The 114542-nt window shown below is 70.0% G+C and carries 106 protein-coding genes and 2 pseudogenes (2 of these 108 running past the window's edge); 75 read left to right on the plus strand and 33 right to left on the minus strand.

The window, feature by feature from the left end; genetic code table 11:
- The 6 genes in view from B7K20_RS03230 to B7K20_RS03255 are tightly spaced (at most 42 nt apart) and all read left to right on the plus strand, a layout consistent with a single transcriptional unit that may run on beyond the window.
- Positions 1–199: the 3' portion of an ABC transporter ATP-binding protein gene (locus tag B7K20_RS03230; RefSeq protein ID WP_084100604.1), read on the plus strand. 527 nt of this gene lie to the left of the window's left edge; 199 of the gene's 726 nt are visible here — the last part of the coding sequence; its start codon lies beyond the left edge, outside the window; the stop codon is at positions 197–199.
- On the plus strand, positions 196–1428 hold the full coding sequence (locus tag B7K20_RS03235) for an ABC transporter permease (RefSeq protein ID WP_084100296.1): 1233 nt from the start codon (positions 196–198) through the stop codon (positions 1426–1428). Before B7K20_RS03230 ends, B7K20_RS03235 begins: the two co-directional genes overlap by 4 nt.
- Before the next feature lie 25 nt (positions 1429–1453).
- A complete protein-coding gene (locus B7K20_RS03240) occupies positions 1454–2353 on the plus strand; it encodes a hypothetical protein (RefSeq protein ID WP_084100299.1) in 900 nt (299 codons plus the stop codon).
- Positions 2353–4329: an efflux RND transporter periplasmic adaptor subunit gene (locus B7K20_RS03245; protein ID WP_144018512.1), complete on the plus strand. Its 1977-nt coding sequence runs from the start codon at positions 2353–2355 to the stop codon at positions 4327–4329. Before B7K20_RS03240 ends, B7K20_RS03245 begins: the two co-directional genes overlap by 1 nt.
- Before the next feature lie 42 nt (positions 4330–4371).
- Positions 4372–5115, plus strand: a complete 744-nt coding sequence (gene dapB, locus B7K20_RS03250; RefSeq protein WP_084100305.1) for a 4-hydroxy-tetrahydrodipicolinate reductase — start codon at positions 4372–4374, stop codon at positions 5113–5115.
- Positions 5116–5586 carry a hypothetical protein gene (locus B7K20_RS03255; protein WP_084100308.1) on the plus strand — a complete coding sequence of 157 codons (471 nt, stop codon included), beginning with the start codon at positions 5116–5118 and terminating at the stop codon, positions 5584–5586.
- A gap of 4 nt (positions 5587–5590) precedes the next feature.
- Here B7K20_RS03255 and B7K20_RS03260 read toward each other — a convergent pair whose 3' ends face one another.
- Positions 5591–6079 carry a GNAT family N-acetyltransferase gene (locus tag B7K20_RS03260; protein ID WP_084100311.1) on the minus strand — a complete coding sequence of 163 codons (489 nt, stop codon included), beginning with the start codon at positions 6077–6079 and terminating at the stop codon, positions 5591–5593.
- 34 nt (positions 6080–6113) lie between these two features.
- Between B7K20_RS03260 and B7K20_RS03265 the strand changes: the two genes are divergently transcribed.
- A complete protein-coding gene (locus tag B7K20_RS03265; RefSeq protein WP_084100314.1) occupies positions 6114–6881 on the plus strand; it encodes a ZIP family metal transporter in 768 nt (255 codons plus the stop codon).
- A gap of 9 nt (positions 6882–6890) precedes the next feature.
- Here B7K20_RS03265 and B7K20_RS03270 read toward each other — a convergent pair whose 3' ends face one another.
- The 6 genes from B7K20_RS03270 to B7K20_RS03295 all read right to left on the minus strand — a co-directional run bounded on the left by B7K20_RS03270 (position 6891) and on the right by B7K20_RS03295 (position 10646).
- Positions 6891–7214 carry an AzlD domain-containing protein gene (locus B7K20_RS03270; protein WP_084100316.1) on the minus strand — a complete coding sequence of 108 codons (324 nt, stop codon included), beginning with the start codon at positions 7212–7214 and terminating at the stop codon, positions 6891–6893.
- The gene (locus B7K20_RS03275) at positions 7211–7894 is read right to left on the minus strand and encodes an AzlC family ABC transporter permease (RefSeq protein WP_371327858.1); all 684 of its coding nucleotides are present in this window, start codon (positions 7892–7894) and stop codon (positions 7211–7213) included. Before B7K20_RS03275 ends, B7K20_RS03270 begins: the two co-directional genes overlap by 4 nt.
- A 107-nt stretch (positions 7895–8001) precedes the next feature.
- Entirely contained in the window at positions 8002–8625 is a 624-nt protein-coding gene (locus tag B7K20_RS03280; RefSeq protein ID WP_084100319.1) for a GNAT family N-acetyltransferase, read from the minus strand.
- The gene (locus B7K20_RS03285) at positions 8622–9164 is read right to left on the minus strand and encodes a GNAT family N-acetyltransferase (RefSeq protein WP_084100322.1); all 543 of its coding nucleotides are present in this window, start codon (positions 9162–9164) and stop codon (positions 8622–8624) included. The genes B7K20_RS03280 and B7K20_RS03285 overlap by 4 nt, the downstream gene beginning before the upstream one ends.
- A 161-nt stretch (positions 9165–9325) precedes the next feature.
- Entirely contained in the window at positions 9326–9835 is a 510-nt protein-coding gene (locus B7K20_RS03290) for a dihydrofolate reductase (protein WP_234985692.1), read from the minus strand.
- A gap of 7 nt (positions 9836–9842) precedes the next feature.
- Complete coding sequence (locus B7K20_RS03295; RefSeq protein ID WP_084100328.1) at positions 9843–10646, minus strand: thymidylate synthase; 804 nt, start codon at positions 10644–10646, stop codon at positions 9843–9845.
- 102 nt (positions 10647–10748) lie between these two features.
- Here B7K20_RS03295 and B7K20_RS03300 point away from each other — a divergent pair, with 102 nt between their 5' ends.
- From B7K20_RS03300 to B7K20_RS03320, 5 genes are all read left to right on the plus strand, one after another.
- The gene (locus B7K20_RS03300; RefSeq protein WP_084100331.1) at positions 10749–11090 is read left to right on the plus strand and encodes a cupin domain-containing protein; all 342 of its coding nucleotides are present in this window, start codon (positions 10749–10751) and stop codon (positions 11088–11090) included.
- Positions 11091–11144: 54 nt separating this feature from the next.
- The gene (gene dapA / locus B7K20_RS03305; protein WP_084100334.1) at positions 11145–12038 is read left to right on the plus strand and encodes a 4-hydroxy-tetrahydrodipicolinate synthase; all 894 of its coding nucleotides are present in this window, start codon (positions 11145–11147) and stop codon (positions 12036–12038) included.
- A 7-nt stretch (positions 12039–12045) separates the two neighbouring features.
- Positions 12046–13728, plus strand: coding sequence for a ribonuclease J (locus tag B7K20_RS03310; protein ID WP_084100337.1), 1683 nt, complete (start codon positions 12046–12048; stop codon positions 13726–13728).
- Between the two features lie 67 nt (positions 13729–13795).
- On the plus strand, positions 13796–16489 hold the full coding sequence (locus B7K20_RS03315; RefSeq protein WP_084100340.1) for a DNA translocase FtsK: 2694 nt from the start codon (positions 13796–13798) through the stop codon (positions 16487–16489).
- On the plus strand, positions 16474–18744 hold the full coding sequence (locus tag B7K20_RS03320; protein WP_084100343.1) for a bifunctional diguanylate cyclase/phosphodiesterase: 2271 nt from the start codon (positions 16474–16476) through the stop codon (positions 18742–18744). The genes B7K20_RS03315 and B7K20_RS03320 overlap by 16 nt, the downstream gene beginning before the upstream one ends.
- Positions 18745–18759: 15 nt before the next feature.
- Here B7K20_RS03320 and B7K20_RS03325 read toward each other — a convergent pair whose 3' ends face one another.
- The gene (locus tag B7K20_RS03325) at positions 18760–20130 is read right to left on the minus strand and encodes a CapA family protein (protein WP_084100610.1); all 1371 of its coding nucleotides are present in this window, start codon (positions 20128–20130) and stop codon (positions 18760–18762) included.
- A gap of 64 nt (positions 20131–20194) precedes the next feature.
- Between B7K20_RS03325 and pgsA the strand changes: the two genes are divergently transcribed.
- The 10 genes from pgsA to dapF all read left to right on the plus strand — a co-directional run bounded on the left by pgsA (position 20195) and on the right by dapF (position 28566).
- Complete coding sequence (gene pgsA, locus B7K20_RS03330; protein ID WP_084100346.1) at positions 20195–20764, plus strand: CDP-diacylglycerol--glycerol-3-phosphate 3-phosphatidyltransferase; 570 nt, start codon at positions 20195–20197, stop codon at positions 20762–20764.
- Positions 20754–21278 carry a CinA family protein gene (locus tag B7K20_RS03335; RefSeq protein ID WP_234985693.1) on the plus strand — a complete coding sequence of 175 codons (525 nt, stop codon included), beginning with the start codon at positions 20754–20756 and terminating at the stop codon, positions 21276–21278. Before pgsA ends, B7K20_RS03335 begins: the two co-directional genes overlap by 11 nt.
- A gap of 97 nt (positions 21279–21375) precedes the next feature.
- Entirely contained in the window at positions 21376–21687 is a 312-nt protein-coding gene (locus tag B7K20_RS03340; protein WP_084100349.1) for a helix-turn-helix domain-containing protein, read from the plus strand.
- Positions 21687–21920 carry a DUF3046 domain-containing protein gene (locus B7K20_RS03345; protein ID WP_084100352.1) on the plus strand — a complete coding sequence of 78 codons (234 nt, stop codon included), beginning with the start codon at positions 21687–21689 and terminating at the stop codon, positions 21918–21920. The genes B7K20_RS03340 and B7K20_RS03345 overlap by 1 nt, the downstream gene beginning before the upstream one ends.
- A gap of 199 nt (positions 21921–22119) precedes the next feature.
- Positions 22120–23181, plus strand: a complete 1062-nt coding sequence (recA, locus tag B7K20_RS03350; RefSeq protein ID WP_084100354.1) for a recombinase RecA — start codon at positions 22120–22122, stop codon at positions 23179–23181.
- Complete coding sequence (locus tag B7K20_RS03355; protein ID WP_084100357.1) at positions 23181–23690, plus strand: regulatory protein RecX; 510 nt, start codon at positions 23181–23183, stop codon at positions 23688–23690. The genes recA and B7K20_RS03355 overlap by 1 nt, the downstream gene beginning before the upstream one ends.
- A gap of 33 nt (positions 23691–23723) precedes the next feature.
- Complete coding sequence (gene rny / locus B7K20_RS03360) at positions 23724–25184, plus strand: ribonuclease Y (RefSeq protein WP_084100360.1); 1461 nt, start codon at positions 23724–23726, stop codon at positions 25182–25184.
- Between the two features lie 2 nt (positions 25185–25186).
- A complete protein-coding gene (gene miaB, locus B7K20_RS03365; RefSeq protein WP_084100363.1) occupies positions 25187–26728 on the plus strand; it encodes a tRNA (N6-isopentenyl adenosine(37)-C2)-methylthiotransferase MiaB in 1542 nt (513 codons plus the stop codon).
- 3 nt (positions 26729–26731) lie between these two features.
- Positions 26732–27691 (plus strand): tRNA (adenosine(37)-N6)-dimethylallyltransferase MiaA, encoded by a 960-nt coding sequence (gene miaA, locus B7K20_RS03370; protein WP_084100366.1) that lies wholly within the window; start codon positions 26732–26734, stop codon positions 27689–27691.
- A complete protein-coding gene (gene dapF, locus B7K20_RS03375) occupies positions 27688–28566 on the plus strand; it encodes a diaminopimelate epimerase (protein WP_084100369.1) in 879 nt (292 codons plus the stop codon). The genes miaA and dapF overlap by 4 nt, the downstream gene beginning before the upstream one ends.
- Before the next feature lie 7 nt (positions 28567–28573).
- Here the strand turns inward: dapF and B7K20_RS03380 are convergent, their stop codons facing one another.
- The gene (locus B7K20_RS03380; RefSeq protein ID WP_084100372.1) at positions 28574–29191 is read right to left on the minus strand and encodes a class I SAM-dependent methyltransferase; all 618 of its coding nucleotides are present in this window, start codon (positions 29189–29191) and stop codon (positions 28574–28576) included.
- A 63-nt stretch (positions 29192–29254) separates the two neighbouring features.
- On the opposite strand from B7K20_RS03380, the gene hflX reads away from it, so the two are divergent.
- Together hflX and B7K20_RS03390 are read left to right on the plus strand one after the other, a co-directional pair.
- On the plus strand, positions 29255–30745 hold the full coding sequence (gene hflX / locus B7K20_RS03385) for a GTPase HflX (RefSeq protein ID WP_084100375.1): 1491 nt from the start codon (positions 29255–29257) through the stop codon (positions 30743–30745).
- Positions 30742–32796, plus strand: a complete 2055-nt coding sequence (locus B7K20_RS03390) for an ATP-dependent DNA helicase (protein WP_304441301.1) — start codon at positions 30742–30744, stop codon at positions 32794–32796. The genes hflX and B7K20_RS03390 overlap by 4 nt, the downstream gene beginning before the upstream one ends.
- Before the next feature lie 12 nt (positions 32797–32808).
- Here the strand turns inward: B7K20_RS03390 and lexA are convergent, their stop codons facing one another.
- Entirely contained in the window at positions 32809–33516 is a 708-nt protein-coding gene (gene lexA / locus B7K20_RS03395; protein ID WP_084100381.1) for a transcriptional repressor LexA, read from the minus strand.
- A 186-nt stretch (positions 33517–33702) separates the two neighbouring features.
- Between lexA and B7K20_RS03400 the strand changes: the two genes are divergently transcribed.
- Complete coding sequence (locus tag B7K20_RS03400) at positions 33703–34077, plus strand: LysM peptidoglycan-binding domain-containing protein (protein WP_159449307.1); 375 nt, start codon at positions 33703–33705, stop codon at positions 34075–34077.
- Positions 34078–34137: 60 nt separating this feature from the next.
- Entirely contained in the window at positions 34138–34608 is a 471-nt protein-coding gene (nrdR, locus tag B7K20_RS03405; RefSeq protein WP_084100386.1) for a transcriptional regulator NrdR, read from the plus strand.
- A gap of 50 nt (positions 34609–34658) precedes the next feature.
- Here nrdR and B7K20_RS03410 read toward each other — a convergent pair whose 3' ends face one another.
- The 3 genes from B7K20_RS03410 to serA form a co-directional block, all read right to left on the minus strand.
- Positions 34659–35450 carry a hypothetical protein gene (locus tag B7K20_RS03410; RefSeq protein WP_084100389.1) on the minus strand — a complete coding sequence of 264 codons (792 nt, stop codon included), beginning with the start codon at positions 35448–35450 and terminating at the stop codon, positions 34659–34661.
- A 93-nt stretch (positions 35451–35543) separates the two neighbouring features.
- Positions 35544–37142, minus strand: coding sequence for a DEAD/DEAH box helicase (locus tag B7K20_RS03415; RefSeq protein ID WP_084100392.1), 1599 nt, complete (start codon positions 37140–37142; stop codon positions 35544–35546).
- 59 nt (positions 37143–37201) lie between these two features.
- The gene (gene serA, locus B7K20_RS03420; protein ID WP_084100395.1) at positions 37202–38407 is read right to left on the minus strand and encodes a phosphoglycerate dehydrogenase; all 1206 of its coding nucleotides are present in this window, start codon (positions 38405–38407) and stop codon (positions 37202–37204) included.
- A gap of 91 nt (positions 38408–38498) precedes the next feature.
- Here serA and B7K20_RS03425 point away from each other — a divergent pair, with 91 nt between their 5' ends.
- Positions 38499–39293 (plus strand): hypothetical protein, encoded by a 795-nt coding sequence (locus B7K20_RS03425; RefSeq protein ID WP_084100398.1) that lies wholly within the window; start codon positions 38499–38501, stop codon positions 39291–39293.
- 20 nt (positions 39294–39313) lie between these two features.
- Here the strand turns inward: B7K20_RS03425 and B7K20_RS03430 are convergent, their stop codons facing one another.
- On the minus strand, positions 39314–41518 hold the full coding sequence (locus B7K20_RS03430) for an AAA family ATPase (RefSeq protein ID WP_084100401.1): 2205 nt from the start codon (positions 41516–41518) through the stop codon (positions 39314–39316).
- Between the two features lie 183 nt (positions 41519–41701).
- Here B7K20_RS03430 and B7K20_RS03435 point away from each other — a divergent pair, with 183 nt between their 5' ends.
- Both B7K20_RS03435 and B7K20_RS03440 read left to right on the plus strand, forming a co-directional pair.
- On the plus strand, positions 41702–42625 hold the full coding sequence (locus tag B7K20_RS03435) for a PAC2 family protein (protein ID WP_084100404.1): 924 nt from the start codon (positions 41702–41704) through the stop codon (positions 42623–42625).
- Between the two features lie 143 nt (positions 42626–42768).
- Positions 42769–42972: a cold-shock protein gene (locus B7K20_RS03440; RefSeq protein ID WP_084100409.1), complete on the plus strand. Its 204-nt coding sequence runs from the start codon at positions 42769–42771 to the stop codon at positions 42970–42972.
- A 142-nt stretch (positions 42973–43114) separates the two neighbouring features.
- On the opposite strand, the gene B7K20_RS03445 is transcribed toward B7K20_RS03440, so the two are convergent.
- Positions 43115–43747: a spermidine synthase gene (locus B7K20_RS03445; RefSeq protein ID WP_084100412.1), complete on the minus strand. Its 633-nt coding sequence runs from the start codon at positions 43745–43747 to the stop codon at positions 43115–43117.
- Between the two features lie 232 nt (positions 43748–43979).
- Here B7K20_RS03445 and B7K20_RS03450 point away from each other — a divergent pair, with 232 nt between their 5' ends.
- Positions 43980–44357 (plus strand): DUF3040 domain-containing protein, encoded by a 378-nt coding sequence (locus B7K20_RS03450; protein ID WP_084100415.1) that lies wholly within the window; start codon positions 43980–43982, stop codon positions 44355–44357.
- 3 nt (positions 44358–44360) lie between these two features.
- Here the strand turns inward: B7K20_RS03450 and B7K20_RS03455 are convergent, their stop codons facing one another.
- The 3 genes from B7K20_RS03455 to B7K20_RS03465 are packed head-to-tail and all read right to left on the minus strand — an operon-like array spanning position 44361 to position 48824.
- Positions 44361–46532, minus strand: coding sequence for a DUF3488 and transglutaminase-like domain-containing protein (locus tag B7K20_RS03455; protein WP_084100417.1), 2172 nt, complete (start codon positions 46530–46532; stop codon positions 44361–44363).
- A complete protein-coding gene (locus tag B7K20_RS03460; protein ID WP_084100420.1) occupies positions 46529–47800 on the minus strand; it encodes a DUF58 domain-containing protein in 1272 nt (423 codons plus the stop codon). Before B7K20_RS03460 ends, B7K20_RS03455 begins: the two co-directional genes overlap by 4 nt.
- A gap of 4 nt (positions 47801–47804) precedes the next feature.
- Entirely contained in the window at positions 47805–48824 is a 1020-nt protein-coding gene (locus B7K20_RS03465; protein ID WP_084100422.1) for a MoxR family ATPase, read from the minus strand.
- 232 nt (positions 48825–49056) lie between these two features.
- On the opposite strand from B7K20_RS03465, the gene mraZ reads away from it, so the two are divergent.
- The 20 genes from mraZ (at position 49057) to B7K20_RS03565 (ending at position 69173) form a co-directional block, all read left to right on the plus strand.
- A complete protein-coding gene (gene mraZ / locus B7K20_RS03470) occupies positions 49057–49524 on the plus strand; it encodes a division/cell wall cluster transcriptional repressor MraZ (RefSeq protein ID WP_234985694.1) in 468 nt (155 codons plus the stop codon).
- Positions 49525–49638: 114 nt separating this feature from the next.
- Positions 49639–50622: a 16S rRNA (cytosine(1402)-N(4))-methyltransferase RsmH gene (gene rsmH, locus B7K20_RS03475; protein WP_084100424.1), complete on the plus strand. Its 984-nt coding sequence runs from the start codon at positions 49639–49641 to the stop codon at positions 50620–50622.
- Positions 50619–51029: a hypothetical protein gene (locus tag B7K20_RS03480; RefSeq protein WP_084100427.1), complete on the plus strand. Its 411-nt coding sequence runs from the start codon at positions 50619–50621 to the stop codon at positions 51027–51029. Before rsmH ends, B7K20_RS03480 begins: the two co-directional genes overlap by 4 nt.
- A gap of 137 nt (positions 51030–51166) precedes the next feature.
- Positions 51167–52915, plus strand: coding sequence for a penicillin-binding protein 2 (locus B7K20_RS03485; RefSeq protein WP_084100619.1), 1749 nt, complete (start codon positions 51167–51169; stop codon positions 52913–52915).
- Positions 52916–52927: 12 nt separating this feature from the next.
- Complete coding sequence (locus B7K20_RS03490; RefSeq protein ID WP_084100622.1) at positions 52928–54508, plus strand: UDP-N-acetylmuramoyl-L-alanyl-D-glutamate--2,6-diaminopimelate ligase; 1581 nt, start codon at positions 52928–52930, stop codon at positions 54506–54508.
- Complete coding sequence (gene murF / locus B7K20_RS03495) at positions 54505–55902, plus strand: UDP-N-acetylmuramoyl-tripeptide--D-alanyl-D-alanine ligase (protein ID WP_084100429.1); 1398 nt, start codon at positions 54505–54507, stop codon at positions 55900–55902. Before B7K20_RS03490 ends, murF begins: the two co-directional genes overlap by 4 nt.
- Positions 55899–56996, plus strand: a complete 1098-nt coding sequence (gene mraY / locus B7K20_RS03500; protein WP_084100431.1) for a phospho-N-acetylmuramoyl-pentapeptide-transferase — start codon at positions 55899–55901, stop codon at positions 56994–56996. The genes murF and mraY overlap by 4 nt, the downstream gene beginning before the upstream one ends.
- A complete protein-coding gene (murD, locus tag B7K20_RS03505) occupies positions 56993–58366 on the plus strand; it encodes a UDP-N-acetylmuramoyl-L-alanine--D-glutamate ligase (protein ID WP_084100625.1) in 1374 nt (457 codons plus the stop codon). The genes mraY and murD overlap by 4 nt, the downstream gene beginning before the upstream one ends.
- 11 nt (positions 58367–58377) lie before the next feature.
- On the plus strand, positions 58378–59598 hold the full coding sequence (locus tag B7K20_RS03510; RefSeq protein WP_084100434.1) for an FtsW/RodA/SpoVE family cell cycle protein: 1221 nt from the start codon (positions 58378–58380) through the stop codon (positions 59596–59598).
- Positions 59591–60700 carry a glycosyltransferase gene (locus B7K20_RS03515; protein ID WP_234985695.1) on the plus strand — a complete coding sequence of 370 codons (1110 nt, stop codon included), beginning with the start codon at positions 59591–59593 and terminating at the stop codon, positions 60698–60700. Before B7K20_RS03510 ends, B7K20_RS03515 begins: the two co-directional genes overlap by 8 nt.
- Positions 60697–62040, plus strand: a complete 1344-nt coding sequence (gene murC, locus B7K20_RS03520) for a UDP-N-acetylmuramate--L-alanine ligase (RefSeq protein ID WP_084100439.1) — start codon at positions 60697–60699, stop codon at positions 62038–62040. The genes B7K20_RS03515 and murC overlap by 4 nt, the downstream gene beginning before the upstream one ends.
- Positions 62037–63182, plus strand: coding sequence for a cell division protein FtsQ/DivIB (locus B7K20_RS03525; protein ID WP_084100442.1), 1146 nt, complete (start codon positions 62037–62039; stop codon positions 63180–63182). Before murC ends, B7K20_RS03525 begins: the two co-directional genes overlap by 4 nt.
- Positions 63183–63320: 138 nt before the next feature.
- Complete coding sequence (gene ftsZ / locus B7K20_RS03530) at positions 63321–64499, plus strand: cell division protein FtsZ (protein WP_084100445.1); 1179 nt, start codon at positions 63321–63323, stop codon at positions 64497–64499.
- 5 nt (positions 64500–64504) lie between these two features.
- The gene (pgeF, locus tag B7K20_RS03535) at positions 64505–65218 is read left to right on the plus strand and encodes a peptidoglycan editing factor PgeF (RefSeq protein ID WP_084100448.1); all 714 of its coding nucleotides are present in this window, start codon (positions 64505–64507) and stop codon (positions 65216–65218) included.
- 87 nt (positions 65219–65305) lie between these two features.
- Positions 65306–65785, plus strand: a complete 480-nt coding sequence (locus B7K20_RS03540) for a cell division protein SepF (RefSeq protein WP_084100452.1) — start codon at positions 65306–65308, stop codon at positions 65783–65785.
- A gap of 19 nt (positions 65786–65804) precedes the next feature.
- The gene (locus B7K20_RS03545) at positions 65805–66095 is read left to right on the plus strand and encodes a YggT family protein (protein WP_084100454.1); all 291 of its coding nucleotides are present in this window, start codon (positions 65805–65807) and stop codon (positions 66093–66095) included.
- A gap of 94 nt (positions 66096–66189) precedes the next feature.
- Complete coding sequence (locus B7K20_RS03550) at positions 66190–67065, plus strand: DivIVA domain-containing protein (protein ID WP_084100457.1); 876 nt, start codon at positions 66190–66192, stop codon at positions 67063–67065.
- Between the two features lie 125 nt (positions 67066–67190).
- Positions 67191–67643: a TraR/DksA C4-type zinc finger protein gene (locus B7K20_RS03555; RefSeq protein ID WP_084100460.1), complete on the plus strand. Its 453-nt coding sequence runs from the start codon at positions 67191–67193 to the stop codon at positions 67641–67643.
- Positions 67640–68263 carry a signal peptidase II gene (gene lspA / locus B7K20_RS03560; protein WP_234985696.1) on the plus strand — a complete coding sequence of 208 codons (624 nt, stop codon included), beginning with the start codon at positions 67640–67642 and terminating at the stop codon, positions 68261–68263. The genes B7K20_RS03555 and lspA overlap by 4 nt, the downstream gene beginning before the upstream one ends.
- Positions 68256–69173: an RluA family pseudouridine synthase gene (locus B7K20_RS03565; protein WP_234985697.1), complete on the plus strand. Its 918-nt coding sequence runs from the start codon at positions 68256–68258 to the stop codon at positions 69171–69173. Before lspA ends, B7K20_RS03565 begins: the two co-directional genes overlap by 8 nt.
- Positions 69174–69293: 120 nt before the next feature.
- On the opposite strand, the gene B7K20_RS03570 is transcribed toward B7K20_RS03565, so the two are convergent.
- Both B7K20_RS03570 and hrpA read right to left on the minus strand, forming a co-directional pair.
- Positions 69294–70247, minus strand: a complete 954-nt coding sequence (locus B7K20_RS03570; RefSeq protein ID WP_084100469.1) for an alpha/beta hydrolase — start codon at positions 70245–70247, stop codon at positions 69294–69296.
- Entirely contained in the window at positions 70244–74578 is a 4335-nt protein-coding gene (gene hrpA, locus B7K20_RS03575; RefSeq protein ID WP_234985698.1) for an ATP-dependent RNA helicase HrpA, read from the minus strand. The genes B7K20_RS03570 and hrpA overlap by 4 nt, the downstream gene beginning before the upstream one ends.
- A 76-nt stretch (positions 74579–74654) precedes the next feature.
- On the opposite strand from hrpA, the gene dnaE reads away from it, so the two are divergent.
- The 3 genes from dnaE to B7K20_RS12840 all read left to right on the plus strand — a co-directional run bounded on the left by dnaE (position 74655) and on the right by B7K20_RS12840 (position 80151).
- Positions 74655–78197, plus strand: a complete 3543-nt coding sequence (gene dnaE / locus B7K20_RS03580; protein ID WP_084100474.1) for a DNA polymerase III subunit alpha — start codon at positions 74655–74657, stop codon at positions 78195–78197.
- Between the two features lie 278 nt (positions 78198–78475).
- Positions 78476–79117: a hypothetical protein gene (locus tag B7K20_RS03585; RefSeq protein ID WP_144018516.1), complete on the plus strand. Its 642-nt coding sequence runs from the start codon at positions 78476–78478 to the stop codon at positions 79115–79117.
- Positions 79114–80151, plus strand: coding sequence for a hypothetical protein (locus B7K20_RS12840; protein ID WP_144018517.1), 1038 nt, complete (start codon positions 79114–79116; stop codon positions 80149–80151). The genes B7K20_RS03585 and B7K20_RS12840 overlap by 4 nt, the downstream gene beginning before the upstream one ends.
- A 20-nt stretch (positions 80152–80171) precedes the next feature.
- On the opposite strand, the gene B7K20_RS03595 is transcribed toward B7K20_RS12840, so the two are convergent.
- Complete coding sequence (locus tag B7K20_RS03595; protein WP_084100482.1) at positions 80172–81011, minus strand: SDR family oxidoreductase; 840 nt, start codon at positions 81009–81011, stop codon at positions 80172–80174.
- An 83-nt stretch (positions 81012–81094) separates the two neighbouring features.
- On the opposite strand from B7K20_RS03595, the gene B7K20_RS03600 reads away from it, so the two are divergent.
- Positions 81095–81466, plus strand: coding sequence for a DUF4260 domain-containing protein (locus tag B7K20_RS03600; protein ID WP_144018518.1), 372 nt, complete (start codon positions 81095–81097; stop codon positions 81464–81466).
- A gap of 149 nt (positions 81467–81615) precedes the next feature.
- Positions 81616–82926, plus strand: a complete 1311-nt coding sequence (gene hisD / locus B7K20_RS03605; RefSeq protein WP_084100488.1) for a histidinol dehydrogenase — start codon at positions 81616–81618, stop codon at positions 82924–82926.
- On the opposite strand, the gene B7K20_RS03610 is transcribed toward hisD, so the two are convergent.
- Together B7K20_RS03610 and B7K20_RS03615 are read right to left on the minus strand one after the other, a co-directional pair.
- Entirely contained in the window at positions 82909–83886 is a 978-nt protein-coding gene (locus B7K20_RS03610) for an NAD-dependent epimerase/dehydratase family protein (RefSeq protein WP_084100491.1), read from the minus strand. The genes hisD and B7K20_RS03610 overlap by 18 nt on opposite strands.
- An 81-nt stretch (positions 83887–83967) precedes the next feature.
- Positions 83968–86199, minus strand: a complete 2232-nt coding sequence (locus B7K20_RS03615; protein WP_200809015.1) for a RecQ family ATP-dependent DNA helicase — start codon at positions 86197–86199, stop codon at positions 83968–83970.
- Between the two features lie 92 nt (positions 86200–86291).
- Here B7K20_RS03615 and B7K20_RS03620 point away from each other — a divergent pair, with 92 nt between their 5' ends.
- The 3 genes from B7K20_RS03620 to B7K20_RS03630 are packed head-to-tail and all read left to right on the plus strand — an operon-like array spanning position 86292 to position 88590.
- Positions 86292–87386, plus strand: coding sequence for a histidinol-phosphate transaminase (locus B7K20_RS03620; protein WP_084100497.1), 1095 nt, complete (start codon positions 86292–86294; stop codon positions 87384–87386).
- On the plus strand, positions 87383–87982 hold the full coding sequence (hisB, locus tag B7K20_RS03625) for an imidazoleglycerol-phosphate dehydratase HisB (RefSeq protein ID WP_084100500.1): 600 nt from the start codon (positions 87383–87385) through the stop codon (positions 87980–87982). The genes B7K20_RS03620 and hisB overlap by 4 nt, the downstream gene beginning before the upstream one ends.
- On the plus strand, positions 87979–88590 hold the full coding sequence (locus tag B7K20_RS03630; RefSeq protein ID WP_084100503.1) for a hypothetical protein: 612 nt from the start codon (positions 87979–87981) through the stop codon (positions 88588–88590). Before hisB ends, B7K20_RS03630 begins: the two co-directional genes overlap by 4 nt.
- A gap of 62 nt (positions 88591–88652) precedes the next feature.
- On the opposite strand, the gene B7K20_RS03635 is transcribed toward B7K20_RS03630, so the two are convergent.
- The gene (locus B7K20_RS03635) at positions 88653–89369 is read right to left on the minus strand and encodes a hypothetical protein (RefSeq protein ID WP_084100506.1); all 717 of its coding nucleotides are present in this window, start codon (positions 89367–89369) and stop codon (positions 88653–88655) included.
- 64 nt (positions 89370–89433) lie between these two features.
- Between B7K20_RS03635 and hisH the strand changes: the two genes are divergently transcribed.
- Both hisH and B7K20_RS03645 read left to right on the plus strand, forming a co-directional pair.
- Positions 89434–90090: an imidazole glycerol phosphate synthase subunit HisH gene (gene hisH / locus B7K20_RS03640; RefSeq protein WP_084100509.1), complete on the plus strand. Its 657-nt coding sequence runs from the start codon at positions 89434–89436 to the stop codon at positions 90088–90090.
- 32 nt (positions 90091–90122) lie between these two features.
- Positions 90123–90584 (plus strand): hypothetical protein, encoded by a 462-nt coding sequence (locus B7K20_RS03645; protein WP_144018519.1) that lies wholly within the window; start codon positions 90123–90125, stop codon positions 90582–90584.
- A 31-nt stretch (positions 90585–90615) separates the two neighbouring features.
- Here the strand turns inward: B7K20_RS03645 and B7K20_RS03650 are convergent, their stop codons facing one another.
- Together B7K20_RS03650 and B7K20_RS03655 are read right to left on the minus strand one after the other, a co-directional pair.
- The gene (locus B7K20_RS03650) at positions 90616–91302 is read right to left on the minus strand and encodes a cation transporter (protein WP_084100515.1); all 687 of its coding nucleotides are present in this window, start codon (positions 91300–91302) and stop codon (positions 90616–90618) included.
- A complete protein-coding gene (locus B7K20_RS03655; protein WP_084100518.1) occupies positions 91302–91709 on the minus strand; it encodes a helix-turn-helix transcriptional regulator in 408 nt (135 codons plus the stop codon). Before B7K20_RS03655 ends, B7K20_RS03650 begins: the two co-directional genes overlap by 1 nt.
- A 158-nt stretch (positions 91710–91867) precedes the next feature.
- Here B7K20_RS03655 and priA point away from each other — a divergent pair, with 158 nt between their 5' ends.
- Positions 91868–92605: a bifunctional 1-(5-phosphoribosyl)-5-((5-phosphoribosylamino)methylideneamino)imidazole-4-carboxamide isomerase/phosphoribosylanthranilate isomerase PriA gene (priA, locus tag B7K20_RS03660; RefSeq protein WP_084100521.1), complete on the plus strand. Its 738-nt coding sequence runs from the start codon at positions 91868–91870 to the stop codon at positions 92603–92605.
- A 187-nt stretch (positions 92606–92792) separates the two neighbouring features.
- Entirely contained in the window at positions 92793–93518 is a 726-nt protein-coding gene (locus B7K20_RS03665) for an SseB family protein (RefSeq protein WP_084100524.1), read from the plus strand.
- Between the two features lie 47 nt (positions 93519–93565).
- Here B7K20_RS03665 and B7K20_RS03670 read toward each other — a convergent pair whose 3' ends face one another.
- From B7K20_RS03670 to B7K20_RS03680, 3 genes are read right to left on the minus strand one after another with little or no spacing between them, the layout of a single operon-like run.
- Positions 93566–94345, minus strand: a complete 780-nt coding sequence (locus B7K20_RS03670; protein WP_234985699.1) for a serine protease — start codon at positions 94343–94345, stop codon at positions 93566–93568.
- Entirely contained in the window at positions 94342–95199 is an 858-nt protein-coding gene (locus B7K20_RS03675; RefSeq protein ID WP_084100527.1) for a hypothetical protein, read from the minus strand. The genes B7K20_RS03670 and B7K20_RS03675 overlap by 4 nt, the downstream gene beginning before the upstream one ends.
- A complete protein-coding gene (locus B7K20_RS03680) occupies positions 95200–95577 on the minus strand; it encodes a DUF1844 domain-containing protein (protein WP_371327859.1) in 378 nt (125 codons plus the stop codon). It abuts the gene before it with no gap.
- Positions 95578–95760: 183 nt separating this feature from the next.
- Between B7K20_RS03680 and infC the strand changes: the two genes are divergently transcribed.
- The 10 genes from infC (at position 95761) to pheT (ending at position 107347) form a co-directional block, all read left to right on the plus strand.
- Positions 95761–96426: a translation initiation factor IF-3 gene (gene infC, locus B7K20_RS03685; protein ID WP_084100531.1), complete on the plus strand. Its 666-nt coding sequence runs from the start codon at positions 95761–95763 to the stop codon at positions 96424–96426.
- A gap of 63 nt (positions 96427–96489) precedes the next feature.
- A complete protein-coding gene (gene rpmI, locus B7K20_RS03690; protein WP_084076713.1) occupies positions 96490–96684 on the plus strand; it encodes a 50S ribosomal protein L35 in 195 nt (64 codons plus the stop codon).
- 25 nt (positions 96685–96709) lie between these two features.
- A complete protein-coding gene (gene rplT / locus B7K20_RS03695; protein WP_084100534.1) occupies positions 96710–97090 on the plus strand; it encodes a 50S ribosomal protein L20 in 381 nt (126 codons plus the stop codon).
- 11 nt (positions 97091–97101) lie between these two features.
- The gene (locus B7K20_RS03700; protein ID WP_084100536.1) at positions 97102–97941 is read left to right on the plus strand and encodes an RNA methyltransferase; all 840 of its coding nucleotides are present in this window, start codon (positions 97102–97104) and stop codon (positions 97939–97941) included.
- A gap of 98 nt (positions 97942–98039) precedes the next feature.
- Complete coding sequence (locus tag B7K20_RS03705) at positions 98040–99614, plus strand: sensor domain-containing diguanylate cyclase (RefSeq protein WP_144018520.1); 1575 nt, start codon at positions 98040–98042, stop codon at positions 99612–99614.
- Positions 99615–99690: 76 nt separating this feature from the next.
- Complete coding sequence (locus B7K20_RS03710; RefSeq protein WP_084100542.1) at positions 99691–101232, plus strand: diguanylate cyclase; 1542 nt, start codon at positions 99691–99693, stop codon at positions 101230–101232.
- A gap of 124 nt (positions 101233–101356) precedes the next feature.
- Complete coding sequence (locus B7K20_RS03715) at positions 101357–101812, plus strand: hypothetical protein (RefSeq protein WP_084100545.1); 456 nt, start codon at positions 101357–101359, stop codon at positions 101810–101812.
- Positions 101813–101873: 61 nt separating this feature from the next.
- On the plus strand, positions 101874–103394 hold the full coding sequence (locus B7K20_RS03720) for a diguanylate cyclase (protein ID WP_084100548.1): 1521 nt from the start codon (positions 101874–101876) through the stop codon (positions 103392–103394).
- 258 nt (positions 103395–103652) lie between these two features.
- Positions 103653–104741 carry a phenylalanine--tRNA ligase subunit alpha gene (gene pheS / locus B7K20_RS03725; RefSeq protein WP_084100551.1) on the plus strand — a complete coding sequence of 363 codons (1089 nt, stop codon included), beginning with the start codon at positions 103653–103655 and terminating at the stop codon, positions 104739–104741.
- A 2-nt stretch (positions 104742–104743) separates the two neighbouring features.
- Positions 104744–107347 carry a phenylalanine--tRNA ligase subunit beta gene (pheT, locus tag B7K20_RS03730; RefSeq protein ID WP_084100554.1) on the plus strand — a complete coding sequence of 868 codons (2604 nt, stop codon included), beginning with the start codon at positions 104744–104746 and terminating at the stop codon, positions 107345–107347.
- Between the two features lie 109 nt (positions 107348–107456).
- Here the strand turns inward: pheT and B7K20_RS03735 are convergent, their stop codons facing one another.
- The 3 genes from B7K20_RS03735 to B7K20_RS03745 all read right to left on the minus strand — a co-directional run bounded on the left by B7K20_RS03735 (position 107457) and on the right by B7K20_RS03745 (position 112003).
- A complete protein-coding gene (locus B7K20_RS03735) occupies positions 107457–109859 on the minus strand; it encodes a glycoside hydrolase family 2 TIM barrel-domain containing protein (RefSeq protein ID WP_084100558.1) in 2403 nt (800 codons plus the stop codon).
- An 89-nt stretch (positions 109860–109948) separates the two neighbouring features.
- Positions 109949–111238, minus strand: coding sequence for an MFS transporter (locus tag B7K20_RS03740; protein WP_084100561.1), 1290 nt, complete (start codon positions 111236–111238; stop codon positions 109949–109951).
- A 69-nt stretch (positions 111239–111307) separates the two neighbouring features.
- The gene (locus B7K20_RS03745) at positions 111308–112003 is read right to left on the minus strand and encodes a TetR/AcrR family transcriptional regulator (RefSeq protein ID WP_159449308.1); all 696 of its coding nucleotides are present in this window, start codon (positions 112001–112003) and stop codon (positions 111308–111310) included.
- A gap of 315 nt (positions 112004–112318) precedes the next feature.
- Between B7K20_RS03745 and B7K20_RS03750 the strand changes: the two genes are divergently transcribed.
- Entirely contained in the window at positions 112319–112801 is a 483-nt protein-coding gene (locus B7K20_RS03750) for an FBP domain-containing protein (RefSeq protein WP_084100567.1), read from the plus strand.
- A 137-nt stretch (positions 112802–112938) separates the two neighbouring features.
- Here the strand turns inward: B7K20_RS03750 and B7K20_RS03755 are convergent.
- Positions 112939–113592: pseudogene (locus B7K20_RS03755) on the minus strand (putative PEP-binding protein); the annotation flags it as partial.
- A 177-nt stretch (positions 113593–113769) separates the two neighbouring features.
- On the opposite strand from B7K20_RS03755, the gene B7K20_RS03760 reads away from it, so the two are divergent.
- Positions 113770–114189 (plus strand): hypothetical protein, encoded by a 420-nt coding sequence (locus tag B7K20_RS03760; RefSeq protein ID WP_084100570.1) that lies wholly within the window; start codon positions 113770–113772, stop codon positions 114187–114189.
- Positions 114190–114207: 18 nt separating this feature from the next.
- Positions 114208–114542: pseudogene (locus B7K20_RS03765) on the plus strand (CPBP family intramembrane glutamic endopeptidase); its annotated part runs 34 nt beyond the window's last position; the annotation flags it as partial.

The raw sequence follows: 114542 nt of genomic DNA on the forward strand, positions 1-114542 counted from the left end.
CGTCCTGGCCGACGAGCCCACCGGAAACCTCGACTCGCGCTCGACGGCGGATGTGCTGGGCATGCTCGATGACCTCCACGCGGAGGGCTCCACGATCGTCCTCATCACGCACGAGGCGGATGTCGCCGCACGCGCGCAGACCATCTACAACGTGACCGACGGGCAGTTCGTCGGCGACTCCGTGGGGATTGCTAAATGAGAACCGCCGATCTCCTCAGCAGTTCGTGGAGCGCCATCCGCAGTCACAAGATGCGATCCCTGCTCACCATGCTCGGCATCGTGGTCGGCATCGCCTCCGTGGTGCTCACCGTCGGCCTCGGCCTGGGTACCCAGAAGGACGTGTCGGACCAGATCGCGTCGCTGGGCTCGGACCTGCTCATCGTGTCGCCCGGATCCTCCACCGACGACTCGGGTACGCGCGGCGGTTTCGGTAGCGCCCAGACGCTCACCCTGACGGACGCGGAGGCGCTCGCGTCGACCGTGGCGGTGCCCGATGCCGTGGGCGTCGCCGCGGAGAAGACCTCCGATCTCTCGCTCGAGTATGGCGAGAGCAACTGGACCACGACGGTCACCGGCACCTCGACGAGCTGGACCGACGTGCGCTCGCGAGAGCTCCTGTACGGCGACTTCTTCACCGAAGACGAGGTGACCTCGGCGGCCGACGTCATCGTGCTCGGCAGCGAGACCGCTCATGAACTGTTCGGCTCGACGGCGGTGGTGGGCCAGGACGTCGTGATCGACGGCGACTCCTTCGAGGTGGTCGGGGTGCTGGCCGAGGCCGGATCCTCCGGCGACACCTCGCTCGACGACCTGGCCGTGGTGCCGATGACCACGATGGTCGAGACGCTCGACGACTCCGGCGCGAGCGAGGCGGTGCAAACCATCTACCTCAAGGCCGCCTCCTCCGACGTGCTGAGCGCAGCGTCCCAGGAGGCTCAGAATCTGCTGCTGAACCTGCACGGGATCGCCTCCGTCGACGACGCCGACTTCACGATCGACGTGCAGGACTCGCTGATCGACGCAGCCACGTCCGTGTACGAGCAGCTGACGATTCTGCTGACGGGTATTGCGGCGCTCGCCCTGCTCGTGGGCGGTATCGGCGTGATGAACATCATGCTCGTGTCTGTCACCGAGCGCACGCGCGAGATTGGCCTGCGCAAGGCGCTCGGCGCGGCGCCGGCGACGATCCGCAACCAGTTCCTGATCGAGGCCATGATCTTGGGCCTCAGCGGAGGCGCGATCGGCGTGGTGATCGGCGTCGGCCTCGCGCTCGCCCTGCCCAGCGTGCTCGGCTCCACGATCGTCATCTCGGGCCTTGCGCTCGTGGTGTCCGTGGTCGTCGCCGTCGGCATCGGCGCCGTGTTTGGCGTCTACCCGGCCGCCCGCGCTGCCCGCCTTGCCCCCATCGACGCCCTTCGCGACCAGTAACCGCGCCCTACGAGAGGACCTCCTCATGACTATCACCCGTACCCACCGTGCCTTTGCTCTCGCCGGGCTGACCGCGGCGCTGCTCGCCGGCTGCTCGACGTCGGACGACAGCGACGCCACCGCATCCGCCGACACCGCCACCTCCGCCGCGCCCGAGCAGCCCGCAGGCGACCAGGCGAACGACTTCCAACGTGGCGGCGTCAGCGGCGAGATCGCATACCTCGCCGACGGCACCGCCCAGGTCCAGGACGACAGTTCCCAGACCGCGGTGCGGTTCACCGATGACACGACCGTGACGACGGAGGTGGAGATCGCGCTGACCGATATCGCCGAGGGACAGTGCGTGGTCGTGGTCCTGGGCGACGATGATGCCGCGACCTCCGTGTCCGTCTCCGAGCCCGACGAGGACGGCACCTGCTCGACCGGATTCGGCGGCATGGGCGGCGAGCGTCCCACGGGTGACATGCCCGACGGCATGGAGCGCCCGACCGATGGCGACGTCCCGGCAGACATGCCAACGGCCATGCCCGAGGGCATGGAGGCGCCTGCGGAGGGGACCGCCCCCGAGGGACAGATGCCAGGCGGCTTCGCGGGCCTCGTCACCGGCACCGTGAGTGCCGTGAGTGACGGGGGGCTGACGATCGAGGACTCGGAGGGAGAGTCCACCGAGGTAAGTGTCGCCGACGACGCGTCTGTCACCGGCACCGAGGCGGCCGACACCAGCGCGATCGAGGTGGGCCTGTGCATGACGGCCATGGGCGAGTCCGACTCGTCTGGAGGCTACGACGCGACCTCGATCGAGCTCAGCGCCGCGACCGATGAGGGCTGCACCACCGGCTTTGGTGGGCGCGGAGGCTTCGGCGGCGGTGCAGGCGGCGGCGCCATGGGCGGCGATCTGGACCAGCTCGACACGGACACCGAGTGATGACCGCCAAAGCGGGCAGGCCTCGCTGGGGCTGGCGCGCAGCCGCGGTGCCGGTCGCCGTGGGCGCGGTCGTCGCAGCGGTGACGCTCACGGGCGCGACCCAGAGCGTCGCCACGTACCGCACCGCCACCGCCACCACCGGTGACGTCACACAGACGCTCACGACGACCGGCGCGATCGAGTCCGCCAGCCGCTCCGACCTGTCCTTCCAGATCGACGGCACCGTCGAGTCGCTCGAGGTGACCGAGGGAGACACCGTCGAGGCCGGCGACACGCTCGCCACGCTCGAGGTGGGCGACCTCGAGGACGCGGTGGCCGCGGCCGAGGAGGCTCTCGCGGACGCCGAGGAGGCGCTCGCGGATGATCTCGAGGCGCAAAGCGAGGACTCGTCGACCACGGCATCGTCCGTCGCGTACCGCACCGAGGGTGAGGCCGACGCCACCGTCACGACGGTCGCCTACACGGTCGCGTCAACGGTCGCGACGGCCGATGCGACGGCGGGCGCGAGCGACGAGGTCGCCGCGGCGCTCGCGGACCTTCGTTCCGCGCAGCAGGCTCTGCTGGACCAGTACGACCTGGCGCAGGCCGCGCTCGACGCCGCCGACGAGGCCTCCACGAGCGCTCAAGAGGTGTGTGCGGCATTCACCTCGGTGAGCGACGACAGTGCCGCGACGGGTGAGTCAGGCGGCGGTGCCGAGGAAGGCTCCGAGGGCGTGGCCCCCGAGGCGGGTGAGGACGATGACACGGCGCTCGCCGATGCGCTCGCCGCCTGCCAGGAAGCTACCGACACCGCCCTCGCCGCGTCCCAGGCCTCGATCGCCGAACAGCAGGAGCTGATGGCGCTCGCGACGGCCGTCGACGAGGCGGTCGCCACCTACCAAGAGGCACTCGGGAACTCGGGCGCGAGCGGCGACGATGACGGCGACGCTAACGTGACGGAGCCCGAGGCTTCAGCATCGCCCGAGCCGTCGACGCCGGAGACGTCGACTCCCGAGCCAACCACCACCGCACCCTCGACGCCCGACAGTGCTGCGACGCCCGAGGGCACTCACGACGGTGGCGCGGGAACCGAGGGCTCAGGCGATGACACGCCCATGCCCTCGGGCCAGGACGACACAGGCTTGAGCCAGGGCGGCGCAGTCGCAGGGGGCTCGGGGATGAGCGGCTCGACCGGCGGCGAGCAGGCCGTGCCCACGGCGGCCGACATCCTCGCCGACAAGGCGGACATCACGGCAGCCCAAGCCGATCTGGCCCTCGCCCAGCAGCAGCTCGAATACGCCTCGCTCACGGCGCCCGTCGCGGGCACCATCGTCGCGGTCGGGTTTGCCGCGGGCGACGACGTGACGGCCGGAGATACGACGGCGGTCATCACGGTGGTCGCGGACAACTCCTACGTCGTCAACCTCGCCGTGAGCCTCACGGAGGCGCAGCTCCTCGCCGCGGGTCAGGATGCGCAGGTCACGCTCACCAGCACGGGCGACGTGGTGGCCGGCACCGTGGCGAGCGTGTCCCACGTCAATGCGGGCAACGCCTATCAGCAGTCCTATGCGGTGAGCGTCGCGGTGCCCGACCCAGGGTTCGAGATCCGCATCGGCGCGGCAACCCGCATGGTGATCACCGTCGCGGCATCGACCGACGTGTTGGTGGTGCCCACCTCCGCCGTCACGGATGCTGCGGGCGCGGCAACCGTGCAGGTTCTCGCCGCGGATGGCACGCCCACCGAGACCACGATCGAGACCGGCGCGATCGGCACGGAGTACACCGAGGTCCTCTCGGGGCTCGATTCCGGCGCCCAGGTGGTGCTCGCGGATCTGACCGAGCCGCTGACCGACGAGGAGGCCGAGGAATCCAGCGGGCTGCTGGGCGGCCTCGACTCAGGCTCCGATGACTCCGGCGAATTCCAGATGCCCGATGGCTTCACCCCGCCGGGCGGGGGAGCGGGCGGCGGTTTCCAGCCGCCGACCGTGAACGGCTGACCCCGCACCTTCGGTTCCGGGGCGCCCGGTAGGCTCGTGGACATGATCAACGTGGCCGTGCTGGGCGCCTCGGGGCGCATGGGATCGACCGTCGTCGAGGCGGTGACCGGGGCCGACGACATGAAGGTGGTCGCCCGTCTCAGCGCAAGCGACACGGTCGCGGACGCGGCCCGCGCGCAGGCCACCGTGGCCGTCGACTTCACGGTTCCCGAGGCCTCCGAGGCCAACGTGCACGCCCTCATCGACGCCGGCATCCATGCGGTGGTCGGCACCTCCGGGTGGACTCAGGACGCGGTCGCGCGCGTCGAGGAGCACCTGCGCGAGCGCCCCGAGATCGGCGTGCTCATCGCTCCCAACTTCGCGCTCGGTGCGGTGCTCGCCATGCGGTTCGCAGCCGCCGCGGCGCCCTACTTCGAGTCCGTCGAGGTCATCGAGATGCACCACCCCGACAAGCTCGACGCGCCCTCCGGCACCGCTCACCACACGGCCGCCGGCATCGCGGCAGCGCGAGCCGCCGCGGGCATCGGCCCCTCGCCCGACGCCACCCAGCACGACCCGGCGGGCGCTCGTGGCGCCCTGGTCGACGGCGTGCGCGTCCACGCGGTGCGCCTGCGCGGCCTCACCGCGCACGAGGAGGTGCTGCTGGGCAACCCCGGCGAGCAGTTCACGCTGCGCCACGACAGCTTCGACCGCTCGTCGTTCATGCCCGGCGTGCTCCTGGGTATTCGCGAGATCGATCGCCACCCCGGGCTCACGCTCGGGCTCGACGGCTACTTGAGCCTGTAGATGCGCCTGTTCCGCCAGCCGGCCTTCCTCGCCGCCGTCGCGATGACGGTGCTGCTCGCCATGTACTTCGCGTTCGTGGCACAGTACGCGGTCGCCTTTGTGATGGCCGATGCCTGGGCCGCCAAGGCGCTCGGGCTCGCCCTGCTCGTGCTGCCCGCGATCGGCCTGTGGTACGTCATCGTGGAATGGCGGCTGGGCACCACGGTACAGCGCATGGCCGACGTGCTCGAGGGTGAGGGCGGCCTGCCGCTCCACGACGGCGAGCGACTGCCTAACGGGCGGCTCACGGAGGCCGCAGCGGAGGCGATCTTCGAGGTCGCGCGCCTCGAGGCCGAGCACAGCCCCGACGACTGGCGCGCGTGGTTCAGGGTTGCGTGGGCCTACGACGCGAACCGCGACCGCTCCATGGCCCGCAAATCGCTGCGCCACGCCGCCGACCTGTTCCGGGCCGAGCGGCGCGCGAGCGTCTGACCTTCTAGCTGAGGTCGGCCCGCCACATTAGCTCGGCCATCTCTCCGGCCGGACCGTCCATGCCGCGGCGGATGCCGCCCTCGGCGAATCCCGCGGAGGCGAGGAACGCCTCGCGCGCCTCGTCACCCTCGATCGCCCACGCGCGCACCGGCGACGTGCCGTGGATACGCAGGGTGTCGACGCAGGCGGCGAGCAGGCGTGAGCCGTGTCCCAGACGTCGGTGCTCGGGGGCAACCTCGAGCGCGATGATCTCGCCCTGCGCGAGGGCCGCGAAGCCCACCACATGCGGGCCGTCGGTCGCCACGAACACGCGGTGCTGGCGCGACGGCGGCGCCTCGATGGCGGCGCCCCACTGCGCGAGGATCTCGTCGCGCGGAAGCCCGGCCACGGCATCGGCCCCCAACGTGGCCCGCCACGCGGCCAACTGAATGTCCGCGATGGCCTCCTCGTCTCCGGGGACGGCGGGGCGGGCGGAGACATCGGCGGTGGGCATGGGAACCAGCCTACGGGCTCGATAGCCTGGCGAGATGACTGTGCTGACCGCCGCCCTCGCCTCAACCGTCGGCATCGGAGCGCTGCTCATCGGCGCGTTCGTGGGCTGGCGGTTCGACGTCTCCAAGCGGGCCGTCGCGGCCGTGCTCGCGTTCGGTGCTGGTGTACTGATCGCGACGTTGGCGCTGGAACTGGTCGCCGAGGCCAACGACGCCGGTGGCGTATGGCCGGTAGTCGCGGGCTTTGGCGGGGGAGCGGTGCTGTATGTCGGTGGCGACGCGCTCGTCTCGCGATTGGCGAGCCGTCACCGCCACCCGTCCCATGAGCCCTCGGGCTCACGCAACAAGACGGCCAAGCGCGGTGGGGACACCCCGGGTGGCGGCGCCCCCATCGCCGTGGGTGCGCTGCTGGACGGCATCCCCGAGGCGATCGTCATCGGGCTCGCGGCCGCCGGCGGTGGATTCCCTGGCGCCATCGTCGCGGCCATCGGCCTGAGCAACATCCCCGAGGGGCTCGCCGGCACCGTGCCACTGCGCCGCTCGGGTCGTGGCCCGGGATTCATCTTTGGACTGTGGGGCTCGATCACCGCGCTCGCGGTGCTCGCCACGGTCGTTGCTGTGCTGTTCTTGCAGGACGCATCCGGAGCGACGCTCGGCGTCATCCAGTCCGTCGCCGCGGGCGCGCTGCTCGCGATGGTCGCGAACGCGATGATTCCCGAGGCATTCGATGAGGAGCACTGGGCGACCGGACTCATCGCGACCGCCGGCTTCCTCGTGGCGTTCGTGCTGGGGGAGCTGGGCTAGCGCTCGCCCCTAACCCCAGCCGAGCAGCCGCAGGCACGCCGCTACCGCTGCGGCCGCCGCGACGACCAGGATGAAGGGCGCGCGCTTCCACAGCAGCAGCGCCGCGACGGCGACCGCCGCGACCCTCGCGTCGAGTACCAGCGCACTGCCGGAGGTGAAGGCCTGGGTGGCGAAGAGCGCTGCCAGCAGGCCGACCGTGACGAAGCCGGCGATGCGGTGCACGCGGGGGTGCTCCAGCCACGCCTCGGGCACCACGTGTCCCGCGTACTTGGTGAGGAAGGCAAGCGCCGCGGCCGCGACGATGGCGACCCAGGTCCAGGTGTAGGGGGTCACTCGGGCACCTCCCGCTCGGGCGCATTCCAGCCTGCCACGATCGCGACGAGCGCCGCCGCGAGGATGGGCAGGCCCGCGGGCAGCAGGGGAGTGAGGGCCAAGGCCAAGACGGCCGATGCCGCTGCCACCCCTTGCGCTCGCTTGCTCGCCAGGCGCGGCCACACCAGGCCAAGGAAGGCCGCGGCCGCGGCAGCGTCGAGCCCCCAGTCGGCCGGGTCGCCGATGGCCGATCCGAGCAGGGCGCCCAGCAGCGTGATGGCGTTCCACGCGACGAACACCCCGATGCCCGTCCACCAGAACGCTGCGCGCCGTGCCGCCACATCCTGCGGCGGCTGCGCGAGTGCGACCGCGGTGGACTCGTCGATCGTGAGCTGGGCCGCGGCCGCCCGAGTGAGCGGGCGCATCGGCCGCATGAACGGCGCGAGCGCGATGCCGTAGAAGCCGTTGCGCACGCCCAGGAACGTCGAGGTCGCGACCGCCGCCGCGCCCGAGCCTCCCGCCGCGATCACGCCGATGAACGCGAACTGGGAGCCTCCCGAGAACAGCAGCAGGCTGAGCGCCATGGTTTGCCACACGTCGAGGCCCGCGGCCACCGAGAGCGCGCCAAAGCTCAGTCCATACGCGCCCGTCGCGAGCGACACCGACAGCGCCTGTTGGCGGGTGGCGTCGAGGCGGGGCATGACGAGCATTGTGGCAGGCATGAGCGTGGCCACCGGGCGTCGGACTGGCACCCCCCGTCAACCTCCTGTGAGCCGCCCAGTGTACGGATCCGCGCGGATCCGCACACTCAACGGCTCGTGGGGCGCGGGCTCTCAGTGAGGGCCGGACGCGGCCACGAGGCGAGGGGCTCGGTGGTGAGCGTCGCTGCGTCTGCCACCCACTCGACGGCCGGCGCCATCTCGCCCGCGTCAAAGCACTGCTTGCCGCCCAGGTCGCGCTGGCGGTAGCCCAGCCGGCGAGGCACCGCGCCGCTGCGGGAGTTCGTGGGCGCATGGCCAATGGTCACGACCGCGGCGCCAGCAATGTCGAGGGCGACAAAGGTGAGGGCGGCGGCCGCCTCGGTGACGAGACCCTTGCCCTCGTGCGCGGCGTCGATCCAGTAGCCGATCTCCAGGCCGTCAGGGTCGGTGCGCACGTGAAAGCCGGATCCGCCGACCAACTCGCCCGCCTTGTCGAACATTCCCATGGTGAAGCCGGTGCCCGCGGCGAACTTCTCGGCCTCGCCGGCAATCCACTCGCGCCGGTCCGCCACACTCTGGGGCTCGAACTGGATCCACTCCATGTACGGCCTCAGGTGCGCGAGGTTGCGGGTGACGACCTCGACGAGTTGCTCGGCATCGGCCGCCACGTAGGGCCTCATCACCAGGCGCTCGGTCTCGATCCGGGTGGGGACGTCCAAGGCGGCGGTCATGCCTCCAGTATCCACAGATCCATCGGCACCTCGGCATGCGTGTCATGCGTGATGCCCCGGTGCCGAAACCCTGCCCGGCGCGCGACGGCAATCGCGGCCGCGTTCTCGGGCATCGTCAGGATCTCGACGCGCCTCACCCGCGGGTCCTCGAATGCGACGCGGGTGAGTGCCTCGACCGCCTCCGTCACGTAGCCGCGGCCCTGGTGCTGGGGAGCGAGCCAATAGCCGATCTCGCGGATCTCGACTTCGCGAGCGGGGTGGAGGCCGACCGAGCCCAGCAGTCGGCCGTCGTCGCGCGAGTGCATCGCGAGGTAGCCCTTGGTGCCCTCCGCCGCCCACCGCACGCATTGACGCAGCCAGTCCAGATGCTCGGCGCGGGTGAGCGGCTCATCGCGCGCCCACGGCATCCAGGGGCGCAGGTGCTCGGCGCTCGTGACGAGGAGCGCGTGATAGGAATCGACGTCCTTCTCCGGTTCCCAGCGCCGCAGCACCAGTCGCTCCGTCTCGATGCGGCTCGGCACGGTGTGTTCGGGGCTCACGGCACGATCCTGCCAGTCGACCCGCGGCTAGCATGGCGGCCATGGCAGACGACAAGCGGCAGCGCCGCACCCGCATCGTGGCCGGCGTGACCATCGTCGCCCTCATCCTCGGCACCACCGGAGGCGTGCTGCTCACGACGCTCTTCAGCTGAGCCGTGCGCTCAGCGGCGCTCGTAGGTGACGAACCGGTGGCGCGGCCCCGTCTCGGAGTCCCGCCAGCCCGAATCCTCGACCTCGGCCCACACCGCCGGATCCACCGCGGGCGCGAATGTGTCGCCGTCCACCTCGAGGTCGATTTCGGTCACCTCGAGCCCGTCGACGGCCTCGAGCGCGGCCCCGTAGACCCGCCCGCCGCCGATCACCCATACGTCACCGTTGGGGGTCAGGCGAGCCGCGGTCTCGAGCGCGGCCGCGAGCGAGGCGACCACGGCATCGGCCCCCGGAACTGACGCCGCAGACGAGACGACCACGTTGACCCGGCCCGGGAGCGGGCGGAACTTTTCGGGAAACGACTCCCAGGTGCGCCGGCCCATGACGACCGCGCCGCCGCGGGTGAGCGCGGAGAATCGCTTGAGGTCCTCCGGCAGGTGCCAGGGCATGTCGCCGCCGGCGCCGATGACGGGGCGCCCGGCGCCGTCGCGTGCCTGTGCCCAGATCGCCTTGAGTGCCACAGCGGCGTCAGACGGCCACGGGCGCCTTGATGCCCGGGTGGTGCTGGTAGTTCTCGAACACCACATCGTCGATGTCGTAGTCGAACAGCGAGTCCTTCACCGGCAGCGACAGGGTCGGATACGGGTATGGCTCGCGCGTGAGCTGCAGTTCGACCTGCTCGAGGTGGTTGGAGTAGATGTGGCAGTCGCCGCCGGTCCAGACGAAGTCGCCCACCTCGAGCCCGGTCTGCGCCGCGATCATGTGGGTGAGGAGGGCGTACGACGCGATGTTGAACGGCACGCCCAGGAACAGGTCCGCGGAGCGCTGGTAGAGCTGGCACGACAGCTTGCCGTCCGCGACGTAGAACTGGAACATCGCGTGGCACGGGGGCAGGGCCATCTCGTCCACGAGCGCGGGATTCCAGGCGCTCACGATGTGCCGGCGAGAGTCGGGCTTGGTGCGGATCGACTCGATCACCTGCGCGATCTGGTCCACGTGCGAGCCATCCGGAGCGGGCCACGAGCGCCATTGATAGCCGTAGACGGGGCCAAGCTCGCCCTCGTCATCCGCCCACTCGTCCCAGATGGAGATGCCGCGCTCCTGCAGCCAGCGCACATTCGTGTCGCCGCGCAGGAACCACAGCAGTTCGCCCACCACGGAGCGCACGTGGACGCGCTTGGTCGTGATGAGGGGGAAGCCCTGATTGAGGTCGTAGCGCAGCTGGCGGCCAAAGACCGAGAGCGTTCCCGTGCCGGTGCGGTCGTCCTTGCGCGTGCCGGTCGCGAGCACGTCGCGCAGCAGGTCCTCGTACGGCGTGGGGATCGCGGGCATGGCGACAGACTACGCCGCGGCCGATGCCGTGGCGGGCTCGCCGCGCGGGCTCGGCTCCGGTGGGGTTGACTGAGGAGATCAGCAGCGTCCGAAGGAGGACCCATGTTCACCGTCACCGACCTGACCGAGGCCATCGACGAGCACCTGGCGTTGGCCTATGAGGCCTCGAGCGGGAGGTCTTCGGTGACGGTGACGGGGGACAGGCACGCCGACTTGCGCCAGACCCTCATCGCGATCGCTGGCGGGAACAGGCTCCACGATCACGACAGCCCGGGGGAGGCGACACTGCAGGTCTTGCGCGGCGAGATCACCCTCACCGTCGGCGAGGGGCAGATGGCTCTCGGGGAGGGCGAGCTGATGGTCCTTCCCGCCGCGAGACATGGCGTGGAGGCGGTCACCGACTGCGCGCTGCTGCTCACCGTCGCGACGCGAGCCGAGCGCTGAAGCCGGCCACCGCATCGGCCGGTCGCAAGGCCCGGACACGATAGGTTTGGCCCCATGACCTCCTCGCGCCCCTTCGGGACGGTGCTCACCGCCATGGTGACGCCGATGCATGACGACGGCTCCCTCGACATTGACGGGGCCGTCACGCTCGCGAAGCACCTGCTGGACCACGGCTCCGATGGGCTCGTGATTTCCGGCACGACGGGCGAGGCGCCGACCACCCACGCGCCGGAGAAGGCGGAACTCACCGCCGCGTTGGTCGAGGCCGTCGGTGACCGCGCGACCCTCATCGCGGGTGCAGGGTCCAACGACACCGCGCACGCCGTCATGATGGCCGAGCAGGCCGCCGAGGCGGGCGTCGACGGCGTCCTCGCGCTGGTGCCGTACTACTCGAAGCCCTCCCAGAAGGGCATCGTCGCGCACCTGTCGGCGATCGCGGGCGCCACCGACCTGCCGGTCATGCTCTACGACATCCCCGGTCGCACGGGCGTCGCGCTCACGGACGAGTCCTTCGACTCTCTCGCTGAGATCGACACCATCGTTGCCAACAAGGATGCGACGGGCAATGTCGCGGCCGCCAAGGATCGCATCGCGCGCACCGGCCTTGCCTGGTATTCGGGCGACGACCCGCTCACCCTTGAGTTTCTGCGCGCCGGCGCCGTGGGAGTGGTCTCCGTGTCCGCCCACGTTGCAGGTCAGCGCATCGCGGCGATGATCGCCGCACATGACGCCGGCGACACCGCCGGCGCCGACCGTCTGCACGAGGAACTGCTTCCCGTGCACGACGCCATCTTCACCGGCCCCGGGGCCGCGAACGCCAAGGCAGCCATGGAGCTGCTGGGCGTCATCCCGGGGCGCCACATGCGTCTGCCGCTGCTGCCGCTCGACGACGACGAGTACGCCTCGCTCGCCTCGGCGCTACGCGCGGGAGGCGTCACCATCCCCTAGGAGAGACGTGACCTTCCACCCCGAACTGTCCGCCCCGCCGGCGCTTGAGCCCGGCACCCTGCGCATCGTCCCGCTCGGCGGGCTCGGCGAGGTGGGCCGGAACATGACGGTCTTCGAGATCGACGGCCGCCTGCTGATCGTCGACTGCGGCGTGCTGTTCCCCGAGGACCACCAGCCCGGCGTCGACCTGATCCTGCCGGACTTCGCGTATATCGAGGACCGCGTCGACGACATCGAGGCGATCGTGCTCACGCACGGCCACGAGGACCACATCGGCGCCGTGCCCTACCTGTTGCGCCTGCGCCAGGACATCCCCATCATCGGCTCGCAGCTCACCCTCGCGTTCATCGAGGCCAAGCTCCAGGAGCACCGCATCAAGCCCGTGACCCTCGCGGTCAAGGAGGGCGGCAGCGAGCAGCTCGGTAAGTTCGGCCTCGAGTTCGTCGCGGTGAACCACTCCATCCCCGACGCGCTTGCGGTGTTCATCACTACGACGGCCGGCACCGTGCTCGGCACGGGCGACTTCAAGATGGACCAACTGCCCCTCGATGGCCGCATCACGGACCTGCGTGCCTTCGCCAAGCTGGGCGAGCGCGGCGTGGACCTGTTCATGACGGACTCCACCAACGCGGAGTCGCCCGGCTTTACCGCCTCCGAGGTGGAGATCACCCCGGTGCTCGACCAGACCTTCGCGAACGCCACCGGCCGCATTGTGGTCGCGAGCTTCTCGAGCCACGTGCACCGCGTGCAGCAGGTCATCAACGCCGCGCACGCGCACGGCCGTCGCGTGGCCTTCGTGGGCCGCTCGATGGTGCGCAACATGAACATCGCCGCGGACATGGGCTACCTCAAGGTGCCCGCCAACATCCTCATCGACGCCAAGAAGGCCGACGACATGCCGGCCGACAAGGTCGTCTACATGTGCACCGGCTCCCAGGGCGAGCCGATGGCCGCGCTCAGCCGCATCGCGAGCCTGGACCACAAGCTGCGCGTGGGTCCCGGCGACCTCGTGGTGCTGGCGTCGTCGCTCATCCCCGGCAACGAGAACGCGGTGTTCCGCGTGATCAACGGCCTCATGCGCCTGGGTGCCACCGTGGTGCACCAGGGCAGCGCGCGTGTGCACGTCTCGGGTCACGCCAGTGCCGGCGAGCTCCTGTACTGCTACAACATCGTGCGTCCCAAGAACGTCATGCCCATCCACGGTGAGGTCCGTCACCTGCTCGCCAACGGCAAGCTCGCGATCAAGACAGGTGTGCCGGAGAAGAACGTCATGTTCGCCGAGAACGGCGTGGCGGTGGACCTCAAGGACGGCGTCGCGAAGATCGTCGGTGCCGTCGAGGTGCACAACGTGTACGTGGACGGCTCCTCGGTGGGTGAGATCACCGACACCGAGCTCAAGGACCGGCGCATCCTGTCGGAAGAGGGCTTCGTGTCCGTGTTCGCCGTGGTCGACTCGACCAACGGCAAGGTGGTCTCCGGCCCCGAGGTGCACGCCCGTGGCCTCGCCGAGGACGACTCGGTCTTCGACGCGATCCTGCCCAAGATCAAGAACGCGCTCGAGGAGGCCGCCGCGAGCGGCAAGGCCGACAACCACCAGTTGCAGCAGGTCATGCGCCGCGTCCTTGGCCGCTACGTGGGCACCAAGCTGCGCAGGCGCCCCATGATCATCCCGATCGTCATCGAGTCGTAGTCGGGATGCCCACTTCCGCGGGGTGGCATCGCGCAGTGGGGTCGATGCGGCGGTAGGGTCCGGGACCATGGCATCTTCACGCCCTGCGAGCACCGGTAACAAGCCCGCGACCAAGCGCGCCCCCGCGAAGGGAGCGGCGAAGAACCAGCCGCAGCGGCCCCCGGCCGTGCTGCGCGGTGCCGCGGCGGTGGGCAGGGGAGTCTCCGGCGCCGTCGGGTCGGGTGTGAGGTCGATCGGTCATGGAGCGCGTGAGGTGAGCCCCGAGGTGCGCCGCGACGGCCAGGCCATCCTGATGGTCATCGCCGCGATCCTGATAGCCGCGCGCGAGTGGTTCGGCATGACCTCCTGGGCCGGCACGGCCATCCACGTGGTGGTCGCCGGTGCCGTGGGCGCCGTCGCGGTGCTGCTTCCGCTCGTGCTGATCGCGGCCGCGATCCGACTGTTCCGCGCGCCCCAGGAGGAGCAGGCGAACCACCGCCTGTCCCTGGGGGCCTTCATCCTGTTGCTCACGGTGACGGGCCTCATCGCGATCGCCGAAAGCAGGCCCAGCCCGAACGGCGGCTGGGAGGGCCTGCGCGAGGCCGGCGGCTTCGTGGGCTGGGTAGTCGGCAACGGCCTGGCCAACCTGCTGTCCACGCCGCTGGCCGTGATCGTGCTGATCCTGCTCACGCTGCTGGGCATCCTCGTGGTGATCGGGCTGCCGCTGCGTGAGCTCATCGCGCTGATCCGCGCGCGCTTCACCCGCCACGCACCCGAGGACGACGACGAGCTCGACCTGCCCGAGCACCGCACCCTCGAGCGCGGCACCTCGGCAAAGGCGCCGTCGCGCCCCAAGGCCCCCAAGGCTCCCAAGGAGCCCAAGAAGCGCCGTAGCCTCTTGGGCCGCCGTGCGGAGGAGCCGGTGGAGGCGGACCTCGACGAGTACGAGGGCGACCACGCCTTCGCCACCTCCGTGGACCACGCGAACGTCGACACGGGCCAGACCGAGGTCTACGGCTCTGTGCCCTCCGCACCCGCCGACCCCGCCGCCCAGGCCACCGAGGTGCTCACCACCACGACCGGCCCGGTGTCTCCCTACGCCGACGATCCGTATGCGGATGGCGAACCCTACGGCGCGAGCGACCCCGAGGCCTCCACAGAGGCCCTCGGCGAGGTCGCCGGCGAGGGCGCGCATGCCGCCCCGCCGCGCACCCACCTGGTGCCCGCAGGCGAGCAAGGCGAACTGGAGAACGCCAAGCCCTACGTGCTTCCCAGCATGGACTCGCTCGTGCAAGGAGCGCCGCACAAGGCACGCTCGGCCGCGAACGATCGCGTGGTGGAGGCGCTGACAGCCGTGCTCGAGGACTTCGGCGTGAACGCCGAGGTCACGGGCTTCACCCGCGGACCGACGGTCACGCGCTACGAGGTCGAGCTGGGCCAGGGCGTCAAGGTCGAGCGCATCACCAACCTCTCCAAGAACATCGCGTACGCGGTGGCGAGCCCCGACGTGCGCATCCTGTCGCCCATCCCGGGCAAGAAGGCCATCGGCATCGAGATCCCCAACGTCGACCGTGAAACGGTCGCGCTGGGCGACGTGTTGCGCTCGGCGGCCGCGCAGAAGAACGACCACCCGATGGCGATCGGCATCGGCAAAGACGTCGAGGGCGGCTACGTCCTCGCGAACCTCGCGAAGATGCCGCACCTCCTGGTCGCCGGTGCGACCGGCGCCGGTAAGTCCTCGTTCGTCAACTCGATGATCACGTCGATCCTCATGCGCGCCACCCCCGACGAGGTGCGGATGGTGCTCGTCGACCCCAAGCGTGTCGAGCTCACCATCTACGAGGGCATCCCGCACCTCATCACGCCCATCATCACCGATCCCAAGAAGGCCGCGCAGGCCCTCGAGTGGGTGGTGAAGGAGATGGACATGAGGTACGACGACCTCGCGATGTTCGGCTTCAAGCACGTCGACGACTTCAACAAGGCCGTGCGCTCGGGCAAGGTCAAGCCGCTGCCGGGTTCGAACCGCACCCTCACCACCTACCCGTATCTGCTGGTGATCGTCGACGAGCTCGCGGACCTCATGATGGTCGCGCCGCGCGACGTCGATGAGTCCATCCAACGCATCACGCAGCTCGCGCGTGCGGCGGGCATCCACCTGGTGCTCGCCACGCAGCGCCCGTCCGTGGACATCATCACGGGAACGATCAAGGCGAACGTGCCCAGCCGCCTCGCGTTTGCGACAAGTTCGCTCGCCGACAGCCGCGTGGTGCTCGACATGCCGGGTGCCGAGAAGCTCATCGGCCAGGGCGACGCCCTGTTCCTGCCGATGGGGGAGTCTAAGCCCATGCGTGTGCAAGGCTCGTGGGTGTCCGAGACCGAGATCCATGCGGCCGTGGAGCACACCAAGCGCCAGGCCGATCCCGAGTACCGCGACGACGTGACCCAGGCCGCCTCGAGCGCGGTGGTCGACGCGGACATCGGCGACGACCTCGACGACCTCATCGCCGCCGCAGAGCTGGTCATCACCACCCAATTGGGGTCCACGTCGATGCTGCAACGTAAGCTCAAGATGGGCTTCGCGAAGGCCGGTCGCCTCATGGACTTGCTGGAGACCAGGGAGATTGTGGGACCCTCGCAGGGCTCGAAGGCGCGCGATGTGTTGGTCAGGCCTGACGATTTGGCGGGAACTCTGGCTATTCTTCGGGGTGAAAGCTCGGCGCCCGTGGGGGGCTCGGACATCGATGAGGAGGCTGAGGACGCACCGTGGGAGGACTCGTAGAGCTGTTCCAGCAGCCCGCCGTCGCCGCGACGGCCACCGCGCTGGTCCTCGTCCTCGCCGCGCTCACCTTCTTCTTCTTCTGGCGCTCCACCCGCGCTCGCCAGGTGCGCGATCAGGTGGTCGCCCGCGAAAGGCGGATGCAACGCCGCTTCGAGGCGGTCATGTCGTCCACACGCGACGGCATCATCATCGTGACCCAGTCCGACGAGATCGCGCTGCTGTCCGACGTCGCGGCGTCCGTCCTGGGCGTCTCACGCGAGGACGCGGTGGGACGCCCGCTGTCCCGCCTGAACCTGCGCGCCGTCGACGACCGCGTGCACCCCATCATGCTGCGCCAGGCCTTCGGCATCGGCTCCGATGACGAGACGCCGCGCATCGTGGGCGTTCCCGGGCGGCGTGGCGCCGACGACATCCGCTGGGTCCAGGTGCGGGCGCGCGTGGTGCCCGAGGGGCTCGATGACGGGCCCGTCACGGTCGTCACCATCATGGATACCTCGGGCCTGCGCGAGGCGGCCGAGGCGATCAGCCGCTCCGACGCCCAGTTCCGCAAGGCGATGGAGAACGCGCCCGTGGGCATGGCCCTAGTGGACCTCGAGTGGCGGCTCATGGAGGTCAACCGCGCGTTCGCCGAGATGATGGGCTCCACCGTCTCTGCGCTCAGGGGAACCCCGTTCTCCGCGCTGAGCCACCCGCAGGACCTGCAGGCCGAGTCGGACCAGCTGCAGCGCCTGTACGAGGGCCGCCAGAACCGCTTCAGCGTCGAGAAGCGCTACGTGCGCGTCGACGGCAACGTGGTTTGGGCCGTCCTCGACGTGGGGCTCGTGCGCTACGCGGGTGGTGCACCCGACCACTACGTGGTGCAGGTGCGCGACAGCACCGACGACCGCATGCACACCGAGCTCATGGCGCACCGAGCGATGCACGACCCGCTGACGGGCCTCGCCAACCGCACGCTGCTGCAAGAGGTTTTGCAGGAGGTGCTCGACCAGCCCAACCCCGAGCAGTACGTGGGTGTGCTCGCGGTCGACCTGGACGGCTTCAAGGCGCTCAACGACCGGTTCGGCCACGCCACCGGCGACACCGCGCTCGTCCATGTCGCGGGGATCCTTCGCGCCGCCACGGCCGGCCACGGCACCGTCGCGCGCACGGGCGGAGACGAGTTCGTCATCGTCGTCCAGCACGAGGAGTGCTCCAAGACGATGTATGGCATCGCGACCGCGATCCACGAGGGCCTCAAGCGGCCCATGCCCATCAAGCGTCACCAGATTCAGCTCCACGCGTCGATTGGCATCGCGGTCGCGGACTCCGACACCATCGCGGGCGGTGCTCCCACCCTGCTCAGCGCCGCGGACGCCGCGATGTATCGCGCCAAGCAGACCGGCAAGGCACGCACGGAGGTGTTCGAGCCCTCCATGCACACGGCGTCCGACACGGCCGCGGCGCTCGTGGGCGAGATGGCGGAGGCGATCGACCGCGGCGAGTTGGTGCTGTACTACCAGCCCATTCTCGAACTCGCGACGCGCACCATCGTGGGCTACGAGGCCCTGGTGCGCTGGCAGCACCCCACCAGGGGCCTGCTGCTGCCCGGGGCCTTCCTGCCTCACCTCGAGGACCGGCAGGTCTCGACGCAGCTGGGAGCCGCGCTTGTCGATCAGGCCGCGAAGTTCCTCGCGGACGGGCCCAGCCAGCACACGTGGGTGTCGCTCAACGTCTCCGCCGACCAGCTGGGCGACTCCGAGTTTGCCGACAGGGTGCTGTCGGCGATCGGGCGTCATCAGCTCAGCCCTCAGCGACTCGTCGTGGAGCTCACCGAGGCCTCGCTCGTCGCGCCCAACACGCGCATCAGGCACGAGCTCACCGAGCTGCGCAACGCCGGCGTGCCGATTCTCCTCGATGACTTCGGCACGGGTGTGTCGCCGCTGAGCTATCTGCGCGACCTACCCGTCTCCGGTGTGAAGCTCGACATGTCGTTCGTCGCGGGCATTCCCGAGGACCCCGCCGGCGCACGCGTCTCGCGCGCCCTCGGAGCGCTCGCGCGCGAGCTGGGTCTCGCGACCATTGCGGAGGGCATCGAGACCGAGGCGCAGGCCGAGTACCTCGCACGCTGCGGCTGGCGCTACGGCCAGGGGTGGCTCTTCGGCGTCGCTCAGCCCGCCCAGGCGGTGACCGAGGCGGTTCCGGTGGTCGTGTCGAGCCTCATCGATCCGCGGCCTTACGAGGCGACGTCGCTCGACGCCGCCCGCACGGAGAACTAGTCCCGCACCGCGTGCTCAGCCACCCACGGTCGGTGACGGAGATGCGGTCGCCGCCACGGCATCGGCCGTCCTGGCGAGGGGAGTCACGGAGGTGGCGAACGCCTCGACGGGCGAGGTGACCTCGGGGGCGTCCTCGCCCATGGCGGCGGCGACGCGCGCGTGCCGCTCGCGCGCCTCGACGGCGCTCATGGAGCCCGCACCGTCGTCGAGAATCTCGCTCAGCACGTACATGCGATGCCCGTCGAGCCGGTCGACCGTGACGCCGGTCCAGCCCGCCTGGACAGTGACAGGGCCATCGCTCGGGACGGTGAGTGTCGCGCTCAGCAGCGCGCCGGAGTTGGTGTCGGCTACGCAGCACTGGGGGCCCTGGTTCGACAGGAAATTGCCCAGCCCGTACGCCGTCCACATGCCCTCGCCGGACGGTCCGCCGTCCAGCAGTTCGAGCGGCTGCGGCACGTGGGCGTGGTGGCCCACATACAGGTCGACCTCGCCCGAATCGGCGATGGCCTGCGCGATGGTGCGCTGCGCGGCGGTGGGTTCCGTGCGGTACTCGACGCAGCAGTGGACGGAGGCGATCACCACGTCTGCGCCCTGCTCGCGGGCCCGCGCCGCGGCGTCGATGATCGGCTGGGCGTCGGCGGCGTCGGCATCGAACGTGTTGACGGACCACGGCATCCCGTCCGGCTTGGGGAGGCCGTTGAGCCCGTAGGTGTAGGAGACGTTCGCGACCGTCACCGTCGCGTCCGCACCCACCACCTCGTACATCTGGGTCACCGCGGCCTCCTCCTCGGTGCGCGCGGTGCCGGCGAAACCCAGGCCCGCCTCCTCGAGGTCGGTGGCGGTCACCTCGAGGCCGGCGAACCCACGGTCGACGGAGTGATTCGAGGCCGTCGAGCAGCCGTCGAAGCCCATGCCCGCCACCCCCGCGACGATCTCGGGAGGCGCGGCAAAGACGGGATAACCCGACGCGACACCATTGGGAGAGACGGGCGTCTCCATGTGACACAGGGCGAGGTCGGCCGCGCTGACGAAGGGCTCGACGCCTGCCAGCAGCGGCGCGAAGTCGATACCATCGGCGGTGGTGGCCGAGCGCACCACGGGCATGTGCGGCAGTACGTCGCCGCCGGCGACCAGCGTGAACGTGACCGGCTCGTCCGGCGTGGGGGACGGTGTCGCGGCCGCGTCGCTCGGCCCGGCGTCCGGCTCCACCGGCGCGGCGGTCACCGTGGTGACGGCCGATGCCGTGGCTGGCTGGCCGGTCGCGGCGCCTGGGGTGGTCGCTCCCAGCGCCGCCCCGGCGGCGATGGCGAGGACCGCTCCTGTCGTCAGAACGGTGGGCGCGATCCAGGCGGTGCGGCTGGAGCGGTGGCTCGCGCGTGAAGGCATGGGGGACATGATGACAGGAGCACTCGTGGCCTCGCGAGCCGCGCGCTCGGGCTAGGGTGGGCGCGTGACCGGAACCGTGCCCAACGCGCTGACGGCGCTGCGACTCATCGTCGTGCCGATCGCCGTGGTGCTGCTCGTCGTCGACGACGGCGCCGAGGGCCCTGCGCGCTGGTGGGCGTTCGTGCTCGTGGCGCTCGCCGCCGCGACCGACTGGCTCGACGGCTACCTCGCGCGGCGCTGGGAGGTGGTCTCGGCCTTCGGCAAGCTGGCGGATCCCATCGCGGACAAGGCGCTGGTACTGGGCGTCCTTGCGTGCCTGGTGGTCGTCGACGGGATTCCGTGGTGGCCCCTCGCGATCCTCCTGGTGCGTGAGGTGGGGGTCACGATCGGACGTCTCGCGGTGGCCTCCGAGGTGGTCATCCCTGCCTCGCGGGGCGGCAAGATCAAGACGACCCTGCAGCTCACAGCGCTGTTGATGTTCCTGGTCCCCGGCTTCCCCTCGTGGTTCGACACGATTGCGTGGTGGGTGTTGGTCGCGGCGGCCGTCGTCGCCATCGTCACCGGCATCGATTACGCGCGCACCATCAGGGATGCCGCGCGGGCCCACCGCGAGGGCGTGGCCGGTGCCCGCTGACGCGGGTGAGGACATGGGTGCCGGCGACGACGGCGTCGAAGGTGCGTCCCTTGCCGCGGCGGTCGCGACCGCGGCGCGCGAGCGGGCCGCGACCATCGCGTGCGCCGAGTCGCTCACGGGTGGGGCGCTGTGCGCGCGCCTGGTCGACGTGCCGGGAGTGTCCGACGTGCTTCGCGGCGGGGTGGTGTCCTACCAGCTCGCGGTGAAGTCCGCAGTGCTGGGTGTCCCCGCAGACTTGCTCGACGACCCCGGGCCCGTGAGCGCCCAGGTGGCAGCGGCCATGGCGACGGGTGTGCGGTCCGTGTGTGACGCGAGCCTGGGGCTGTCCACCACCGGTGTGGCCGGTCCCGAGCCGCACGGCGGGCACGCGCCGGGCACGGTCTGGGTGGGTGCCGCGTGGGGCGATGACGTCCGCACGCGCATGGTGCACGTCGACGGAGACCGTGCGCGCGTGCGCGCGGGCGCGATCGACGCTGCGCTCGCACTGGCTCTCGAGATCCTCGAAGAGGCGTAGGGGCCTTCTGGCCCTGGGGAACACAACTGGGGTACCCTGCGTTGCTACAGGCGTGACCAGTAATGTCATGTCCACGCCAAATGTGAGGAGGGGACGCATGCCCGTGTTGCGCACCGAGATCGGAGACGTCCTGCGTGACGCTCGCCTGACCCAAGGCAAGACGCTGCGCGACATCTCCTCCGGAGCCCGGGTGTCCCTCGGCTACCTCTCCGAGGTCGAACGCGGCCAGAAGGAGGCGTCCTCCGAGCTGCTGGCGTCCATCTGCGAGGCGCTTGACGTGCCGATGTCGGCCATCCTTCGTGAGGTCTCCGACCGTTTCGCGACGGCCGAGTCCCTTGAGGGTGTGTCCGTGATGCCGTCCATCCCCGACACCGTCCCGGAGCTGCTGGGCGAACTGCGCTCGCGCTAGTGCGCCTGAGCGAATTCTGGGAGCTCGCCGACGACGTCTTCGGCGCCGCCTCTTCTCGTAGTCTCGCGCGCGACCTCGCGCTCGACAGGCTCGAGTCGCGCACCGTGGCCGAGGCGCTGGAGGACGGCGTTCCCGCGCGCGACGTATGGCATGCGTGGTGCGCTCAGATGGATGTCCCCGTCGCTCAGCGCGACGGCGGCGACCGCACGCGTATGGTCCCGCCGGCGCGCTAGCCGGCGCCTTCCGACGCTCCCGCGTCGGCGTGTCGCACGCCCTCGAACAGATGTTCGATTACTGTGATGCACAGGAACCCGCGAGAAGGAGTCTCGGCACGCGTGCGGCGGCCCCCTCGTCACGATGTCACAGGCGAGTCGTACCGTCGACACGTACCGCATGATTCGGCAGCGATGCCTCGAACGACAAGGACAAGACATGGCACAGGCAGCAGACCGCTCGAAGGCTCTCGAGGCGGCTCTCGGACAGATTGATCGGCAATTCGGCAAGGGCTCGGCCATGCGACTCGGAGAGCGCAAGACCGTCGCGGTTGAGGCGATTCCCACCAGTTCGCTCGCTCTCGACATCGCGCTTGGCATTGGCGGACTTCCGCGCGGCCGCATCGTCGAGATCTACGGTCCCGAGTCCTCCGGTAAGACCACGGTCGCCCTCCACGCGGTGGCCAACATGCAGAAGCAGGGCGGAACGGCCGCGTTCATCGATGCCGAGCACGCGCTCGACCCCGAGTACGCCAGGAAGCTCGGCGTCGACATCGACAACCTGATCATCTCGCAGCCCGACACGGGTGAGCAGGCGCTCGAAATCGCCGACATCCTGGTGCGTTCGGGTGGCGTGGACATCCTCGTCATTGACTCGGTCGCGGCTCTGGTGCCCAAGGCCGAGATCGAAGGCGAGATGGGTGACAGCCACGTGGGTCTCCAGGCGCGCCTCATGTCGCAGGCCCTGCGCAAGATCACCGGTGCGCTTAACACGACCGGCACCACCGCGATCTTCATCAACCAGCTGCGCGAGAAGATCGGCGTGTTCTTCGGTTCGCCCGAGACCACCACGGGTGGCAAGGCGCTCAAGTTCTACGCGTCGGTGCGCCTGGACGTGCGTCGCATCGAGACCCTCAAGGAGGGCACCAACCCCGTCGGTAACCGCACCCGCGTCAAGGTGGTCAAGAACAAGATGGCTCCGCCCTTCAAGCAGGCCGAGTTCGACATCCTCTACGGCCAGGGCATTTCGCGCGAGGGTGGCATCATCGACCTCGGTGTGGAGCACGGCTTCGTGAAGAAGTCCGGCGCCTGGTACACGTACGAGGGCGATCAGCTGGGCCAGGGCAAGGAGAACTCCCGCAACTTCCTCAAGGACAACCCTCAGTTGGCCGACGAGATCGAGCTCAAGGTTAAGCGCAAGCTCGGCGTGGGCATGGCCGCCGCGGACGAGGCAGAGGAGTCTGCCGACGACGCCGCCGCGCAGGAGGGCGCCACCTTCTGATGCCGCGGGGAGGCCAGGACTCCGCCGCCGCGCTCGACCCCGCGGAGCGCGCCCGGGAGATCGCACTTAGACTCCTGACGCACTCCGCGCGGTCGAGCGCGCAGCTGCGCGACGGCCTGGTATCCCGCGATGTGCCCGAGGAGATCGCGGACGCGGTGGTCGCGCGCTACCAAGAGGTGGGATTGCTCGACGATGCCGTCCTTGCTGGCACCATCGCCCGCACCCGTCATCATGAGCGCGGCAAGTCACGCCGCGCCATCCAGCAGGAACTGGCCCGCAAGGGCTTCGAGGCCCAGGACGTCGAGAACGCTCTCGAGCAGATCACGGACGAGGACGAGCACCAGGCCGCCCGGGCCCTTGCCCGCAAGCGCTGGGATCAGCTAGCGGGCGTGGACTACGACGCCCGTGTACGGCGGGTCGTGGGGATGCTGGGTCGACGGGGGTATTCGCCATCCTTGGCCTTCGCACTCGTGAAAGACTTCTCCCGTGCCGATGACATAGGCGCGTAGTGTGACCTGACACGGAGAAAGGGTGGTGCCACAGTGCCGCAGTTGATCGCGACGGTGGCCACCCTGGCGTTGCTCCTCGTCTCGCTGTTGTTGGTGTTCTACGCGCGCCGCGAGGCTGAGGCGATCCGACGCTCCGTCGCGGCCGAGACGCAAGGCACCCGCGAGGAGGCGCGTGACCTGGTCTCGGAGGCGCAGCGGCGCGAGGAGCGTGTGGCCCAGCGCGAGAAGGATCTTGCCGCCGATCAGCGTGCGGCGCAGACATACGCGCGCTCCCTCGAGGAGCGTGCCGCGGTGGTGGCGCGCGATGAGCGCCGCCTCGCGTCCGAGCGCGACGCGATCGGGGAGCAGACCCGCCGTGCGCTCGCCGAGACCGCGGGTCTGAGCGCTGCCGAGGCGAAGGAGCAGCTGCGCGCCCACCTGGTCGCGGAGGCCAAGGAGGAGGCGCGCGCCGACGTGCGCCGTATTGAGCGCCAGGCCAAGAACTCCGCCGACAGGCGGGTGCGTGAGATCCTCGTGGGCGCGATGCAGCGCCAGGCGGCGCGCACGTCTGCCGAGGCGGCAGCCACATGGATCGACCTGCCCAGCGATGACATGAAGGGTCGCATCATCGGCCGTGAGGGACGCAACATCCGCGCCTTCGAGTCCATCACCGGCGTCAACGTGCTCGTCGAGGAGGGCGTCAACGCCGTCCAGCTGTCGTCCTTCGATGTCGAGCGGCGCGAGGTGGCGGAGATCACCCTGCGCGAGCTCATCGACGACGGCCGCATTCATCCCCACCGGATCGAGTCCGTGTACCACGCGGTCGTCGAGGGGGCTCAGGCCCGCCACCTCGAGGCCGGCCTTGACGCCATTGAAGCTGCGGGCGTGCGCGGCATCACCGAGGACATGTGCGTCACCCTCGGGCGCCTGCGGCTGCGCAGCAGTTACGGCCAGAACGTCCTGTCGCACCTGGTCGAGGCCGCTCAGATCGCCGGGGACATCGCGCGAGAGTTGGGCGCCGACGTCGAGCTCGCCACCCGCGCGACCTTCCTGCATGACATCGGCAAGGCCTTCACCCACGAGCGGCCCGGGACACATGCGACGCTCGGCGCCGCCTACGCCCGCGACAACGGCGAGGCGGACGAGGTCGTGAACGCCATCGCCGCGCACCACGACGAGGTCCCCCCGGCCACGCTCGAGGCGCTCATCGTGCAGGTGGCGGACGCGATCTCCGCGTCGCGGCCCGGTGCGCGCCGCGACGATGCCGATGCGTACATCGAGCGCATGGAGAACCTCGAGAAGCTGGTGGCCGAGCACCATGGCGTGTCCAAGGTCATCGCGATGGCCGCAGGTCGTGAGGTGCGTGTGGTCGTGGAGCCCGACGAGGTGGACGACGCGGGGGTTCAGGCCTTGGCGCGTACAATTGCCGAGCACATCAGCAGCGACTTCAGCTTCGCTGGAGAGATCAAAGTGACCGTGATCCGCGAACTTCGCGCGGATGCCGTCGCAGGGTAGGCATGACAGACACCGCACCAGCACCCACGTACCTCGTCCGCACCCTCGGGTGCCAGATGAACGCCCACGACTCCGAGCACATGGCCGGCCTCCTGGAGGGCGCCGGCTACGCGGCCGCGCCCCTCGGCGCCGACGAAGCGGACGTGGTGGTCATCAACACGTGTGCGGTGCGTGAGAACGCCGCGACGCGCCTGTACGGCAACCTGGGTCAGCTCGCGTCGGTCAAGGCGCAGCGTCCGGGCATGCAGATCGCGGTGGGCGGCTGCCTCGCGCAGAAGGACCGCGGCGAGATCATCGAGAAGGCTCCGTGGGTCGACGTCGTTTTCGGCACCCACAACCTCGACGTGCTGCCGGTCCTGCTGGAGCGCGCGCGCCACAACGCCGAGGCCCAGGTGGAGATCGAGGAATCGCTCCAGGTGTTCCCCTCGACCCTGCCCAGCCGTCGCGACGCGATCGCGAGCGGGTGGGTGTCCATCTCGGTGGGCTGCAACAACACGTGCACCTTCTGCATCGTGCCGTCGCTGCGCGGTAAGGAGCGTGACCGCCGGCCGGGAGAGATCCTGGCGGAGGTTCAGGCGCTCGTCTCTCAGGGCGTCGTCGAGGTGACGCTGCTCGGACAGAACGTCAACTCCTACGGCGTCGAGTTCGGTGACCGAGGCGCCTTCGCCAAGCTCCTGCGGGCTTGTGGCGAGATCGAGGGGCTCGAGCGGGTGCGCTTCACGTCGCCTCACCCCGCGGCCTTCACCGACGATGTGATCGACGCGATGGCGGAGACCCCCAACGTGATGCCCAGCCTGCACATGCCGCTGCAGTCGGGTTCCGACGCCGTGCTGCGAGCCATGCGCCGCTCGTACCGCTCCGCGAAGTTCCTGGGGATCCTCGAGCGCGTGCGAGAGCGTATGCCCGATGCCGCGATCACCACCGATATCATCGTGGGCTTTCCTGGGGAGACCGAGGAGGACTTCCTTGAGACCATGCGGGTCGTCGAGGCCTCGCGATTCTCGTCCGCCTTCACGTTCCAGTATTCGCCGCGGCCCGGCACCCCCGCCTACGACCTCCCCACGATTCCCAAGGAGGTCGTCCAGGAGCGCTATGAGCGCCTGTGGGCCCTCCAGGAGCGCGTGTCGCTGGCCGAGAACGAGGCGCACGTGGGCCGCACGGTCGAGCTGCTGGTGCTCGACAGCTCCGGTAAGGAGGCCGGCGGCCGCAAGGACGCCGCCAACGCGCGCCTGTCGGGCCGCACGCCGGGCAACCTGCTGACGCACTTCACGGTGCCGGGTGGCGCCGACGTGCCGCGGCCGGGCGACATGGTGACTGTCGAGGTCACCCACGGCGCCCCGCACCACCTCATCGCCGACTCCGGCCTGGTGGGCGGCACATACTCCGTGCGTCGCACGCGCGCCGGTGACGCGTGGGACTCGGTCCAGGCCGGCGAGCACGACCACGGTACGGGCGGCTGCGGCGACTCGTGCGGCACCGGGGGCAGTGCCGCATCGGGCCCGGTGGGCCTGGGCATGCCGCGCCTGCGCCCCGTCGACGCCTAGGTCATGACAGCGTCTCACGCGACGGCCGATCTCCCGGTCGTCGCGATCGTCGGCTCGACCGCAACCGGGAAGTCCGCCATTTCGTTGGCGGTCGCCGAGGCTCTCGACGGCGAGATCGTCAATGCCGACGCGATGCAGTTCTACCGCGGCATGGACATTGGCACGGCCAAGCTCCCCGTGGTCGAGCGGCGCGGGATCGCCCACCATCAACTCGACACCCTCGACGTGTCCGAGGATGCCTCGGTCGCGCGCTTCCAGCGCGAGGCGCGGGCCGACATCGCGGCGATCCGCGAGCGGGGGAGGACCCCCATCGTCGTCGGCGGATCCGGGCTGTACCACCGTGCGCTGCTGGACCGCTTCGAGTTTCCGCCCACCGACGCGCAGGTGCGCGCCCGGCTCGAGGCTCGCGGCGAGACCGAGGGGCCCGGGGTGCTGTACCGAGAACTTTTGGAATCCGATCCCGAGGCCGCCGCGAGCATCGGCCCGTCGAACACCAAGCGCCTGGTGCGGGCACTTGAGGTGATCGAGATCACCGGCCGCCCGTTCTCGTCGGGCCTGCCACGCCACGAGTATCAGGTGCCCGCGATTCAGATCGGTCTTGAGGTGTCGCACGACGTCCTCGACCCGCGCATCGACGCGCGAGTGGACGCGATGTGGGAGCAGGGCCTGGTGGACGAGGTCACGGGCCTCGTCGCGCAGGGACTGCGCGACGGCACCACCGCCCGGCGTGCCGTCGGCTACGCCGAAACGCTGCGCCACCTCGACGGGGAACTCACGGCGGATCAGACCCGGGCGCTCATCGCGCAGCACACGCGCCGGCTCGCGCGTAAGCAGCGTCAGTGGTTCCGTCCCGATCCTCGCGTGACGTGGATCGAGGGGCCGATCGATGAGGCCGATGCCGCACGCGCGGCCGCCGATGCCCTCGCCGTCGTCACCGGTGGCGCCGGTACCCTGAGCGCATGACCACGCTGCGCTTTGCCAAGGGACACGGCACCGAGAATGACTTCGTGCTGCTCATGGACGAGCGCGGCGACATCGATCTCACCCCCGAGGTGGTGCGCTTCCTCGCGGACAGGCGCGCGGGCCTGGGAGGCGACGGGGTGATCCGGGCGGTGCGCGCGGACGCGCTGCCGTCCGGCACCGTGCCGGGCGCGGACTCCCTTCCCACGGACGCCTGGGTCATGGACTACTGGAACTCCGACGGCACCACCTCCGAGATGTGTGGCAACGGCGCGCGGGTGTTTGGCGCATTCCTCGAGTCTCACGCGGCGGTGGATCTGTCCGGCGGGCTGGAGTTCGGCACCCGCGGCGGCCCGCGCACCGTGACGGGACTCGGCGACGGTCGCTTCGCGATCGGCATGGGCGGATATGTGTGGGGCGAGGGCGGCTTCGATGCCACCGTCGAGGCCCGCGGCCTCATCCCCGCGCGCCCGGGGCTGTCGGTGGACGTCGGCAACCCCCATCACGTGGTCGCGCTCGGCTCGCTCGACGAGCTCGCCGCGGTGGACCTCTCCGTCGCCCCCATCGTGAGCCCCACGCCGCCTGCGGGCTCGAACGTCGAGTTCGTGGTGCCGCTGGGCGAGACCGAGGTCGATGGTGAACTGCGCGGCCGCGCTCGCATGCGCGTGCACGAGCGTGGTTCCGGCGAGACGCGCTCGTGCGGCACGGGGGCGTGCGCGGTGGCGCTCGCCGTCCGCGAGTGGGCCGGACCCGGTGCGCCCGACGTGTGGGACATCGACGTGCCCGGCGGCCAGGTCACGGTGCGCATCACACCCGACCACACGGTGCTCGAGGGCCCCGCAGTGCTGGTGGCCGAGGGCACCGTCACGCTGCCCTGACGGGTCGTTAGTCGCGCACCAGGCGCAGCACCCTGAAGCCCTTGGCGGAGCCGATCTTGTCGATCTCGCCCCAGCGCTTGCCGTCGGCGTCGCGCTGCGAGGCGATCCAGGTGGCCAGCGAGTCCGCACCCAGGTTCTTCTGCACCACGAGGTGAGCCTGTGCCCCGGACGAGAGGCGCGGCAGCCATAGCGTGAGCAGGTCATGCAGCTGCTTCTTGCCGATGCGGATGGGCGGGTTGGACCAGATCGCGTCGAAGCGGCGCTTGGCAGGCACGTCGCCCGGCTCGCAGGCCTGGATGGCGCCCGCGGCGCCCAACCGCGCCGCGTTGCGCTGCAGGAGGTCGAGCGCGCGGCGGTTGACGTCGACCGCTGTGACCTTGACCTCGGGCTTCAGCAGCGCCGCGGTGAGTGCGAGCGGACCCCAGCCGCACCCAAGGTCCAGCAAGCGGCCGTCGGGCGGTGGCGGCAAGTGGCGCAGCAACACCTGGGTGCCCAGGTCGAGGTGCCCGGGGGAGAACACCCCTGGAGCCGTCTCGAGGTCCACCTCGCGGCCCGCGAGATTCACGCGGATCAGCCTGCGCTCGTCGGCGGAGGCCGGCTCGGCGGTGAAGTAGTGGTCGGTCATTCCTGCGAGGGTACAGAAACCTTGCTGGTTCGTGGTGCCGTGCGGTGCGACAATGGACGGAGCATGACAGACGACCGCGACGACATCGCCGACCAGAATTCCATCGCACGCGCCGAGGCGAGCCTTGAGCGCGTGCTCTCGCGCGCCGGGACGGCGGTGGCCGAAGGGGCCACCGCGTACACCGATTACGACGGCGACCAGTTCGAGCGTGAGGAACGCGCCGCCCTGCGCCGTGTCGACAATCTGTCGACCGAGCTCGAGGACATCACCGAGGTCGAGTACCGCCAGCTGCGCCTCGAGAAGGTGGTCCTCGCGGGCCAGTTCTCCCGCGGCACCTACGCCGAGGCGGAGATCGGCCTGCGCGAGCTCGCGGCACTCGCCGAGACCGCGGGCTCGGAGGTGCTCGACGGCGTGCTGCAGCGTCGCCCGCACCCCGATCCGGCCACGTACCTGGGTCAGGGCAAGGCGAACGAGTTGGCCGACATCGTCAAGGCCGTGGGCGCGGACACGGTGGTCGTCAACGACGATCTCGCGCCCTCGCAGCGTCGCGCACTCGAGGACGTCGTCAAGGTCAAGGTCATCGACCGCACCGCCTTGATTCTCGACATCTTCGCCCAGCACGCGAAGTCCCGCGAGGGCAAGGCGCAGGTGGAGTTGGCGCAGCTCGAGTACCTGCTTCCGCGCCTGCGCGGCTGGGGTGAGTCGATGTCCCGCCAGGCCGGTGGCCGTGTGGCCGCCGGTGCGGGAATCGGCTCCCGTGGTCCCGGTGAGACCAAGATCGAGCTCGACCGTCGTCGCATCCGCACCCGCATGGCGCAGCTGCGCCGCCAGATCAAGGCGATGGCGCCTGCACGCGAGGTGCGCCGCTCCAACCGCACCGCCCTGCCCAACGTCGCGATCGTGGGATACACCAACGCCGGCAAGTCGTCGCTGCTGAACCGCGTGACCGGTGCCGGTGTGCTGGTCGAAAACGCGCTGTTCGCGACCCTTGACCCCACCGTCCGCCGCTCGTCGACCCCGGACGGTCGCGCCTTCACGGTGTCGGACACTGTCGGGTTCGTGCGCGACCTGCCTCACCAGCTGGTGGCCGCGTTCGCCTCGACCCTCGAGGAGGTCGCCCACGCCGACCTGATGCTGCACGTGGTCGACGCCTCCCACCCCGACCCCGAGAGCCAGATCTCCGCGGTGCGCGAGGTCCTCTCGGACGTCCCCGGGGCCGATCAGGTCAAGGAGGTGCTGGTCCTCAATAAGGCCGACATCGCCGAGCCCGAGACGCTGCTGAGGCTGCGTGCCAGGCGCGAGCCCACCATCGAGGTCTCGGCGCTGACGGGCGAGGGTATCGACGCCCTCATGGACCTCATCGCACGCGAGTTGCCGCGTCCCGCGGTCAAGGTCGACCTCACCGTGCCGTACACGCGTGGCGACCTCGTGAGCGAGGCCCACCGCCACGGCGAGATCCTGTCCGAGAGCCACGAGGCCGACGGCACCCGCCTCGTCGCCCTGGTCGACGAGGCCCTCGCGGCACGCCTGCAGGCCGCGGCTCACGCCGCGTGAGCGGGGCCGATGCCGTGGCCGGCTCGGGTACCCCGCCCACCCCAGCGATAGGTGACGGGACGGCGCAAGCCGCGCCGGCATCGGCCGCCGAGACGGAAGCCGTCCGGCTCCTCGACCTCGCCGTAGGCACGCTCGGGGGAGCGCGCCGCGAGGGGCAGACGCGCATGGTGCAGGCCGTCGAGCGCGCCCTCTCAAGCAACGGTCACGCCCTAATCCAGGCGGGCACGGGTACCGGAAAGTCGCTCGGCTATCTGGTGCCCGCCGTCGCGCACGCGGCCCGCGAGGGCAAGCGCGTGGTGGTGTCGACGGCCACACTCGCGCTGCAACGCCAGGTGTTCACCAAGGACATCCCGCTCGTACTCGACGCGCTCGAGCCAGAGCTGGGCGAGCGCCCCCTCGCGGCGCTGTTCAAGGGCCGCTCCAACTACCTGTGCAAGCACAAGCTCGCGGGCGGTTACGGCGAGCCCGACGAGGACATGCTGCCCATCGTGGCCGGTCCCACCAGCGAACTGGGCCGCGAGGTGGCGCGGCTGCACCAGTGGGCCGACGAGACCGACACGGGCGATCGCGACGACCTAGTGCCGGGCGTGTCCCACCGCGCCTGGGCTCAGGTCAGCGTCAGCGGCCGCGAATGCCTCGAGTCCAAGTGTCCGGTGCTCAAGGAGTGCTTCTCGCAGCGCGTGCGCGACCAGGCCGCCGACGCTCACGTGGTGGTGACCAACCACGCGGTGCTGGGCGTGCAGGCCGCTAGCCACGACATGCTGGGCGAACACCACGCCCTCATCGTCGACGAGGCCCACGAGCTGGTGGGGCGCATCACCGGCGCCGCCACCCACGAGCTCACGGTCGCGCGGGTGGACCGCGCCTCGAGCGCCACGCGCCGGGTGGGCATCACCACCGAGGATCTCGACCGCGCCGCGCGAGCGCTCGATGCGGCGCTCGGAGACGCCCGTCCCGCACGCCTGCGACAGGGGCTGGGCGAGGAGCTGGCCGCCGCGGTCGAGCTGGTCCGCGGCGCGGCCCGCGCGGTCCTCAGCGCGGTGCAGAAGGCGACCAAGGACACACCGGAGTCGAAGGTGCCAGGGGATACGGCATCGGCCACCGCCAAGATGGCCAGCGCCGCGCTTCAAGAAATCCATGACGTGTGCGAGGAACTCGCGGGGGAACACGGCCGCTACGTCATCTGGCTCGCCCCGCCCGACGGGGACTACGAGTCCGAGCGAGCCGAGCGGATTGTCGCCGCGCCGCTCGACGTCGCGGGGCTGATCCGCGAGCGGCTCATCGCCGAGCGCTCGTCGGTGTTCACGTCCGCCACGCTCGCCCTGGGAGGCAACTTCGACGCGATGGCGCGCCACCTCGGCATCGACGACCCCGAGACGCTCGATGCGGGCAGCCCCTTCGACTACGGACGCCAAGGCATCCTGTACGTCGCGAAGCATCTGGAACGCCCCGGTGCGGGCGGGATCTCCGACGCGGCGCTGGACGAGCTCGCCGCGCTAATCGAGGCCGCTGGTGGGCGCACGCTGGGACTCTTCTCGTCCCACCGGGCGGGCCAGGCGGCGGCCGAGGCCATGCGCGAGCGCCTCGACGTCCCCGTGCTCTACCAGCTCGACGATCAGCTCCCCACGCTCGTCGAGCAGTTCAAGGCGGACCCGCGCGCGTGCCTATTCGGGTCCACGTCGCTGTGGCAGGGCATCGACGTGCCGGGTCCTACGGCCTCCCTCGTGGTGATCGACCGCATCCCCTTCCCGCGGCCTGACGAGCCCATCTCGCAGGCGCGCACCGAGGCGGTCGCTCAGCGCGGAGGCAACGGCTTTATGGCGGTCTCGGCGACCCACGCGGCGCTCCTCATGGCGCAGGGCGCGGGCCGGCTCATCCGCGCCCACGACGACAGGGGAGTGGTCGCGGTGCTGGACTCACGCCTCGCTACCGCGCGCTACGGCGGGTTCCTGGCGAGGTCTATGCCCGAGCTCTGGCCCACGACCGACCGCGAGACCGTCCTCAGCGCGCTGCGGCGCCTGGACGAGGCCGCGACCGCCGACGGGCGGTGACGCCGGCGGCGATCAGACCCGCCGCATCACCGAGACGACCTTGCCCATGATCGACGCGTGGGTGCCGTCGATGGGGGTGTAGGCGGGGTTGTGCGGCATGAGCCACACCTGGCCGTCGCGGCGCCTGAACGTCTTGACGGTCGCCTCGTCATCCAGGAGGGCGGCGACGATGTCGCCGTTTTCCGCGGTCTGCTGACGGCGCACCACCACCCAGTCGCCGTCGCAGATCGCGGCATCCACCATCGAGTCACCCGTGACGTTGAGCATGAACAGTTCGCCGTCGCCGGTGAGTTGGCGCGGTAGCGCGAAGATGTCCTCGACGGCCTGGTCGGCGAGGACCGGGCCTCCGGCCGCGATGCGGCCCACGAGCGGCACCATCGAGACGTCCTCGCGTCCGTCCGGGTGGGCCAGGGGGGCGGGTTCGGGGGCGGCCGATGCCGTGGCCGGCTCGGCCTCCGGCATCACCACCTCGATGGCACGGGGGCGGTGGGGGTCCCGGCGCAGGTAGCCCTTGGCCTCAAGCGCCGTCAACTGGTGCTTGACCGAGGAGGTGGAGGTCAGGCCGACGGCCTGACCGATCTCGCGCATGGACGGCGGATAGCCACGGGAGTCGACCGAGTCGCGAATGGTGAGGAGGATGCGGCGCTGGCGGTCGGTGAGGCCGCCGGTGGCGCCGGGGAACTCGTGGATGGTCGCGCCCGGCTCGGACTGCTCGGCCATGTCTCCTCCTCGCGGGCACGGGGCCCGCCGTCGATGTCAGACCCCTCTGGTGTGCTGACACCCATGACGCTAGAGGAGAACACGCACGGAATCAAACACATGTTCGAGCGTGTCTTGTCAGCGTCGGCCCCTGGTGCTACAAATAGAACATGTGTTCGACGAACAAGTGTTCGAATGGAGGATGACATGACCGCAATGGCCCCCGCCGCCACGCTGTTCCCCACCGGTGTCCGCGCCCCGCGCCCCGTCACGGGCATGCGTCTGCACCGCATCGACACCCCCGTCGCGCGCCGTCGCCGCCGCACCCTTGCCGCCGTCGTGGTCGCGATCGCCGTCGCCATCGTGGGCCCGCAGGCCGTCGCGGGTGACGAGCCCACCGCTCCCGTGGCCTTCGACACCTACGCGGTGGCGCCCGGCGAGACCCTGTGGTCGATCGCCGCGGCCCTCACCCCTGCGGGCGAGGACGTCAACGAGACCGTAGTGGCGATCCAAGAGTTCAACGCCAAGGGATCCTCGTCCCTGCGTGCCGGCGAGCAGCTCATCATCCCGGCGCTCGACTGACTCCCTGCGCCCACGCGCATGCGGCACGGCACGGTGCCCTATTCGTGGGAAAGTAGTTCCATGCACTGCCCGTTCTGCCGCAACCCCGACTCGCGCGTGGTCGACTCCCGTACGGCCGACGACGGCGCCTCCATCCGTCGCCGTCGCGAGTGCCAGGAGTGCGGACGCCGGTTCTCCACCGTCGAGACGGCGAGCCTCACGGTGCTCAAGCGCAACGGCGTGGCCGAGCCCTTCAGTCGCGAGAAGGTCGCGTCGGGCGTGCGGAAGGCCTGCCAGGGCCGGCCCGTCTCCGACGACGACCTCGCGTTGCTCGCACAGCGTGTCGAGGAGGCGATCCGCGCACAGGGAACGGCGGAGATCGACGCCACGGACATCGGCCTCGCGATCCTGCCGCCCCTGCGCGACCTCGACGAGATTGCCTACCTGCGTTTCGCGAGCGTGTACCAGGGTTTCAAGACGCTCGACGATTTCGAGGCGGCGATCGTAAAGCTGCGCGCCGAAGATGAGGCGGCGGAGTCCCCTTCGCTGTAGCGACTCGCTGTCGCGCCGGCCCGCGAGGGCCACGCGCCTCGTGACGGCGGCTAGCTCTCCAGCGGAGCGGTCGCTGCGGTGACGAGGACCTCCAACATCTGCTCGGGCGGGAGCGTGGTGCGCACGTGCACGATTTCGCGGTCCTCGCCCATGACGTCGTCGATGCCAGGCGTGGCAAGCAGGCGCGGCTCGAGCGCCTCGTACACGTCGCTTCCGTACGTGTATTCGTGGGCCTCATCGACCCACAGGGTGTAGGTCCATCCGGCGAGGTCCGCAGTGCTCACCGCGAAGAGGAGCTTGTCCGCGCCCACCTCCTGTCGCGCCAACTCCACGCTCGAACCCTCCACGGTGGCCGGCGCGGGCGCCGCGGGCGGGGCCCACACGCGCGCCGATGACAGGGTGCCCGGAATCTCATCGAAGGCCCGCGCGTGGCGCTCCAGGCCCGCGACGGTGCGCGCCCCGATCGCCTGGGTAAGGTCCAGCGGCAGCTCGCTCATCAGCGGGAAGCCCGTGAGGAAACGCGGGGACAGGTAGCCGCGATGGGTGGGATCGAGTTCGATGGCCCACTGCTGGGGGGAGTGTGCGTGCGCGAGCGAGGCGTAGTAGCGCGCCAGCGCGTCGACGAGCTTGGTGCCGTGCAAGGTGAGACGGTTGCCCAAGTCGCTGCGTCGTCCCCACGCGGTGCTGCGGGTGAAGGGGTTGCGTGAGGCGTCCTGGACGACGTAGTGGCATGCCGCCATGAACTCCTCGGGCGCCCACGTCAGGGTGTGGCCCGTTGACTTGTGCATGGTCTTGGCGAGGTAGCCGCGGCTCGCGTCGCCCTCGCCGAGCCACTCTCGCATCCACCTATCCGCGGTAGCGGCATCGACCGGCTGTGGTCCCCCTAGCATCCCCATGGCGGGAATGTAGCAGGGAGGATAATTCCAGGGAAGGGGTCAGCGCTTCTTCTTGGGACGGGGCTTGCCCTTGCGACCGCGGCTCGGAGCGGGCGCCGACTTCTTGGTCCCCGGTGCGCGCTTGCGAGGGTTGGGGTTGGGCTGGCGTTCGCGCCGAGGCGTGGACTCACGCTGGCCATCGCGCTCCGTCGACGCCGCACCGCGCTCAGATCCGCGCTTGCTGTCTCGCTGGGGAGACTCGTCGCGTCCGCGACCGGAGCGAGCGTCCTTCCCGCGGCTCCCGCCCCGGGCGGCACGCTCGTCCTTTGCCGGCCGGTCGCCCTTGCCAGACCGCTCGTCCTTGGTGGGGCGTGACGCGGGCCGTGACGCAGGGCGTGATCCGGGGCGTGAACCCTTGGCAGGCCGGCCATCGCGAGTGGGCCGCGCGTGGTCGGCGCCGCGCTCGCCAGCGGAGCCGCGGGTGTCGGCGGACCCGCGCCCTCCGGTGCGAGGCTCCCGCACAGGCACGCCAGAGGGCTCGCGTGCGCCCGTGAGCGCGTCGATCATCGCGAGCGTCTCCGCGTCGGTCTCGCGCACCTTGCGGAACGTCGGCTCGATGCCCGTGGCATCCACCACCCGGTCCATGGCCTTGCGCTGATGGGGCAGGGCCAGCGTCACCACGAGACCCTCGGCACCCGCACGCGCGGTGCGCCCGGCACGGTGGGTGTAGTCCTTGTAGTCGCCCGGCGGGTCCAGCTGGAGCACGAGGTCCACGTCCTCGACGTGAATGCCGCGGGCGGCGACATCCGTCGCGACGAGTACGGGGACGCGGCCCGCACGGAACGCGGCGATCGCCGTGTTGCGCTCGTTCTGCTCCTTGTCGCCATGCAGCGCGATGGCGTTGACGCCGGCGGCGCGCATCTGGTCGGCGATGCGGTCGCACGCCATCTTGGTGCGCACGAACACGATGGTGCGTCCTCGGCGAGCGGCGATCCGTGTCGCGACCTCGTATTTGAGATGAGGGGCGATGTTGAGGACCACGTGGCGCATGGCGGCGTCCGCGTCGTGGGTGACGTCGTGCAGGACGGGATCGTGCATGTGCTCGGCGATGAGCCGGTCCACGTCGCCGTCGAGCGTCGCGGAGAACAGCAGATGCTGCGCGTCGTCGGGGACGTCGGCGAGGATCTCCTCGATCTCGGTCATGAAGCCCATCTCGGCCATGTGGTCGGCCTCGTCGAGTACCACGATCTGTGTAGCCGAGGTATCCGCGTGCCCGCGCCTGACGAGGTCCGCCAGGCGACCGGGCGTCGCGATGACGAGCTTCACGCCGCGCTCGAGCGCGGCAATCTGCTTGGGCATCGACAGGCCGCCGGCCACCAGCTTGAGGGAGACCTCCATGGTGTGCGCGAGGGGCTCGAGGGCGTCGTGGACCTGCATCGCGAGCTCACGCGTGGGCACCAGCACGATGGCATGCGGACGGTGCGCTCGAGGGCGCCCCGAGTCCGCCAGCCGGGCCAGCATCGGCAGGCCGAAACCGAGCGTCTTGCCCGACCCCGTACGGGCCTTGCCCAACACATCCAGCCCCGCCATGGCATCGGCGATCGTGGCCGCCTGAATGGGGAACGGGTGAGTGATCCCCGCGGCCGCGAGGGCGCGCACGAGCGCGTCAGGAAGGCCGAGGCCCGAGAAGGACGCGGCGTCGAGGTCCTCGTGGTGCGTCAGGACAGGACCCTGAGGCGCACGGTGCCGTCCATCGCGCCCAACGCGGCCACCGCCTCGCGGGTGAGGCCCGCGGCGATGTCGGTGACCACGTATCCGAGCTCTCCACGGGTGGCGAGCAGCTGGCCCTCGATGTTGACCGAGTGCTCGGCAAAGACGCGGTTGACGGCCGCAAGGACACCGGGCACGTTGAGGTGCAGGTGAGCGATGCGGTGAACGCCAGGGGCCTGGTCCAGTTGCAGGTTGGGCAGGTTGACGCTGAGCGACGTCGAGCCCTTCTGCACGTAGTCGCGCAGGCGCGTGGCGACAAAGATGCCGATGTCGCGCTGCGCCTCCTCGGTCGAGCCGCCGATGTGGGGCGTGAGGATGACGTTGGGGATGTTCTGCAGTGCCGAGGTGAAGGGGTCGCCCTTCTTCTTGGGCTCCTCGGGGAACACGTCGATCGCGGCGCCACCGATCGCGCCGGACTCGAGGCCCTCGCGCAGCGCATCCACGTCGACGATGAAGCCTCGCGACAGGTTGAGGAAGATCGCGCCCTGCTTCATGGCCTCGAACTGTTCGCGGCCAAAGAAGCCGCGGTTGCCGCTGCGTCCATCCACGTGGAGCGTGACGACATCGGCCTCGGCTAGCAGAGCCTCGAGAGAGGGCATGCGGGTGGCGTTACCGAGAGCGAGCTTCTCGGCGGCGTCGTAGAAGATCACGTTCATGCCCAGCGCCTCGGCCACGACGGACAGCTGCGAGCCGATGTTGCCGTAGCCCACGATGCCGAGCGTGCGCCCGCGGATCTCGTGCGCGCCGTCAGCGGACTTGTTCCACACGCCCTCGTGCATGAGCTTCTGGTGCACGGGCAGGCGGCGTGTCAGCGAGATCATCTCCGCGACCGCCATCTCCACCACGGAGCGCGTGTTCGAGAAGGGGGCGTTGAACGCCGCAATGCCCTTCTTCGCCGCCGCCTCGAGGTCGATCTGGTTGGTGCCGATCGAGAACGCACCCACCGCGATAAGCGAGGGCGAGGCCTCGATGACCCGCTCGGTCAGCATCGTCTTGGAGCGAATACCCAGCAGCTCGACGCCGTCGAGGGCCTCGATCAGCTCGTCCTCGTCCATCGCGCCGGCGTGGTTGATGACCTCGATGCCAGCCGCCTCGAGGATTTCGGTGGCGGTGTGGGACAGGTTCTCCAGAAGAAGTGCTCGCACGGCGCCCATCTTTGCGTACGGCGCCCCCTGTTACCAACTCCACACCATTTGTCGGGCAGGGCGCGCCGTGGGGGAGCGCGTGCGTGGCAGGCTAGGGCGCATGACTCTCACGGGCCGCCTGGTGGTGCTGTGCGGCGCCGGCGCCGTCGCGATTGGCCTGGTGGCATGGCAGGGAGGGCTGGGCTGGCAAGACCTCGCCCACCTGGGCCAGGCCCGCAATGTGGTCGAGTTGGATGGTCAGGAGATCCGCATCCCGCACGTGGACTCGACCGGCGAGCGCCTCGCGCCCGCGGTGCCCGTGAGCACGGCCGGCGAGCACACCTTCCTGTTCGAGGAAGACGGCGAGCCGGTCCGGCTGGACCCCTGTATGCCCGTGGGATGGGTACTCAACCCCGCCGGCATGCCCGACGACGTCGAGCCGCTCGTCCACGCGGCCACCGCCGATCTCGCGCAGTACACGGGCCTCGTGTTCCAGTACGAGGGCACCACGGACGAGCCGGCGTCTTTCGACCGGCTCATCGTGCAGGAGCGCTACGGCGACCGGCTCGCGCCGGTCGTGATCGGATTCTCCGATGAGACGGAGACCCCTGATCTTGGGGGCGCGACGGCGGGACTCGGAGGGTCGACGTCGATCACGGGCGCCTACGGCGACCAGCGCTACCTGGGCGCGGGCGTCGTGGTGCTCGACCGCGACGACTTCGCGGAGCTCATGCGGTCGCAAAGCGGCACGGCGCTGGCCGAGGCCGTCATCCGCCACGAGCTCGCGCACGTGGCGGGGCTGGGGCACGTCGAGGCCGCAACCGAGCTGATGCACGACGAGAACACCGCGATCACCGAGTGGGGCCCGGGCGACCGCGAGGGCCTCGCGATCGCCGGCGCGGGGCCCTGCGCATAGCCAGCCCGGCGCCTCACCGGCTAGCCCAGGTCCGCGAGCCCCTCAGGAAGCGGCAGGGCATGCACCATCTCGAGGCGTCGCGTGGGACGCGTGAGTGCGACGTAGAGGTCGCCGGGACGCTGAGCGATCTCGCTGGGCTCGACCACGATCGCGACGTCGAACTCCAGCCCCTTGGACTGGCGTGCCGTCATCACCGAGACACCCTCGACCTCGCCGCCGAGCGCCTCGCGCAGCGCGGGGATCAGCGCATGCGGCGCGATGACTGCGACCAGGCCGCCGTCCTCGCCGGCCATCTGGGCCGCGTGGGTACGCGCGGCCGATGCCGCGGTTGAGGCGAGCGCGTCGCGGCCTACCGTCGTGGTCGCCACGGCATCGTCCAGATCCCTCGCGGCCGACAGGTCGCTCACGGGCAGGCCGGCCGCCATGGCGTAGGACTGCGCGGCCCGCGCGACCGCGGCGGGGATGCGGTAGGACACGGTGAGCTCGCGCAGCTGCCACGAGGGCCCGAACAGCGGGTCCATGGCCTCGGGCCACCAGCGGGTGCCGGCGGCCGAGGCAACCTGAGCCACGTCGCCGACGATGGTGAACGACCTGGTGGGGCAGCGGCGCAGCAGCATGCGCCATGCCATCGCGGAAAGTTCCTGGGCCTCGTCGACCACCACGTGACCATAGGTCCACGAGCGGTCCTGAGCGGCACGCTCGGCGACCGTCAGGCGAGACGAGCTGCCCTTCATGCGCGCCGCGAGGTCCTCTGCGGTCACCATGCCGTCGCCGCCGAAGGTCTCGAGGACCTCCCGCGCGTAGTCGAGCTCCTCCTGGCTGGCCTCTTGCGACTCGCGCGGGGCGCCGCCTGGCATGTCGCCCAACAGCTCGGCGGCCTCGTCGAGTAGCGGCACGTCGGCCTCGGTGAAGGGGGCGGAGGCCGGACGCAGCAGCAGGTCGCGCTCGGCCCGGCTGAGCCCGCGCGCGGCGTGATCGATGAGGTGCGCCTTCGAGAACAGGTCACGCAGCAGCTGCGCGGGGGTCACCGGCAGCCAGCACAGGTTGAGGGCAACCCGGATGGTGCGGCTGTCGCGCACGTCGCGCTCCAGCTCGAGCCGGTCCTCGGCGTCCAGTTGGCTCTCCAACTGTTCGAGCAGCTGGGTGGTGAGGCGTCCGATCATGTCCTTCGCGAACGAGGCACGGGCCTCATTGTGCGGACGACCGTCGCGCCGGGCACGTGCCTGAGCGTCGCGGATGTCGGCGCGGCGGATGACCACCGTGCGCCCGTCGATCTTGACCTCCTGGTCGCGCCGGGGCAGGCGCTGGCGCTCGCGGACGGCGGCCTTGATGACCCCCGCCATCTCGACGCGGCCCTTGATCGCGGCAACGGCATCGGATTCCACGGCGGACGTGTCGATGCCTCGCACCAGGCCCGACAGCGTCGTGGAGACCGCGCCGGTCTCACCCAGGGACGGCAGCACATGGTCGATGTAGCGCAGGAACTGGCCCGAGGGTCCGATGAGGAGCACACCACGACGCTCCAGGCGCTCGCGGTGGTGGTACAGCAGGAACGCCGCGCGGTGCAGCGCCACCGCGGTCTTGCCGGTGCCGGGGCCGCCCTGCACCACGAGCGCGCCGTCGAGGTCGGCGCGGATCACCGCGTCCTGCTCGGCCTGAATAGTGGCGACGATGTCGCCCATGCGGCCCGTGCGGCGCGCGTCGAGCGCCGCGAGCAGGGCGCCCTCTCCGGCGAGCGTGCCCTCCAGGCCGGACTCGCGCAGCGCCTCGACGTCGAGCACGTCGTCCTCGATCGCGGCGACGCGGCGCCCGCGCGTGGTGAGGTGGCGGCGGCTGACCACGCCCGAGGGGTCGGCCGCGGTGGCGGAGTAGAAGGCACGCGCCGCCGGAGCGCGCCAGTCGGTCAGCAGGGGAGCGTGGTCGGCGTCGGACAGTCCGATGCGCCCCACGTACAGCCGGTCGCCGTCGCGCATGTCCAGCCGGCCAAAGCAGAGCCGGTCCTCGACCGCGTCGAGTTGTGCGATGCGGTCCTCGTACAGTGTCGCGAAGGCGTCGCGCTCGGAGCGGTTCTGCGGAGATCCCGACGGTCCATCGCGGCGAATGGACGCGAGCCTGCGCTCGGTCTCGCCGCGCAGCTCATCGAGCCGGCCATACAGCCCATCAACGACCCGCTGCTCGGCATCCAGGCCCTCCTTGAGAGCGGTCCGGGTGCTGTCCTCCTGCATGCGCCTGCCCTTCCGAGCCTCGCGACGGAACTGACGAGGCAGTCGTCCATTATCCCCATTCCTGACGCGCTGCGCTACAGCCTGACAGCGATTGTTCACCCGGGAATCAGGCGCGCGTCGCCCGCGTTGACGCCCGGAGCGCATCAGCAGATGCGTGCCAGGGCGTGAAACAATGACGGGATTATGACTTCACCACTCATCACTTGGGATCCTCAGGGCGTCGCGGCGTGGGCCGAGACGGCCCCGAAGGAGGGTGCGGTGCTGCTGCACTCGCTGCGTGGCTTCATCGACGCGGGCAAGGCGGGGCTGCTGGTCGCCCAGCAGATTCTCGAGTCGAGCGAACCGCAGCGGGTCGCGACCTTCGACATCGACCAGCTGCTCGACTATCGCTCGCGCCGCCCCGAGATGACGTTCTCCGTGAACCAGTGGACCGACTACGACGAGCCGCACCTGGCTCTCGACCTGGTGCGTGACACCGAGGAAACCCCGTTCCTGCTGCTGCACGGCTTCGAGCCGGACATCCGCTGGGAGGGTTACATCCACACGGTCAAGGAGATCGTGACGCGCACGGGCGTGGGCCTCACGCTCGGCACGTACGGGATCCCCATGGCGGCACCCCACACGCGTCCGCTCACCACGACCGTGCACGGCACGCCTCAGGACCTGCTGCCCGACTCCGCATCGTTTTTCGGCACGGTCAACGTCCCCGCGAGCGCGCAGAACCTCATGGAGTACCGCTTTGCGCAGTGGGACCTGCCCGCGATCAACATCGCCGTGCACGTCCCTCACTACCTGTCGCAAAGCTCGTACCCGCAGGCAGCGGAGCGCGCGATCCAGAGCATCGAGGACATCTCGGGCCTGCTGATCGACACCACGGGCCTGGACGAGGATGCCGAGCGCGCCGAGGAGGAAATTGCCCGCCAAACGGCCGAGTCGGACGAGGTGCAGGCCCTCGTCGCCGGGCTCGAGCGCCAGTACGACGCGTACATGGAGCAGCGCGAGGAGGGCCTCGATATCTCCGGCCCGCTGCCCTCGGCAGAGGAATTGGGTGCCGAATTCGAGAAATTCCTGCAACAACAGCGCGGAGACACTCCCCCTGGAGCATGATTTCGTGTCATGCTTGACCCGGTTGCAAGAACGTAGTGTGCATGAACCGGTCTGACCAGACCCGGGACGCGGCATTGCGGCGACGAGCGGGGACACGGTGTCCGCGCTTCCCGTCACCCGGGCAGTACAGATAGGAAATACTCATGGCACAGGGTTCTGTGAAGTGGTTCAACGCCGAAAAGGGCTATGGCTTCATCGCCCAGGACGGTGGCGGCGCTGACGTCTTCGTCCACTACTCGGCGATCGAGACCGACGGCTACAAGTCGCTCGAAGAGGCGCAGCGCGTCGAGTTCGAGGTCACCGACGGCCCCAAGGGTCCCCAGGCCGCTGCGGTTCGCCCGCTGTAAGGCTTCTCCGGTCTTCTGACTGGACCTGGCCGCCGTCCCCGTGTGGGGCGGCGGCCTTCGCCGTCTCCGGGCAGATTTCGGACGGCCGATGCCGTGGCAGGCGTGTGTACCTCGCCTCCGGTCGTGCGTCGTCCGTCGGGCGCTATCGCGCCCAGGCCGTGTCGACCACGGTGGGGAGAGGAGCGGACGCCGCGTAGCGGCGCAGGTCGTGGACGTCGAATCCCGCGCCGGCGACCAGGACGACGTTGCCGCGGCGCTTGCCCTTGAGGACGGCCGGCTCGCCCACGGCGACCACGTCACCAAACGCGGCGCGAGCCGCCGCGGCATCGGCCACATGCGTGGCCTGTCCCGGCACCGTTCCCACGTTGGCGAGTACCAGCCCGTCGCCGCGTAGCACGCGGCGCGCGTGCGCCCACCACGCGTTGTCGGCGAGCGACGGGGGTGTGAGGGCCTCCGAAAAGGCGTCGCGCAGCAGCAGGTCGAGGCTGGCGTCGTGACGAGAGGCGACGGCGTCCAGGCCATCCTGGGCGCGGATGCGCAGCTGCGGGGAGCGCGGCAGATCCCACCACTGGCGTGCCAGTTCGGGCAGCGTCGCGTCGATGTCCACCGCAATGTGGCGCGAGTCCGGATAGGCGTGCACCAGGTGACGTGCCATCGTGCACACGCCGGCGCCCACGTGCAGGGCGAGGAACCGCTCGGGACGCTGCCATGCCGCCACAGCGGCGGAAAAATGCCGCATGTACTCGAAGTCGAGCACGTCGGGTTCGGCTCTCATCGAAGAGCTGGGAACACCACGCACCCATACAGTCGTTGAACCATCAGGCTCGTCCGTGAGCCGTACCATCCCCGTGGCAATGGGCATGTCGACGTCGCGATCCACGCCTGGCGCCACCGAGGAAGATGAGCGGGAACGTCGGGGCATGACGCGGTGTTCTCCTCGGGGTAGTGGAAGCGGGCAGTGCTGACTAGACTAGGTGCCTACTGCGCACCGCACGAAAGAGGAGGGCATGATGCCGCTGTCGGAGTATGAGCAGCGCGTGCTGGACCAGCTCGAGCACGACCTCGGGCAGGACGCCTCTCTTCACCGCGCCATGAACCGCGGTCCCCGCACCCCCGCTCGCATCATCGCCGCGATCGCCGGTGTGGTCGTGGGCCTCGGTGTGGTCCTCCTCGGCGTCGTCACCCAGATCCCGCTTGTCGGTGTGCTCGGCTTCGTCATCATGGCCGGCGTGACCCTGTGGGCCCTCCTCACTCCCCGCAAAGGCCAGACGCCCGCGACGCAGGCTCGCCCCGCTGCCGGTCCTGCTCCCAAGAAGCCCAAGAAGGACTTCATGCAGACCTTCGAGGAGCGCTTCGACCGTCGCCGCGAGAACGGCGACCTCTAGGCCCTACCGCCCGGCCGCGCCGGCGGTCGCGGTCGCTTGCGACGCCTCCCGAGTGACGGCGTCTGACCAGCCCTGAAGTTGCGCGACAGTCGCCGACGTTCCCGCGGGTGCATAGCGGTGATCCGCGACGGCGTGGCTGAGCCGTACGAGCGCCTGGTCTGCGTCGCTCGACAGCCGGACGCCCTTGCGGCTGAGGACGTCCCTCACGTGCTCCACGGACTCGGATGGCGTCAGCGCGGGTGACCACTGGGCCTCGGACGTCAGCGAGGCGCGCAGCGTCTCCCACGCCTGTTCGGCCGGTGGCAGGATCACGGGCGCGAGCGAGCGGCGCCTTCGCGACGCGAGCACGATCGCTGCGACGACGGCGGCCAGGGCGACCGCAGCCACGGCGAACCACCACCACGGCGTGCCCTCGTCGGTCACGCTCTCACCGGCCACCGAGGGCTCGGCCGGGGTATCGGGGCGCTCGGGTCGCTCAGCGGGGGCCGTCGTGGGCAGCGCCGCAGGGTCGGACTGCCCGCCCGTCTCGGGGTCCTGGGCCTGTTCGGCGTACACCGGCGCGGACCCCGTCTGGACGGCGGGGGTGGGCTCGAAGCGCACCCAACCGACCTCGGGGAACCACAGCTCCGGCCACGCGTGTGCATCGCCGCCTTGCACGATGTAGGTGTCGCCCTCGCCCTCGGAGCCCGGCAGGAAGCCGATCGCCATGCGGGCGGGGATGTCGAGCGTGCGCGCCATCATCACCATGGTCGTGGCGAACTGCACGCAGTAGCCCACGCGATCGTCGAGGAACGTGCTGACCGTGTCGCCGGAGGACGGGCTCACCGACGTGTCGTAGTCGAATTCGGCCGGGTCGCGCAGGTAATCCTGCAAGGCGATGGCCTGCGCAAACCTGCTCGTGGCATCGGCCGTCAGGCCCTGAGCCAACTCGGTGACGCGCACGGCGTCGAGCGCGCCGGGAAGCTCGAGGTATTGCGAGCCCACGGCGGCGTCTGCCGCCGCGTCGACAGGCGAGGCGAGAAGGCGCTCGGGGGTGAGGTAGCCCGTGTCCGCGGTGACTGTGTAGCGAAGCCCCAGGGTGGAGTCCTGCGGCGAGACCACCTCGTCGGTCGCGGCCGAGTACCCCCAGTCCCCGTCGACGTCGACCGAGCGCGGTACCGACGGCAGCGCGAGGTTACTCTCGGCGGAGTCGACCGCCTCGATCTCGTAGGTGGCGATGTCCTCGCTGGGCGCGGGGACATCGACCGGCCACAGCACGCCGTCCGTCGGGGCCAGGTCGCTGGGCTCGGGAGTGCCGTAGTCCCAGCCCACGCCGTCGAAGTCCGCATAGCTGTACAGGCGCAGCACGTCGGGCCGCGGGCCCTCGGCCGTGTAGACCAGCGCCGGGGCGGTCGAGTTGGTGGTTAGTGACGTGCGCAGGTCGAGGTCGAGATTGAGGCGCGTGGTGGTCGCGAGGGACGATGGCGCGTCGATACGAGGGATCACGCCCCAGCCGTTGCCGCCCAGCGCGGACGGCACCACCATTAGGGACACCGCGAGCGTGGCGGTGGTCGCGGCGACCGCGCCGCTCACGGTGGAGGGCGGCTGGCGCGTGTCGCCTCGGCGCGCGAGGCCCAGGGTGAGCAGCCATGCGGCCAGCGCGACGAGCAGCCACACCAGGGGCACCCGCTGCTGGAAGATTGCGGCGGGCAGCCATGGCAGCATGAGCACCAGGCCCGCGCTCGCGGCCGCGCGCCACGACACCGCGATGTGCTCGGCCACGAGGAACAGTCCCATGACCCCCGCACAGATCAGGCTCAGCAGCGACGGCACCATCTCGGCGGGCGCGACCGTGGTCGCGGCGTAGTCGATGCCGTCGCGCATCACCACGCCCAGGTCGCGAAGAGCGCCCGGCGTGGGCAGTACGTGGCGTCCGTCGTCCTGGCCGCGAGCGAAGAACAGCACCAAGAGCTCGACGGCGACGAGCGCCCCGATCGCGGTCGGGATGCCGCGTGAACGGGTAAGCAGCCTGGTGACCACCACCGCCGCGGTGACGGTGGCCAGGCTGGCCGCGACCGTCGCGAGCCACATGCCGGCGACCACCATCGAGGACAGGGCGAAGGTGCTCGCCATGGTGGCGATCGCGACGGTCAGCGACGCTGGCCAGGGGGCGCGTGGCCGTGCTCCGGCGCTCATGCCTGCTCCTGCATCGCGACAAGCGACCGCCACACCTCGGCGATGTCCGCGCCGGTGCTGACGACGCTGACGCGCCAGCCGGCACGCCCCAGGCGCGTCGCGGTGATCTCGGCGTCATCGGCGTTGTGGGTGTCTGCCCTCACGATGGCCCACGCGCGTCCGGTGGCGCCGATGGGGGCCATGGCATCCAGGACGTCGTCGGTGGCGGGGTCGATGATCGCGACGGTCACCTCGCCCTCGATCGCCCCCTCGGCGGCGGCGCGGGCCGCCTCGCTCAGGCGCGCGTCCCCCGCGGCTCTGGTGACGGGTGAGGTGAGGTCGACCGTGAGGTCGAGCAGCTCGGCGCGGGCGAGGTCGCCGCCGCGCTGACCCAGATGGGTCGCGGCTGTCGCGGGGCCGGCGCCCAGGAGGCGCACGGGATGGCCTGTTTCGAGCACGGACACGCCGATCGAGGCCGCCGCGCTGATGGACCATTCGAGGGCCTCGTGACCCAGAGGCAGGTCGAGGATGACGGTGGCGGGCCGGCGTCCTGCATGCTCGTCGGAGCGCACCAGCATCGCGCCGCGCCTGGCGGAGCTGGCCCAGTGAATGCGCCTCAGGTCGTCTCCCTCGCGGTACTCGCGCAGCGCCGCATCGTCGGTCGACGGGGTGCGCGCGCGCACCACCACCCGGTCCGCCTGACCCATGAGCGCTCCGGCGGTGCCGACGAGGTCGGTCACCTGGGGCCATACCGACACCGATTCGGCCGTGCCGAAGGCGGTGTCGGACAGCAGCATGCCGAAGGGGTCGGCGGCGTGCATGAGGGCGGGGCCCACATCCCAGCGTCCGCGGCGCACGGGGTGGAGCGCGTACTCGAGGACCAGGGCGTCGGGGGAGCGAGTGACGGCCGCACGGGTCGCGGCGCCGCCGGTGAGCTCCGCCGCGGCCTGCTCGCGCACCTGAAGGCGGCCGATGACCCCCCTGCCAGGGCCGCGGTGCGCGCGGCTGGCGCGGATCGCGACGGTGACGGAGCCGGGCACCCCCACCGTGAGAGGGCGAGGCCGGATGGTGCGCTCGGCGTGAGGGAAGCGCCTGACAAAGGCGCCGAGTGCCAGCATCATCCACACCCACGCGAGGACCACGGCGCAGGTCATCGCGACGCCCACGTACACCATCACGGGCGTCGATAAGCCGACGCCCAGGGCGCCGATGACGATGCCGCACGCGAGCATGCCGACCCCACGCGAGGTGAGGCTCATGCTGGCGTTGACGGTGGTGGTGGGCTTCATGTGCTTAGCGGGCCTCGCTACGGACCGCCCCGACCGGCGCCATGCGCGAGGCGCGCGCCTCGGTGGGCACCGGGGTGCGCTCGACGATCTGAGTCACCACGTCATGCGCCGAGCGTCCACCCAGGCGAGCCTCGGTCGAGACCACCAGGCGGTGCGACAGCACGGCGCCGGCGAGGGCCTTCACGTCATCGGGAAGCACGTGGTTGCGCCCGGCCATCGCGGCGCGGGCCTTGGAGGCAGCGAGCAGTTGCAGCGACGCGCGTGGCGATGCGCCCAGGCGCAACGCCGAGTCGTTGCGCGTCTGGGAGACGAGGTCCACGATGTGTTGCTTGACCGCGGGCGCCGCATAGATGCGTCGGGCGACATCGATGAGGCGGGCGAGGGTCGCGGTGTCGGTGACGGGGCGCACCTCGGCGAGCGGGTCGGTGCCGTCGTGGCTGTCGAGCATCGCCATCTCGTCGTGCGGCTGCGGGTAGCCCACGGAGACCTGAGCCATGAACCGGTCGCGCTGCGCCTCGGGCAGGGGATAGGTCCCCTCCATGTCGATCGGGTTCTGCGTCGCGACCACCAGGAAGGGTTCGGGCAGCCGGCGCGTCACGCCATCGACGGTGACGGCGTGCTCCTGCATGGCCTCGAGGAGGGCGGACTGTGTCTTGGGGGAGGCGCGGTTGATCTCGTCGGCGATCACCACCTGCGCGAAGATGGGCCCCGGGCGGAACTCGAAGCGGTGGTCGTCGGAGCGGAAGATGCTCACGCCCGTCACGTCGGCCGGCATGAGGTCGGGCGTGAACTGGATGCGCCCCAGGGTGCAGTCGACCGAGGCGGCGAAGGCGCGCGCCAGGGTGGTCTTGCCCACGCCGGGCACGTCCTCCATGAGCAGGTGGCCGCCCGCGAGCGCCGTGGCCAGCGTCGCCGTGATGGCGCCATCCAATCCCGACAGCACCGAGCCGATCGATGCGCGGATGGCGGAGGCGACCTCCGCCACCTCCGTGAGGTCGTCCTCGGTGGGCAGGGGGTGGGTCATGGATGCTCCTTCGCGCTGTGACGACGAGCCTAGGCGATGGGTGGCCTGTGGCCCAGGGGACCGCCGCGTGTCCGTCATCCTCGCGCGAAAATCCCTCCACTGCACTCAACGGCGGTTTACCTGCGAAAATAAGTGGAGTTGAGGGTGAATCTTGCCGATTTTCCTATCCACGTGGAGAGAAGTGGAGTAAAGTGGGGGCATCGGGCGAGTCGTGGCGCTGGGAGGTGATCGGGTGTCGGAGCTACTGACGCACGGTCTGGGCCCCACCGGGGTCTTCCTGGGCACGTTCACGCCTCGTCTCGATGACAAGGGCCGGCTGATCCTTCCCGCGAAGTTCCGCGGGAGGCTCGCGTCGGGCCTGGTGGCCACGCGCGGGCTGGACCGTTGCGTGTTCCTGTTCCCGCTGGACGAGTTCGCGGTCATCCACGACCGACTGCGACGCGCTCCGCTCGAGAACAAGAACGCGCGCGACTACCTGCGCAACTTCCTCGGTCACGCCTCGGACGACATCCCGGACAAGCAGGGGCGCATCCTCATCAGCGCGCCCCTGCGCAAGTACGCGGGTCTCGAGCGTGACGTGGCCGTGGTGGGCATGGGATCCCGGGTGGAGATCTGGGACGCCCAGGCATGGGAGGACTACCTCGAGCGCGGCGAAGACGACTACGCGGCCACGGCCGCGGAGGTGTTCGACGCCATGTAACCCCTCGTGCCCCGCGGCCTCCTCCCGCGCGACTCTGACGGACTTCCCCCCGCCAGAGAGCCGGTGGGAGACCGAGGGGCACGAACCCTAGTAGCAACGATCAAGGAGCGGGACATGACCGATGCGGCCTCGCGTCACCAGCCGGTGATGCTCGAGCGCTGTGTCGACCTGCTCGCGCCCGCGCTCGACCACGACGGCGCCCTGGTCGTCGACGGCACGCTCGGCATGGGCGGCCACACCGAGGGCATCCTCGAGCGCTGTCCCCAGGCGCGGGTCGTGGGCATCGACCGCGACCCGCAGGCCATCGCGCTGGCAAGCGCGCGGCTCGCGCGCTTCGGCGACCGCTTCATGGCCCACCACGCGGAATACGACGACATCGCCGGCGCCGTCGCCGCCGCGGGTGCCACCCACGCCGACGGCGTGCTGCTGGACCTGGGAGTCAGCTCGCTGCAGATCGACGAGGCGGACAGGGGCTTCTCCTACGCGCAGGACGCCCCGCTCGACATGCGTATGAACCCCGAGGACCCCGTCAGTGCCGCGGACCTGCTGCGCGACGCGGACCAGCGTGAGCTCGCGCGCATCCTCAAGGTGTATGGCGAGGAGCGCTACGCGGCGCGCATCGCGGAGTCGATCGTGAAGCGCCGCGAGACGGCTCCGCTCACGCGCTCGGCCGAGCTTGTCGACCTGGTGCGCGCGTGCATTCCGGCCGCGAGCCGCACCCCGGGCTCGAACCCCGCCAAGCGCACGTTCCAGGCGCTGCGCATCGCCGTGAACCGCGAGCTCGAGGTGCTCGAGGACGCCCTTCCGGCCGCCATCGAGTCGGTGCGGGTGGGTGGACGCGTGGTGATCGAGTCCTACCACTCGCTCGAGGACAAGCTCGTCAAGGCGGCCTTCGCCGCCGGCATCGAGTCCACGGCGCCTCCCGGGCTGCCCATCGTTCCCGAGGAACACCAGCCGTATCTGCGCGCGCTCACGCGTGGCGCCGAGAAGGCATCGGCCGCCGAGGCCGAGGCCAACCCCCGCTCCAAGCCGGTGCGCCTGCGCGCCGTGGAGCGGATCCGCATCACCCCGCCATCGCGCCTGAGGAGGCCCGCATGAGCGCCGCTCCCGTCCGCCAGCACCGCCCCGCAACCCTCGGCGCGCCCTCGCGGCGCGCCTCGGCGACCCCGGCGGAGCCGCACCGGCATCTGAGGGCGGTCCAGGCTCCCGAGCAGGCGCGCTCCATCGCCCCCTTCGCGTGGACCTGCATCCTCATCGTGTTGGCCGCCATGGCGGCCGTGTTGCTCATCAACACCCAGATGGCGAAGGGTGCGTACGAGCGCCGTGACCTCAAGATCGAGATCGCGTCGCTGCACACCCAGGCGGAGTCGCTCAGCGGCGAACTTGAGCGCAACGCCGCACCGTCCTACCTCGCCCAGCGTGCCTCCGACCTCGGGATGGAGCTCGCGCCTACGCTCGGTTCCATCTCGATCGCCGACGGGGCGGTGCTGGAGCAGGGGGAGTAATGGGCGACTCGGACCAGCGGCGGCCGGCGGCGGGACGCCGCCCGCAGCCCCGCCAAGGCGCGCGTCCGTCGCGAGCCCGAGCCACCGCATCGGCCGCCGCCAAGCGACCCCGCGGCCTCAGCATCGGCCGCCCGCACATGCGTCAGCAGGCGATCACGCTAGGCGCGCTCGGCATCCTCACCGTCTTCGCGGCGCGCTTGGTGATGATCCAGGGCGTCGACCCCGACGACCTCGCCACGCAGGCGCTCGAGAGCCGCCTCGCGACCTCGACGGTGGCGACCGACCGCGCGGACATCGTCGACCGCAACGGCGAAGTGCTCGCGACGTCGGTCAACCGCTACCACGTGTGGGTGAACCAGCAGAAGATCGCCGAGTTCAAGCGGGTCGAGGACGGGGTGGTGGTCGCCGAGGGCGCGCTCGACGCAGCCGAGATCCTCGCCCCCATCCTGGACATGGACGAGTCCGAACTCGCCGCCAAGCTGGTGGGCGACGAGACGTTCGTCTACATCGCGAAGTACGTGACGCCCGAGACCTGGAACCTCATCAGCGATGAGGGCATCTACGGCATCGAGCCCGAGGCGGTCTCCGAGCGCACCTATCCCAATGGCGACCTCGCGGGCAACATCGTGGGCTTCGTGGGCGGCACGGCGGACAAGCAGGGCGTCAACTGGGGCCTCGCAGGCATGGAGAAGTCCCAGGAGGAGAACCTGCTGGGCACGGACGGGTCGCTGACCTACGAGCGTGGCGGCAACGGCACGGCCATCCCCACGGGCGTGCTCGAGGAGACGCCGGCGGAGCCCGGCCAGGACGTGGTCCTCACCATCGACCGCGACATCCAGTACTACGCGCAGTCCCGGCTCGAGGAGGCGCTGTCGGTCACGGGCGCGAGTCACGGGTTCGTCACGGTCGAGGACGCCAAGACCGGCGAGATCTACGCGCTCGCAGACTCGGGCACCGTCGACCCCAACGACCCCGGCGCCACGGACGGCAGTAGCCGCAGCTCGCGCGCGATCGAGGACGTCTTCGAGCCCGGCTCAACCGCGAAGGCCATCACCATGGCAGCCGCGATCGAAGAGGGCGTCATCACGCCGACGAGCCGGTTCGAGGTGCCGTACGAGTACACCACCGCGAACGGGCAGACCTTCAAGGACTCCCACGAGCACGGGCTCGACAAGATGACCGCCGCGGGCATCCTGGTCGACTCGTCCAACACGGGCACCATCATGATCGGCCAGCAGCTGACCGAGCAGCAACGCTACGACTACCTGCGCGCGTTCGGCTTTGGCCAGACCACCGGCATCGGCATGCCCTCGGAATCCGCGGGCCTGCTGAGCAACTGGGAGAACTGGGACGGCCGCTCCAAGTACGCCGTCCTCTACGGCCAGGCGGTCGCCGTGACGGCGCTCCAGACCTCGCAGGTCTACCAGACCCTCGCCAACGGGGGAGAGCGCATCACGCCCACCCTCATCAAGGGCTACCGCAACGCCGACGGCACCATCACGGAGCGCGAGCAGGAGGAGCCGGTACGCGTGGTCTCGGAGGAGACCGCGGACCAGGTGATGCTGATGCTCGAGGACGTGACCGAGGACGGCACCGGTAAGCAGGCGCAGATCGACGGCTACCGCGTGGCGGGCAAGACGGGTACCGCACAGGCCGTGGGGCCCACCGGGGAACTCGACTCGATCGTCGCGTCCTTCGTGGGTGTCGCGCCGGCCGACGACCCTGCGATTGTGGTCTCTGTCAGCCTCTTTGACCCCAAGAGCTCGATCTGGGGCGGCGAGGTAGCCGCGCCGGTCTTCTCGGATGTGGCAACCTTCGCATTGCAGACACTCCGTGTCCCGCCCTCAGGGCCGGACGAGGAGCTCTACCCGACGACCTGGGAGTGACCCGTGCCCGACATGGCGCTGCGTCCCTCGCGAGCGCTCACGTGCACGCTCGCCGAGGCCGCCACCCGCATCGGCGCTACCGCGCCGACCGATGCCGCTGATCTGACCCTCTCCGGCGCCACCGTCGACTCGCGCGACGTGCGCGAGGGCGACCTCTTTGGCGCCTTCCCCGGCTACACCGTGCACGGCGCCCGTTTTGCGGCCGATGCCGTGGCCGCCGGGGCTGTCGCCGTCCTCACCGACGGCGAGGGAGAGCGGCTCGCCCGCGAGGCCGGGCTCACCGTGCCGATCCTCGTGGTGGACGACCCCCGCGCCGCGATGGGCGAGGCCGCCGCCGCCATCTATGGCGACCCCAGCCGTGCGCTGACGTTCGTGGGCGTCACCGGCACCAACGGCAAGACCACCACGAGCTACTTCATCGAAAGCGCGCTGGCCACCGTGCACGAGCGCACGGGAATCATGGGAACGGTCGAGCTGCGCCTGGGCGACGAGACCATCGAGTCCCCGCGCACCACGGTCGAGTCTCCCGTGCTGCACGGCCTCCTGGCGCGCATGCGCGAGGAGGGCGTCACCGCGGCCGTGACGGAGGTCAGCTCGCACGCCGCCGCGCTCGAACGCATCGCGGGCGTCGACTTCGCGGTCGCCGTCTTCACCAACCTGCAGTGGGACCACCTGGACTTCCACGGCACCATGGAGGCCTACCTCGACGCCAAGGCGCGGCTGTTCGAGCCCGGCCGCGCTCGCCACGGCGTGATCAACGTCGACGACCAGTGGGGCCGCGCCCTCGCCGCGCGCGTCGAGATCCCCGCGTGGACCGTGTCGACCCACGTCGACGATCCCCACGACGCCGACTGGACCGTCGTGGAGGCCGAGATCGGCCTGGATGGGGTGGGCTCGTCGTTCGTCTTCACCGACCCCGAGGGCGGTCCTCACGAGGCGACCTCGCCCCTTCCCGGACTCGTCAACGTCTCCAACGCCATCGTCGCGATCGTGGCCGCCCATGCCGCGGGGCTCACGCTCGACCAGGCGATTGCGGGAGTGGCCTCGGCGCACGGCGTGCCCGGACGCATGGAGCGCGTCATCGAACGCTCCGAGACCGATCCGCTCGCGATCGTTGACTACGCCCACACCCCGGACGCGCTCACCCTCGCGCTCGAGGGCGTGCGGCCCATCACGCCCGGGCGGCTCATCCTCATCTTCGGCTCCGACGGCGACCGCGACCAGGGCAAGCGCCCCGTCATGGGCGAGATCGCCGCGAACCTCGCCGACGTCATCGTGCTGACGGATGAGAACCCGCGCTCAGAGGAGCCTGCCGCCGTGCGCGCCATGATCCGCGCGGGGATTGAGAAGGTGCGCCCCGACCTCGCCGACGTGCACGAGGTCGAGCCGCGCGTGCTCGCGGTCGAGACGGGGCTGCGCCTTGCGGGACCTCTCGACACCGTCATCGTCACCGGCAAGGGCCACGAACCTACCCAGGAGATCAAGGGCGTGTTCCACCGCTACAACGACCGCGACGCCTACCTCGAGGCGCATGCACGCATCGTCGCCGAGCGCGGCACGGCGCCCGCAGGCGACCAGGGGGAGGACGCATGAGGCCGCTGACAGCCCAGTGGGTCGCCAACGCCGTGCGCGGCGACCTCGCGGCCGACGTCACCGCCACGGTGACCTCCGTCGAGAAGGACTCGCGGCTGGTCCAGCCGGGGGCGCTCTACGTCGCGTTCATCGGCGAGCAGGTTGACGGGCATGACTACGCGCCGCAGGCCTTCGCCGCCGGAGCGAGCCTCGCGCTCGTGAGCCAACCCGTGCCCGGCCCGCACGTCCTGGTCGAGGACGTGGTGGCCGCGCTCGGCCTGCTCGCGCAGGCCTACCTCGCGCTGCTGCGCACCGAGGGTGACATCACCGTCATCGGCATCACGGGCTCCAATGGCAAGACCACCACCAAGGACCTGCTCGCGCAGGTGCTGCCCGACTCGATCGCGCCGGTGGGCTCGTTCAACAACGAGATCGGGCTGCCGCTGACCGTCTTGCGCGCCGACAACGCCACGCGGCACCTGGTGCTCGAGATGGGCGCCTCGGCGCCGGGCGACCTCGCCTACCTGACGGGGATCGCGCCGCTCGACGTCGCCGTCGAGCTCACGGTGGGCTCCGCACACCTGGGCGGCTACGGCTCACCCGACGCGCTCGCCGAGGAGAAGGCGAGCCTCATCGACGGGCTCGTGCCCGGCGGCGTCGCCGTCCTGAACGCCGACGATCCGCGCGTGGCCGCGATGGCCGCGCGCCCGGCGCTCGCGGCGGAGGGCCGCCGCGCCCGCACGTTTGGCGTCGGTTCACGTGCGGGTCTCGATGTCGCCGCGACGGAGCTGACCAGCGACCGCGGCCGTGCGTCGTTTATCCCCGAGGCCGATGGCCTCGTCGGTGAGCGCGTGACGCTCGCCCTGGTGGGCGAGCATCACGTGACCAACGCCCTGGCGGCGCTGACGACGGCACTCGCGTGTGGCATCGGCCTGCCGGACGCCGCCGCCGCGGTGGCCGCCGCGACTCCGCTCAGTCCCCACCGCATGGCGCTCACCGAACGCGCGGACGGCGTGTGGATCCTCGACGACGCGTACAACGCGTCGCCCGAGTCCATGCGCGCGGCCCTGCGCGCCCTCAAGGACGTGGCCGTCACCGGCAGGTCGTTTGCGGTCGTGGGGGAGATGCTCGAGATGGGCGAGGCCTCGCTCGCCGCGCACGAGGAGGTGGGGCTCGACGCGGTGCGCCTGCGCATCGACCACCTCGTCGTGGTCGGGGCGGGCGCTCGCGCCGCCTACGTCTCCGCGGTGCGAGAGGGCTCGTGGGGCGACGAGGCCGCCTTCGTCGCTACCATTGACGAGGCCCGTGAGTTCCTCGACGGGCGCCTCACGCGTGGCGACACCGTGCTCGTCAAGGCGTCCCACGGCTCCGGGCTGTGGAAGCTGGCCGATGACCTGGTGGGAGAAACTGCATGAGAGCCGTGGTGTTCGCGGGAGGAATCTCGCTCGTCATCGCGCTGCTGGGCACGCCGCTGTTCATCCGCTACCTCACCCGCCACCAGTACGGCCAGTTCATCCGCCAGGACGGACCCGCCTCGCACCTGGTGAAGCGCGGCACGCCCACCATGGGTGGCGTCGTCATCATCATCGCGCTGGTGCTCGGCTGGCTGGGAGGAAACTTCTTCACCGGTCGTACGCCGTACGCGTCGTCGATGCTCGTGGTCTTCCTCATCGTCGGGCTCGGCTTTGTGGGCTTCCTCGACGACTACATCAAGATCCGCCAGGAACGCTCGCTGGGGCTGAGGGCCCGTTACAAGATCCTCGGACAGGCCGTGGTGGGCATCGCGTTCGCCGTGCTGGTCCTGCAGTTCCCCAACGTCCACGGCGACACGCCCGCCTCGACGGCGATTTCGTTCCTACGCGACACCGTCATTGACCTCGCGTATTGGGGTCCCGCCGTCGGCATCATTCTGTTTGTCATCTGGTCCAACTTCCTCATCACGGCATGGTCCAACGCGGTGAACCTCACCGACGGTCTCGACGGCCTCGCGACCGGGGCATCCCTGATTTTCTTCGGCGCCTACACGCTCATCTGCATCTGGCAGTACAACCAGTGGTGCGGCTTCACCTCCGCGAACTCTCAGTGCTACGAGGTACGCGACCCGCGCGATCTGGCGATTTTGGCCGCCGCGATCGCCGGAGCCTGCTTTGGCTTCCTGTGGTGGAATGCGTCGCCGGCCAAGATCTTCATGGGCGACACCGGCTCGCTGGCCCTCGGAGGCGCGATCGCGGGCATCACGATCATGTCCCGCACCGAGCTGCTGGGTGTCATCATCGGCGGCCTGTTCGTCATCATCGTCGCCTCGTCGGTCATCCAGATCGGCTACTTCAAGATCTCCGGCGGTAAACGCGTGTTCAAGATGGCGCCGCTGCATCACCACTTCGAGCTCATGGGCTGGGGAGAGGTGACGATCGTCATCAGATTCTGGATCATCGCGGGCCTGTGCGCCGCGGTGGGCGGAGGCATCTTCTACGCCGAGTGGGTGGCCTCGCTGCCGTCCGGCGCATGACGGGCCGGCTCGACGGCCTGGCCGTCCTGATCCTGGGGTTCGGTGTGGCGGGCCGCTCCGCGCGTGAGGCGGCCTTCGCCGAGGGCGCCACCGCCGTCGTGGTCGACCCGCACGCGGCCGATGCCGACTGCACCTCGCTCGACGGCGTCGCCTTGGATGGGTTCGACCTGTGCATGTCCTCGCCCGGGTTCGCCCCGCACCACCCGTGGGTGGTCGCGGTGGCCGATGCCGGGGTCGAGATCGTCTCCGAGATGGAGTTCGCGTGGCGGGTGCGCCGCGAGGGCATCCCGTGGGTGCTCGTCACCGGGACCAACGGCAAGACGACGACCACGCAGATGGTGGGCGCGATTGCCGAGGCCGGCGGGCTCGACGTCGCCGTGTGCGGCAACATGGGCATTCCCGTCATCGGCGCCGCCCGGGAGAGCCATGACCTCGTGGCCGTCGAGATCGCGTCGCTGCAACTGCACTTCACCACCACCCTGTCGCCGCATGCGGCCGTGTGCCTCAACGCCGACGAGGACCACCTGGATTGGCACGGCTCCGTCGAGGCCTACCGTGCCGACAAGGCGCGCGTGTACAGCCATGTGCAGGTCGCGTGCGTCTACGGCGCCCACGACTCGGTCGTCGAGGAAATGGTGGCCGATGCCGACGTGGTCGACGGCGCCCGCGCGGTCGGCATCACTCTTGGCAGCCCCTCCGTGAGCCACCTGGGCGTGGTCGAGGGTGTACTGGTCGATCGCGCGTTCCACGACGACCGGCGCCGCGAGGCCCTCGAACTGGGCCACGTCGACGACCTCGCCCACCTGGTCGCGGGCGACGTGCCGCCCTATCTGATCTTCAACGCGCTCGCCGCCGCGGCCCTGTGCCGGGCGGTAGGGGTGGCTCCCGAGGCCGTCGCGCGCGGCCTCGCAGGCTTCTCGCTCGACGCGCACCGCACGGCGTTTGTGGCGCGCGTGGACGAGGTGGACTACGTCGACGATTCGAAGGCGACCAACGCGCACGCCGCTATCGCCGCATTCGGTGGGCGCGCCCCGCAGTCGGTGGTGTGGCTCGCCGGGGGACAGGCCAAGGGTCAGGAGTTCGATGCCCTGGTGCAGTCCGTGCGCGACCGGGTACGCCACGTGGTGCTGCTGGGCGAGGACCCCGAACCGCTCGCGAGCGCACTCGCGGGACACGCGCCCGATATCCCGGTGACCCGCATCGAGCCGGGAGACACTGTGATGCAGCGGGCGGTCCAGGCGGCCCGCGAGGTGGCTCGCGCTGGGGACACCGTGTTGTTGTCGCCGGCGTGTGCATCGTTTGACCAGTTCCGCTCCTACGCGGACCGAGGAGAGACCTTCGCTCGCGCGGTGGAGGCGCTCAAGGCCTAAGAGGAGGCGTCATGACGGCCACGGCCCCGCGACGCACCCAGGCAGAGCCCGCCGCCAGCGGCTCTCCCGTCGCGACCTACTACCTGCTGATCGCGTCCACGTCGATCCTGATCCTCGTGGGTCTGGCCGGCGTGCTGTCGGCGTCGTCCAACGCCGCCCTGCGCGCCGACTCGGGTGGCAACCCCTACCGCCTGTTCATCGTGCAGCTCATCGCCCTCGGCATCGGCCTCACCGCCGCCGTCATCGGCTCGCGGCTGTCCATCACCATGTGGAAACGGCTCGCGCCCTGGGTGCTGGCGGCGTCGATCGGCCTGCTCGTCGTGGTGCTCGTGGCCGGTGAATCCGTGGGCGGAAACCGCAACTGGATCCGCATCGCCGGCATGAGCTTCCAGCCGTCCGAGGCCGCCAAACTGGGCCTCGCGCTATTCCTCGGCGTGGTGCTCGCGACGTTCCGCAGAGAGCTCACCACCTTCAAGGGCATCCTCGTGCCCGGCGGCATCGCCTCGATCATCGTGATCGGCCTCGTCGGCGCGGGCGGCGACCTCGGAACCGCCATGGCCATCGGGCTGGTGATCGGCGCCTGCTACTGGGTGGCGGGGGTGCCACTGAGGTATTTCGCGGTGCTTGCCGCGGCAGGGGTCGCGGGAGTGCTGTACATGCTCGAGCAGGGCTCGACCCGCGGCGGCCGCATCGATGTGTGGCTGAACCCCGAGAACTGCGACCCCCAGGGCACGTGCATGCAGGCCATTCACGGCCTGTGGGCGCTCGCCTCCGGCGGCGTGTGGGGGCTGGGCCCCGGCATGAGCCGCGAGAAGTGGGGTGGCCTGCCCGTCGCGGACTCCGACTTCGTCTTCGCCGTGTGGGGCGAGGAGTTCGGCCTCATCGGAGCCCTCGTGGTGCTGGTCGCCTTCGGCATGATGGCCGTCGCGATCAACCGGCTCGTCAAGCGCCACCGCGACCCGTTCGTGCAGATCGCCGCCGCGGGTATTGGTGCGTGGCTCGTGGGTCAGGCGCTCATCAACATCGCGGTCGTCATCGGCCTGCTGCCCGTCACGGGCGTGCCGCTACCGCTCGTGTCTTCCGGAGGATCGTCACTCATCATGTCCCTCACCGCAGTCGGGGTGCTCCTCGCCTTCGCGCGCCGCGAGCCGGGAGCCGAGGCCGCCTTTGCCGCCCGCCCCAGCCTCATCAAGCGTTCGGTCGCCATCGTGTCGCGGGGCCGGCGTGGCTAGTTTCCTGGTCGCCGGCGGTGGCACAGCCGGGCACGTGAACCCGATGCTCGCCACCGCGCTCGAGCTGCGCGAACGCGGCCACGAGGTTGCCGCGCTCGGCACCGCCGTGGGCCTCGAGGCCGACCTCGTCCCGCGCGCGGGACTGACCCTCCACGAGGTCCCCAAGGTGCCGCTGCCACGCCGGCCCTCCGCGGACCTGCTGCGCCTGCCCAAGAATTGGGCGGCCGCCGTCGGCGCCGCCACCCGGGCCATCGAGGCGACGACGGCCGATGCCGTGATCGGCTTTGGCGGCTACGTCTCCACTCCCGCGTATCGGGCCGCCCGCAAGGCCGGCATTCCGATCATCGTCCACGAGGCGAACGCCAAGCCTGGCCTCGCCAACCGCCTGGGCGCGCGCTGGACTGAGCATGTGGCCATCACCGCGCCCGGCACGCCGCTGCCGCACGCAACCGTGACGGGCATGCCGCTGCTTCCTCCCGTGCGCGACCTGGCGAGAAAACTCGCCGACCCGGCCACGGCACAGGCCCTGCGCTCCGAGGCCCGCGCGGCGCTCGGCTGGGACGCCGGTGCCACGGTGCTGGTGGTCACGGGAGGTTCGCTGGGTGCAGCGAGCCTCAACGCGGCGACGGTCGGCGCGATCGGCGACCTCGTGGCCGTCGGCGTCCACGTGTGGCACCTCAGCGGCCGCGGCAAGGCGGACGAGGCCCTCGCGGCTCGCGAGGCGCTGCCCGCCGCACTGCGCGAGCGCTACCGCGTGGACGAGTACAGCCACGACATGGCCCAGGTCTTCGCCGCCGCCACGGCCGTGGTGTGCCGCTCGGGCGCGGGCGCCGTGGCAGAGGCGACCGCCATGCGCCTGCCCACGCTCTATGTGCCGCTGCCGCACGGCAACGGCGAACAGGCACTCAACGCCCGGCCCGCGGTCAACGCGGGAGCGGCCACGCTTGTCGCGGACGCGGACCTGAGCCCCGCACGCCTGCTCCAAGAGGCGACCCGCATCCTCGAGCCCGGCACGGCCCGCACCATGAGCGAGGCCGCAGCCGACTTCGGCATCACGGACGGCGCCGAGCGCCTGGCGACCATGGCGGAGGCGGCGCTATGAGCCGCGTGCACTTCATCGGCGTGGGTGGATCGGGCATGTCCGCTGTGGCGCGCCTCACGGCCGCGCGGGGGCACACCGTGACGGGCTCCGATCAGCGCGAGTCGCACTACTTCCTCGCGCTGCGCGAGGCCGGCATGGACGTCCGGATCGGGCACGACGCCGCCTTCGTCGAGGGCGTCGACGCCGTCGTGATCTCCTCCGCGGTACGCGAGACCAACCCCGAGCTCGCCCGCGCGCGCGAGCTCGGCATCGAGGTCATCCACCGCTCCGAGGCCCTGGTGCGGGCGCTCGACGACCAACGCCTGATCGCGGTCGCGGGCACCCACGGCAAGACCACTACCTCCGCGATGGTGGCCCACGTCCTGCACGGCGCGGGCATCGACGCGGGCTTCGCGGTGGGTGCGAGGGTGTTCGGCGTCGAGGGCGCGGTCGCGGGCGGCTATGCCGGCTCCGCGGGCATCAGCGCAGTCGAGGCAGACGAGTCCGACGGCTCCTTCCTGCGCTATCACCCCGAGGTCGCGATCCTGCTTAATGTGGAGCCCGATCACCTGGACCACTACGGCACGGTCGAGGCGATGCACGAGGCCTTCGTGCAGTTCGCGAGCGACTGCCGCGTGCTCATCGCCTGCGCCGACGATCCGGTGGTCATGACCATCGCCGCCCGCGCCGCTGAGGCGGGCGTGCAGGTCGTCACCTACGGCACGGGCGAGGCAGATGTGGTCCTCACCGACCGCGCCATGGTGCGCGACGGCGAGGCCTTCCCCTTGCACGTGCCCGTTCCTGGCGCGCACATGCGGCTGAACGCGGCCGCCGCATGGGCCGCCGCCGTCGCCGTGGGCGCCGACCCGTCTCGCGCCGCGGGTGCCGTCGCGACCTTTGCCGGCACGGGCCGGCGCTATCAGTACCGCGGCGAGGCCGCCGGTGTCTCCGTGGTCGACGACTACGCGCACCACCCCACGGAGGTGGCGGCGCTGCTCGCCGCGGCGCGTTCGGCGGGCGCTGGGCGCCTGGTGGTGCTGTTTCAGCCGGCCCTGTTTACACGCACTCAGCTGCATGCCGCCGCCTTCGGCGAGGCGCTGTCGGTGCCGGACGCCGACATCGTCATCGCGGGCGTGCACGGCGATCGCGAAGACCCGATCGAGGGCGTGTCGTCGGACTCGATCCTCGCGGCGGTTCTGCCGCGGGAGGGGTCGACCGCACGGGTGGTCGAGGACCTCTCCGATGCTGCCGCCGAGGCCGCACGCCTGGCCCAGCCCGGTGACCTGGTGCTGACCGTCGGCTCGGGCCCTGTCACCTACGCCGCCGACTGGATTCTTGACGCCCTGAGGCTGCGGCAGTGAGCGACAACCGTCGCCCGCAGCCGCCGAGCGTCCCGCCGCGCAGACCGGCCGCACCCCAGGCGCCCGCGTCGCGCGCGAGTGCGACGTCTGCCGGCGCCACGCGCGCGCCCGGCTCGACCGCGACCACCACGCGCCCCGCATCGACTGCGACGCGCACCGCGACGCCCCCGACGACCCGTCCCAAGCCCGGCGCCGCGCGCCCGAAGGCGACCACCCCACGACCCACGGCCGCCACGGCGACCCCGGAGGCCGGCTGGCTGCGCAGCTGGACGCGCAAGGTCACGCGGAGGTCAGGCGCCGAGACGAACCCCACCACGGCATCGGCCATCCGCAAGGACGTGGGCGACGGCACCATCGCCACGCCCTGGGCGCGCGTGAGCGCGCGCCTGCGCCCCGACACGGTGACGCAGCGCCTCCAGGAGCGGCTGCGCGAGCGCCGCAGCGCGGACCGGCGGCTGTTTCTCATCCGCTGGGGCACGCGTGCGGGCATCGCGCTCGCGGTGCTGGCGGGAGTGTGGGCGCTGCTGATGTCGCCGCTGTTCGCCTTCGACGAGGGCAAGGTGGAGGCGACCGGCTACGGCACCGTGGTCGATCCCGCGGACGTGGAGGCGATCGTCGCGCCCTATGAGGGCGAGTCGCTCGCCATGGTGAGCACGTCGCACGTCGAGCATCAGCTGACCGATCTCGTGGGCGTCGCGTCCGCGCAGGTGGAGAAGGTGTGGCCGCAGGGGCTCAGGATCACGCTCACGCCGTCCGAGCCTGTCGCGGCGATTCCCGACGCCGAGGAGGGCTACCGGCTGGTGAACCTCGCCGGCGAGCAGGTGAGTGCCTCCGAGGAGGCGCCGGCCGACCTGCCGGTGATCTCCATCCCCGTGGGGGAGGAGCACGAGCGCATCCTCAGCGGTGTGCTCGCGGTCGTCGACGAGATCCCGGCCGACCTGCGCGTGCGGGTTGAGGGCATCGAGGCGGCGACGGAAGACTCGATTCACTTCACGCTGCGCGACGGGCCCGCGGTGGAGTGGGGCAGCGGCGAGGACTCGGCGACCAAGGCGGCTGTGCTGGGGGTCCTACTCGAGTCCGACAAGGCAGAGGGGGCGGACCTGATCGACGTGTCCGCGCCCACGCTGCCGACCGTCTCGTAGCCCCGATTGCCGCGTTTATCCACGACACGCGCGCGCCGCTCTCGCGATTGTGCGGGGTGCGACCGTACCGTCGTGCGTGGACAGTAGTTGACATAACTATAACCCTCAAGTAGAGGGTTAAGGTTGGGAGAGGGTCTCATGGCCGCACCGCAGAATTACATCACCGCCATCAAGGTCGTCGGCGTGGGCGGCGGCGGCGTGAACGCCGTCAACCGCATGATCGACGTCGGCCTCAAGGGCGCCGAGTTCATCGCCATCAACACCGACGCTCAGGCGTTGCTGATGTCCGATGCCGACGTCAAGCTGGACATCGGCCGCGAGCTGACGCGTGGCCTGGGCGCCGGCGCCGACCCCGAGGTGGGCCGCCAGGCCGCCGAGGACCACGCCGACGAGATCGCCGAGGCGCTCAAGGGCGCCGACATGGTCTTCGTGACCGCGGGCGAGGGCGGCGGCACCGGCACGGGCGGCGCGCCCGTCGTGGCCCGCATTGCCCGCGAGCTCGATGCGCTGACCGTGGGCGTCGTGACGCGCCCGTTCGGCTTCGAGGGCCGCCGTCGCGCGGACCAGGCGGACGCCGGCATCCAGACGCTGCGCGAAGAGGTCGACACCCTCATCGTCATCCCCAACGACCGCCTGCTCGACATCTCGGACGCCCAGCTGAGCGTCCTGGGCGCCTTCGCGGCGGCCGACCAGGTCCTCCAGGGCGGCGTGCAGGGCATCACCGACCTCATCACCACGCCCGGCCTCATCAACGTTGACTTCAACGACGTGAAGTCCGTCATGAAGGGCGCGGGCACCGCGCTCATGGGCGTCGCGAGCTCGCGCGGCGAGTCCCGCGCGCTCGAGGCCGCCGAGGGCGCGATCGCGTCGCCGCTGCTCGAGGCCTCGATCGAGGGCGCGCACGGCGTGCTGCTGTCGATTGCGGGTGGCTCGAACCTAGGCATCAAGGAGGTCGAGATGGCCGCCCGCCTGGTGCGCGAGGCCGCTCACCCCGAGGCCAACATCATCTTCGGAACCGTCATCGACGACTCGCTGGGCGACGAGCTGCGCATCACCGTGATCGCGGCAGGCTTCGACGGCGGAGCGCCGACCACGCGTCGCCACGAGGGCGCCATCGGCGGCTTCGAGAACGCCTCGGCCGCCCCGGCCGCCGCCGAGAAGGAGCCGGTCGAGGCCCCGGTGGAGCAGGCATCGGCCGGCGTCACCCCCGCGGTGCCGCAGGCGATCGATGCCGACGAGCCGGCGCCCGACACGGACGCGATCCCGGTGCGCCAGTCACGCGAGGACGTCCTGGACGTACCCGAGTTCCTGCGGTAACCCGCATGATCGACGCCGGGCTCCCGGTCCGCGCGTTTTTCACGACGAGGGACGGGGGAGTCTCCCTCGCGCCCTACGCCTCGCTCAACGTCGCCGACCATGTGGGCGACGACCCTGCGGCGGTTCACGAGAACCGCCGCAGGGTGGAGCAGGCGGCCGATGCCGTGGTCACCTTCTTGACCGCCGAGCACGGCATCCGCGTGGCGCACGTCGACACTCCCGGTGCACCGTCGCCGCGCGCGGATGTGCTTGTGACCACGACGCCGGGCGTGGCGCTGGCGGCCATCGCGGCCGACTGTGTGCCTGTGCTGCTCCATGACTCTGTGACGGGCGCGGTCGCGGCCGTTCACGCGGGACGGCCGGGTCTGTTCGCCGGCGTGATCGACGCCGCGTGGGCGGCGCTGCTTGATTTGCGCCCCCGAGACGCGGCGCGCGACGCGATCCGCGCGGCCATTGGGCCTGCGATCTGCGGGCGCTGCTACGAGGTGCCAGAGGACATGCGTGCCGAGGTCGCACGGCGCCACCCGCTCGCGTTCTCGCGCACGTCCTGGGGCACGCCCGCGCTCGACCTGCCGCGAGCGATTGAGGCGCGGCTGGGGGAGCTCGGCATCCGCGGCATCACGCGCATCCCCGTGTGCACCCTCGAGGATGAGCGCGTGTTTTCCTACCGCGGCGAGCGCGTCACGGGTCGCCACGCCGGAGTCATCGTTCACCCGTGACGGGGCGCGGCGTGTCGCTCCCGAACCTCGGCAGGATGCGCCCGTACCTTGAGAGAGAACTTCAGGTGACCACCGGCAGGAGAGATCATGAGCGCCATGCGCAAGGCGATTCAGTACCTCGGCTTCGACACGAGCCAGCACGAGGACTACGACTACACGGATGAGGAGCTCGCTCCCGTGACGCACCTGCATGACGTCTCCGACGTCCGCGAGAAGCCCGAGCCTTCCCACGCCGCTCCCCGCGAGCGTCACCGCACCCCGGCATCGGCCATGTCCGAGGGCGACCTCCGTCGCATTCAGACCATCAAGCCGCGTACGTACAACGACGCGCGCCTCATCGGCGAGGCGTTCCGTCAGGGCGTGCCGGTCATCATGAACCTCACCGAGATGTCGGACGCCGACGCGAAGCGTCTAGTGGACTTCTCCGCCGGTCTGTCCTTCGGCCTCCACGGCTCCATTGAGCGCGTCACGACCTCGGTGTTCCTGCTGTCGCCCGCGCACGTCGAGATCGGCGTGGACGAGGAGCCTCCCGCTCGCAAGGAGAGCGAGTTCTTCAACGAGCGCTGACGTCGGTTAGGCTCACCGCGTGTCAGCAGCAATCTCGGTGGTGCAGTTCGTCCTGTTCCTTTTCATGATGGCCCTCATTGGCCGCATGATCCTGGGCTTTGTGATGTCGTTTTCGCGCGACTGGCGTCCCGCCGGCGCGATGCTCGTCGTCACCGAGTCGATCTTCACGGTGACGGACCCGCCGCTCAAGGCCCTGCGGAAGATCATTCCGCCGCTCCAGTTGGGACAGATCCGTTTCGATCTGGCGTTCCTGGTGCTGTTCCTTGGCTGCTCGATTCTGAGCAACATGCTCAATTACTTTGTCCCGTGACTCATGTGCGCGTCGATAGACATGTGAGTACAGTGAAAACTCATCAGCCCTGGTCGGCGCCTGCCGGCCGCGACTCAACCCGAGGTGGTCACCCATGGCACTTCTGACGGCAGAGGACGTCCTCAACAAGGCGTTCTCCAAGACCAAGTACCGCGAAGGATTCGACCAGGACGAGGTCGACGACTTCCTCGACGAGGTCGCCCACACCATCTCGTCGCTCATCGCCGAGCGCGACGACCTCGCCCAGCGCCTCGCGCAGGCGCAGGCCGGTCAGCCCGTGGCGGAGGCCCCCGCACAGGGTGACAACCTCCTCCAGGCCGCGACCGACCCCACGCCGCCCAGCGCGACCGGCATGCTCGCCATGGCGCAGAAGCTCCACGACGAGTACGTCGCCGCGGGCGAGGAGGAGCGCGACCGGCTTATCGACGAGGCCAAGACCAAGGCCGAGTCGATCGTCGAGCAGGCGGAGACCGACGCCAAGGCGCGCATGGACGACCTCGCGACCGAGCGCACCGGGCTCGAGTCGAAGATCGACGACCTGCGCCGCTTTGAGCGCGACTACCGCGGTCGTCTCAAGAGCTACCTCGAGAACTTGTTGGGCGACCTCGACCACGGTGGCGACGAGACGCCCGCCGCTCCGGCCGCGCCGTCCGCCGCTCCCGCGGTCGCGGGAGGCTTCGGTCTCGCCAGCGCCGCCGCGGCCGTGAACTCGGCCACCGAGGCGCCCGCGGAAGACGCGTCCGAGGAGGCCTCCGACGAGGTGGAGCGTCCCGAGCCCACGCCCAGCCCCTGGGCGCAGGTGCGCGACCAGTCGTCCGCCTCGGCCGTCTCCGCGCAGGAGACCGGCGAGGAGGAGGCACCCGCCTGGGGCGCCTCGCAGTACACGCCCCGCCTCGAGCTGGCCGACGACGCCGGACAGTCGAACGTGGCCCGTACCTTCGGTGCGGAGCCCGAGGGCGAGCAGCACTAAGACCACACCGCGCGGGGCGCCGCACCGGCTCAGGCTGGGCGGCGCCCCGTCGTGTGCCGCGCGGCGCTTTGCTCGCGCGCTGGAATCGGACTAACATCTCGTCACTACCCGAAACGAGGATGGGCATGACTAGTACAGACCTGACGGTGGTGGTGATCGACCCCGCCGATCTGAAGGCCTCCGACGCGAAGGCCATGCCCGTGCGCGAGGGCGACGAGCCGTGGAAGCTCTCCGAGCTGCGTGGAATCGTGACGACGCTCAACGAAGACGTCGAGCGACTCGTGGCCGAATTCGAGGGCGCCGAGAGCGAATTGGACGACCTCCTGCACACCTCCGAGGGTGCCGGGGATGACCAGGCCGACGCCGGCTCGACCGCCCTCGAGCGCGAGCAGGAGATGTCGATCGTCAAGAACACCCGCGAGATGCTCGAGCAGAGCATCGACGCGCTGCGCCGGGTCAAGACCGGTCACTATGGCGCGTGCCAGGTGTGCGGCCAGGGCATCGGCAAGGCTCGCCTGCAAGCGTTCCCGCGCGCCACTCACTGCGTCACCTGCAAGCAGCGCGAGGAGCGTCGTTGACCTGGCGACCAGCCTTCTGGCTGGTCGCAGCCGCCGTCGTTGCCGTTGACCAGGCCACGAAGATCTGGTCGCTGAACACCCTGGTGCCGTATGAGAAGCACGAGGTCCTGGGCGAATGGCTCCAGATCCAGTTGGTGTTCAACTCAGGAGCGGCGTTCTCCTTGGGCGCCGACTTCACCTGGGTGGTGACGCTCATCATGCTCGCGATCACCGTGGGCATCATCTGGTACGCGAGGCGGGCGCAGTCGCGCCTGGCGACCTGGCTGTTTGGCCTGGGTCTCGGCGGCGCCGTGGGCAACCTGATTGATCGGCTGTTCCGTGAGCCGGGCTTCATGCGCGGCCACGTGGTCGACATGATCAACTACAACAACTGGTTCGTGGGCAACGTCGCGGACATCGCGATCGTCGGCGTGGCCGTGGCGATGCTCCTCGTGACGCTCGCGGGACGCCCCGTGCTCGCGCCGGTCGGTAGTGACGGTCAGAGTGACGGCACGGACGCCGTCGAAGGCGCGGGCGACCCCGACAGTGGCGACGCGGATGACACGCCAGCCACGGCATCGGCCGCTCCTACGGACGCCCCGTCGCCCACGACCCCCGAGCCGGGGACCCCGCGTGGCTGACACGCGTTACCTGCCCGTTCCCGACGCGCTCGTGGGGGACCGAGCCGACGCGGCGCTGTCGCGCATGCTGGGCCTATCGCGCACGAAGGCGGCCGATGTGCTCGCCGCGGGCGGCGTGATGCAGGACGGGCGCACGCTCGCGAAGTCCGACCGCGTCGGTGACGGCATGCTGATTGTTGACCTGCCCGACGAGCGCTCCGCGGCCCCCGAGCCGGAGGTCCCCGGCGGCCTCACGCTCGTTTATGAGGACGACGACCTTGCGGTGGTCGACAAGCCCGTGGGCGTCGCCGCGCACCCCTCGCCGGGCTGGACGGGTCCCACGGTCGTGGGCGCGCTCGCCTCGGCAGGCGTCACGCTCGCGTCGTCAGGGGCGGCCGAGCGTCAGGGCATCGTGCACCGGCTCGACGTCGGCACGTCCGGCCTGATGGTCGTCGCGAAGTCGGACATCGCCTACTCGCACCTGAAGCGCGCCTTCAAGGAGCGCACGGTGGAGAAGATCTATCACGCCGTCGCGCAGGGCCACCTCGACCCCACGGCCGGCACCATCGACGCGCCGATCGGCCGTCATCCCAGCTCGGACTGGAAGTTCGCCGTGACGCAGGACGGCCGCCCGTCCATCACGCACTACGAGGTGCTCGAGATGTTCCCCGCGGCCTCGCTGCTGGAGATCCACCTCGAGACCGGCCGCACCCACCAGATCCGTGTGCACATGGCCGCCATGCGTCACCCGCTCGCCGGCGACCTCACGTATGGCGCGGACCCCACGCTGGCCACGCGCCTGGGGCTCACCCGCCAGTGGCTCCACGCCCACGAGCTCGCCTTCGCGCACCCCACTCGCGAGGGCGAGGTGCGCGTGCGCTCCGAGTACCCCGCGGACCTCGCGGCGGCGCTGGAGAAGCTCCGCGGCTAGACCCCCCCGGCGTCGGTTTGGCCCACGGTGGTGAGCAGTGTGGCTGATGAGACGCGTGCGCGCGTCACATCAGCCACGTGAGTATGCATGAGCCCCACATGTGGGCCAAACCAATCGGAATCAGGGGAGGGCCGCGAGGAAATCCAGCATCGCCTCGCTGATCTGGGTGCGGGCCTCGTCGTCGTCGAGCGTCGGCGTGCCGTCGCCGGGCTGGACCCCGTAGTCGCCGAACGACGCGTGACTCGCGCCATCGATGACGGTGAAGGTGGCGTCGGTGGGAAGGTCCGCTCGGGACGCTTCGATCTTGGCGGGAGTCGACAGGCCGTCCTCGGAGGCGGAGATCGACAGCACGGGCACGGTGAGCGACTCAGAGATGTCGCCGGCGGGGTAGGAGCCCAGGAGCATCAGCCCGGCGGCGTCCTCGTCGTCGCGGTCGTCGGCCTGCATGGCCGCCACCGTGCCACCCAGCGAGTGCCCGGCCACCACCCACTCCGTGGCATACGGCTCGCGCAGGGGATCGGGCCAGCGCGATAGCGCCGTGAACGCGATGCCGAGGGGCTGCTTGATGATGATGACCGGATACCCGGCCTCGGCGAGCGGCAGGAGTTCGGCGACATACGCGCGGGCGTCCACACGGGCGCCGGGCTGGAACAGCACTCCCACCGCGGTGCTGTCGTTGCCCGATGGCTCGATGAGGATCTGGCTGGGGGACTCGGTGACGATCGCCTCGGCAGAACCGTCCATCGCGCTGAGTGAAGGCTCGGTGGCGCCGAACGGCGTGAGCCACACCAGGAACGCCACCCATGCCGCCGCGAGGACGTGGCCCGCGAACCGCACGGCTACCCGCCAACCCCTGCTGCGGGGCGGGCGGCGCCACGACCGCCACAGGGCGACGGTGCCGAGCACCGCCGTGCCGAGGAGCAGGACGGCGTAGGCGGGAGAGCCGTGGGTGACCGGCGACCACGCCGTGAGGAAGACCCACGCGGGAGCGAGGACCGCGGCCACGGCGACGAGGCGACCGGTCCAGATGGCCCACGTGGCCCCGGTGGCGGGGGTGGTGTCGCTGCCTGTCATGCGAGCTCCTTGAGGATGCGTTTGGCGGAGACGGGTTCCGAGGTGCCGAGACGCTGCGCGAACAGCGAGACGCGCAGCTCCTCGATGAGCCAACGGGCTCGTTCGAGCCGGGCCGCCCTCTCGGGATCGGGGCGCCCGCGCTCGTACGCGGTCGTCGCCTCCGCGACGGTGTCCGCGACGTCGCGCACCTGGCCGGCGAGGACCGCGTCCTGGTGGGGGTTCGAGGCGGCCTTGTCGAGCCTCTGCGTCAGCGCGGTGAGGTAGCGCGCGAGGTGGGGCAGTCGCTCGGGCGGGGTCGCCGCGATGAAGCCGTCGTAGATCAGCGTGCCGGCGACTGCGCGCAGGTCCGCGAGCGTGGTGAGCAGCGCGAGGGAATTGGCGCCGCCGATCGCGACATCGAGCTCGCGATACGCGGTGAGCGCCTGGGCGACGACCGCTGCCACCGCGAGAACCTCGTCCTCGAGCGCCGCCCGCACGCGCTCTCGCAGTGACTCGTAGGCTGAGCGGTCGCGCACCTTCGCGAGATCGTCGTCTGCCGTGAGTCGCGCGATGGCCGCGCGCTGCAGGTCCGTCACGAGGGCGTCGGTGGTGCGGTACGGCGAGGCGCCAAGCGCCATCGCCTGCTGCGTGTTCCACCGCGTGGTGACGCGCTTGGTCACGAGGGCGCACTCGGTCAGCAGCAGGGCGGCCACCCCCGCCGCGTGGGAAGGCGCGACGGCCTCGGCGTGGGCGAGCACGCGGAGCGCAACCGCGCCCTTCTCGACCGCGAGGGAGGGATAGCCGCGTACCGTCGCGGTGCCGGCCTGGACGGTGACCTCGGTCGGAAGCGCGTCGGAGGCCGAGCCCGCGATCACCGGCCAGCCGGTGAGGTCGCCTTGCTCGATGGTGCCGGTGAGCACGGGAGTTCCACCCTGTGCGGTGGCGCCCGCCGCGGGCCCACCGGCGCGTGGGTCGGCTTGAGGTGCGGCCTTCCCCGGTTCGCGGCGCGCCAGTCCGGCGGGAGTTCCGATGGCCGCAGCGACGGCCGCCTGAGCCTCGGGCGCGAGACGACGTTGCAGAGACAACAGCGACGTGGACTCGCCCAGCACCTCGCGCCCGTCCTCGACGCGGAAGGTCATCCGCAGGTGGTCGGGCAGGCGCTCCTCGTGGCCGTCCCACGCCTCGGCGGGGATCTCGACGTCGCGCAGCGCGCGGACGGCCCGCGTGAAGGCCGCGCGGTAGGGCTCGGCCATGTCGCCCGCGCGGGCCACGTCCTCCCACGCGGGAGTCTCGGCCCGCAGCCACGCTACGATCGCCCGCGCCGCATCGGGAGCCGGCACCAGGAGCCTGCGCACCGTCTTGGGCAGCGCCCTGATCGTGGCGGTCGCGAGGTCGTCGGCCATGCCCGGCACCATCCAGTCGAACCCGTCCGGCACCACGCGGGCGAGGACGGCGACGGGAATGTGGACTGTCACGCCGTCCGCCGCGGAGCCGGGGGAGATCTGGTACGTCAGCGGCAGGGTGAGGTCGCCCTGGGGCCAGGCATCGGGGAAGGCGTCGAGGTCGAGGTCCTCGTGTTCGGGCGCGACGTCGTCGAGGGAGAACGTCAGCAGCCGCGGGGAGCGCCGGCGCTCGCGGTCCCACCACCTGTCGAAGTGACGCTGGGACACGATCGACTCGGGGATGCGCTCGTCGTAGAAGTCGAACAGCGTGTCCTCGTCGACGATCAGCCCGCGCGAGCGCGTGCGCGCCTCGAGCTCCTCGGCCTCGGCGAGGACCCGCTGGTTGTCCTTCCAGAACCGGTGATGCGTACGCCACTCGCCCTGCACCAGGGCGTGCCGGATGAACAGTTCTCGTGCTTCCTCGGGGTGGAGGCGTCCCCACAGCACCGTGCGGTCGGTGACGATCGGTACGCCGTACAGCAGCACGCGCTCGGTGGCGACGGCCGCGCCGCGCTTGGCCGACCACACGGGCTCCGAGTGGGTGCGCTTGGCGAGGTCGCCTGCGAGCTCCTCGGCCCACTCAGGCTGGATCGCCGCGACGTCGCGCGCCCACAGGCGCGAGGTCTCGACCAGCTCCGCAGCCATGACGAAGGCCGGCGGCTTCTTCGACAGCGCCGAGCCGGGGAAGATCGCGAACCGCGTGCCACGCGAGCCCAGGTACTCGTTGCGTGCCTGCTTCTTGGCGCGACGCATGGCCGCCTCGCGCGCCCCGCCGCTCAGGTGAGAGAACTGGGATGCCTTGGGCTCGCCCGTCTCCTGCATGCCGATCTGGCTGAGCAGGCCGGACAGCACGGAGCGGTGGATCGCCTCCTCGTCCCACACGTAGCGCACGGACCCGGCCCGCGGGCCGTCGCCATGACGACCACCGACCGAGCCGCCGTCGCCGCCCGACCCAGCCACGGCATCGGCCGCTACCGCGTCCTTGCGCGCCCACTCGATGCCCAGCGGCTTGGCCGCGATGCGGATCTGCTCGACGACGTCCTGCCACTCGCGGATGCGCAGATAGTTCAGGTGCTCGGCGCGCACCTCGCGGCGGAACTGATTGCCCGAGAGTTCACGGCGCCGCGCGCGCAGGTGCTCCCACAAGTTCAGATACGTGAGCACGTCGGACGTGGGGTCGGCGAAGCGGCGGTGCAGGGCGTCGGCGGTCTCGCGCACCTCGGCAGGGCGCTCGCGGGGGTCCTGGATGGACAGGGCGGCGGCCACGATCGCGACCTCGCGGGCCACGCCGCGGCGCGAGCCCTCGACCACCATGCGGGCCGCACGCGGGTCCATCGGCAGGCGAGAGAGCGACCGTCCCGTGGCGGTCAGGCGGGTGACGCCGCCCGAGATCTCGATTGCGCCCAGTTCGCTCAGCAGCTGCACGCCGTCGCGGATGGCGCGCGTGTCCGGCGGCTCCACAAACGGGAACGCGGCGACGTCGTCAGGCGAGGAGACCACGCCCACGGCGATCATCTGCAGCAGCACCGAGGCGAGCGACGTGCGGAGGATCTCCGGCTCCGTGAAGGCGGGCCTTCCCTCGAAGTCCTCCTCCGAGTAGAGCCGGATCGCGATGCCGTCGGCCAGGCGCCCCGCGCGCCCGGAGCGCTGGTTGGCGCTTGCGCGCGAGATGGGCTCGATCGGGAGCCGCTGGACCTTGGTGGCCTTCGAGTACCGCGAGATGCGGGCCGTGCCGGGGTCGACCACGTAGTGGATGCCCGGGACGGTCAGGGACGTCTCGGCGACGTTGGTGGCGAGCACGATGCGCCGGGCACTGTGCGCCTCGAACACCCGGTGCTGCTCGGCGGCGCTCAGGCGGCTGTACAGCGGCAGGATCTCGACGCTCCGGGGGTGCTTGGGGTCGCGGGCGCGCGGGCCCAAGTGGCCCTCGAGCGCGTCGGCGGCGTCGCGGATCTCGCGCTCGCCCGAGAGGAACACGAGGATGTCGCCCGCGCCCTCGGTGAGCAGCTCGTCGCACGCCGCGACGATGCCTGTTGCCTGATCGACCTCGTCGCCGCGCGTCTCGCCCGCGAGCGGGCGATAGCGGATCTCGACGGGGTACGTCCGCCCCGTCACCCCGACGACGGGCGCCGTCTCTTGGGCGGCCGATGCGTCGGCTGGCTCGGGTACGGCAGGTGCCATGGCATCGGGCGTCGCCTCGAGCGGCGGCAGCGGGCCGCCGGGGGCGAAGTGACGGGCGAAGCGCTCGGAGTCGATGGTGGCCGACGTGATGATGATCTTGAGGTCGGGGCGGCGGGGGAGGAGGTTGGTGAGGTAGCCGAGCAGGAAGTCGATGTTGAGGCTGCGCTCGTGGGCCTCGTCGATGATGAGGGTGTCGTAGGCGAGCAGGTCCGGATCGCGCTGGATCTGGGCCAGCAGGATGCCGTCGGTCATGACCTTGACGAGGGTCGTGTCCGAGCTCTGATCGGTGAAGCGCACCTGGTAGCCAACGGTGTCGCCCAGTTGGGTACCGAGCTCTTCCGCGATGCGCTCCGCGACCGAGCGTGCCGCGATACGGCGCGGCTGGGTGTGGCCGATCTGACCGTCGCGGCCCCGGCCGAGGTCCAGGCAGATCTTGGGCAGCTGGGTGGTCTTGCCCGATCCCGTCTCGCCGGCGACGATGACGACCTGGTGGTCGCGGATCGCGGCGGCGATGTCCTCGCGGCGTGCGCTCACGGGCAGCTCGGCGGGGTAGGAGATGGGGGCGAGCGTCACGGCGCGCCTGGCCGCAGCGGCGCTCTCTAGTTCGCGCCGGTTCACCCTGCGGTGGGGGTCGCGCGGGTGCGGGCGACCCGCCTGGCGGCCCCTGCGGGGGCCGCGCCCGCGCGGCTGGCCAGCGCCGGCATCGGCCGTCCGGGACTCGTCACTCACCTGCCTATTGTTTCAGGCCTTGGGTGCGGCCCGGCGCGGCCCTCGATGTCGGCGGGCGGTCTTAGAATCTTGTGCCATGCCGGGCTCCGATTTTGTTCACCTCCATGTCCACACCGAGTATTCGATGCTGGACGGTGCGGCGAGGCTGAACGATCTGTTCGAGCACGCCAAGGAACTGGGGCAGACGGCGCTCGCGACCACGGACCACGGCTACATCTTTGGCGCCTACGACTTTTGGGCAAAGGGCCAGGCACATGGCGTGAAACCCATCATCGGCGTCGAGGCGTACCTCACGCCCGGCACCGCGCGTCAGGACAAGACACGTGTGCGCTGGGGTGAGCGCGGGCAGGAGTCGGACGACGTCTCCGCCGGCGGCGCGTATACCCACATGACCATGTGGGCGCAGAACACCGCGGGCATGCACAACCTGTTCCGCATGTCCTCGTATGCGTCGCTCGAGGGACAGTTCCACAAGCCCCGTATGGACCGCGACCTGCTGCAGCGCTACGGCAAGGGCATCATCGCGACCACCGGCTGCCCGTCGGGCGAGGTGCAGACGCGCCTGCGCCTGGGCCAGTACGACGAGGCGCTGAAGGCCGCCGGCGAGTTCCAGGACATCTTCGGTGCCGAGAACTTCTATGTCGAGTTGATGGACCACGGGCTGCTCCTGGAGAAGCGCGTGCGCGAGGACCTGCTGCGCCTGGCCCACCAGCTGGGCGCGCCCCTCGTGGCGACCAACGACTCGCACTACGTGCGCCAAGAGGATTCGGTCGCGCATGAGGCGCTGCTGTGCGTGCAGTCGGGCTCCAACCTCAACGAGCCCACCTACGAGCAGGGCGGCAAGCGCTTCGCGTTCAACGGCGACGGCTACTACCTCAAGAGCGCGGCAGAGATGCGTGAGCTGTGGCGCGAACTTCCCGAGGCGTGCGATTCGACCCTCGAGATCGCCGAAAAGTGCGAGGTCGAGTTCAACACCAAGGCCGACTACATGCCGGTCTACGACGTCCCCGCGGGCGAGGACGAGCACTCGTGGTTCGTGAAGGAGGTCCAGAAGGGCCTGCACGAGCGCTTCGGCGAGTCCATCCCGGCCGAAGTGCAGGAGCGTGCCGACTTCGAGATCGAGGTCATCGCCGGTAAGGGATACCCGGGCTACTTCCTGGTGGTGGCCGACTTCATCCAGTGGGCCAAGGACAACGGGATCCGCGTGGGGCCGGGACGTGGCTCCGGTGCGGGCTCGATGGCCGCGTACGCGATGAAGATCACGGACATCGACCCGCTGGTTCACGAGCTGTACTTCGAGCGCTTCCTCAACCCCGAGCGCGAATCCAAGCCTGACTTCGATATCGACTTCGACGAGCGCCGTCGCTCCGAGGTCATCCGTTACGTCAGCGACAAGTACGGCGAGGAGAAGGTCGCGATGATCGCGACCTACGGCACCATTAAGGCCAAGCAGTCGCTGAAGGACGCGGCCCGCGCACTCGGCAAGCCGTTCTCCGTGGGCGAGACGCTGACCAAGGCGTATCCCGAGGCGATCATGGGCAAGGACATGCCCCTGGTGGGCATCACCGATGCCAGCCACGCTCGCCACCATGAGGGTGCGGACTTCCGGGCGCTGCTCGAGACCGATCCCGAGGCGCAGGAGGTCTTCGAGCTCGCGCAGGGCCTCGAGGGACTGAAGCGACAGTGGGGCGTGCACGCCGCCGGCGTGATCATGTCGAGCGACCCCCTGATCGACATCATCCCGATCATGCGCCGCGAGCAGGACGGCGCCGTCATCACCCAGTTCGACTACCCGACCTGTGAGGGCCTGGGACTGGTCAAGATGGACTTCCTGGGGCTGCGCAACCTCACCATTCTTGATGACGCCCTGGACAACATCGTCGACAACGGCAAGGAGCCGCTGGTCCTCGAGGACCTCGAGCTTGCGGACGAGGCGACGTTCGACCTGCTGGGTCGCGGCGACACCCTGGGTGTGTTCCAGCTCGACGGCACGGCCATGCGGCAGTTGCTGCGCCAGATGAAGCCCGACACGTTCGAGGACATCTCCGCCGTCCTGGCGCTGTACCGACCGGGCCCGATGGGCATGAACTCCCACACCAACTACGCGGAGCGCAAGAACGGGCGTCAGGAGATCGCGCCCATTCACCCCGAGCTTGAAGAGCCGCTGCGCGAGGTGCTGGGGATCACCTACGGGCTCATCGTGTACCAGGAGCAGGTGCAGCGCATCGCGCAGATCGTCGCCGGCTACACGCTGGGCGCGGCAGACCTGCTGCGCCGCGCGATGGGTAAGAAGAAGAAGGAGATTCTCGACAAGGAGTTCGGGAACTTCGAGGCCGGCATGAAGGCCAACGGCTACTCCGACGCCGCCATCAAGGCGCTGTGGGACACGCTGCTGCCGTTCGCCGACTACGCGTTCAACAAGGCGCACACCGCCGCCTACGGCGTGCTGTCCTTCTGGACCGCTTACCTCAAGGCCCATTACCCGACCGAGTACATGGCGGCGCTGCTGACCTCTGTCGGCACCGACAAGGACAAGTCCGCGCTGTACCTCGCCGAGTGCCGCCGCATGGGCATCACCGTGCTGCCGCCGGACGTCAACGAGTCGCGCGGGCTGTTCAGCGCGGTCGGCACCGACATCCGCTTCGGTATGACGGCCGTGCGCAACGTGGGCTCCAACGTCGTCGAGGCGATCGTCAAGACCCGTGAGGAGAAGGGCGCCTTCACGTCCTTCCAGGACTTCCTCGACAAGGTGCCCGCGGCGGTGTGTAACAAGCGCACCATCGACTCGCTTATCAAGGCGGGCGCGTTCGACTCGCTGGGTCATACGCGTCGCTCCCTCAACGCGGTGCACGAGCAGGCCATCGACTCCGTGGTGGGCGTCAAGCGCCAGGAGGCGACGGGGCAGTTCGACCTGTTCGGCATGGACGAGGAGATCGGGTCGGGCGTCAAGGTCACCGTGCCCGAGCTCGAGGAGTGGGACAAGAAGACCAAGCTCAACCTCGAGCGCGACATGCTGGGCCTGTACGTGTCCGACCATCCGCTGTCGGGCCTGGACCACATCATCCGCTCCGAGGCCTCGCACCAGATCCTGAACGCGACCCCTGCCAACGGGGTGCAGGACGGGGGTCAGGTCTCGTTCGCTGGGCTGCTGACGCGCGTGGATCGGCGCGTGGCGAAGTCGGGCAACCCGTACGCGATCGTCACGATCGAGGACCTCACGGGTGAGACGGAGATCTCGTTCTTCGGCAAGACCTACGAGACCTACGCGAGGGACCTGGTCGACGACGCGGTGGTGGCGATCAAGGTCCGCGCGCGTGAGCGCGGCGACGGCGGGCTGCAGTTCTCCGCGGTCGAGTTGCGCGTGCCGAATCTCAACGTGCAGGACACCTCGCCGGTCGCGATCACCATCCCGGCCGCGCGCGTGAACCCGCCCATGGTCGAGGAGATCAAGTCGATCCTGCGCTCCCACCCGGGCAATATCGAGGTGCGCATGGTGCTCACCGGCACTGGCGACCCCGTCACGATGCGCCTGGGCGACGAGTTCCGGGTGGCACGCTCCTCGGCGCTCTATGGCGACCTCAAGGCCGCCTTCGGCGCGGGCTGCCTGGTCCCGGCCTAGCGGGGGCCCACCCCCTTACGCACCCCCGACCACGCCCGCCAGCGCCCCATGGGACAACCACCGTCGTTTCCAGCACTTCTGTGCGCCCTGTGGGACGGCCACCGTTGTGATGCGCACCACTGCGGTCTCGCACGGGTCCCCCTTGCTCCCTAGTGGACAGCGATTGTGCCCTGGTGCACCTCGGGGTCTCCGAGTGGACGTCTGTTGAGGTGCGGCGTTGTCCACAGAAGCCTTGTTTCCCGCGCACCCTCGCAGCGACCTGGGTAATGTCCCTAGACATGGGTGCAGACCGGGGGCTTCTGCAGACCGCCGCGCGGGCCGTGGCGGGGTTCGGAGTGCTCGCCTTGCTTCTCTCCGGGTGCACCGACGACCCCGAGCCGATCATCAGCACGACGCCGACGTTCGCCGAGACGACTTCTCCGACTCCTTCGGCGAGCGCCTCGCCCACGCCCTCGCCCTCTCCAAGCGCGACCGCGTTGACAGAAGCGGAGGTGCTGGCTCAGATACCGGAAGACGCGCGGAACGAGTCGCTCGCGGGAGCAGTGAACTTTGCGGCGTTCGCGCTGGTCGAGTCGCAGGCGATTGTGTTCACGCGAAACTCGGTTCTATTTGAAGCTATCGCAAGTAGTGAGTGCGAGTTCTGTGAAGCGCGCCTCGAGACGTTGGACGCCATGCTCGCAGCCGATGAAACGGCAAATGGCGACGACCTGGTTGTGCTCACGGAAAGTGCATTGGGTGGCCCGCAGGCAGACGGGACCTGGGTGATTGACGTGCCGGTCACGGTTCCGCAGGTAGATGTGCTGTCCGCTACTGGCGAGGTCACCAGGACCATCGAGCCTGCCCAGTACAACGCTCGGGTTCTCTTGCGCCCCACCGACCTCGCGTGGGAGCTCTCCGAAGTATCGGCGGAGGCGGCGTGAGCGGTATTGGGGTCGCGGCGTTCGTGTTGGCAAGCGCTGCGGTGTTTCACCAGCCGTTCGTAGCGACGGAATTGCCACAATGTGAGCGGTCGGCGACTGTCGGGGACTGGGGCGCGGACACGTGCGGCTCGCAGGTAGATGCCTACGTCGCGATCGACGACGGCGGGAGCGTTGATGAAGGCACAACCCAGATCGGCAGCCGCCCTAAGTTTCGCTACCAACGCCACGAGGTGTGTCTCGAGTGGCTCTCGGGCGGAGTCGACCGCGGAGACGAAGAACTGATTGTGCAAGGCCCGCTCACCGATTGCACCGCGGGCACGTCTGCGCCACCGCTCAACACGTGTGCTCCGGGTGAGACGGTCCGTCCGCCGCTGTTCCGTAGTGAACTCCAGGATGACGGCTCCTACGGCCCGTGGATACGCATGGGCTCTTATGGCTGCGACACCGACGCCCTCTACGCCGCCGCGATCGACGCATGGCGGTCGATGGACATCACGCCCAGCGGCTATGAGATCCAGCCTGACGCCGGGTATGCGATCTCGAGCCTCGGCATCGTTCCCATCGCCGAAGGCGGCCCCCAGACCCGCACGGTCACGCTCCTAGGGGCGAACGTTCAGCTCCGTGCCACCCCGCAGAATTTCACTTGGTCCACCAGCGATGGGGACTCGTGGACCACCACCAGCCCCGGCACCACGTACGCGAACGGCGGCGAGCCCTACCTCTTCGATCCCGGCGAGCGGCGCATCCAACTCACCCTCGCGACCGAGTGGACCGGCGAGTTCTCCCTCAACGGCGGCTCCACCTGGATCGACGCTCCCGGCACGGCCACCACCACGTCGGACACCACGAGCATCCACATCTACAGCCCTCGCTCACGCCTGGTCGATTGTGACCTCAACGGCAACTGCGGCAGCAATCAAAGCGCTACCAGCGCAGACGCTCCGACCGTGCTCGATCCAGACGGCGACGGCATCGACAACTACACGGTCTCGGACGCCCAGATCGCCGACTACCTCGCCGCACGTGAGCGCTGAGGCAGACGGGTGCGCGTGCCTTAGTACAGCGACAACCCGCCGTCTGACTTGAGTACCTGGCCCACTACCCACGCGCCCTCGTCGGAGCACAGCCAGGAGATGAGGCGCGCGGGATCGGCGGGCTCGCCGAAGCGCCCAAACGGCGTGCGCGCCCGCCACTCATCGATGGGGCCCAGGTCGCGGTCCGTGGAGTCGGAGTCGAGATAGCCCGTGTTGACTGGCCCCGGATTGATCGTGTTGAGGATGATCCCGAGTTCCAGCAGTTCCGCGGCGACGGTCGCGGTGACGCCGGACAGCGCAGCCTTGGATGCGGCATACGCGACCTCGCCACGCATAGCGCCGTCGCCCTGACCGGAGGTCAGCCAGATCACGCGCCCCACGGGGCCGGCCAAGGGAGCACGCGAACCGCGATCACCCGGGCGTGCTCCGCCCGCAACCCCGCCATACAGCGCCGCGAACGCGGACGTCATCAGCAGCGTCGCCCGCGTGTTGGCCTCCCAGAACGCGGTGAGCCGCGCCGCCGTCATGTCGTGAATCGACCCATCGTCGCCGCTCTTGGCCTGGTTGCACACGAGCACATCGAGCGTGCCGGTGAGAGTCGCGGCCTCGGCCACCAGAGCCTCGGGCGCGCCCGGTGCACGCAGGTCGACGCCTGCCTCACCCACCACCGCACCGGGCGCCGCGAACGACCGCAGTTCACCCACCAGTGCGTCAATATCGTCGCCACCCCACGGCTGATCGAGGTCATGGGGACGGTGATGCTGGATGAAGACCGATGCGCCGTCCTCCAAGAAGCGCCGTGCCACGGCGAAGCCGATGCCGCGTCGTCGCGAAACCCCGGTCACAAGTGCGGTGTGCATGACGGTGAGCGTCCCATAGGACGCGCAGATTTGCTCAGAGCGACGGTGGGTGTCCCATGAGAGCAGGCACTAGCGTGGCTCGCATGAGCACAGCCACATGGCAGCGCGTCGAGTCCGTCGCGATCGCGGTGGGCGTCGTGGTGGTGACCGTGGGCGCGTTTGGCTACGCGTGGTGGTGGCTGCTCGCCCTCTTCCTGGTCTTCGACCTCAGCGCGCTCGGCTACCTGGCCGGCCCGCGGGTGGGAGCGGCGCTGTACAACGCCGGCCACTCGTACATTGGCCCCGTCGTCGCGGCCGCGGTTTTCGCTCTGAAGGGGGCCGATGCCGTGATGATTACCGCTCTCGCGTGGGCTTTCCACATCGCAGCCGATCGGGCGCTGGGATACGGGCTGAAGGAGACGGACGACTTTCAGCACACTCACCTGGGGTGGATGGGAAAGCGCGGCGCGCGCTGAGCGCCCACAGGACGCACAGATCTGCGGAGAGCGACGGTGGCTGTCCCACAGGGCGCACGGGGGCGACGGGTGCGGGGGCAGAGTGACAGGGGGTACGAGCAGCACACAGGAGCGGTCCGGCAGGTGGGTCAGCCAGATAGGCTGGGCGGGTGCTGAGCCGCATCGATCTCCGTGACCGTGACCTCACCGCCCGCGAGCTACTCCAGGTGGTGCCCCGAGCCGATCTCGACGTGAGTCACGCCATCGAGATCGTGATGCCCATCATCGACGACGTGCGTGAGCGCGGCGCCGACGCCCTGAGCGAGTACGCCGCCAAGTTCGACGGAGTCGAGATCGAGCACCTGCGTGTGCCGCGCGAACGCATCAAGGAGGCGCTCGAGTCCCAGGACCAGGCCGTCATCGATGCCCTGCGCGAGGCGATCTCCCGCGTGCGCACCTTCCACGAGGCCACCGTCCCGCCGCCCGTCGCGGTCGAGGTGGCGGCTGGCGCGCAGCTCGCGCAGCGGTGGGTGCCCGTGGGTCGGGTGGGCCTGTACGTGCCCGGTGGCCTGGCCGTCTACCCCAGCTCCGTGGTCATGAACGTGGTCGCGGCGCAGGCGGCGGGCGTGCCCTCCATCGCCGTCGCGACCCCGCCACAGAAGGAGTTCGGCGGCGAGCCTCACCCCACGATCCTTGCGGCGTGCGCCCTGCTCGGAGTGGACGAGGTCTACGCTGCCGGGGGAGCGCAGGCCATCGCCATGCTCGCGTACGGCGTCGACGACTTGTGCGATCCAGTCGACATCATCACGGGCCCCGGCAACGTGTATGTCGCCGCGGCTAAGCGCGCGGTCAACGGCGTGGTCGGCATCGACGCTGAGGCGGGCCCCACGGAGATCGCGATCATTGCGGACGACTCGGCCGACGCCGAGTTCGTTGCCGCCGACCTCCTCAGCCAGGCCGAGCACGACCCGCTGGCGGGATCGGTCCTCATCACCGACTCGGAGGAGTTTGCCGAACGCGTGGAGCAGGCCCTGGGGCGCCGCGCCGATGACACTAAGCACCTGGCGCGCACCAAGGAGGCGCTGACCGGAGTCCAGTCGGCAGTGATCCTCACCAAGAACATCGCGCAGTCCGTCCAGGTGGCGGACGCGTACGGCGCGGAGCACCTCGAGATCCACACGCGCGACGCGGACGACGTTGCTGGCCGCATCCGCAGCGCCGGAGCGGTCTTCGTGGGCCCGTACAGCCCCGTGCCGCTTGGCGACTACATGGCCGGCTCCAACCACGTGCTGCCCACGGGCGGCACGGCCAGGTTCGCGAGCGGCCTCAACACCACCAGCTTCCTCAAGGCGATCCAGTACATCCGCTACAGCGAGAGCGCGCTCAAGGAGATTGGGCACAAGGTGGTTGCGCTCGCGAACGCCGAGGACCTGCCGGCCCACGGCCAGGCCATTCAGGCCCGCCTAGAGCGCGGCGAGTAGCGCGCGCTCGTCCGCGTCAGCAAGACCCGCACGCGAGGCATCGCCGGAGGAGAGTTCTGCGCGCCCCTCCTCGTACACCAGGCACCGTGCGAGCGTCTCGATGAGGGGACGGGTCGTCAAGCCCTCGGCGCGGGCAGCCATGGTGTTCAGCGTGGCGAACCAGCGCCATGACGGGTCGTCAATCCACAGCGGCAGGGACACCGCACCCATCCACGGCTCGATGCCTCGCTCGGCCAGGACCGATGCCGCGATCCACCGAGCGGTCGCGGTGCTGCCCGCCACTTCCGCAGAGAGTCGCGCCACGTCGCCCAGGTTGGTGGTGGGTCCGGTCGCGTTGAATACGCCGTCGAGCTGGCGCTCGGCGACGGTCACCGTCCACGATGCGAGGTCGTCGACGTCGATCAGGGCGGCAGGGAAGTCGGGCCCCGCAGGCATCACCACCTCGGCGCCAGTCGGGTGCGCAAAGCGCCAGGGGTAGTAGCCGCTACGCGACGTCGTATCTCCAGGACCGCCGATGAGGCCAGGGCGGATAATCGTCGAGGTGGCCGATGCGTCACGCACCAGCCGCTCGCACGTCACCTTCGCCCGTCCGTAGTGGCTGGTGTCGTCGAGATCCTCGACGCCTTCGAGAAGTGGCGCATCCTCACTCTGTTCGAGGCGGTCGAAGTGGGCGTAGACATTCGTGGTCGAGACGAACACCCAGTGATCCGTATCGAGGTCGCGTACGGCACGCTCGACATGACGCGGGGTGCGTGACACGTCGACGATCGCGTCGAAGTGCCGGCCTCCCAACGCCGAGAGACCCTGGTCTCTGGCTCGATCGACACGCACAAAGTCGACACCCGCGGGTGGCTCCGTGCTGCCTCGCGCCGCGCAGGTGACGTGATGTCCTCGCCGCACTGCCTCGACAGCCGTCGCACGGCCCAGGAATGCCGTCCCGCCAAGAATCAAGAGGTCCATGGATCCATCACAGCGGACCGACGCCGCACCCGGACCTGGGTTCGCCCACGGCACACACGCTCACAGCGAACCTGTGCCCGGCTACCGCACGCCGAGCACGAAGGGGTAGACGGCCGATGCGCCTGCCTGGCGCAGCAGCCGCGCGGCCACAGTCAGCGTCCAGCCCGAGTCCGTGTAGTCGTCGACCAGCAGCACCGCGCGCCCGCCAAGAGAGGCGGCCGCCGCGTCCTCCAGCCCCAGCCGCCTCGCCACCACGGCCAGGCGCTGCGCCGAGTTGAGGTCATGGCGGCCCGGTTCCTCGAGCCCGCCGGTGGGCCCGACCCACCCGAGGAAAGGCATCTGCAGGTAGCGCGCGAGCCCGGGCGCGAGGTGGCGCATCAGCTCCGGCCGGGTCACCGACTTCACCCCGATCACCGCGTCGATGGTCCGCACCCGCGTGAGGCCCGCGCCCGTCCATAGCCCGTCCCAGTCATCGAGCACTCGGGTCGCGGCCCCGCGCAGCGGCACCGGCGTCTCACCATCGACCGGAGCCCCGGAGACGTCACGCGACTCGAACAGCTCCCGCAGCTGCACCGCCCACCCCAGCCCATCCAGGCGCGCCACCGCTCGCCCCGTCTCGGCTTGCTCACCGGCCGGGATGCGACCTCGCAGGTCCAGCCCCATGCGGTCCACGCCCGTGGGCCACTGCTTGCGCGCGACGACCTCGACGCCCACACGGTCCATCTGGGTACGAGTGGCGGCCACGGCATCGGCCGTTGGAACGGCGGGCAGCGACACCCCGCCGCACACGTCGCACCTGCCGCACTGCCAGCCGTCGACCAGCTCGGGATCGTCGAGCACCCGGCGCAGGAACGCCATGCGGCACGTCTGGAGCCGCTCGTACTCGAGCATCGTGTCCTGCTCGGCCGTCCGCGCCGCCGCGACGCGCGCGTAGCGCTCCGCGTCGTATGCCCACGGCTCGCCCGTCGCGACCCAGCCGCCCTGGACCCGGCGCACCGCGCCGTCCACATCGAGCACCTTGAGCATCGACTCGAGCCGGCCGCGGCGCAGGTCGACCGCGGTCTCCAGAGCAGGAACCGACGCGGGCCGGTCCGTCGACAACGCCCCGAGCGCCGCGCGCACCTGCTCCTCGGGCGGGAACGCCTGCGAGCCGAACCAATCCCAGATCGCGCGGTCCTCGGAACCCGGCAGCAACACGACCGTCGCCTGGTCCACGCCACGCCCCGCGCGTCCCACCTGTTGGTAGTAGGCGATGGGCGAGGACGGCGCGCCCAGGTGCACCACAAAGGCGAGGTCGGGCTTGTCGAAACCCATGCCCAGCGCGGATGTGGCGATGAGCGCCTTCACCCGATTGGCCTTGAGGTCCTCCTCGAGAGATTCGCGCTCCGTCGGGTCGGTCCGCCCCGTATAGGCCGCCACAGAAAGCCCCGCGGAGCGCAACTGTGACGCGACCTCCTCGGCCGCCGAGACGGTGAGGCAGTACACGATTCCCGAGCCGTCGATCTCCGAGAGAGCCCCCGCAAGCCATGCCACCCGCGCGGCCGGATCGGGCAGCGACACCACCGCGAGGTGCAGCGACTCGCGGTCCAGCTCGCCGCGTAGCACCAGCACCTCCTCGCGCAGCGCAGTCTCGTCGCCACCCGCCAACGCGCCCGCCACCGCAGAAGGCGCCCGGACGCCCAGCTGCTCCGCCACATCCGCCGTCACGCGCGCGTTCGCTGTCGCCGTGGTGGCGAGCACGGGGATGCCCTCGGGCAGGTCTGCCAACAGCGTCCGAATGCGCCGGTAGTCGGGCCGGAAATCGTGACCCCAGTCGGAGATGCAGTGTGCCTCGTCGATGACCACCAGGCCCGCGTCGGCCGCGAGCCGCGGCAGCACCTCGTCGCGAAAGCCCGGGTTGTTGAGGCGCTCGGGCGAGCACAACAGCACGTCGATCTCGCCGCGGGCGATCGCCGCGTGCACGTCGTCCCACTCGGTGACGTTCGCGGAGTTCACCGTCGCCGCCCGCACCCCGGCGCGCGAGGCCGCCGCGATCTGATCGCGCATGAGCGCCAGCAGGGGAGAGACGATGACCGTGGGTCCCGCGCCCCGCGCGCGCAGCAGCATGGTCGCCACGAAGTACACCGCGGACTTTCCCCACCCCGTGCGCTGCACCACGAGCGCCCGCGCATGCCTCGACACCAGCGCCTCGATCGCGGTCCACTGGTCGTCGCGCAGCGCCACCTCGTCCCGGCCCACCAGGCGGCGTAGCGAGGCCTCGGCCTCCTCACGAAGGCTGAGGGTGGCCGATGCGACAGCGGGGTCCGTACTCATGCCCACCACGGTAGGGGGAGCCTGTGACAAGGCCGGCCACGGCATCGGCCGCCCGCACGGAAGGCGAGCGGGCGACTACTAGACTTCCGGCCATGACCCTGCCCCTGCGCCCCGACCTCGCGGGGCTCACGCCGTACGGCGCCCCGCAGCTGTCCGTCGCCGCGCGCCTCAACGTCAATGAGAACCCGTATTCGCCGCCGCCCGTGGTCGTCGACGCGATCACGCAGGCCGTGCGCAAGGTCTCGGAGGGCCTCAACCGTTACCCGGACCGCGACTTCACGCTGCTGCGTCAGGACCTCGCGACGTACCTGGCCGCGGAGTCGTACGTCGACTTCGTCGAGGCACGCAACATCTGGGCCGCGAACGGCTCCAACGAGGTCATGCTGCACCTGCACCAGGCCTTCGGCGGGCCCGGCCGCACCATCATGAGCTTTGCGCCCACCTATTCGATGTACCCCGAGTACGCGCGCGACTCCCTCACGGAGTACGTCGCGGTGCCGCGTAACGAGGACTTCTCGATCGACATCGAGGGCGCCGTCGCGGCCATCCGGGAACAGCAGCCCAGCCTCGTCATCGTCGCGAGCCCCAACAACCCCACGGGCACCGCGCTCACGCTCGACGAGGTGCGCGCGCTGTACGCCGCGACCGAGGACGTCGAGGGCGGCTGCGTGCTGGTGATCGATGAGGCCTACGCGGAGTTCAGGCGCGCGGGCGTGCCGAGCGCCGCGAGCCTCATCCCCACGCACCCCAACCTCGCCGTGAGCCGCACCATGTCCAAGGCGTTTGCCTTGGCAGGCGGCCGCCTGGGCTACCTGGTCGCGCACGAGCCGCTGATCGACGCGCTGCGCGTGGTACGCCTGCCCTATCACCTGAGCGCCGTCACGCAGGCGGTCGCGCGCGCCGCGCTGGCCCACCACCGCGAGCTTCAGGCCCAGGTCGACGAGATCCGCGCGGAGCGCGACGACACCGTCGAGTGGCTGCGCGAGCAGGGCTACACGGTCGCGGACACGGACGCGAACTTCTGCCTGTTCGGGCCGTTCGAGGACCGTGAGAAGGTATTTGAAGGGCTGCTCGCGCGCGGAGTGTTGATCCGCGTGACGGGCCCCGAAGGATGGTTGCGGGTGTCGATCGGCACCGCGACGGAGATGGCGCTGTTCCGCAGCGCGCTACTGGAGGTCACCGCATGAGCCGTACCGGACGCATCGAGCGCGCCACGAGCGAGTCGCAGGTGCTCGTCGAACTCGACCTGGACGGCTCGGGTGAGACCGACATCGACACCGGCGTGCCGTTCTACGACCACATGCTCACTGCGCTGGGCAAGCACTCGCTGATGAACCTCACCGTCAAGGCGACGGGTGATGTGCACATCGACTCCCACCACAGCGTCGAGGACATCGCGATCTGCATCGGCGAGGCCCTCAAGATCGCGCTGGGTGACAAGGCTGGTATTTCCCGCTTTGGCGACGCCCTGGTGCCGCTCGACGAGGCCCTCGCGCAGTGCGTGGTCGACGTCTCCGGCCGGCCCTACTTTGTCCACGTGGGCGAGCCCGTGGGGCAGGCCACGCACCTCATCGGCGGCAACTTCGCGGGCTCGCTCACTGGCCACGCCCTCGAGTCGATCGCGCACCACGCGGGCATTTGCGTCCACATGCGCGTGCTCGCCGGGCGCGACCCTCACCACATCGTCGAGGCCCAGTTCAAGGCCCTCGCCCGCGCGCTGCGCTTCGCGGTGACGGCCGATGCCAGGGTCAAGGGCATCCCGTCCACCAAGGGGGCGCTGTGACGCAGGACAACCACGGCGACGACGACCTCACCGGCATCGAGATCCCGGACGACCTGTCGAGCCTCGACAGCGTCGCGCCGCAGGGCGAGACCGGCCGCCACGTCGAAGAGGACACGGTGGCGATCTTCACCCCCATCCAGAACGGTCGGGTGCTGGCGGCGGTGTGCGCGCTCAACGGCGTGCAGGGCCGCTGCATCGAGACCTCTGCGGGCGCATTCGCGGTGCTTGACGACACCTCGCGGGGCGCGACGGATGCCGCCGGCCAGGTGGTGAGCGCGTTCGTGAAGCAGCAGCCCATCCTCGCGATGGAGCGTCGCGCGGGCCAGATCACCATTCACCGCTGGATGGCGGGCGTGAAGGGTGACAAGCTGCCCCCTGGCCTCGCGCTCGACGAGGCACCCGGTGTCATCACGACCCTGATGAGCGGCGTCCAGACCATGGATGAGCTCGCCATGACGCACCCCGGCAAGGTGTTCGACGCCCGCATGAGCAAGTTCCAGGCCTTCCGCGAACTGCGCGCCGCGTCCAAGGACGCCAAGAAGGCGTACAAGGCTCAGCAGGAGAACAAGAAGAACTCCGACCCCAACCCTGACGGCTCGGGGGAGTAGGGGCGGCCGATGCCGTGGCTGGGTTGGCCGCGGCGCTCACCGCTCGGAGGGCGTACGCCCCGCTAGCGCACCCTGCTGTCGCGTAGGCGGGCTTCGGCGTCGCGCACCTTGGTCTCGGACTCGGCGATTCCCTTGTCGTAGCGCACCTGGGCGTCGTTGAGGCGTACCGTGGCCTGCTCGTTGGCGGTGGCCACGGCCTGTTCGGCCTCGCGCGTGGCCTCGTCGCGCTGGCGCGTGACTTCCTCGACGTGCTCGCCCGCGCTCGTGATGCGTGCCGCGAGCCCTCGCACGGCCGACTCCTGGTCGGGCTTGAAGTCGATGGTCTCGCGGTGCTCGCCGTCCTCGATGGTGAGCGTCATGCGCCGGTTGTCGTCGTCGCCCTCGGAGACGGGCGCGGCGCCGGTCGCCTCGGCGGTGGCGCTCAGTTCCGGCGTCACGGCGCGCGTCCCGCCAGGCGTGGTGAGCTCGAGCGAGGTGAGCGTCACGGTGCCAGCCGGTCCCTTGACCTGGTCGAGGCGGTCCGAGCCGATGGCGAGCGCACCGTCCAGTCGCGACTTCGCGTCCTTGACGGCGCGGCCGGTGTCCTTTTCCACGGCCTTGAAGTCGCTCTTGAGCTCGGAGACGCGCTTCTTGTGTGCCTGCTGGGCGTAGTGGAGGTCGCGTTGTTCGGGGCTCATCGCGTTGACCTTGCGCCGGCGACTGAGCCGCAACGCGATGATGATGAGGAGTAGAGCCACCGCGACGGCGGCGACGATGATGAGGATCTGCGTCGTGTTCATGGGTGTACCTCCTGGTAGGGCAACGGCGTTGGGGCCGCGTTCATGCCCTCGCTAGGCTTGTGGGGTGAATACCCCCGTCGTAACCGTCCTTGACTATGGCTTCGGCAACGTCCGCTCGGCGGTGCGCGCGCTCGAGCACGTGGGCGCTCGCGTCGCGCTGACTGCCGATCGTGAGATCGCCGAGAACGCCGACGGCCTGGTGGTACCGGGTGTCGGAGCGTTCGAGGCCGTCATGGGTGGACTGCGTTCCGTCCGTGGCGACCAGATCGTGGGCCGGCGCCTCTCGGGCGGACGCCCGGTGCTGGGCATCTGCGTGGGGCTTCAGGTGATGTTTGAGCGCGGCGTGGAGCACGGTGTCGAGGCCGAGGGGCTCGATCAGTGGCCCGGCACGGTCGAATTGCTTCAGGCCCCCGTGGTGCCCAACATGGGCTGGGCCCCGGTCGAGGTGCCGGAGGGCTCCACGCTGTTCGATGGCGTCGAGGACGAGCGCTTCTACTTTGTGCACTCGTACGGCGTGCGCGAGTTCCCGTTGGGAACCTCGGAGGACACGGGCCGCTTTGCCGCGCCGCTCGTCACGTGGTCGGAGGCAGGCCCGGAAGGGCAATCGGATCGGTTCGTGGCGGCGGTCGAGAACGGTCCGCTGACGGCGACGCAGTTCCACCCCGAGAAGTCCGGCGAGGCGGGCCTGCACCTGCTGAAGAACTGGGTGGAGTCGCTCTAGCGCTGGCCGCCTCTCGCCGCCACACTGAGGTGGTGAGGACGGTCTCGATAGGTGGCGTTGCGGCGGCGGTGCTCGTGCTCGCCAATTGTGCGGGCCCGGCGGATTCCGCGCCGGGCGCCGAAGAGACGGGGGTCGGCGGCGAGGCCGCGTGCGCCGCGCCGATGGCTCTCTTCGCGCCGCTCGAGGTGGCTCCCGGGGACACCGTCACCGTGACGCTTGAGGGCATGTCGGACGACTGTTACGACACCGGAGAGCACGGCGCCGGACCGCCCGGGGAACCCGAGCCGATCGCCGACGTGATGGTCGCCACCCTCGTCGGCGTCGACGACGGCGCCGAGCTCGCATCGGTGGATGTCTCGCTGGGTGAGGGGAACACCGGACACGCGGATCTGGTGATCCCCGAGGGTGCGCCGGCGGGCGCCTACACGGCCATCGTCACCCCGGAGCCTGCGGTGTTGGATGTTCCCTCCATCCTGACGGTCACCGCCGACTGAGGAGGGGTCGTCTCGCTGCGGGAAGGCCGGGCTACCGCGAGTTCGAGTCGTTGCAGCAGTCGTCCTCGCACGCGGACTCGCTCCCGTGGAGCAGAGCGCCGGAGGTCGTCGCGCATCCGTCCCCGCGCCACGCCTCGAGCCCCTCGCGCACGGCGAAGCCGGCGATGACCAGCGCGGCGACGGGGTCGGCCCACCACCAACCCAGGGTGGCGTTGAGGACGAGCCCCACCAGGAGTGCCGCCGAAAGGTAACTACACAGCACCAGCTGCCGAGAGTCGGCGATGGCCGTGGGGGAGCCGAGTTCGCGGCCCGTGCGCCGCTCGAACCACGCGACACCGGGCATGATCGCGAGGGAGGCCGCCGCGAGGCCGATACCGACAGGTGAGACGCCCGCGGCTTCGTCGCCGAGGAGCGCGCCGCCGGCGTCGAAGGTCACGACGAGGGCGAGGGCGAAGAATGCCCCCGCGATGAGGCGCAGGGTGAGGCGCTCTCGGGTTCTCGGATCGGGTGCGCTGAACTGCCACGCCACGAAGGCGGCCGATGCGACCTCGACCACCGAATCCAACCCAAACCCCAGGAGCGCGCTCGAGGACGCCGCCGCACCCGCGGCCAGCGCGATGGCCGCCTCTGCGATGTTGTAGACGATGGTGCCCGCGACGATGAGGCGAATGCGCCGGCGCAGCACCGTGGCACGGTCGGGCAGGACGGTGGCGGTCATCAGCAGGTACATCCTTCCGAGTCGCAGCAGCCGGGGTTCAGCGTGACCGTGAGGGCGAGCATCGCGTCAAGGGCTTCGGCGAGCGCGGGGTGGGCGAGCGAATAGTGCATGTGGCGACCCCGCCGCTCGGCCACCACGAGCCCACATCCACGCAAGTGGGAGAGGTGGTTGGACATCGACTGACGGCTCACGCCGAGCTCGGATGCGAGGTCCGCAGGGCAGTGGCTGCCGTGCCGCAGCGCCAGCACGATCGCGGCGCGGGTCGCGTCCGACAAGGCGTGGCCGATGTGGGCGACCGCGGCCGTGTGCTCGGGTCGCGCGCAGCGGATGTGGTCACGCGGCTCCGTCGCGATGGTGGTGGCTGCGATGGTGGTCGCGGCGGCAACGGACGGGGTGGAGGACGTCATGCCATCGACGTTAATACATCGATCGCTGTACGGTCGAGGGGTGGGCCGGACCCGGTGAGCCACACGCCCCCGCGCCCCGGTAGCCTGGACCCGGCGCGCCTGACGCGACCACAGCATCGGCCGTCCCCGCCGGTATGACACGACGTGAAAGCGAGACCATGACCGACTCCCCGCGCCTCGAGCTCCTCCCCGCCGTCGACGTTGCCGACGGCCAGGCCGTCCGCCTCACGCAGGGCGAGGCCGGCTCGGAGACCAGCTACGGCTCGCCGCTCAAGGCGGTGCAGGACTGGGTTGACGGCGGCGCGGAGTGGATCCACCTGGTGGATCTAGACGCGGCCTTCGGGCGCGGCTCGAACGCGGACCTGCTGGCCGAGGTTGTCAGGAGCGTCGACATCAAGGTCGAGATGAGCGGCGGCATCCGTGACGACGAGTCGCTCGAGGCGGCACTCGCGACTGGCTGCCACCGCGTCAACATCGGCACCGCTGCCCTCGAGAACCCCGAGTGGACGCGTGCGGCGATCGCCAAGCACGGCGACCGCGTGGCCGTGGGCCTCGACGTGCGTGGCACGACCTTGTCTGGCCGCGGCTGGACGCGCGACGGCGGCGACCTGTGGGACGTGCTCGCACGCCTGGACGCCGAGGGCTGCGCGCGCTACGTCGTCACCGACGTGAAGAAGGACGGCATGCTCTCGGGCCCCAACCTCGAACTCCTGGGCCAGGTCGCGGACGCGACGAACGCGCCCGTGGTCGCCTCCGGCGGCATCTCGAGCCTCGACGACATCGCGGCGATCCGCACGCTCGTGGGCAAGGGTGTCGAGGGCGCGATCGTGGGCAAGGCGCTCTACAACGGCAACTTCACGCTGCCGCAGGCCCTCGACGTCGCAGGTCGCCCGTAGGTACTCGAGGAAGGGTGTGCCCGCTGTCCGCAGGCCCGCCCGACACTCCGCAGATCGACGGGCGCAAGCGCTGATATTTGCACCCCCGCCCGACACTCCGCAGATTGACGTGCGCGAGTGCAGGTGGGCGCGCGTGTAGGCGCGCCACGCGTGAGTCGCGTCACCGCCACCCCGTAGCATCGGTGCCATGAGCGACGCCGAGCCCTTCAAGGAGATCCCCGAGTCGATCTTTTCCGACGACGACGGCTCGGCCGATGCCCACCTGGCGCAGGCCCTCATCCGCCACTCGCGCGGCAAGGCCCCACTGGCCGATGTCGTGGACGCGCTCGCCTACGCACGCGTGCTGATTCCCGTGCTCGCCCAGGGGGAGCAGCGTCACGTCGGCAAGCACGGGCTCGAGCAGGACGCGGTGGCGTCCACCGGCGTGGTGGCGGTGCAGATGCCCGACGGCCGCGCCGCGCTCCCGGTGTTCACCGACGTAGACGCCGTCCAGGCCTGGAACACCGAGGCGCGGCCCATCCCCGCGGAGGGTCCGCGCGCGGCCCTCGCGGCGATCGCCGAGGGATGGTCGTCGCTCGTCGTGAACCCCGGCATGGAGACCGTGCTGATCCCGCGTCCGGCGGTGTGGGCGCTCGGTCAGGGCCAGCCCTGGCGGCCAGCGATCGTCGATGGTGCGGTGAGCGAGGACATTCGTGACGCGGTCATGTCGGCGGTGTCGCTGGACGACGCGCTGAGGGCAGTGGACGCAGTGCCCGGCAGGGGAGCAGAGGTCGCCGTGGTGCTGAGCCTCGTCCCCGGCCTGACTCAACCCGAGGTCAACGGCGTGGTGGAGCGCGTGCAGCGCGAGCTTGCACACTCGGACGTGGTGGCACAGCGCATCGACTCGCTCGAGCTGAGGCTCGCGACCGCCTAGATCCGCGCGACCGCCTAGATCCGCGACCGCGCGTCGTGGAGAACGCCTCAGTTGACGCCGGCCGCCGCGCCGGAACCGCTCGAAGCCGCAGCGCATGACGACGACTGGGGCACCAGCAGCTTGGGCTGAGCCATGAGTGAGTTCAGCATCGACACGGGGACGATGAAGCTCTGGTTCGCGTCGTTTTTGGCGTAGACCACACCCACGACCTCGCCGTCCTCGTTGAGCACCGGCGAGCCGGACGACCCCGGCTGCACCACGGCCGTCGTGGCCAGCACGGTGCCCACCGCTCCGCCGCTGTTGTTCTCGACCGGGTCCGTGGTCGCGCCGAGCACCACGCCCGTCGTCGTCGTGAGGCGCCCGCCGTTCGGGTATCCCACTACCGTGATCGCGTCGCCCTCCTCGGGGTCCTCCTGGGCGAGCGCCGCGAAGGCGCCACCCATCGCGGTGGTGGTCTTGAGGATGGCGAGGTCCGCGACGGTGGTGACCTCGGCGGCCTCGACGTCGATGACGCGGCCGTCGTGGGTCGAGATCTCGAGCGTTGCGGAGTCGTTAATCACATGGCGGTTCGTGACCAGCGTGAAGGCGTCGAGCGCAAAGCCGGAGCCCGTCGTGACGGCGCCGCAGCCGCTGTTGCGCACGCGCACGGTCATCCGCTGCGCCGCGGAGAAGCCGTCGGGAGACAGGGCCACATTGTTCTGCTCGGGCGCCGCGGAGGGCGAGGGCACCCAGTCCGTGGGCATCGCGCCCGGGGTGGCGGGCAGGGCGGCACAGCCGCTGAGCGCCAGTGCGCTCGCGGCGGCTGCCACCACCAGGGCGCGTCTCACTCCGTCAGCGCTCCCTGGAAGCGGACGGTCGCGGCATCGGCGTTGTCGCACAGGTCGGACACGTTGGACGCGTATTCGGCGATCTGCTCCGGGTCGTACTCGTCCTCGGGCGCCTCAAGGTAGGTCGTGAGCTGCTCGAGCCCGTCGATGCAGGAGTTCAGCGTGGCCGTCGCGGCCTGGCCCAGGCTCAGCGTCTCCTCGAGCGTGGTGATGACCTGGCTGGTGAGCTCCTGCGAGTCCAGCGCGGCCGCCTTCTCCGCGGAAACATCGGTGAGGCGGTCGTTCGAGGTGGACAGCTGCTGCGACAGCAGATCCACTTCCTGCTGTTTTTCGGTGAGGTTCTGCTGCACGCTCGCGATCTGCTCGCCCAGGTCGTAGTTGGCGGTGGTGACGTCGTCCGAGTACGCCTGCCATTCCTCGTTGATCTGCCACATGCGCCAGCCCAGGTAGCCGGCGCCGATCAGCGCCACGCCCAGGACGCACGTCGCGATGATCCACGGCCGGCGCGGCTTGGGCGGATAAACCGGACCGATCACCGGCAGCGCGCCCGTGATCGGGTTCGCCTCGCCGATCACGGGGATGGGTCCGGTAGGGGAGTAGCGCTCGAGACCCGCGGTCGCTGGGACGGCCGATGCCGTGGCTGGCTTCTCCTCGTTGTCCTCAGCGGGTGACGGCTCGTCCTCGATGAACGGGTCGGGGTCGTCGTCCGGCGGTACCTCGGTGGGTTCCTCGCTCGGGTCCCGCCGCGGCAGGATGATCGTGTCTTCGTCGTCGCGGTCCGCGTCGAGCATGGGCCCGTCGCCGACGGAAGGGGTGGTTCCCTCGTCGGTAGTCGCGTCCTGCGAACGAGTCATCTAGCTCACTGCCCCCGTGTACTTCTCTCCCGGGCCTTCGCCCAGCGCATCGGGAACCACTGAGGCCTCCCGGAACGCCAACTGTACGCTGCGCAGTCCGTCACGCAACGCTCGTGCATGAGTGTCGCCAAGATCCGGGGCGGACGCCGTAATGAGGCCTGCCAGGGCGTTGATGAGGGTGCGCGCCTCGTCGAGGTCCTGGTGCTGCTCACCGTCCTCGGCAAGTCCGCAACGGAGCGCGGCGGCGCTCAACAGATGAACGCTTACCGTAGAGATAAGTTCCACGGCGTTGACCTCGGCGAGATCACGGGCGGCGGAGGCGGAGGCATCGGCCTCGGAATCGCCGAACGAGAAGCGGCGGGGCATATCAGACGTCATCGTGCTATCCTTGTGAGTCGACCGGCTGGGGAATGGATCCCCGGCGCGCAAGCGGAGTCCACCTCCCACCCTAGGGCCAGTCAATGGGCCGGGGTTCCAGGTCGCGGCACAGGTGGTGTGAAAACACCGCAGGCGCCGCAATCATGGTGGCCCTCGTCTGCGTTCGGACGAGGGCCTTTTCCTTTGTCCGGCGAGCGAACAGGTACTCGACAAGAAGGAGCCACCATCAACGAGCCCCGCATCAACGATCGCATCCGCGTTCCGGAAGTCCGCCTCGTGGGCCCTCAGGGCGAACAGGTCGGCATCGTCCGTATCGAGGATGCGCTCCGTCTGGCGCAGGAGTCAGAGCTCGACCTGGTCGAGGTCGCTCCGAACTCGCGGCCTCCGGTCGCCAAGCTCATGGACTACGGCAAGTTCAAGTACGAGGCGGCGGTGAAGGCGCGCGAGGCGCGTCGTAACCAGGCCAACACCGAGATCAAGGAAATGCGTTTCCGTCTCAAGATCGATGAGCACGACTACGAGACCAAGAAGGGCCACGTCATCCGCTTCCTTAAGGGCGGCGACAAGGTCAAGGTCACGATCATGTTCCGCGGTCGCGAGCAGTCCCGTCCCGAGATGGGCCGCCGCCTGCTGCTGAAGCTGGCGGAGGAACTCGAGGAGTACGGCGTCGTCGAGAACATGCCCTCGCAGGAGGGACGCAACATGTCGCTCGTCCTCGGTCCTCTGAAGAAGAAGTCGGAGGCCAAGGAGGAGCAGCGCGTCGCACGCGAGGCCAAGAAGGCCGCCGACCGTGCGGACCGCGAGCAGCGCGCCGCGGCCAAGACGGCCAAGCAGACGTCCGGCGAATAAGCCGGTCCCATTCGTGCTCGATCCCCGCAGGGGGTGACGGCCTGAAGTCAGAAAGGGCAGAACATGCCGAAGAACAAGACCCACTCGGGCGCCAAGAAGCGCTTCAAGCTCACCGGCACCGGCAAGGTGAAGCACTCGCACGCCATGAACGTGCACAAGTTCGAGGAGAAGACGTCCTCGCGTAAGCGCCGCGTGGCGCAGGACGCGATCCTGTCGGACGCCGACTCGAAGAAGATCAAGAAGCTGCTGGGCAAGTAAGGCCCGAGGAACCAAGGAGTAACACATGGCACGCGTCAAGCGGGCAGTTAACGCCCAGAAGAAGCGCCGTAGCACCCTCGAGCGCGCCCACGGCTACCGTGGCCAGCGCTCGCGTCTGTACCGCAAGGCCAAGGAGCAGGTCACTCACTCCATGGTGTACGCCTACGGCGACCGCCGTAAGCGCAAGGGTGACTTCCGCAAGCTGTGGATCCAGCGCATCAACGCTGCGGCCCGCGCGAACGGCATGACCTACAACCGCTTCATCCAGGGCCTCAAGGCCGCTGAGATCGAGGTGGACCGCCGCATGCTCGCCGAGCTTGCTGTGAACGACGAGGCCGCCTTCGCCGTGCTCGTGGAGACCGCCAAGAAGGCGCTCCCCGAGGACGTCAACGCACCCGCCGCGTAAGTCTCACTCGCATGACAGGACGCCCCGCCACGCTCGACGACCTCGTGCTGACCTTGGAAAACACCAAGGCCGAGCGCATCAAGAAGGTCGCAGCCCTGGCGGGGCGTCCTCAGCGTTCCCGGGCCGGCATGCTGCTAGTCGAGGGACCGCAGGCGGTGCGCGAGGCCGTGCGCTTCGCCGCCGATCGCGTGCGTGACGTCTACCTCAGCGAGGACGCCCACGCCCGCCACCCCGAGATCGCCTCCGAGGCGATCGGCGCGGGGCTCTACGTCCACCTTGGCACGCCCCAGGTGCTCGACGCGATGAGCACGGACGCCCAGGGCGTCGTGGCCGTCGTGGCCGATGCCGGGGTCGCCCTGGACGCCGTCCTCGCCTCCCAGCCGCGCCTCGTCGCCGTGCTGAGCAACGTGCGCGACCCCGGTAATGCCGGCACGGTCATTCGTGCGGCCGATGCCGCTGGCGCCGACGCGATCATCCTCGCCGGCCAGTCGGTGGACCCGGGCAATCCCAAGGTCATCCGCGCCACGGCCGGCAGCATCTTCCACCTTCCCGTGGTGCGCGCGCTGCCGCTCGAGGACGCCGCGACCGAACTGTCCGCCGCGGGCCTCAGCCTCTTGGCCGCCGACGGCTCCGGCACGGCAGTGTTGGGTTCCGAGGGCGCCGACGCGGCGGTGCTCGCCGGGCCCACCGCGTGGGTGTTCGGCAACGAGGCCTGGGGCCTCACCGAGGATGACCTCGCCCTCATGGACCAGGTGGTACGCATCCCGATCTACGGCGCCGCCGAGAGTCTCAACCTCGCCACCGCCGCTGCGGTGTGCCTCTACGCGTCTGCGACCGCCCAGCGCGCGTAGCGCCCGTGTGATCTTTCTCACCGCCTCAGGCGTCAGGGGTCCTATATGGGCGCCGCCTACCGTGGAGCATGGTCCACGACACGTCGCACGGTAAGGGGATGTCATTCTTGACGCCCCGGCTGCTGCTGACGGTCGCCGTGGTGCTCATGGGTGTCCAACTGCTGATCATCGTGATCGCGTGGGGCATGGCCGTGCGCGACCTTTCCAGCACCGCGCGAGAACAGATGGACCGCAGCGGAAGCCTCGTCACGGAGCGCGTGGTGGAGACCGGCGAGGCCGCCCTCACTGCGGTCGAGATCGCGGCCTCCCAGTTCGCCCCGCCTGACGAGGACTTCGACGCCGAGGTGCTCACCCGGGTGGTCGGCGAGGCCTTCCTCTACCTGTCGAGCGTCGCCCACGTCGAGGCGAGCTATATCGCCTACCCCGACGGTAGTTTCGCGACGCTTCAGCGCACCGATACGGGGTTTCGCTCGATGGTGCGGCACGGCGATGGCGGTGAGGTCCTCGCGGCCTCGTACACCGATCGATTCGAGGTCACCGCGAGCGGCATTGTCCCGTTCCGGCAGACGGACCCCCGTGACCGCGCGTGGTTCGCGCAGGGATGCGCGAGTGCAGAGGCCTTGCTCGTGGGGCCCTACGTCGGCGCCGACGGCGACGTCGCGGTGACCGCGACGCAGGGCGTCTGCGATGAGGACGGCACGGTGCAGGCGGTCATCGCCGTCGATCTCAGCACGTCCGCACTGACCGCCGCGCTCGATGCCATTCCCTACGGCGAGACGTCCCGCGCCGTCATCACGGACGTCGACGGCAACGTCGCGGCGTGGACGTCGAACCTCGACGCTCAGGTGACCGCCGCCGTCGACCAGGAGGGCGACGTGCCCACGCTCGCGCAGGTGGGCATGGACCGCGAGGCCGACGAGGACGCCGTGGTGTGGGACATCGCCATAGGCGACGGCGACTGGCTCGTGCACGCTGAGATGGCGGACACCGCCGCCATGCGCGACGTCAGCACGTACCAAAGCACTGTCTTTTGGGCGCTCGGCGCCACCGCCATCGTCACGGTTGCGCTCGTGGTGGTGGCCCTCGTGGTGCGCCATCCCATGGCCCGCCTCGAGAAGGCTGCGAGCACGGACCCCCTCACGGGTTTGGCCAACCGCGCGTCGCTGTTGCTGCAGGGCCGCGAGGTCGCACGGGCTTTTGAGCGCAACGGCGGCACCCTCGTGGCGTGTGTCATGGACCTCGACGGGTTCAAGGCGCTGAACGACCGCTGGGGCCATGCCGCGGGCGACGACACCCTCGTGGCGGTCGCCGATGCCATGCGCGAGTGGATCCGTGTCGACGAGGTCGCGTCGCGCACCGGCGGAGACGAGTTTGTGGTGCTCCTCCACCGCCGCGACCGCGACGATCCGGTCGCGGTCGCGGGCGAACTGCGCTCCCTTGCCGCCGCGGCGGCCACTGCCGCGATGCCTCGCGTCCCTGCCGTCGCCTCCACTCGCGCGGAGGCCTCGGATGCCGACGAGTGGCGCGTGGGCGTGACCATCGGCGTGGCGGTGCAGGTCACCGGCCGAGTCGATCTCACGGAACTGATCGGTACGGCGGACGCGGCACTGGTCGACGGCAAGAGCCGCGCTAAGGGCGAGGTCTACCTGGCGGGTAGCCCCACCGGCGAGTGACGAAGTCCACGCGGATTCTGTTCGTGCCAGCGCGATCGCACCCTACGGTAGATCCGTGCAGCCTCGACGACTCCTGATGCGATCACGTGGATACGTGATCGCGATCTCGCTGATCGTCGCGATCGTCTTGATGCAGGCCATCGCCACCGTGACGGGGGTGGTGCTTGCCAACCGTCAACTCGATGCGGCCGCGCTCGACACCTACGGGTACGTGGGCGACCTCACCGAGGAGCGGGTAGCGCGGTACGCCGAGTCCGCACGTGATGTGGTGACCGGAACCGCCGTACAGGTGGCCAGCGACCCCGACGCCACGCGCGAGGACCTGGCGCAGGCGATGTATCAGCGCCTGGAACGCGAACAGGCGGTACGGGGCATCTATATCGGTTGGACCAACGGCGACTATTTGGTGGTCAGACGCGACGGGGGTGGGTTCGAGGAGCACTACGGCGGCGCCGATGGCACGGCGGTCGGGATATCTCGCGACGGCGTTTTCGCTCCCCTGGGAGAGTCTGAGTCCCTGGTGGACTACGACCCGACTGTGCGGCCTTGGTACCAGCTGGGCGCGTCGCGCCTGGGAGTGTCGTGGACTGAGCCGTATATCGAGTTCGACACCGCGAACACGCTGGTCTCCGCGGCGCAGTCGGCCACCCGCGACGGTGAGGTGGTCGCGGTGGTGGGAGCCGACCTGAGCCTCGACGCGCTCGGCGGCATCCTCGACGACCTGCCGTACGGCGCGGGTGCCGAGGCCTTCGTCCTGAGTGACCTCCAGCAAGTGATTGCGGCGCCGAGCGCCTACACGGACACGCTGCAGGCCCTCGCGCAGGCCTCGGGTGAGGTCCCGACCGCGGGGGACATCGGGCTCGCTGTGTCGCCGCCGCCCAGTCGTTCCGACGCCACGGAGTTTTCTCGCGTGGGTTCGGACATTGTGCTCGACCGCACCTTCCCGGCCTCTGAGGGACTCGACTGGATCATCCACATCACCGCCGACGAGGCCCAGTTGTCTGCCGGTTTGGGCGGACTAGGCACCACGCTGGCGTGGATCACCGCGATGTCGCTGCTACTGCTCATCGGCGCCGCGGTGTTCGCGTGGCGGGTGCGTCACCCACTGCGTCGCCTGCGCGAGCGCGCCCTCACGGACCCGCTGACGGGCCTTACCAACCGCAGCGAACTCATGCGACGCGGGGGGATCGTCCTCACAGCCGCGACCTCGCGTGGCGAGCGCGTCCTCGTCACGACGCTCGACCTGGACCGGTTCAAGAGCCTGAACGACACCCACGGTCACGAGGTGGGGGACCGCGCGCTTATCGCCGTGGCCTTCGCGCTGCGCGCGTCGGTGCGTGACGGGGACGTGGTCGCGCGTCTTGGAGGCGACGAGTTCGTCACCGTTCAGGCGCTCCGACGCACGGACAACCCCATGACCGTGGCGCGTCGCGTGCGCGACGAGGTCGAGCGCGAACTCCACACGCGCCTGTCGGGAACCGAGGAGGTCGGCGTGACGATGGGAATCGCGGAGTTCCTCGACGGCGACGCGAATCTGGGCGACCTCCTGAGGCGTGCCGACGCGGCGCTGATCCGTGGCAAGCGCGAGGCGAAGGGGACCGTTTACGGTCCAGGGTGACGCAAAGGCGGCGTGTACGCCGCCCGCCCAGCCACGGCATCGGCCGCCTGAACGGACCGGCGTCACATGGCGGCAACACGCCTGGTGCTAGCGTTGCCGCCAAACACATTGCAAAAGGCAGGTCATGGCAGGAAACCTCGTGCCCCTCAACGTTCCCAAGGCGACCGGAAAGGTCGAAATCAAGGGGGCGCAAGGCGTGTTCTATTCGATTCTTCTGAATGGCGAGCCGCTCAAGCGTCGCAAGGGGGCCTGGACCGTCCCGCTGCGCGGCGGCAAAGAATCCCGCATCATGGCCAGCGGCCTGTTGCCGGGCTTTCAGACGCTGACGCTCGACGGCGAGGAGATCTACCGGTTTGGGGCGCACGCCTCGCGCGCGGAGAAGATCGCGATGTTCGCGCCCTTGCTGCTCGTGCTGGGCGCCACCACGCTCGCGATGATTCTGGCCATTTTGCTGTTCTTCTCGTCGGTGCTGGTGGTCAAGAGCGACCAGATTCCCGCCAAGCTGCGGATGGCGCTGCCGCTGATCAACACGTGCGCGGGGGCGATGATTCTGGTGGGCCTGTCGGGCCTGTCCGGCTAAGCCGCGCTCGAGCACCACGATGACGATGGGAGAACGCCGCGGTGGGGGACGGCCTGCCGCCGTGACCATCGCCGCCGTCCTCATCGTCGGTGTCCTGGTGCTCCAACTCGCCGGCGCGCTGTACATGGCGTGGCGGGCCTCGACCGACACCCGCAACGCCTCGGTGGATGTGGCCCAGGTGGTGGCCGATGCGTACGCGCAGCGCGCGGGCACCCTCGCCCGTCCGGCGGCGCAATCGGCCACCGATATCGCCTCCTCGGTCGCGGGCGGCACGCTGACCCTTGACGACACCGACGAGGTCCTCGCCGCGCTGCACGGCTACGTGGCCGCCCACCCGCCCTTCCAGACCATCGCGGTGTTCACCCCCGACCACGAGGTGCTCGGCATCCTCAAGACCAGCGACGGGCTCAGGGTTGAGGCGATCGATGCGGACGGCACCCCCAGCGCGTGGCTCGTGGACGATGCGCTCGAGCGGACCGGGTCTGTCCCCGCGCCGGAGCGACCCGCGGGGCCGCCCGTATGGCTCGAGGACGCACGCGCGGCCGTCGGCGAGGGCCCCACGTGGCATCACGTGGTGCGTGAGGACGGCTCGAGCCAGGCGGTGGTGTCCGTGGCGGTGCCACGCGAGGGCGACGGCGCGCCCGTGGTCGCGGTGGTGGCGCTCGACAGTGCCGCGCTCAATGCCCAGCTCGACGACGGTACCGATACCGCGGCGGCATCGGCGTTCCTGCTCGACCCCGACCGCGCCATTGTGGCGGGGCCCGCGGACCCCAGCATGTTCCACGATCCGCCTCTCGAGGCCGCCACGGACGGCTCGTCCGTGGGATTCGCCGATGGCGAGGTGGTGGTCGAGCGCCCGCTCGACATCGAGGGCGGGCCCTCCTGGGCGGTGCATGTGCAGGTCAGCCCCGCCGCCATCGTCCCGGGCATCGCGGCGCTGCCGCGGCAGATGCTGATGTACACGGGCATCGTGGTGGTCGTGGCCGGCTCCGTGGGCTTGGGGCTGTGGCTGCTGCGCCGCCCGCTGCTGCAGACCGTGGTGCGTGCGAGCACGGATCAGCTCACGGGCCTCGCCAACCGCCACGAGCTCAACCGGCGCGGCCAGACCATGCTCGATGCCGCATCCAAGCGCCCCTCCGACATCGCCGTCGTCACCATCGACCTCGACCACTTCAAGTCCGTGAACGACGAGATGGGGCACGATGCGGGCGACACCGTGCTGAGGGCATGCGGCCACGCGCTGACGCTCCACAGCGGCGAGCGCGACCTGGTCGCGCGCCTGGGCGGCGACGAGTTCGCCGTGGTCCGCTGGCTCGAGCTGGGCGCGGATCCCGATGCGATCGTGGAGACCCTGCGCGCTCAGGTGGAGCGCGACATCCGGGCGCTGGTGCCCGACGCGTCCCGGGTGGGAGTGTCCGCGGGCTTCACCACGGCTGCGCTCGCTGGCTCGTACCGCATTGGGGAGCTGCTCACCGCCGCCGACGAGGCGCTCATGGGTGGCCGGCGCGACGGCAAGGGCACCACCTACTCCGCCCCGGCGACGAACCCGCTGCTTGCCGAAGGCGCTACCCTGGACGCATGAGCACGAGCGAGCAGCCCTGGGCCCCATCGGCCCGCGCCGCCGTGCGCCGGGAGTCGGCCGCTCCGGTGAGCGCCGCACCTTCGCTGTTTATGTAGGCCCGGGGAGACCCCCCCGGGCCTCGACGTGCGGCTCGAATGGCCGATGCGTCACGCGGCTCGCGTACGCCAGGCACCTCCCATACGGGACCACGCCACGGCATCGGCCGTCGGCGCGCCGATAGACTCACCCCCAGACCCCCGAAACCTCAGGAAAGCAGCCATGACTGAGCTCTCACCCCTCGACGGCGCCGCCGTCGACGCGGCCGTGACCGAGGCCCTCGAGGCCATCGCCGCCGCCACGACCCTCGACGAGTTGAAGGAAGCGCGGCTCGCCCACACCGGCGACAAGGCCGCGCTGACGCTGGCCAACCGTCAGATCGGCGGACTCGAGCCCGCCGACAAGGCCACCGCCGGCAAGAACATGGGCAAGGCCCGCGGACGCGTCAACCAGGCGATCGCCGGGCGGCAGGAGGAGCTGGAAGCCGAGCGCGACGCCCGCGTCCTGGTCGAGGAGACGGTCGACGTCACCCTGCCCGTGAGCCGCGAGCTCAAGGGCGCGCGCCATCCGCTCGAGACCATGCAGGAGCTCATGGCGGACACGTTCGTCGCCATGGGCTGGGAGGTCGCCGAGGGCCCCGAGATGGAGGCGGAGTGGTTCAACTTCGACGCCCTCAACTTCGACCCCGACCACCCCGCGCGCGAGATGCAGGACACGTTCTTCGTTGACCCGCCCGAGGCCGGCATCGTGCTGCGCACCCACACCTCGCCGGTCCAGGTGCGCGCCGCGCTCGAGCGCCGCGACGCGCTGGTGAGCGAGGGCCGCGGCATCTACGTGGTGTGCCCTGGCAAGACCTTCCGCACCGACGAGCTGGACGCGACGCACACGCCCGTGTTCCACCAGATCGAGGGTCTCGCGGTCGACAAGGGCCTCACCATGGCCCACCTCAAGGGCACCCTCGACGCCTTCGCGCGCAGCCTCTTCGGCCCCGATGCGGTCACCCGCCTGCGCCCGTCCTTCTTCCCCTTCACGGAGCCCAGTGCGGAGATGGACCTGCGCTGCTTTGTGTGCGGCGGCGAGGACAACGACTGCCGCACGTGCTCCGGCACCGGCTGGATCGAGTGGGGCGGCTGCGGCATGACGCACCCCAACGTGCTGCGCGCCGCGGGCATCGACCCCGAGGAGTTCACGGCGTTCGCGTTCGGCATGGGCGTGGAGCGCACGCTGATGTTCCGCCACGGCGTCAAGGACATGCGAGACATGGTCGAGGGCGATATTCGCTTCTCCCAGCAGTTCGGAATGGAGATTTAGTCGTGCCGAAGATTCCACTCAAGTGGCTTGAGGAGTCCGTCGACCTCGTCCCCGGTTCGACCCCCGAGGACGTCGCCGCGGCGCTCGTCAAGGTGGGCCTGGAGGAAGAGGGCATCGAGGGCGGCGGCATCACGGGCCCGCTCGTGATCGGCCGCGTGATGAGCCTCGTCAAGGAGGTCGCCTCCAACGGCAAGACCGTCAACTACTGCCGCGTCGATGTCGGCGAGCACAACGACCCCGCAGGCCCCGGCCACAAGCCTGACAACAAGGAGGACTACCCGTCTTCCAAGGGCATCGTGTGCGGCGCGCACAACTTCCACGAGGGCGACTACGTGGTGTGCATCCTGCCCGGCGGCGTGCTGCCCGGGCCGTTCCCCATCGGTGGCCGCAAGACGTACGGCCACTGGTCGGACGGCATGATCTGTTCGTCCAAGGAGCTGGGCCTGGGCGAGGACCACGACGGCATCATCGTGCTCGCCTCTCCCTCCGGCGAATCCCAGGTGACCTTCCCCGGGCTGGTCGCGGACGAGGACCTGGTGCCCGGAACATCGGCCATCGGCCTGCTGGGCCTCGACGAGTTCACCATCGAGATCAACGTCACCCCCGACCGCGGGTACTCGTTCTCCGTGCGCGGTGTGGCGCGTGAGTACAGCCACTCCACGGGGCAGACGTTCCGGGATCCGGCCGATGTCGTGGTTACCGGCGCCGCCGGCGATGGTTTCGGCGTGGTCGTCGAGGACGCGGCCCCCGTACGTGGCCGGGTGGGCTGCGACCGTTTCGTCGCGCGCCGGCTCAGCGGGTTCTCTGCCGATGCGGCCTCGCCTTCGTGGATGAAGCGTCGCTTGGAGCAGGCGGGCATGCGGCCCATCTCGCTTGCGGTCGACGTCACCAACTACGTGATGCTCGAGCTGGGCCAGCCCCTGCATGCGTACGACCTCGCCCAGGTGAGCGAGCCGATCGTGGTGCGTCGAGCACAGGCCGGCGAGAAGCTGACCACGCTGGACGATGCTGAGCGGGTGCTGGATGGCGAGGACCTCGTCATCGCCGACTCCGCAGGCGGCCACGGCGCGCGCGCCATCGGCCTGGCCGGTGTGATGGGAGGCGCGGACACCGAGGTCTCCGACGCGACCACGGACATCCTGCTCGAGGCCGCGCACTTCGACCCGATCACCATCGCGCGCACGGCGCGTCGTCACCGCCTGGGCTCGGAGGCGTCGCGACGCTTCGAGCGCGGCGTGGACACGCGCCTGCAGGTGGTGGCGGTGCAGCGCGCGCTGAACCTGATGCAGGAGTTCGGCGGCGGCCAGATCGAGGACGTGTACACGGACCTCGATGAGACCGTGGCGCCGGCGCAGATTGCGATGGATATCGCATATCCGTCGACCATCGTGGGCGTGGAGTACCCGGCCGATGAGGTCGTTCAGGCGCTCGAGAAGGTCGGCTGCGAGGTCGATCGCGACTACGAGTCGCTGCTCGTGACGCCGCCCACGTGGCGCCCCGACCTCGACTCGGCGATCACGCTGGTCGAGGAGGTCGCGCGCCTGCGTGGCTACGACAACCTCCCGTCCGTGCTGCCGGTCGCGCCTCCCGGGCGCGGCCTCACGCACGGCCAGAAGGTGCGCCGCTCGGTGGCGCGCACGCTGGCCGAGTCGGGCCTCACCGAGGTGCTGACATACCCGTTCATGGCCGAGTCTCGGCTGGACGACCTGGGCATCCCCGACGAGGACCCGCGTCGCGACTGGATCGCGCTGGCCAACCCGCTTTCGGCGGAGCTGCCGTTGATGCGTACCACCATGCTCGCCACGCTGGTCGACGCCGTCCGCGTCAACCTGGGCCGCGGCGAGCAGGACGTGGCCGTGTACGAGCTTGGCCGCGCGTACCAGGCCAAGAACATCGGCGTGCTGCCCACGGTCGACTCGACTGATGGCGGCATCGCGCCAGCCGAGGTCGAGGCGCTCAATGAGGCCCTGCCGGGTCAGCCGCGCCGTGTGGCCGGCATCATGGCGGGCAACCGCGTGCGCGCGGGCTGGAACGGCCACGCCACGGCGTGGGGCTGGGCCGATGCCCTGGCCGCGGTGGAGCGCATCGCGTCCGTCGCGGGCGTGGAGCTGACGGTGTCGCAGGGTTCGCGGATGCCATGGCACCCGGGCCGCGGCGCGACCTACTGGCTCGAGGACGGCACGTTCGTGGCGCACGCGGGTGAGTTGCACCCCAAGGTCTGCGAGACGCTGGGTCTGCCGGCGCGCACCGTGGCGTTCGAGGTGGTCTTGGACCCGCTGATCGCAGAGTCCGCGGGCGTCATCGCCGGGGCCACTCCGGTGTCGCAGCAGGTGCTGGCGAAGGAGGACTTCGCGTTCGTCGTCGCCTCCGACGTTGCGGCCGGCGACCTGGTGGGCGTCGTCAAGCACGCCGGGGGAGACCTGGTGGAGGACGCGACGGTGTTCGACGTGTTCACGGGCGAGCAGGTGGGCGAAGGGCGCAAGTCTGTGGCGATCAATGTGCGCCTGCGCGCGGCGGATCACACGCTCTCGGCTGATGAGGTGCTGGGCGTGCGCGAGGCGATCATTGCCGCGGCCGCGGAGAAGTTCGAGGCCGTGCTGCGTTAAGTATCTCGCTCACCAACGGCCGAGGCCGTGATCACGCCTCGGGCGTGGTCACGGCCTCGTTTGCTGTGGAGAGCGGCGAGCGCGGAACGCGCGCTCGCCCTGACGTCGCCTACGCGACCGTGAGCTCGAGCACGACGGACTCGTACCCTTCGGCCGACACGGTCACCTTCGCGGCACCGGTCTCGGCAGGACGCACCACGGCGAGCGCGCGGCCGTCGAAGGTCTGCCACGTGGACGCGTCGAAGCGCTCCTCGGTCGACGGATTCGCCGAGCACATGCCTGCGAGCGTCGCGGCGCCGTCGACGGTGACCGTGACGGCCGCGGACGCATCAGCCGCCAGAGCGCCGGCCGCGTCGCGCAGCTCGATCGCGACGAAGGCGAGGTCATCGTCCGAGTTCGTGATCAAGGCGCGGTCGAGCGAGGCCGTCAATACCGGCACGGCGGCCGTCGCGAGAGAGGTTCGGCCCACTTCCGCGCCGTCGCGAAGCGCGATGGCGACCAGCGAACCTGGCCGATAAGTGGTCTCAAGGACGGCGAGCATCGGCCGTTCGTCCCCCACGGGACCCCGCGCGATCTCCACGCCGTCGAGCTCCAGCACGACCTCGGTGGCGTCCGCGTAAACCTCGACGGTGACGGGCTTGCCTTCGTAGCCGCCCCAGGTCCACGACGGCACCGAGTCGCTCCACGCCCACATGGACGGGTTGAGTACCTCGCGGCCGTGGAATGCGGGCCGGCGAACCGCGATGTACGGCTCGGAGCGGAGGCCGAAGACGATCTCGCGGTAGTAGGACAGGGGACGGCGGTGGCCGGTGATGTCGATGTCGCCGCACCACGCTGTCAGGTAGGGGAACTCGCGCTCCAGCTGGCCGGAGACGCCCTCGTCGCCCACGTACATGGTGGAGCCGATGCCGACCTCACCCAGGTAGTCCCAGCCGGTCCACGTGAAGTCGCCGATGACGTTGGGGCTCTCCACGACCATCGGCCACAGGTCGCCGATGAGCGGCCCGAAGGTCTCGGAGCCGACGATGACGCGATGGGGGAAGGCTTCGCGGTCGGGGGCGTAGCGCTTCTCGGCGTAGTTCAGCCCGAGCACGTCGACCGCCGCGGAGGATTCCTCGATGCGGGTGGTGGCCGTCTCGGTCGCGCCGACGGTCGCCATCGCATTCTTGTCGGCCATGAGGGCGTTGAGGCCGCCCATCTTCTCGACAATCTGCGGCATCTCGTCGATGACGGCGAGAAGAGCGTTGACCCCGTTGGTCACGGGACGGGTGGGGTCGAGCTCGCGGACCTTCTCAGCGAGGCGGCGTGCCCAGCGTGCGCCATGCGGCTTGCCGACCTCGACGATCTCGTTGCCGATCGAGTACATGATGACGGAGGGGTGGTTGCGGTCCTTCGCGACCATCGACTCGAGGTCGGCCTCCCACCACATGGGGAAGTCTGCCGCGTAGTCGTAGGGCGTCTTGAAGCGGGTCCACATGTCGAAGGCCTCGTCCATGACCAGCATGCCCAGGCGGTCGCACGCGTCGAGCATCGCCTTCGACGCCGGATTGTGGGCGGTACGGATGGCGTTGAAGCCGGCGTCCTTCAGCAGCTCGATGCGGCGCTCCTCGGCCCGGCCGATCGCCGCGCCTCCCAGAGGTCCGTTGTCGTGGTGGATGCAGGCGCCGCGCATCAGCACCTCTTCGCCGTTGATCCGCAGTCCCTTCTTCGGATCGACGGTCACGGTGCGAATGCCGAAGGGGGTGACGACGGGGTCGGCGTTGTTGAGCGAGACGGTAGCCGTGTACAGCGACGGGGAGGCGGGGCTCCACAGTGCCGGGCGTGCGACGTAGAAGTGCTGGCGCAGCACCGAAGTTTCGCCCGGCGCGAGGGTGAGCGGCGTCGCCTCACCCTCGACGCGGTCGCCGCCGGGCGACGTGAGGTCGGTGACGACCCACACCGTCCGCGTGGTGCGCGTGTCGTTGACGGCCGTCGTCGCGACGGACACCACCGCCTGGTCGTCCTCCAGGCGGTCCGTGACGATGGTGACACCGTCGTTCACGATGCGTACAGCATCGTCCACGTGCAAAAAGACGGGCCTGTGCAACCCGGCACCCGAGTACCAACGCGAGTCTTCTCCGGTGCGCACCTCGATACGGAGGGCATTCGAGCCGCCGAACGTCAGGTAGGGAGTGAGATCGACGAAGAATCGGGCATATCCGTCCGCGCGGACGCCGGCCAACTCGTCATTGACGAACACCTGAGCCCTACGCATCGCGCCCTGAATCTCGAGCTGGACGGTCTTTCCCTCCCACTCGGCCGGGACATCGAGCGCACGTTCGTACGTGAACGCAGCGGACGGGTAATACGCGGCGGCGCCCTTGGCGGGGACATCGGCCGAGCGCGGCTCATCCCGGAGGGCGTCATGGGGCAGGCGCACGGTCCCCAGCGATTCGGGGCCCTCGCCGAATCCGGCGAAGGGGCCGGTGGGGCGACGGTAGGTCCAGGATGAGTTGAGGGGGATGGTGCTCATGAGTACTGCGCTCGCTAACGATGTCGAGGTAAGGCGAAAGGGAGGAGGAGAGGCTGGGGCGCGCAGGAGAGCGCCCCAGCCTCGGCGAACTACTTGACCGACTTGATGCCCGCCAGTGTGATGGCGGCGGCGATCAGGAGGACGATTGCCGCGACGAAGCCGAGCGCGTAGCCGCCGGTCACCGTGACGACGATCGACATGATGACGGGGCCCAGGATCTGGCCGCCGGAGTTGGCGACGTTGAGGATGCCGAGATCCTTGGCTGCCGAGCCCGCATCGGGCAGGACATCGACGTTGAGCGCCTGGTCGACCGAGGTGAAGGTTCCCTGGCCAATGCCGAGGAACACGGCGTACGCGACCATGGCCCACGCCACAGGCATCGCGAGAGGGAAGATCATGCCGATGGCCACCACAAGAGCGGCGCCGATGACGAAGGGCTTGCGGCGGCCAACCTTGTCGGACAGCGGGCCCGAGAGGAAACCGAAGACCAGGCCGGTGACGAGCGCGATGATGCCGTTGATCGCGATGACCTTCGCGGCACCGTTCTCCTCGAGCTGGATGTAGTCGGTGAGGATGTAGAGCTGGTAGTTCGACACCGCGTAGGTGCCGGCGACCAGGAAGAACTTGCCGAAGAGGGCGAGGTAGAAGTCGCGCGCGCCCTTGGTCGGCGGGCGGAACGTGCGCACAATCTGGCCCGCGGACACCTTCTCGCGAGCAGCGTCGATGTTCGAGGTGCGCGGCGCGATCGCCACGAACACGACGGCGGACAGCAGCGTCATGACCGCGAAGAGGGTGATGCCGGTGCTGGGGGTCGAGATGAACAGCGCGGCGAGCGAGGTGGAGGCGGTGCCTCCGATCAGCATGCCGACGCCGTAGATGCCGGACACGCTGCCGCGGCGCTCGGTGGGCACGCGGTCCGAGATCTCGGCGACCATGGGCGCGATGATCGCGTTCAGCGCGGTCATGTAGATGCACCACCACAGGGCGAGCGTGGCGACAGAGGTTGCCGTGCCGAACATGAAGAGCGCCGCCGCGGAGACGATCGCACCGCCCACGATCCACGGCACGCGCGCACCGAAGCGTGTGCGGGTCGCGTCGGACAGTGCCCCGAAGATGATGTTCGAGATGAGCGAGAGCGCGGCGCCGGCGATGCCCAGGGTTCCGACGAGTGCGACCTTCTGGTCGGGCGCGATGTCCTCCACGAGGGCCGGCATCAAGACAGCGATGCTGCCCACATAGGGAGCAATCCACAGGACGCCACCGAGGAACAGCGCGATGGCGAGGCTCCACTTGAAATCGGGCATCCTCGGCTGGGGGGTGGTGTCGCCGTCCACCTGGGTGGGGCCCAGGGGTTCAGGAGTGGCGTTGATGGAGGTCATCGTTGTCCTTCGGGGTGATGGGGGACGTGAATAGGGGGTAGAGGTGGTGCTGGTGATGAGTGGGTGGTGCTAGTCGGGATCGCGCATGATGAGCGTGATGAAGGTTTCGAGGGTGCCGACCACGTCGACTCCCTCCCGGTCAATCAGCCAGTGGAGCTGGGCACCCTCCCACAGGGCGAGAAACGCGGTCGCGGCGAACTGCGGAGTGACGCCTGCACGCAGGAGGTTCGCCTCGCCGAGCTGCGCGAACCAGCCCTCGAACCCCGCGCGCACACGCGAGGTGCGCTCGACGAAGAAGGCGCTCAGCGGGTGGTCGGGAGTGACGGACTCTGCCGCGAGCAGCGTGTAGAGCGCGATGATGTCCGGCGTCTGCGCGTTGTGGCGAGCGAGCGCGAGGACGGCCTCGGGGATTTGCTCGAGCGTGTCGGGATGCCCCGCGTCGATGATTTCGTCGGCGCGGCGGTCGCGTTCGTGCATGAGCGACAGCAGCAGCGCCGGCTTGTTCGGGAAGTGATGCGTGACCGTCGACTGGTCGATATCGCAGCGGCGCGCGATTTCGCGCATCGATCCGGCGTGATAGCCCTTCTCGGCGAACACCGTCGTCGCGGCGTCGAGGATAGCGGCGCGGGTGTGCTCCGACTTCTTGTAAGGGCCACGTGTGGTGGGCGCGGGGGCAGACGTTCCGGCAGGGGCCTCGGGGGCAGGCGGGAACGCCGGAACGGCGGCGAGTCGCCTCGCGGGCTGCGGTGAGTCTTCGTTGGTCATGGCGCCGGACTCCCTTCGTCGTTGAAAAACCATCAGGCGCGGGAATTTCATGTTGGCACAGCGCGGACGCGTTCGCCAAATTGAGAGTGTTGGCCCGATGCACAGTGCGCGTGGCGGGGGAGTGGCGTACGGCGTGACCGTGCGCGGGCTACCATGGCGGCGTGAGCATCCAGGAGGTGGTTGGCGCCGTGTGCGCCGACATCAGGTAATCCCGTCCCGGGCTGCGCCATCAGGTGCGGCCCATGGTTGTGACCCTGAAAACTCCCGCGCGCGCAGCGCACACGTCGCGCCCGGGCACCCCAGATAGCGAACTTCATGCTTGCCCTCACCGATAAGGACATCCGCACGTCCTTCATCAACGCCTCCCGCAAGGAGGCCGCCGACCTCACCCTTCCCGCCGAGTTCGACTCCCTCGATTGGGACAGGCTCGACCTCCTGGGGTGGCGGGATCCCAAGCTCGAACGGCGCGCGTATGCGATCGTGCCGACCCTTGAGGGAGAGCTCATCGGGATTCTGTTCCGTCACCCCGGGTCGCGACCGCGTACCCGCGCCCAGTGCTCGTGGTGCAACGACGCGACGCTGCCCAACGACGTGGTGCTCTACAACGCCAAGCGAGCGGGGAAGGCCGGCAAGAATGGCAACACCGTCGGCACGCTCATCTGTGAGGACTTCGAGTGCTCACGCAACGCTCGTCGGCCTCCCAAGACCTGGTACGAGGGCTTCGACGTCGAGGAGGCGCGACTGCTCCAGGTCGCCGAATTACAGCTGCGGGCCGCGGCGTTCGCGGTGCAGGTGTAGTGAGCAGGCCTCGTCGACACGGGAAAAGAGAAGGCACCGCCGGTCACGCCTCGGGGGGAGTGGCGTGACCGGCGATGCCGGGCCAGGAACGATTGCGGTGACAAAATTGCCGACAGCTCCGAGTTCGCGACGGCGCGGACGGCGTCCCGTGCCGCGATCGCCGACGTCGCGGCGCGTGCCAGCTGAGCCAGGGCGCTGCATTCCTCCAGGCTGTGCAGCGACAGGGCAAGCTTGACGGCGGGCACCTTGGACGGCGCCATCGACAGGCTCGCGACGCCCAGCCCTGCGAGCGCCAAAGCCAGGTAGGGATCGCCGGCCGACTCTCCGCACATGCCCACGGGCTTGCCGGTCTCGGCGCCGCCGGCACACGCGGCCGCGACCATGTCGAGGACGGCGGGCTGCCAGGGGTCCAGCAGGTCAGACGGCGCGCCCTCCATACGGTCGGCGGCCATCGTGTACTGCGCCAAGTCATTGGTGCCGAGCGAGCCGAAGTCCACCTCAGCCAGGACGTGGCGTGAGCGCAGCGCCGCGGCGGGGACCTCGATCATGACGCCGGCGGCGGGAAGACCGGCGGCCCGCACACGGGAGGCGAACCAGGCGGCCTCTTCGGCCGTCGCGACCATGGGCGCCATGACCTTAACGTCGGCGCCGGTGTCGCGCGCCGCCAGCGCGAGCGCCTCGAGCTGCGAGTCGATCAGCTCCGGCTTCTCCTGGCACAGTCGCAGTCCGCAGCGCCCCAGCGCCGGGGTTTCCTCTTCGCCCAGATTCGCAAACGCGAGCGGCTTGTCGGCCGCCCGCGCGCGGAAGCGGTCCATGCCTGGTGAACCAACTATCTCTCCTGGTAGCGTCGAAAGAGTCGAGGACGCCATTTATCCCATGAGGGGGATCCGATGAGTGCGACGGACGATGCGGTTCGGGAGCCGCGGGGATGGCGAGGGTTCTGGGATCGAGGAGGATTCTGAAAGGCGGTGCTCCTTGCGGTGGCCTACTGGCTCGCCTATCAAGGGTTCGCGTTCCTCGTGTCCGCCGTCTTCGGCGGATTGAAGACGGACGGCGGCAACTTCGACTCCTGGCAGAACGTGCTCTTCGGGCCCACCTTGCCCATCGTGCTCGCCGGAGCGCTCATGTTCGCGGTGGCGCCCTGGTTCGGATGGCGCAGCGAGATCTTCGGTCAGCAGCCCATCCGTGGCGGTGCGTGGATGTGGATCGTCTTCGTGGTGGTGCTGGGGTTTAACGCCATCCGGTTTGCCGCCGTCGACTACTCGTCGGTGGGCCTCGCCGTCACGCTCATGACTCTCTTTCTCGGACTCTGTATCGGGTTCACAGAAGAGTTGGTCTGTCGCGGCTTCTCGGTGCAGCTGCTGCGCCGCCGTGGGTACGGTGAATAGGCGGTCGCCGTCCTTTCGGCGCTGATTTTCGGCATGCTTCACGCGGGCAACTTCATCGGCAGTGACGACATCCTTGCGCTCGTCATCACGATCGTCTACACCGCGCTGTTCGGAGTGATGATGTACCTGGCGATGCGTGTGACCGGCACCATCTGGTGGGCCGTGATCCTGCACGCGACCACCGATCCGAGCCTTTTCTTGCTTTCTGGGGGCATCGCCGACGAGGGGGAAATTACCGCGACAGGCACGCTCGCCTCCGTAGCCAACCTCGCGAATCCGGTGGTCATCATCGTCGGACTGATCATGGTCATCTTCATCCGCGGCAGGGTGGGCCGCGCTCACTACGGGCTACC

The sequence above is a fragment of the Demequina sp. NBRC 110051 genome, assembly GCF_002090055.1.
GTDB lineage: Bacteria > Actinomycetota > Actinomycetes > Actinomycetales > Demequinaceae > Demequina.

Coding starts and splice junctions, on each gene's coding strand:
- B7K20_RS03235 (WP_084100296.1), top strand. CDS start 196: ATGAGAACCGCCGATCTCCTCAGCAGTTCGTGGAGCGCCATCCGCAGT.
- B7K20_RS03240 (WP_084100299.1), top strand. CDS start 1,454: ATGACTATCACCCGTACCCACCGTGCCTTTGCTCTCGCCGGGCTGACC.
- B7K20_RS03245 (WP_144018512.1), top strand. CDS start 2,353: ATGACCGCCAAAGCGGGCAGGCCTCGCTGGGGCTGGCGCGCAGCCGCG.
- dapB (WP_084100305.1), top strand. CDS start 4,372: ATGATCAACGTGGCCGTGCTGGGCGCCTCGGGGCGCATGGGATCGACC.
- B7K20_RS03255 (WP_084100308.1), top strand. CDS start 5,116: ATGCGCCTGTTCCGCCAGCCGGCCTTCCTCGCCGCCGTCGCGATGACG.
- B7K20_RS03260 (WP_084100311.1), bottom strand. CDS start 6,079: ATGCCCACCGCCGATGTCTCCGCCCGCCCCGCCGTCCCCGGAGACGAG.
- B7K20_RS03265 (WP_084100314.1), top strand. CDS start 6,114: ATGACTGTGCTGACCGCCGCCCTCGCCTCAACCGTCGGCATCGGAGCG.
- B7K20_RS03275 (WP_371327858.1), bottom strand. CDS start 7,894: ATGCCCCGCCTCGACGCCACCCGCCAACAGGCGCTGTCGGTGTCGCTC.
- B7K20_RS03280 (WP_084100319.1), bottom strand. CDS start 8,625: ATGACCGCCGCCTTGGACGTCCCCACCCGGATCGAGACCGAGCGCCTG.
- B7K20_RS03295 (WP_084100328.1), bottom strand. CDS start 10,646: ATGCCCGCGATCCCCACGCCGTACGAGGACCTGCTGCGCGACGTGCTC.
- B7K20_RS03300 (WP_084100331.1), top strand. CDS start 10,749: ATGTTCACCGTCACCGACCTGACCGAGGCCATCGACGAGCACCTGGCG.
- dapA (WP_084100334.1), top strand. CDS start 11,145: ATGACCTCCTCGCGCCCCTTCGGGACGGTGCTCACCGCCATGGTGACG.
- B7K20_RS03315 (WP_084100340.1), top strand. CDS start 13,796: ATGGCATCTTCACGCCCTGCGAGCACCGGTAACAAGCCCGCGACCAAG.
- B7K20_RS03325 (WP_084100610.1), bottom strand. CDS start 20,130: ATGCCTTCACGCGCGAGCCACCGCTCCAGCCGCACCGCCTGGATCGCG.
- B7K20_RS03340 (WP_084100349.1), top strand. CDS start 21,376: ATGCCCGTGTTGCGCACCGAGATCGGAGACGTCCTGCGTGACGCTCGC.
- recA (WP_084100354.1), top strand. CDS start 22,120: ATGGCACAGGCAGCAGACCGCTCGAAGGCTCTCGAGGCGGCTCTCGGA.
- B7K20_RS03355 (WP_084100357.1), top strand. CDS start 23,181: ATGCCGCGGGGAGGCCAGGACTCCGCCGCCGCGCTCGACCCCGCGGAG.
- miaB (WP_084100363.1), top strand. CDS start 25,187: ATGACAGACACCGCACCAGCACCCACGTACCTCGTCCGCACCCTCGGG.
- miaA (WP_084100366.1), top strand. CDS start 26,732: ATGACAGCGTCTCACGCGACGGCCGATCTCCCGGTCGTCGCGATCGTC.
- dapF (WP_084100369.1), top strand. CDS start 27,688: ATGACCACGCTGCGCTTTGCCAAGGGACACGGCACCGAGAATGACTTC.
- B7K20_RS03380 (WP_084100372.1), bottom strand. CDS start 29,191: ATGACCGACCACTACTTCACCGCCGAGCCGGCCTCCGCCGACGAGCGC.
- hflX (WP_084100375.1), top strand. CDS start 29,255: ATGACAGACGACCGCGACGACATCGCCGACCAGAATTCCATCGCACGC.
- lexA (WP_084100381.1), bottom strand. CDS start 33,516: ATGGCCGAGCAGTCCGAGCCGGGCGCGACCATCCACGAGTTCCCCGGC.
- B7K20_RS03400 (WP_159449307.1), top strand. CDS start 33,703: ATGACCGCAATGGCCCCCGCCGCCACGCTGTTCCCCACCGGTGTCCGC.
- nrdR (WP_084100386.1), top strand. CDS start 34,138: ATGCACTGCCCGTTCTGCCGCAACCCCGACTCGCGCGTGGTCGACTCC.
- B7K20_RS03410 (WP_084100389.1), bottom strand. CDS start 35,450: ATGCGAGAGTGGCTCGGCGAGGGCGACGCGAGCCGCGGCTACCTCGCC.
- serA (WP_084100395.1), bottom strand. CDS start 38,407: ATGGGCGCCGTGCGAGCACTTCTTCTGGAGAACCTGTCCCACACCGCC.
- B7K20_RS03425 (WP_084100398.1), top strand. CDS start 38,499: ATGACTCTCACGGGCCGCCTGGTGGTGCTGTGCGGCGCCGGCGCCGTC.
- B7K20_RS03430 (WP_084100401.1), bottom strand. CDS start 41,518: ATGCAGGAGGACAGCACCCGGACCGCTCTCAAGGAGGGCCTGGATGCC.
- B7K20_RS03435 (WP_084100404.1), top strand. CDS start 41,702: ATGACTTCACCACTCATCACTTGGGATCCTCAGGGCGTCGCGGCGTGG.
- B7K20_RS03440 (WP_084100409.1), top strand. CDS start 42,769: ATGGCACAGGGTTCTGTGAAGTGGTTCAACGCCGAAAAGGGCTATGGC.
- B7K20_RS03445 (WP_084100412.1), bottom strand. CDS start 43,747: ATGAGAGCCGAACCCGACGTGCTCGACTTCGAGTACATGCGGCATTTT.
- B7K20_RS03450 (WP_084100415.1), top strand. CDS start 43,980: ATGATGCCGCTGTCGGAGTATGAGCAGCGCGTGCTGGACCAGCTCGAG.
- B7K20_RS03455 (WP_084100417.1), bottom strand. CDS start 46,532: ATGAGCGCCGGAGCACGGCCACGCGCCCCCTGGCCAGCGTCGCTGACC.
- B7K20_RS03460 (WP_084100420.1), bottom strand. CDS start 47,800: ATGAAGCCCACCACCACCGTCAACGCCAGCATGAGCCTCACCTCGCGT.
- B7K20_RS03465 (WP_084100422.1), bottom strand. CDS start 48,824: ATGACCCACCCCCTGCCCACCGAGGACGACCTCACGGAGGTGGCGGAG.
- rsmH (WP_084100424.1), top strand. CDS start 49,639: ATGACCGATGCGGCCTCGCGTCACCAGCCGGTGATGCTCGAGCGCTGT.
- B7K20_RS03480 (WP_084100427.1), top strand. CDS start 50,619: ATGAGCGCCGCTCCCGTCCGCCAGCACCGCCCCGCAACCCTCGGCGCG.
- B7K20_RS03485 (WP_084100619.1), top strand. CDS start 51,167: ATGCGTCAGCAGGCGATCACGCTAGGCGCGCTCGGCATCCTCACCGTC.
- B7K20_RS03490 (WP_084100622.1), top strand. CDS start 52,928: ATGGCGCTGCGTCCCTCGCGAGCGCTCACGTGCACGCTCGCCGAGGCC.
- murF (WP_084100429.1), top strand. CDS start 54,505: ATGAGGCCGCTGACAGCCCAGTGGGTCGCCAACGCCGTGCGCGGCGAC.
- mraY (WP_084100431.1), top strand. CDS start 55,899: ATGAGAGCCGTGGTGTTCGCGGGAGGAATCTCGCTCGTCATCGCGCTG.
- murD (WP_084100625.1), top strand. CDS start 56,993: ATGACGGGCCGGCTCGACGGCCTGGCCGTCCTGATCCTGGGGTTCGGT.
- B7K20_RS03510 (WP_084100434.1), top strand. CDS start 58,378: ATGACGGCCACGGCCCCGCGACGCACCCAGGCAGAGCCCGCCGCCAGC.
- murC (WP_084100439.1), top strand. CDS start 60,697: ATGAGCCGCGTGCACTTCATCGGCGTGGGTGGATCGGGCATGTCCGCT.
- ftsZ (WP_084100445.1), top strand. CDS start 63,321: ATGGCCGCACCGCAGAATTACATCACCGCCATCAAGGTCGTCGGCGTG.
- pgeF (WP_084100448.1), top strand. CDS start 64,505: ATGATCGACGCCGGGCTCCCGGTCCGCGCGTTTTTCACGACGAGGGAC.
- B7K20_RS03540 (WP_084100452.1), top strand. CDS start 65,306: ATGAGCGCCATGCGCAAGGCGATTCAGTACCTCGGCTTCGACACGAGC.
- B7K20_RS03550 (WP_084100457.1), top strand. CDS start 66,190: ATGGCACTTCTGACGGCAGAGGACGTCCTCAACAAGGCGTTCTCCAAG.
- B7K20_RS03555 (WP_084100460.1), top strand. CDS start 67,191: ATGACTAGTACAGACCTGACGGTGGTGGTGATCGACCCCGCCGATCTG.
- B7K20_RS03570 (WP_084100469.1), bottom strand. CDS start 70,247: ATGACAGGCAGCGACACCACCCCCGCCACCGGGGCCACGTGGGCCATC.
- dnaE (WP_084100474.1), top strand. CDS start 74,655: ATGCCGGGCTCCGATTTTGTTCACCTCCATGTCCACACCGAGTATTCG.
- B7K20_RS03585 (WP_144018516.1), top strand. CDS start 78,476: ATGGGTGCAGACCGGGGGCTTCTGCAGACCGCCGCGCGGGCCGTGGCG.
- B7K20_RS03595 (WP_084100482.1), bottom strand. CDS start 81,011: ATGCACACCGCACTTGTGACCGGGGTTTCGCGACGACGCGGCATCGGC.
- B7K20_RS03600 (WP_144018518.1), top strand. CDS start 81,095: ATGAGCACAGCCACATGGCAGCGCGTCGAGTCCGTCGCGATCGCGGTG.
- B7K20_RS03610 (WP_084100491.1), bottom strand. CDS start 83,886: ATGGACCTCTTGATTCTTGGCGGGACGGCATTCCTGGGCCGTGCGACG.
- B7K20_RS03615 (WP_200809015.1), bottom strand. CDS start 86,199: ATGAGTACGGACCCCGCTGTCGCATCGGCCACCCTCAGCCTTCGTGAG.
- B7K20_RS03620 (WP_084100497.1), top strand. CDS start 86,292: ATGACCCTGCCCCTGCGCCCCGACCTCGCGGGGCTCACGCCGTACGGC.
- hisB (WP_084100500.1), top strand. CDS start 87,383: ATGAGCCGTACCGGACGCATCGAGCGCGCCACGAGCGAGTCGCAGGTG.
- B7K20_RS03635 (WP_084100506.1), bottom strand. CDS start 89,369: ATGAACACGACGCAGATCCTCATCATCGTCGCCGCCGTCGCGGTGGCT.
- B7K20_RS03650 (WP_084100515.1), bottom strand. CDS start 91,302: ATGACCGCCACCGTCCTGCCCGACCGTGCCACGGTGCTGCGCCGGCGC.
- B7K20_RS03655 (WP_084100518.1), bottom strand. CDS start 91,709: ATGACGTCCTCCACCCCGTCCGTTGCCGCCGCGACCACCATCGCAGCC.
- priA (WP_084100521.1), top strand. CDS start 91,868: ATGACCGACTCCCCGCGCCTCGAGCTCCTCCCCGCCGTCGACGTTGCC.
- B7K20_RS03665 (WP_084100524.1), top strand. CDS start 92,793: ATGAGCGACGCCGAGCCCTTCAAGGAGATCCCCGAGTCGATCTTTTCC.
- B7K20_RS03675 (WP_084100527.1), bottom strand. CDS start 95,199: ATGACTCGTTCGCAGGACGCGACTACCGACGAGGGAACCACCCCTTCC.
- B7K20_RS03680 (WP_371327859.1), bottom strand. CDS start 95,577: ATGACGTCTGATATGCCCCGCCGCTTCTCGTTCGGCGATTCCGAGGCC.
- rpmI (WP_084076713.1), top strand. CDS start 96,490: ATGCCGAAGAACAAGACCCACTCGGGCGCCAAGAAGCGCTTCAAGCTC.
- rplT (WP_084100534.1), top strand. CDS start 96,710: ATGGCACGCGTCAAGCGGGCAGTTAACGCCCAGAAGAAGCGCCGTAGC.
- B7K20_RS03700 (WP_084100536.1), top strand. CDS start 97,102: ATGACAGGACGCCCCGCCACGCTCGACGACCTCGTGCTGACCTTGGAA.
- B7K20_RS03705 (WP_144018520.1), top strand. CDS start 98,040: ATGTCATTCTTGACGCCCCGGCTGCTGCTGACGGTCGCCGTGGTGCTC.
- B7K20_RS03710 (WP_084100542.1), top strand. CDS start 99,691: ATGCGATCACGTGGATACGTGATCGCGATCTCGCTGATCGTCGCGATC.
- B7K20_RS03715 (WP_084100545.1), top strand. CDS start 101,357: ATGGCAGGAAACCTCGTGCCCCTCAACGTTCCCAAGGCGACCGGAAAG.
- pheS (WP_084100551.1), top strand. CDS start 103,653: ATGACTGAGCTCTCACCCCTCGACGGCGCCGCCGTCGACGCGGCCGTG.
- B7K20_RS03735 (WP_084100558.1), bottom strand. CDS start 109,859: ATGAGCACCATCCCCCTCAACTCATCCTGGACCTACCGTCGCCCCACC.
- B7K20_RS03740 (WP_084100561.1), bottom strand. CDS start 111,238: ATGACCTCCATCAACGCCACTCCTGAACCCCTGGGCCCCACCCAGGTG.
- B7K20_RS03745 (WP_159449308.1), bottom strand. CDS start 112,003: ATGACCAACGAAGACTCACCGCAGCCCGCGAGGCGACTCGCCGCCGTT.
- B7K20_RS03750 (WP_084100567.1), top strand. CDS start 112,319: ATGCTTGCCCTCACCGATAAGGACATCCGCACGTCCTTCATCAACGCC.